Genomic DNA, 99706 nt, shown 5'->3' on the forward strand with positions numbered 1-99706 from the left:
GGACCGGGCTGGCCGCTGCACGCCTGCGTGTTCATGCTCGGCGTCACCAACGGCGCCTATGCGGTCGCCGCCATCGGGTCGATGATGGGCCTCGCCAGCAACGGCCGCGAGAACCGCGAGGGCGTGCGCATGGGCCTGTGGGGCGCCGCCCAGGCGATCTCGTTCGGGGTCGGCGGCTTCCTCGGGACGCTGGCGAGCGACGTCGCCCGCGCCCTGCTCGGTTCGCCCGTCACGGCCTACGCCACCGTCTTCACGCTCGAAGCCGCGCTGTTCCTGGTCTCGGCCGTGCTGGCCGCCCGGGTGCATCCCGGCCGCATTCCGGAGAGCACCGTCGATACGAGTCAGGGCGAGGCGTTGTATGCGCCCGCCGAGGCAGGGAGGTCGTGACCATGGCTGCAGTGGAGACGTTCGACACCGTGGTGGTGGGCGGGGGCCCGGCCGGCGCGACCGCCGCGACCGATCTGGCCCGCCGCGGCCGCTCCGTCCTGCTGCTCGACAAGGCCGGCCGCATCAAGCCGTGCGGCGGCGCCATCCCGCCGGTGGCGATCCGGCAGTTCGAGATTCCCGACCACATGCTGGTCGCCAAGATCACCGGCGCCCGGATGATCGCGCCATCCGCCCGCCAGGTGGACATGCCGATCGACGGCGGCTTCGTCGGCATGGTCGACCGCGGGCCGTTCGACGAATGGCTGCGCGAGCGCGCCGAGGCAGCCGGCGCCACCCGCCGGGCCGGCACCTTCGAGAGGCTCGGCCGCGACGACTCCGGCCTGTCGCTCGTCCACTACCGGCCGCGCGACGCCGCGGCCGGCACCTCGGTCAGCGTGCGGGCCCGCACCGTGATCGGTGCCGACGGCGCCATCTCGCAGGTCGGCCGCCAGGCCGTGCCGGGCGCCGACCAGGTGCCGCACGTGTTCGCCTATCACGAGATCGTCGAGTCGCCCGCCAGCGGCGTCGCCGACTTCGATCCGGCGCGCTGCGACGTCTACTACCAGGGCCCGCTGTCGCCCGACTTCTACGCCTGGATCTTCCCGCACGGGGCGACCACCAGCATCGGCACCGGCTCGATGAGGAAGGGCTTCGCGCTGCGCGAGGCGGTGGCGCAGCTGCGCCGGACGACCGGGCTCGACGCCTGCGCGACGATCCGGCACGAGGGCGCGCCGATCCCGCTGCATCCGCTCAAGCGCTGGGACAACGGCCGCGACGTGCTGCTCGCCGGCGACGCCGCCGGCGTGGTGGCGCCCGCCTCGGGCGAGGGCATCTTCTACGCGCTCACCGGCGGCCGGCTCGCCGCCGAGGCGGTCGACGAGGCGCTGGCGACCGGGGACGCGCGCGCCCTCGCCCTCGCCCGCAAGCGGTTCATGAAAGCCCACGGCCGGGTGTTCTTCATCCTTGGACTGCTGCAGCGCTTCTGGTATCGCAGCGACTGGACGCGCGAGCGTTTCGTCGGGATGTGCCGCGATCCGGATGTGCAGCGGCTCACCTGGCAGGCCTACATGAACAAGGAGCTGGTCCGGGCCAAGCCCGCGGCTCACGTGCGGATCTTCTTCAAGGACATTGCTTCGCTGTGCGGTCTCGCTCACCCTTGACGCTTCGCGTCGACCTGAAGCCGGAGCCGCATGCGCGCGGCTTCCTCGGCCCCCTCTTGCTCGCCGCGCTGTTCACCGCGGCGGTCGCCACCATCGGCGGCGAGCTGACCCAGCTCGGCGCCTGGTACCAGGCGCTGAAGAAGCCGTGGTGGCAGCCGCCCGACTATGCCTTCCCGATCGTCTGGACGAGCGTCTTCGCGCTCTCGGTGATCGGCATGGCGTTCGCCTGGCGCGACATCGCCTGCGAGCGGCGCCGCGCCGTCGCGGTCGCGCTGTTCGTCCTGGTCGGCGGCCTGAACGTCCTGTGGAGCTTCCTGTTCTTCGCCCGCCAGCGGCCCGACTGGGCGCTGTACGAGGTCGGCGTCCTGTGGCTCGCCGTCTTCCTGCTGGTGGTCACGCCGCTGAAGGACTCGAAGCTCGCGAGCCTGTTCTTCTTCCCCTACCTGGCCTGGGTGACGATCGCCTCCTACCTGACCTGGACGGTGGTCCAGCTCAACGGGCCGTTCGGCTGATCGGGCGGGAATGCGCGACCTTTTCGCCAGCGGACGCGTCGTCGACCTGATCCTGGCGCTCGTCGCGCTGGAGACGATCGGCCTCGCGCTGCTGCATCGGTCGACCGGGCGCCTGCCCCGGCTCGCGGTGCTGCTGCCCAACCTCGCGGCCGGCGCCTTCCTGCTGCTCGCCGTCCGGGCCGCCCTGGTCGGGGCCGACTGGGTGTGGGTGGCGGCGAGCCTGCTCGGCGCCCTGGTCGCCCATCTGGCCGACCTCGCGACACGCGTCGCGAGGTCTTGTCCAAAGCCACAATCAATACGGGAAGATTAGCCGCCGCACGACAACCGACAGTCCCGAACGACACCATCATCCGTCAAGGTTGCGACACCCGGCGAAAATGCCGGGCTGTTTTGATGCTGCGCAACTTGATTTACGAAGCAATACGCAATAGCTCCATTGACGGACGCTGGCGACGGGTCCAATTGACACGCAAGGAATGGGAATCCGAACAATACTGATTCGCCCCTGGTGAGCGAACCCCTGTGCCGCCGGGCTCCCGCTGAGACCATCGTGGTGGTCGAAATTTCTTGATCATCGAGGGCAGCGCGCGGTCGCCTCTGTAACGTTTTCGGTATCGAGCGACCATGACCAGTCTCAACATCTCGCAGCCGGACGTCACCCTGTTGCTCGACATGAGCGGGGTGATCCGCGAGGTCACGCTCTCCGATTCGATCTCCGAAAAGGGTGTCGAGGCGTGGCTGGGGCGCCCGTGGGTCGAGACCGTCACCGAGATCGGCGGCGAGAAGGTCCGCCGGATGGTCGAGGACGCCCTCAAGACGGGCGTGTCCGCGTTCCGGCAGGTCACCCAGAAGTTTCCCAGCGGCCGCGAGCTGCCGATCGAGTACACGACCGTCCTGCTCGGCGGCCGGCCCGGGCTGCTCGCCATCGGCAAGAACCTGCAGGCCGTTGCGGAGCTGCAATCGCGGCTGATCGCGGCCCAGCAGACGATGGAGCGCGACTACTGGAAGCTGCGCGACGTCGAGACCCGCTACCGGCTGCTGTTCCACACCTCCACCGAGGCGGTGCTGCTGCTGCGCGCCTCCAACCTGCGCATCATCGAGGCCAATCCGGCCGCCGTGCAGGCGCTCGGCGCGGTCGGGCCGCGCCCCGACAGCATCGCGGGCCGCGACTTCCTGGCCGACGTGCTGGCCGAGGAGCGCGACCTGCTGCAGGCGATGCTGCTGCGGGTCCGCGAGCAGGGCAAGGCGCCCGGCATCGTGATGCATTTCGGCCAGACCCGGAAGGCCTGCCTGGTCCGGGCCTCGCTGATGACCTCCGATCCGGGCCCGATCTTCCTGGTCCAGCTCTCGCCCGTCGGCGCGCCGCTGCCGATGCCGGCCCAGGCCGACCGCCTGTCGGTCGAGGACCTGATCGAGCGCATGCCGGACGGCTTCGTGGTGATCAACCAGGAGGGCGTGATCCGGCGCGCCAACCAGGCGTTCCTCGATCTCGTCGAGGTCGGCGCCAAGGGCCTGGTCGTCGGCGAGCGGCTCGGCCGCTGGCTGTGGCGGCCCGGCGCGGACCTCACCGTGCTGCTCGCCAACGTGCACCGGCAACGCTTCGTCCGGCTGTTCTCGACCACGATCCACGGCGAGCTCGGCGCCTCCACCGAGGTCGAGATCTCGGCGGCCGGCACGGGGGACGCCGCGAACCCGCATATCGGCGTGATCCTGCGCGACGTGGCGCGGCGGCTGCCGCCGGCCGAGGACGCCAACCGGCTGATCTCGGCGCTCGGCCCGCTCACCGAGCAGATCGGCAAGACCTCGCTGCGCAAGCTGGTGCGGGACACCATCGGGGTGGTCGAGCGCCATTACGTGCGCGCCGCGCTCGACCTCGCGGGCGGCAACCGGACGGCGGCGGCCGAGCTCCTCGGCCTGTCGCGCCAGAGCCTGTATGCAAAGCTGAATCGGTACGACCTCGGCGACGACCCGCCCGCGGGCGGATCAGGGAAAGGTTGAATTCCACCGCCGGCCGCCGATTTCACTCCCGTTCGCCGCAAATGCTGGACGAGTGAGCCTCACTTTCGGTTAGATTAAGTCCCGAGTGTGTCCGGCGACGGGCACGAACGGCCCGGGTCGGCCCGCCGACGGGTCCGATCGACGTACGAGAACGACACCGGAGCACGGAGACTTGGGCGAGCCACTCTCGATCCCGCCGTTCGGACAGGCCGACCTGTCGAATTGCGAGCTGGAGCAGATCCATCTCGCGCAATCGATCCAGCCGCACGGCGCGCTGATGATGATGCGCGAGAGCGACGGCGTCGTCGTCCAGGCGAGCGCCAACGCGGCCGACTTTCTCGGCCTCGCCGAGCCGGTGCTCGGACGCCGGGTCGCCGACTTCGCGCCCGAGCTCGCCGAGGCGATCGCGCCGCATCTCGGCGAGCCGCTCGATTCGATTCCGCACGTGCTGCGCTGCCGGTTCGGCGGCCGCGGCTGGGACGTGCTCGTCCACCGCCCGCCCGGCGAGGGCGTGATCATCGAGCTCGAGGAGGCCGGCGCCACCCTGCCGCTGGCGACCCGGATCGAGAAGGCGCTGCAGGCGATCCTCGGCTCGCCCTCGGTGCGGGCGCTGTGCGACGAGGCGGCCCGCATCTACAAGACGATCACCGGCTACGACCGGGTGATGATCTACCGCTTCGACGAGCTCGGCCACGGCCAGGTTTTCTCCGAGCAGCGCGAGCCGGAGCTCGAGCCCTATCTCGGCAACCGCTACCCGGCCTCGGACATCCCGCAGATCGCCCGCCGGCTCTACCAGCGCAACCGCGTGCGCGTGCTGGTCGACATCGCCTACGAGCCGGTGCCGCTGGTGCCGCGCCTGTCGCCGATCAGCGGCACCGACCTCGACATGTCGCTGTGCACGCTGCGCAGCATGTCGCCGATCCACATCCAGTACCTGAAGAACATGGGCGTCGGCGCCACCATGGTCGCCTCGCTGATGGTCGGCGGCAAGCTGTGGGGCCTCGTCGCCTGCCACCACTACGTGCCGCGCCTCGTCTCCTTCGAGGTGCGCGCCGTCTGCGAGCTGCTCGCCGAGGCGATCGCCACCCGCATCGCGGCGCTGGAGAGCTTCGTCCAGGCGCAGGCCGAGCTGTCGGTGCGCCGGCTCGAGCAGCGCATGATCGAGGCGATCGCCCGCGAGGGCGACTGGCGCATGGCCCTGTTCGACAACTCGCAGGCGCTGCTGACGCCGGTGAACGCCACCGGCGCGGCGCTGCTCTACGACGGCCAGATCCTCACCACGGGCGAGGTGCCGGGCACGCCGGACCTGCGCGCCATCGGGGCGTGGCTCGACGGCCGGCCGCGGGTGCCGCTCTACGCCACCTCGACGCTCGGCGCCGAGATGCCGGAGTTCGCCCGCTGCGCCGCCGTGGCGAGCGGAATCCTGGCGACGCCGGTGTCGCCCTCGCCGGGCGAGTACCTGATCTGGTTCCGGCCCGAGCGGGTGCGCACCGTCACCTGGGGCGGCGACCCGCTCAAGCCGGTCGAGGTCGGCGCCTCGCCGAAGGACCTGTCGCCGCGGCGGTCCTTCGCCAAGTGGCACCAGCTCGTCGAGGGCACCTGCGACTCGTGGACCTCGGCCGACCTCACCGCGGCGCGGCTGATCAGCGACACCGTCACCGACGTGGTGCTGCAGTTCCGCGCCGTCAGCTTCCTGATCGCCCAGCACCAGCTCGACACGGTGCGCAGCCAGGTGCTGGTCTCCGACCAGCCGGCCGTGATCGCCGACGCGACCGGGCGCATCCTCCTGTGCAACGGCGCCTTCAACCGCCTGCTGCCGCTGACCCAGGGCGGGCTCGTCACCATCGACGACCTGGTGCCGCTGTTCGTCGACGCCGCCGAGGTGCGCCAGCGCATGCTCGACCTCACCGCCTATCACCGCACCTGGCGCGGCGAGGTGCAGCTCGCCGCCGGCCAGGAGGATCCGCGCCAGCTGCTGGTGCGCGCCGACCCGGTGTTCTCCTCGCCCGGAAAGGTGCTCGGCTTCGTGCTGCTGTTCATGGACCTGACCGAGCGCAAGGCGGCCGAGAGCGCCCGCAACCGCTTCCAGGAGAGCGTGGTCGACCGCAACGCCCTGTTCTCCGCCCGGCTGGAGCCGAAGGCCGACCAGATCTACCGCACCCTGCTCTCGCCCGTGGTCGAGAACGCCCAGCTGGCGGCGCTGGAGATCACCGACGGGCTCGACACCACCCGGATGGCCGAGATGCTGGGCAGCGTGCAGGCCTCGGTCTATCGCACCGCCGAGGTGCTGGCCCATCTCGCCTCGCACGCCGCCGGCGCCCAAGACGTCGCACACGACGACGGGCACGAGGGCGGCCAGCGCGGCGACAGGCCCGGCGAGCCGAACGGTGACGGCCACAGCCGCAAGGGGCCGGGCGAGGCCTGACGGCGCGGCGCGCCGGAGCGGCTCGGCCCGGGCCGGCGCGGCGACGCGGCGTCCGGCGGCAGTCCGTCGTCCGGCAGCCGCGGCCTACTCGGCCGGGGCCGGCTCCGGGGTGCGCGCGGCAGCGCCGCCGGCCGCCTCCTGGACCGCCCAGAACAGCGCGATGTTGAGCCGGAACGCCAGCATGGCCTCGGCCAGGATCGCGTCGGGGCGGTCGGTCTCGAAGGCGGCGCGATCGATCGCCGCGCGGTAGTCGTCCTTGTAGGCCTCGAGCCCGTCGATGCCGGCGAAGCGGTAGAGATTGCGCATGCCGACGTCGAGGCCGAGCGTCTTGGCGAGAACCTGGCTCACCGTCTGGCCGCCGCTGAGATCGCCGAGATAGCGCGTGTAGGCGTGGCCGATCAGGCGGATGCCGTCGCCCTCGGCGGACTCGGCCACCGCCGCCGCATAGGCCCGGCCCTCCGGCAGCAGCGGCACGGCGCGCGCCGCCGCGGCGCTGCCGCAGAGCGTCTCGACGTCGCGCGCGATCGCGTCGGCGCGATAGATCTCGGGCCGCACGATCAGGCGGACCGCCGGCGTGTCGCGGTGGCGCTCGAGGCCGCGCTCGATCGCCTCGTAGACGGCGTGCAGGTTGCGCAGCAGCAGCGTGTAGGCGGCACGGCTCGAGCGGCCGCGGACGATGTCGCTGATGACGCCGGCCTTCTCGGCCCGGCGGTGGAGCGGTGCCGTCACCTCGCGCAGCGCGTTCGCGAGGCCGATGCGCCGGATCTCCGCAGGGTCCGGCACGGCCGTGGCCGGCCCGGTGTCCTGCTCGGTCTCCGCTGCGGCCTCGTCGTCCCGGCGGGACGTCGCCTCGTCGTCCGTCATGTGGCCTCCGTACCGGATCGGACTAGACGTCAGGACAGGGCGGAAATCAATGCCGGAGCCGCAGGGCGGCTGCGCGGAAACCCTGGAGCACCGGCTCGCGGCGCTCCGCCCCGGCGACGCTCCGTCCCGGCGGCGTCCCGCCTCCTGCGGCCGTGTTCGACGGGCGTGCGCGCGGCCGCGACCAGCAGGTCCCGCCGGCCCGCGAGCACGGCCGGGCTCCTAGCGCAGCCGATCCGCTTGCGCGGCCGGATCGCGAGCACGGCCGGTCCGCTATCGCGGCCGGACTCGGCCCGGGACCGATCGTGATGCGCGCGCATCGCGGCGGGCGTCGCCGGCCCCCCAAAGACGAAATCGGCGTCGTCGGCCCGAGGGTCGACGACGCCGGTCGCGTTGCGGTCCGCCGCATCGCCGGCGAGCCGCCCGTGGGCGACCCGCATGGCCATGCTCAGGCTTTCACTTCGCTGCCGCCGGAGCGGCGGACGCCGTCCGTGCCGGAGCCGGCCCGATCAGGATCGGATAATCCTTGACCATGCTGGCGCCGTAGAGCGGCTTGTTCACGCCTTCGTGGCAGGTGGCGCAGTTCACTTTCGCGACGTCTCCCAGCGGCCCGAGGCGGGACGCGGGGAACTGCGGGGTCAGGGGCTCGAGGAACTGCGTGTTGATGTCACGCGTCATCCGAATCCCGTACCACGCGGTGGTGCGTTGCGGAGTGCTCTGGTCCCAGTCGAAGAAGGACCGCGAGTTGTGGCAGTACGTGCAGTTGACCCCCAGCCCCTTGGAGATGTGCATCATCAGGCTGTAGGTCCATTCCGTCTGCTTGATCGACGCCCGGTTGCCCGCCGGAAGCGCCGTGCCGGAGATCACCCGGATCTCGTTCGCGTCCTTGAGGAAGGGCGTGAACGGGTCGACCGGGAGAGCCGTGATGCCGCCCGCCGCCGAAGCGACGTTCTGACCGGCGAGATTGCCGGCCGCACCACGCGCCGTCTTCGGCGAGTCGAGATACCACACGCTCGCCGGGACGGGCTGCCCACGGTGGCAGGCCCAGCAGGTGACGCCCGTGTCGGCCACGTGCGTCTTCCAGCTTCCGTTGATGTACCGGACCATCTCCAGCATGCGCCGGGAGACGATCTTGGTGTACGGGCGTTCCGCGGCGAGATCGTTCTCGTCGTGGCAGTAGGCGCAGCCCTGCTCGGGCGACACCCAGGTCGTCATGTCCGTCATCAGCCTCAGGAACTCGTTGGCGTCCATGTCCCCGAGAACCTTGACGTTCGTGTAGACCTCCGAGGCCTTCTGGCCGGCCGGATCGGTGGCCGGCGCCGGCTCGGGCAGCTGGTTGGCTCTCACCTTGGCCCGGTCGGTCCGCGGATTGGAGTTCTCCTCCATCGCGAGCCCGCGATAACCGCGCTGGACGCTGTCAACCGGTGGGAACTCGAAGGCGTACACCACCAGCAGCAGCGCCAGGGCTGCGGAAATCCCGGCCAGCAGTCGCATCGTGAAGACGCTCATGACTAGCCTCCCGGAACCAGGGTCGGATCGGCGACGGACGGGAACACCGCGGGATACATCGGTGCCACGCCGTGCTTCACGGCCCAGAGATACCAATTGTCGACCACCGTGCCGGTCAGCAGGATGCCGATGCCGCCCGTCAGGGTGACCAGGACCGCGAACCACCAACCCCAGCGGTGGATGGATTCCGCCGTGGCGTTGAAGCCCATGGTCCAGCGCCAGAACAGCGCCGCCCGCTCGTAGGCCGTTCCGCGATCGACGATCTGCTCGACCTCCCTCTCACCGCCGAAATGGCTCACGGCCAGGATGGTCGCGCCGTGCATCGCGAAGAGCACCGCCGAGCCATACAGGAACGCGATCGAGAGCATGTGGAAGGGATTGTAGAACAGGTTGCCGTAGCGGATCGAGAACGCCGCCGTCCAGTCGAGATGCGGGAAGATCCCGAACGGAACGGCCTCGGCCCAGGCACCCATCAGGATCGGGCGGATGAAGCCGAGCGACAGGTACAGGAAGATCGCCGACGCGAACGCCCAGGCGAGATGGGTTCCCATCCCGAGGACGCGCGCGCGCCGATAGACCCGCACCCACCAGAGCAGGATCGAGAGCGTCAGGAAGAACCCCGCCATCAGCCACCATCCGCCCTCGTTGAGGGGCGGGATGCGGAGGCCGTAGGCGGGCGCCGGCGGCTCGAGCGCGAGCCACGGCAGCTGCCGGACGAACTGGATCGGATCCCAGTTCACCGAGGCGAACATGTTCAGACCGATGATCTCGAACGCGATGAAGCCGCAGAGCAGCGAGGCGATGCCTGTCCAACCGAGATAAACCGGTCCGACCTGGGCGTCACCCAGCTTGCCCAGCCAGTAGGAGAAGAACCCCTGGCCCACCCTGTAACCCGCGGTGCCTTCCACCGGCACGCCGGCGTAACCGGGACCGCGGATCTGCACCTGGGTGAAGATGTTCTGGTATTCGGCCATGTGAGCCCCCTCCTAGCGCCAGATCGGGAGGTCGAGCCACCAGGACCACCACTCGGGCCAGCCACGTGTCCAGAACGGGCCGCTGATGATGATGCAGATGGCGCTCCAGAACGCCGCACTGACCGCCAGGAACAGGCCGAGACGATGGATGCCGAGCGTGCCGATCGAGTAGCCGATCGTGTCCCGGAAGATCGAGTTCTCGTGTTCCGCTCCCTTCACGACCTCACCCGCCTTGGGATTGGCGGCCGAGATGATCAGGGACCCGTGCATCGCGAGCGCGAGCGCGTTCGTGAAGAAGAACGTGATCGCGATGCAGTGCGCGGGATTGTAGTGGAAGTGCAGGTACTGGTACCCGACGTTCGACACCCAGTCGAGATGGCTCATGATGCCGTAGGGGAATCCGTGCCCCCAGGCGCCCATGAGAATCGGCCGGATGACGACCAAGGCGACATAAGCGAAGATGGCAAAGCTGAACGCGACCGGGATGTGGAGACCCATGCCGAGCTTGCGGGCGATTTCCGCCTGGCGCAGGGCCCAGGAGCAGAACGCGCCGAGCGCGCACACGGTGATGATCTGCCACAACCCTCCTTCCTTGAGCGGAGCGAGCGCGAGCCCGTAGCTCAAGTCCGGCGGTGCGATGTTGATCTGCCAAAGGTTCCAGGTCGGCCCGAGGGCCGCGCCCCAAATGATGAGTGCCGTGCCGAGGAAGGTAAAGAAAACCGTCGTGACTCCGAAGAAGCCGACATAGAACGGCCCCACCCAGAAGTCGAAGAGGTCCCCGCCGATCAGCGTACCTCCACGGACGCGGTATTTTCGTTCAAAACTGAGCATGGCCATTGTTGGGATCCCCCGATCGACACCGGCCGGCAGGCTCGCGCGCGGCCTGCCTGCTCATTGCACATCGGCGGCGGACGAGCCGAGCAGAACGCTGGCGACTCGTCCGCCGTCCTTGGTCGATGTTACTTCGCCGGCAGCGGAGCATTCTGGGCCGCCGCGGCGGGCTTCGCACGCGGGGACTCCAGCCAGTTGAACCGGTCGGTGCTGAGCAGGATGAAGTGGATCAGCAGAGCCAGCCCGAACAGGAACGTGAACAGAGCGACCAGCGTCCGACGCGGATCGAAAAGAAGCCAAGCGCGCCACATTGTTCTTCCCTCCTACGACAGGTACGAGGCCAGGTGGCTGACCGCCACGTTCACGCCGTCGACGACCGACGCGTTCTTCGCCCACGGGCGCCACATCCACGCGAGGACGTGAGCGATCGCGGCGACGACGACGAAGCCGAGGAAGCTGGAGACGAAGACGCTGTGGAACTCCTTCGCTTCCGCTTCTGTCAGACCGGACAGAGACTTATCAGCCATGGAGATACTCTCCGATGAAAGGCCTTGCGGCCGTTACCGCGCCCATCCCGCGCGGCTTGGGAAGTCGTGGCGAGCCACGACGATCACTCGCCCGGCAGCGTCGGGCGAAGCTCTTGGTCAGTCCGTCATCCCATGAAGGCGAACGGGACGTACTTGCTGGCCGCCGCGCGCGCCTCGGCGATGACGGACCGGTCACCGGTGGCCTGGCTCATGCGCGACACACGCACCAGGAGCCGACGCCCGATGGCCTCCAGCAGGAAGGCCACGAAGGCCGCCGCGAAGATCAGGCGATAGTCCATCGCCTCCTTCGCCGAATGGCCCGCCAAGAGGCGATGCGAGAGGTGCTCGGTTCTCTCAGCCATGAGGATGCCCTCCTGTTGAATGACTGATCGCCGGCGCAGGCGCGCGGCGTGAATCGGTTGTCGAAATGGCGGCGGTCGCGGCCGGGTGCGGGAACGGGCTCATACCGTCTCTCCCATCACCGCGGCGTCGACGCCGAGAACACGGCGTTCCGTCACCCGCTCCTCGCCGGCGGCGCGGGCGCTGCGCTCGGCGGCGTCGCGCAGCCGCTTGGCGGCCGAGATGCGCACCAGCACCGGCTGCCGCTCGACCAGACGGTCGAGCGCGGCCTTGGCGGCGTCCTCCCACGGCAGCTCGCGGTGCAGCCGCGACGGCGTCGCCTCCACGGCATCGAGCGCGCTGCCGAGCGGCAGGATGTGGAAGAGCGCGTCGAACAGCGCGTTGCAGACCTCCTGCACCAGGTAGGTCGCGCCCGCGTAGCCCATGAAGGGCGTGCCGGTGTGGCGCCGCACGATCGCGCCCGGGAACGAGGCCGGGATGAAGGCGGCGCGGCCGCCGATCTCCGACAGATACATGCGCTCGTTGTAGGAGCCGAACAGGACGAGCGGGGTCTTCTCGTGGATCGCCTTGCGCACCGCGGCGTTGTCGGGCTTCGTCCCGGCCGAGCGCGCGACCGCGAAGTGGCACGGCAGGCCCATCTCCTCGGCGAGAAAATGACGAACCCCGCGGGCGTAGGTCTCGGTCGCGACGATGCCGAAGCTCGCCGTGCCGAAGAAGTCCTGGGTCACCGAGCGCCACAGATCCCACAGCGGCTTCACGGTGGTGTGCAGCTCGCGGGCGATGAAGGGCTCGGGATCGAGGCCCGTGAGCTCGCCCAGCGTCCGCAGGAACTTGGTCGTCGAGTGCAGGCCGATCGGCGCCTGCAGATAGGGACGCTCCAGCGTCTCGCACAGCAGCCGGCCGAACTCGCGATACATGCAGACGTTCACGTCGGCGTCGGCGAGCCGCGGGATGTCGGCGAGATGGGTGCCGAGCGGGAACACCAGGTTCACCTCGGCGCCGATGCCCTCGACCAGGCGACGGATCTCGGCGAGGTCGGACGGCATGTTGAAGGTGCCGTAGCACGGGCCGATGATGTTGACGCGCGGCGTCTCGCCGGGCTGGCGCGGCTTGCGGTCCGGCACCTTCTTCGAGCCGTACTCGCTCCACAGCCACGCCATCGCGCGGTTGGCGCTCTGCCACTGGTCCTCGTCGATGGTGCGCGGCAGGAAGCGCTTGATGCCGGTGCCCTCGGGCGTCACGCCGCCGCCGATCATCTCGGCGATCGAGCCGGTGACCACCACGGACGGCAGATCCGGATCGAGCACCCTGTGGGCGCGGTGCATGGCGCCCTCGGTGCCGTGCTTGCCGAGCTCCTCTTCCGAGAGGCCCGTGACCACGACCGGAAGCTCGTGCGGCGGCAGCGCGTCGGTGTAGTGCAGCACCGCGGTGACCGGCAGGTTCTCGCAGCCGACCGGGCCGTCGATGATCACCTGCAGGCCCTTCACCGCGGTGAACACGTAGACCGAGCCCCAGTAGCCGCCGGCGCGATCGTGATCGAGGAGGAGCATCAGATCATCTCCTCCGCCTTGCGCTTCCTGGCCTGGGCGGCGAGCTGGCGCCGCACCTTCTCGCGGAACTCGGGCCGCGCCTTCGGCACGTCCTCGTGCACGCCGGCGGCGTCGCCCGTGCCGACGCCGCGGAACAGCTCGGTCATGGCGTCGAACCGCGCCTTGTTGGCCATCGCCGTGTTGACCACCACGGCGAGCGAGCCGGCGCCGGCGACGCCCATCAGGGGCCGCGCCGAGATCAGGTTGGTGAAGTAGAGCGCCGGGATGGCGTGCTGCTTGGCGTGCTGCACCACCGGCGTCGTGCCGATCGCGAGATCCGGCGCGAAGGCGTCGACGGCGGCGAGGTCCTGCTCAAGCGAAGCACGGTACTGGACCTTCACGCCCCGCGCCTCGAGCCAGTCGCGGTCGCTCTCCGACCAGCGGGTGCGCGGGCACGCCGTGCCGACATAGGGAACCTCGGCGCCGCTCTCGATCAGCAGGCGGGCGACGAGCAGCTCGGAGCCCTCGTAGCCCGACACCGTGATGCGGCCGCGCACCGGATTGGCGGCGAGCGCGGCCTCGATGGCCGGCAGCATCCGGGCCTTCACCGCGTCGACCTTGTCGGCGGCGACGCCGCAGGCCGCGCCGATGGCCTCGAGCCAGGCCGCCGTGCCGTCGACGCCGACCGGCGCCGAGCCGACGATGCTGCGGCCCGCCGTCTCGAACTCGCGGACCGACGCCGTGTAGAAGGGATGGATGGCGGCGACCGCGGCGCAGTCCAGCGCCGCGTAGAGCTCGCGCCACTCGCGGGTCGGCACCACGGGTCCGGCGGCCAGGCCCATCGGCTCCAGCATCATGCCGAGCCCGATCGGATCGGCCGGGAACATCTCGCCGAGCAGCGTCACGGTCGGCTTGTCGCTCCTGCCGCCGCGCGGCGCCGCGACCGGGCCCTGCTCGGCCTCGGCGCGCGCATAGGCGAGCATCGCGCCGGCCAGCACGTCCTTGGCCTCGGCATGGGTCGGCACGCCGAAGCCCGGCACGTCGATGCCGACGACGCGGACGTCGTTGATGGTCTTGGGCAGGAGCTGCAGCGGCACGCCCGAGGCGGTCGGGACGCACAGATTGATGATCACCACGGCGTCGTGCCGGGCCGGATCGGCGAGCGCGTGGACGGCGTCGCGGATGTCCTCGAACAGCTTGCCGGTGACCAGCGTCTCGGAGTTGAACGGCACGTAGCCGACGCTGCGCCGCGCCCCGTAGAAGTGCGACGTGAAGGTGAGGCCGTAGACGCAGCAGGCGGAGCCGGACAGCACCGTCGCGGTGCGCCGCATCCGCAGGCCGACGCGCAGCGAGCCGAAGGCCGGGCACATCGACTGCGGCTGGTCGTGCGGGCCGACCGGATAGTCGGCGGCGTAGCGGTCGAGCGTCTCGGTCTTGCCGGCCGCGGCCGCCGCCTTGCGCATCTCGTCGACGCCGGCGTGGCAGCCGCCCTCGCCGGCCGCCCCCGGACCGACGCCGGCGACGACGCCGGCCGGCGTCGTCTCGACGTGCGTCGCGGCATCCAGCGTCACGGCCGACGTGGTGTCGTACACCACCTCGGTGCTGGCGCTCGGCGCGACTGCGGTTTCGGGTCGGCTCGACGACATGACGAAAAACGGATCTCCGAATCAGACGGTGTCGTAAATCACTTCGAGCGACGGCTTCGGCACGAAGCTGCCGCCGCGCATATCCTCCTGGGTGGCCGGCTCGAGCACCACGTCGCGGCCGACCGTGTCGCCCGAGAACAGCCCGAGCAGGGCCTCCTGGGTCAGCGGCTTCGGCCGCTGCGGCGGCGCCTCGGCGACGTTGGTCGCGAGCGCCTCGAACAGCGGCGCCCATTCGGTGCCGGGCCGGCCGACGATCTGATAGGCGGCGCTCTTGCGGCGGATGTCCTCGTTGGCCGGGATCGCGGCGAGCACCGGGATGCCGGCCTGGGCCGCGAAGGCGTGCGCCTCGCCGGTGCCGTCGTCCTTGTTCACCACCATGCCGGCGACGCCGACATTGCCGCCGAGCTTGCGGAAATACTCCACGGCCGAGCAGACATTGTTGGCGACGTAGAGCGACTGCAGGTCGTTGGAGCCGACCACGATGACCTTCTGGCACATGTCGCGGGCGATCGGCAGGCCGAAGCCGCCGCACACCACGTCGCCGAGGAAGTCGAGCAGCACGTAGTCGAAGCCCCACTCGTGGAAGCCGAGCTTCTCCAGCGTCTCGAAGCCGTGGATGATGCCGCGTCCGCCGCAGCCGCGCCCGACCTCCGGGCCGCCGAGCTCCATGGCGAACACGCCGTCGCGCTTGAAGCAGACATCGGAGATGGTGATCTCCTCGCCGGCCAGCTTCTTCTTCGACGAGGTCTCGATGATGGTCGGGGTGGCGCGGCCGCCGAACAGGAGCGAGGTGGTGTCGCTCTTCGGGTCGCAGCCGATCAGCAGCACGCGCTTGCCCTGCTGCGCCATCATGTAGCTGAGATTGGCGAGCGTGAAGCTCTTGCCGATCCCGCCCTTGCCGTAGATGGCGATGATCTGCGTCGCCTTGGACGCGGACGACGGCACCGGATCGGGCTCGATCGCGGCTTCGGCGCGCAGGCGTGCGGTATCGATCGGCATCGACGCGTTCATGCGTACCCTCTCCAGTCAAGGATCATCTTGAGACAGGTCGGATCGGTGAACGCGGTGCGGTACGCGGTCGGCGCGTCCGCGGCGGCGCAGCGGTGGGTGATGAGACCGTCGAGCGAGAGGCGTCCCTGCTCGATCAGGCTCTTCACGGCGACGAGATCCGGCTCGCGCCATTCGGCGGCGACCCGGATGGAGATCTCCCGCATGAAGGCGGGCGGAAACGCGAAGCCGAGCGGCTCGCTGTAGAAGCCGGCGAGGACGATCTCGCCCTTCGGGGCGAGGCGGCCGATCAGCGTGTCGAGCAGCTTGGAATCGCCCGACACGTCGTAGATCGCGTTGTAGTCACGGCGCGGATCGTCGTTCGGATCGACGACGCGGTAGCCCTGCGCGCCCTGGGCGCGACCGGCGTCGCGCTCCCACACGGTAGGCGGCTCCCCGCCCGCCAGCACTGCCAGTCGGGCGAGGAGACGACCGAGGACGCCGTGCCCGACAATCAGATCCGGAGGCGTCCGTTCGGCCCCCGCCATGGCGTGGCACGCCGTCGCGGCCAACGCCATGAGGACGCCTAGCTCGTTGAGATCGTCGGCGATCGGCAGCGCCTTGGCGCCGGGCACCACGACGCGCCGCGCGGCGCCGCCGAACAGCCCCCTGACGTCGCCGAAGCAGCGCGCGCCGGGGACGAAGACGTGCTCGCCGACCCGCCGGCCCGAGCGATCGCCCGCCGACGTGATCCGACCCACCGACTCGTATCCCGGCACCAGAGGATATCCGAGCCCCGGAAACGGCGGCATCCGCCCCGACCAGAGCAGACGCTCGGTTCCGGTGCTGATCCCGCTCCAGTCGATATCGACCACCACATCCTCGTCACCGGGATGGCTGAGGTCGAGACGACTGAGAACGAGGCGTTCGGGTTCCTCTAGGACGACCGCAACTGTGTCCATGACGTCTCCGAGCCGTTCCGCAAGGAGGCTAAAGCACCGACCTGAAGTGTCAGCCTACGCTTACTTCCCCCTATGTCAAGTCGTATTGTCAACTCGTTCTAAGGGCCGCGAGCATCTGCAACAACCAGCTGAACCAAAAGAGGATTCCGAGTTGTAACGAGAGTTGGACGGTGGAAGCCCGCGGCGTTCAGGAGAGCGCTCAGACCCGCCGGAGTCCGGGGCCGTCCCCGCCCCATCGCCATAAAGTAGAAACCAAAATAGGCTTCGCCCGCGGGCTCGGCGCCGGGCGCGCCGGACATCGGCTCGGCGACGATCACGCGGCCGCCGGAGCGTCCCGAGGCGGTCAGCGCCTGCCGCGCGGCGCGCAGCACGGCCAGCACGGTCTCGTCGTCGTGGTCGTGCAGGATCCGGACGAACGAGATGGTGTCGGCGCCCTCCGGCAGCGGGTCGCGGCGGAAGTCGCCGCCGTGCACGGTGGCGCGGCCGGAGAGGCCGGCGGCGGCGATTCGGGCGCGCGCCCGCTCGGCCACCGCCGGGAGGTCGAACAGCGCGAGTGTCAGGCCGGGATGACGCTCGGCGACGGCGCACAGGAAGGCGCCCTCGCCGCCGCCGACGTCGAGCAGGCTGCGGCGGCCGGCGAGCGGCGCCGCGGCGAGCACCTCGTCGGCGATGAACGCCTGGGTGGCCGCCATCAGCCGCGAATACGAGGCGACCGCCGCGTCGGGCAGCGCACCGGGCGCCGGGCTGCCGGCATAGGCCCAGAAGCGGGCCAGCGCCGTGTCGGTCCGCTCGCCCTTGAGGAGCGCCACCGGATCGGCGAGGTCGGCATAGAAGAGAGTGTGGTGCTCGATCATGTCGGCGAGGCCGCCATTGCCGAGCAGCGCCGCGCCGTGGACGCCGAGGGCGAAGCGCGCCGGCCCGCACGGCTCGACCAGGCCGAGGGTCGCGGCGGCGGCGAGCAGGCGGCGGGCCGCCTCCTCCGGCAACCCGGTCGCCACGGCGATCGCCGCGACGGAGCGCGGCCCGTCGGCGAGCTGCTCGAACAGCTTCAGCTGCACGCAGGCGAGCAGGACCTGGGAGTAGACGAAGCCGGCGACCAGATCGAACAGCGCCCGGCTGCGGCGCCGCGCGATCGGCCGGGTGAGCGGGAAGGCGGCGGCGGCGCGCTGGAAGCGCGGCGAGGCGAGCAGCCGGTTGCGCAGCCCGAGCCATCGCTCGCGCCATGCCGACGGATGCGGGTCCTGGGGCGTCGGATCTTTCACGTCGCCGCTCGCGCGCGTCTCGACTTCACCTCCCCCGGGCGGGGAGCGTCGCGTGTCCGTCGGTCCGGGCGCGAGAAGAGCCCCGCGCCCCCGGAAACCAGCTCCGGCTCGGCGTTTCGGGCTGTCGTCCCGGGTTCGCCGCCGGGCGGCGCCCCCCGGACGGCAGGTGTCAGGCGGCCGCCGCGGCGAGCCGCTTCGGCACGAGGCGCTTGGCCTCGGAGAGGATGAGGGTCCGCAGGTCGCCGGCGCCGGGGCACGGCGGGATCGCGGCGATGGCCTCCTTCACCAGGCTCTCGAGCCGGTGCATGGCGCCGTCGATGCCGAGGTCGCGCACCGCGCTCGGACGGCCGAGCGCCGCGTCGCGGCCGATCGGCTTGCCGAGCTCCTCCTCGTCGGCGGCGGCGTCGCGCAGGTCGTCGGCGACCTGGTAGGCGAGGCCGAGCCGCGCGCCCACGACCTTCCAGGGCTCCGGATCGTGGCCGGCCGCGGCGGCGCCCAGCATGGTGGCGGCCGAGAACAGCGCTCCGGTCTTCTGCTCGTGGTACTCGACGAGGTCGCAGAACGGCTCGCATTCCCACGCCTGGCCGGCCGCGATGCCGCCCGGCATGCCGACCGACTGGCCGACGATGCGCATCACGTTGGGCAGCCGCTCCGGCGAGCACGGCACGTAGGCGAGCTGCTCGAAGGCCAGCACGATCAGGGCGTCCCCGGCCAGCACGGCGATCCGCTCGCCATAGGCCATGTGGACCGACGGCTTGCCGCGCCGCAGCGCCGCGTCGTCGAAGCAGGGCAGGTCGTCGTGGATCAGCGAGGCGCAGTGCAGGAGCTCGATCGACGCGGCGGCCGCGTCGGTGAGGCCCGGCTGGTCGTCGCCGCAGGCCGCCGCGGCGGCCAGGCAGAGGCGCGGGCGGACCCGGGCGCCCTTGGGAAACACCGCGTAGCGCATCGCGGAGGCGAGCTTGCTGGGAGCGCTGGGTGTCTCGGCCCGGGCCAAGGCGGCGTTGAGAGCCTGCTCGATCCTCGTGCTACTATCCATGCGTTCAGCCCCTGATGGCGAGCAAAGATATGTAATGATCCATTGTCATGCTCAACTGTCACGCAGTATAGACACATGGACACCGAACTCAACGGTATTTCTCCGGATTGGTGAGCGTGGGGGGTGAGTCCGCGATCGTGGTCGGGGCCGGCGCCGGGGGATTGTCCGCGGCCCTGGATCTCGCGCTCGCCGGCTTCGCCGTGACCGTCGTGGAGACCGCCGCCGGCCCCGGCGGCAAGATGCGCGAGGTGGTGGTCGGCGGCCGCGGCGTCGATGCCGGCCCCACCGTCTTCACCATGCGCTGGGTGTTCGACGAGCTGTTCGCCGCCGCCGGCACGACGCTCGCCGACGAGCTCGCCCTGACGCCGCTCGACGTGCTGGCCCGCCACGCCTGGAGCGGCGGCGGACGCCTCGACCTCCACGCCGACACCGGCCGGTCGGCGGACGCCATCGGCGACTTCGCCGGTGCCGCCGAGGCACGGCACTTCCGCGCCTTCTGCGACCGGGCCGCCCGCATCTACAAGACCCTGGAGGAACCGTTCCTGCGCGCAGAGCGCTGCCGCAGTCCGCTCGATCTGGTGCGCCGGCTCGGCCTGTCGCGGCTGCCCGAGGTCCTCGCCATCTCGCCCTTCGCCACCCTGTGGGGCGCCCTCGGCCGGCACTTCCGGGATCCGCGGCTGCGCCAGCTGTTCGGCCGCTACGCCACCTATTGCGGCTCGTCGCCGTTCCTGGCGCCGGCGACCCTGATGCTGATCGCCCATGTCGAGCAGCAGGGCGTGTGGGTGATCGACGGCGGCATGCACCGGCTCGCCGAGGCGCTGGTCCGCGCGGCGCAGCGGCACGGGGCGGTGTTCCGGTTCGGCGCGCCGGTCGACACCGTGCTGGTCGAGCGGGGCCGCGCCGCCGGCGTCGTGCTCGCCGGCGGCGAGCGGCTCGCCGCCGACGTGGTGATCCTCAATGCCGACGTGTCGGCCGTCGCGGAAGGCCGGTTCGGCACGGCGCTGCGGCGCACCGCTCGCGGCGTGCCGCAGGCCGCCCGGTCGCTCTCGGCCGTGACCTGGTGCCTGGTCGCCGAGGCCGACGGCTTCCCGCTGCACCATCACACGGTGTTCTTCTCGGACGACTACCTGGCCGAGTTCGACCGTCTGCAGCGCGACCGCCGCCTGCCCGACGATCCGACCGTCTATGTCTGCGCCGAGGACCGCGACTTCGGCTCCCGCGGTGCCGGCACGGCGCGGTCCGACGGAGCACCGGGCGGACCCGAGCGTCTGCTCGTCCTCGTCAACGCGCCGCCGACCGGCGACGCGACGCCGCCCTCCGCCGCCGCGCTCGCCGCCTGCGGGCACGCCGCCTTCGACCGGCTGCGCCGTTGCGGGCTCGTGCTGCGCCACCGCCCGGAGGACAGCGTCGTCACCACGCCCGTCGACTTTCACCGGCTCTTTCCGGGCACCGGAGGAGCGCTCTACGGAAGGGCTTCGCACGGATGGATGGCATCGTTCCAGCGGCCGGGATCCCGCACCCGGATTCCGGGCCTGTATCTGGCGGGGGGCAGCACGCATCCGGGACCGGGCGTGCCGATGGCGGCCCTGTCGGGCCGGCTGGCAGCGGCCGCCGCGACGGCGGACCGCGATTCGACGAGCCGGTCGCGCCGGGCGGGTATCTGTGGTGGTACGTCGACGCGCTGAGCGACGACGGCCGCCACGGGCTGACCATCATCGCCTTCGTGGGCAGCGTGTTCTCGCCCTATTACGCGTGGGCGCGCCGGCGCGCCGTCCCGCGTGGCGCCGCCGATCCGCACGACCACTGCGCCCTCAACGTCGCGCTCTACGGCGAGACCCGCCGCTGGGCGATGACCGAGCGCGGCCGCGCCGCGCTCCGCCGCGACGCGTCGAGCCTCGCGATCGGCCCGAGCGGGCTCGCCTGGGACGGCACCACCCTCACCATCACGATCGACGAGACCACCGTGCCGGTGCCGTCGCGGCTGCGCGGCACCGTGCGGGTGCGGCCCGCGGCGCTCACCGGCGCGAGCTTCGCGCTCGACGACGCCGGCCTGCATCTGTGGCGGCCGATCGCGCCCTGCGCCGCGGTCGAGGTCGATCTCGCCCGGCCGGAGCTCGCCTGGCGCGGCCACGGCTATCTCGACAGCAATCGCGGCGAGACGCCGCTCGAGAGCGCCTTCGTGTCGTGGGACTGGTCGCGGGCCGCCCTGACGGACGGCGCCGCGGTGCTCTACCACGCGATCCGCCGCGGCGCCGCCGGCGCGACCGACGAGCGCGCCCTGGCGCTGCGCTTCGACCGCGGCGGCGGCGTGACGCCGTTCGAGGCGCCGCACCGCATCGCGCTGCCGGACACGCTGTGGCGGGTGCCGCGCGAGACCCGGGCCGACACGCCGGACGCCATGACGGTGACCGAGACCTTCGAGGACTCGCCCTTCTACGCCCGCTCGCTGCTCACCGGCACGCTGCTCGGCGAGCCGGTGGCGGCCGTGCACGAGAGCCTGTCGCTCGACCGCTTCGCCGCCCCCTGGGTGCAGGCGATGCTGCCGTTCCGCATGCCGCGGCGGCGGTGAGGCCGAGCGCGTCCTCCGCCGGAGTTCTCACCGGAGCAGCCCCCTCCGCTCATGCCCGCGCAGGCGCGCATCCAGGATGCGACGCGCCGTGGCGCCTCCTGGGTGCCCGCCTTCGCGCGGACGAGCGGAGCGTGAGGAGATGGGGCGATCGATGGCCGGCCTTCAGCCGCGGCTCACTTGTCGGGCGCGCCGGGGGCGCCGGCCGAGTGGTCCGAATAGGCGCGCTTGAAGGCATCGCGGTTGCTGCGCTTGCGCGTGAAGGCGACGAGCTGCATCACCGCGAAGGCCAGGAAGGCCCCGAGCGTCATCAGGGCGAGCGAGGGGATGAAAGCGTCCCACGACATGGCGTCCTCGTGTCTGCTGGTGTGACGACTGCCGGGAGGCTCACGGCCCCGCGCGGCCCGGCGCGGCGCGCCTTTGTCGAGCCAACGCGACGGCCCGGCTTTCGATCCGTTCGGTGTGGCGAAGCGCGCCAGACACGGCCGATCGCCGCGCCGGAAAATCCGCATCCTGATGATCAGCACCGCTCCGGATGGCCGCGTGCCCCGGACAGGAGGCCCGGGACACGAGGCTTCCGCGGTAGCGGCCGCCGAGAGGAGTCGATCAGAGGTCAGCGCCAGCGGATCTCGAACGCGCAGGCAGGCGCGCCTGCCGCTTCGCAGGCGGTCTCGATGACGCGTGCGTTCCGGTGCACCAGGGTGCGGAACAGGCGCTCGAAGGTGGCGCCGTAGTAGTCGCAGACCGGCCCCTCGGCGCGGGCGCCGCGGCACACCGGGTTGCCGGCGATGCGGAAGCGCACCGGATGGCCGGGCACCGCGGTGAAGATGCCGGATCCCGCGAAGGTCCAGGAATGCTTGCCGATGGCGGCGAGCAGGATCCGCGCCGAGATCGCCGCCGGCAGGACTTTCAGGATCGGCTGGATCGGCTTCGGGATGCGGTTCGCCAGGAGATAGTCGGCGGTGAGCAGGCCGGCCTGGCGCCCCACCGCCCTGGCCCGCGCGATGCCGAGCTCGGCGCGCACCACGGTGTGGATGGCGACGACGTCGCGCTCGTCGACCATGTGGTCGGGGGCGTGCACGAGATGGTGCGACAGAGCGGCGAGCCCGAACAGCCGCGCCGTCTCGGCGTCGCCCACCTGCTCGCGCAGCGCCTCGATCATCCGGATGATGGCGTTCGGCCCGATGCGGGCGATGCCGTCGGTGGCGTGACCGTGAGCATGGAACTGCTCGTCGCCTGCAACACGACTCACGGGTTCGACGCTGCTCACGACGACCGTTCCTGCGAAACTGGGCAGCCCGACGGGCGGCCCCTCTCCCGCGAGGGGAGAGGGTTCGAACGCGGCCGCCTCAGCAGGCCCGCACGGCTTCCTTCTTCTCGCCCTTCTTCTTGCGGCCCTTGGGGGCGGCCTGCAGGTCGGCGGACTGCGCCTCGGTGATGGTGCGCGTCTCGTCGAACTTGAAGTCGACCTTCTTGGATTGCGGCCCCCAGTAGCCGACGCGGCCGAGATCGTAGAACTTCCGCTCGAACGAGCTCTTCAGATAGGCCTTCATGCAGCCCATCATGTAGCGGCGCTTCTCGCGGTCCCGGATGAACGGATACTCGAGGAACATCTTCCGCATGTAGAAGCGGCGGTAGTTGTGCATCACGCGGTCGAGCAGCTCGGGCCGCGTCATCGCGTCCGGCTTCATGATCGGCGTGACGAAGTTGTACTTCTCGAAGTCGAACACCTCGACCTTGTCGCCCATCTCCTGGAACAGGTCGGAGAACGGCCACGGCGTGTACATCGACCAGTTGGCCATGTCGCAGCCCCAGTCGCGGGCCATCTGGTAGGTCTCTTCGAGCGTCTCGCGGGTCTCGTTCTCGAGGCCGACGATGAACTGCGCCTCGGAGACGATGCCGTGCTTGCGCAGGAGCTCGATGGCGCGCTTGTTCTGCGCCACCGTGGTCTCCTTGTTGAACAGGTCGAGCTTGAGCTGCGCCGCCGCCTCGGTGCCGAGCGAGATGTGGATCAGGCCGGCCTTGCGGTAGAGCGGCAGCAGCGCCTCGTCGCGCAGCACGTCGGTGACGCGGGTGTTGATGCCCCACAGCACCGGCAGCTTGCGGCGCACCAGCTCCTCGCACAGCGCCACGAACTTCTTGCGGTGGATGGTCGGCTCCTCGTCGGCCAGGATGAAGAAGCCGACGTCGAACTCCTTCACCAGCACCTCGATCTCGTCGACCACCTTGATCGGGTCGCGGACCCGGTAGGTGCGCCAGAACTTCCACTGCGAGCAGAACGAGCAGGTGAACGGGCAGCCGCGGGCGAAGTTCGGCACCGCCAGCCGGGTGCCGAGCGGGATGTAGTGGTACTGGTTCCAGTTGAGGATGCCCCAGTCGGGGCTCAGCATGTCGAGGTTCTCGATCGGCGGCGCCGCCGCGGTGGCGACGATGTTGGCGCCGTCCGAGTAGGCGATGCCCTTGACGCCGTCGGGGTTCTTCTTGAACTCGCCGGAGTCGACCGCGCGCACCAGGTCGAGCAGGATCTGCTCGCCCTCGCCGCGGATGACGACGTCGATCCACGGCGCCTCGGCCAGCACCTGCTTGTACATGAAGGTCGCATGGATGCCGCCGATCACCGTGATGGCGTTCGGATGCTCCTCCTTGGCGATCTGCAGCGCCCGCTCGGCCTTGTAGATGGCCGGCGTGATGGCGGTGGCGCCGATGATGTCCGGCTTCTCGCGGCGGAACTCCTCGCGGAGCTGCTCCTCCGTGAGATCGTCCGTCATCGCGTCGATGAAGCGGACGTCGGTGTAGCCGTTGGCCTTGAGGGTGCCCGCGAGATAGGCGACCCAGGCGGGCGGCCAGTTGCCGGCGATCTCCGCTCCGCCCGAGTGGTAGTTGGGATGCAGGAGCAGAATGCGCATGGCGAAACCTCCCGGGTGTACGCGATCAGCGATGTCGATCGGCGAGTTCGATCTAAGCGGGTTCGATCAGTGAGAGTGATTGTCAATCACCATTAGACAACAGCGACTGACAATCGGAATTGACAATTGTCATGCGGGGGCCGCCGCGGCGGCCTCCGCGTCAGGTCTTCAGTCCGGCGAGACGCGCCGCACGGACGCGGTCGGCGGTGCCCAGCTCGCGCTGGCCGAGGCGCTCGAACAGGTCGAGCACCCAGACGACGCGGCGCGCCAGGTCCCACCAGGGCGCGCGCGCCGGATCCGGGCGGACGCGGCCGAGCGGGACGACGGCATCGATCAGGAAACGGGTCTCGGCGAGCGGCTCCGCCGGCGGCGCCTTCGGCACCAGCGGCGCCGTCGCGAAGGAGCGGGCGAGCAGCGCGAGCTTGCGGCGGCCGCGCACATAGGCGCGCTGCGACACCGAATCGAGGCCGTTCGCCTCAATCACCCGGCCGATCTCGGCGTACATGATCCGAGCCGCGAGAATGCCGGGCCGGCAGCCGAAGGGCAGCCTGGCGATGCCGGCCTCGGAGCGGGCGTAGAGCGCGTCCGCCGCGGCGAGCAGCCGCCCGACGACGCGCGCCAGCCGGTCGTCGAACACCGGCGCGGCGAGCCAGGCGTCGGGGTCGAGCCCCTCCTCCCGCATCCACGACAGCGGCAGGTAGATGCGGCCCATGCGGGCGTCCTCGCCGACGTCGCGGCAGATGTTGGTGAGCTGCATGGCGACGCCGAGATCGCAGGCGCGGGCCAGCGTGTCGGGATCGCGCACCCCCATCAGCAGCGTCATCATGGCGCCGACCGTTCCGGCGACCCGGGCCGAGTAGGCGAAGACGCCGGAGAGATCCTCGTAGCGGCGGCCGTCGGTGTCCCAGGCGAGGCCCTCGAGCAGCGCCTCCGGAATCTCGCGCGGGATGGCGTAGCGCGCCACCATGTCGGCGAAGGCGCGGTCGGTCGCGGTCGGCAGCGGCCGCCCATCGTAGGCGAGCGCGAGCCGCTGCCGCAGGCGCTCGACCGCGTCCTTCTCGCTGCCCTCGCCGTCGACCTCGTCGTCGGCGAAGCGGCAGAAGGCGTAGAGCGTGTAGGCCGGCGAGCGCACCGCGCAGGGCAGCAGCAGCGAGGCCGCGAAGAAGGTGCGCGAGCCCTGCCGGATCATCGCCCGGCAGGCCGCCACGTCGGCCTCGGACGCGTTAGGATTCTCGAGCCAGATCGGCACCATGGGGCACCAGGGAGTCGAGCACGCGGGCGGACGACAGGACGCCGGGCAGGCCGGCGCCCGGATGGGTGCCGGCGCCGACCAGGAACAGCCGGTCGACCTCCTCGCTGCGGTTGTGGGGACGGAACCACGCGCTCTGGGTGAACACGGGCTCGAAGCCGAAGGCGGCGCCGAGAACCGAGCGCAGACGCGTGTGGAAATCCTGCGGCGTGACGATGCGGGACGTGACGACGTTCTCCTCCAGCCCGGGCAGGACCGTGCGGGAGAGGGCGTCGGAGATCGCTCGTCGATACGGCTCGGCGGCGTGCGCCCAGTCGGTCCCGCCCGCCAGGTTCGGCACCGGCGAGAGGACGTAGAAGGTGTCGCAGCCGGGCGGCGCCAGCGACGGGTCGGTCGCGGTCGGGTGATGGAGATACAGGCTGAAGTCCGGCGCCAGCACCTTGCGGTCGAAGATGTCGTGCAGGAGCTCCTTGTAGCGGGGCCCGAGCAGGATCGTGTGGTGGGGCACGCCGCGATACTGGCGCCTCGTCCCGAAATACCAGACGAACAGGCTCATCGAGTAGCGGGCGCGGCCGAGCTTCCGGTCGGTCCAGCGGCGCCGCACCTCGGCGGGCAGCAGGTGCTTGTAGGTCCAGGCGGCGTCGGCGTTCGACACCACGATGTCGGCCGCGATCGTCTCGCCCGAGGCGAGCCTGACGCCGGTGGCCGCACCGCGGTCGACCGTGATGGCGGCGACCTCGGCGTTGCAGCGGATGGTGTTGCCCTGCCCCTCGATCAGCCCGACCAGACCCTTGACCAGCGCACCGGTGCCGCCCTTCGGGAACCAGACGCCGAACTTGTTCTGCAGATAGGTGATCAGGCAGTAGATCGAGGTGACGGCGAACGGGTTGCCGCCGATGAACAGCGGGTGGAAGGACAGCGCGATGCGGATGCGGGGGTCCTTCACGTAGCGCGCGGCGAGGCCGTGGACGGTGCGCCAGCTCTGCAACCGGACGAAGTCCGGCAGCACCTTCGCCATCGAGGCGAGCGAGTGGAACGGCACGTTCGACAGCTTCTCGAAGCCGACCTCGTAGATCGCCTTGCTCTTCTCGAGGAAGCGCTCCCAGCCCTCGACGTCGCCGGGGGCGAGGCGGGCGACCTCGCGGCGCATGGCGTCGAGATCGCTGCATTCCGTGTAGGTTTCGCCGTCGTCGAACCGGATCTGGTAGTACGGATCGATCGGCTCGAGCGTGATGTCGTCGGAGAACTTGCGGCCGGCGAGCGACCACAGCTCCTCGAACACCTTCGGGAGCGTCACGATGGTCGGGCCGGCATCGAACGTGAAGCCGTCCTGGCGGAACACGTAGGCACGCCCGCCGGGCTGGTCGAGCTTCTCCAGCACGGTGACACGCCAGCCCCGCGCGCCGAGCCGGACGGCGGCCGCGAGGCCCCCGAACCCGCTCCCGATCACGATGGCATGCGGCGCGCGGCGTCCGGGTTCGACCCCGGCGGAAGGCGGCCTGTCGAGTGTCAAGCTGGACATCACGCCCGACTGTAACAGCGAATTGACAGTCGAGCTAGGCCGCACAACGCCGAATGGCGATATTCGTGGTTCTACTCATGCGACACAGTGAATGGGGAGGAACGGCCGATCGCGGCGAGTGTCACCAGTGTGGGCAACCCGCTCGTAGCCCGCATGGGAGCCCGAAGGGCGCAACGCGGGGAGCAGCGCCTGGAGCCTCCGATCCCGCATTCCGTTTCACTCCATGCGGGCTGCCGAAGTCAGGATCGGCGCCTTACCGGTCGTCCGGCCCCACCTCGCCCCAGAACTCGTCGATGAGGCCGGCGATCTCGGCCGGCTTCTCCTCGTGGGCGAGGTGGCCGAGGGTGCGCAGGCACACCACCCGGGCGCCGGGGACGAGGTCGCGGGCCTGGAAGGACTCGTCGGGCGGCACCGTGCCGTCGCGGCCGCCGGCGATCAGCAGGAGCGGCACGTCGAGGCGCGGCAGCTCGGCGGTCAGCGGCGCCAGATCCCAGCTCGCCATCATCGTGAGGGCGGCGTGGACGTGGCCGGGATTGCGGGCGAGCCGGGCGTAGAGCGCCTCGCCGTCGGCCGTGATGGTCGAGCCGGTGGAGTTCAGGATCCCGCGGATCGGGCCGTGGCCCTCGGCCCACCAGGCGAACAGGCGGGCCGTCAGGGTGTTGGCGGCGAGCACGCGGGCGATCGGCGCGAAGGTGTGGCCGGCGACGCCGCGGAAGGGAATCAGCGCGCCGTTGATCGAGACGATGCCGCGCGGCGCGATCATGCCGTCGAGCGCCATGCGGATCAGCACGGCGGCGCCGGCCGAGTGCCCGGCGACGAGATCTGGGCGGATCGCCAGCACATCGAGAAGGGCGCGCACCGCCGCCGCCATGCCGGGGAGCGACAGGCTCGAATCGTCGGGGCTGCGGGTGAAGCCGTGGCCGGGCAGGTCCGGCGCCACCACGGTGAAGTGCTGCGCGAGGCGCGGTGCGAGATCGCGCCACGAATGCGTCGCCGCTCCGGTGCCATGGAGGAGCAGCAGCACCGGGCCCTGCCCGAGCTGCTGAACGTGCCAGTGAATCCCTCCCGCCTCGACGAAGCGGCTCGCGGCGCGGTTCGGCCAGTCACGGCCGTCGCGGTCCCAGGCCAGAGGATCACCCATGCTGAAACGTCACGATCGAAAATTCTGTCGGGCCACGGCTCGAAAACGATACGCCGGGCGGATGCAGGCGGATCAGCGCCGGAGCCCCTCCGGCGCCGTCCGGTCGCGTCGCAATGTCACTTCGCGGTGTGGAACAGCTCGTCGGCCTTGAACTTCGGCGTCTCGTAGCTGCGCCCGCTGTGGTCGCGGTGATAGGCCTCGATGCGCTCCACCTCCTCGCGCGAGCCGAAGATCAGCGCGATGCGCTGGTGCAGCTTGGACGGCTTGATGTCGAGGATGCGGTCCTGGCCCGTGATGGCCATGCCGCCGGCCTGCTCGGCGATCATGGCGATCGGATTGGCCTCGTACATCAGCCGCAGCTTGCCGGGCTTGCCGGGATCGCGGGTGTCGCGCGGATACATGAACACGCCGCCGCGGATCAGGATGCGGTGGCAATCGGCCACCAGCGAGGCGATCCACCGCATGTTGAAGTCCTTGCCGCGCGGCCCGGTCTTGCCCTCCAGGCACTCGTCCACGTAGCGCTTCACGGCCGGTTCCCAGAACCGCGCGTTGGACGCGTTGATGGCGAACTCCTGGGTGGTCGGCGGCATCTTGATGCGCGGATGGGTGAGGATGAACTCGCCCAGATGCGGATCGAGCGTGAAGCCGTGCACTCCGGTGCCGACCGTGATGACCAGCATGGTCGACGGTCCGTAGATGGCGTAGCCGGCGCACACCTGCTTGGTGCCGGGCTGCAGGAAGTCCTCGGGCCGCGGCTCCACCCCGGGATTGGGAGCGCGCAGAATCGAGAAGATGCTGCCGACCGGGGCGTTGACGTCGATGTTGGAGGAGCCGTCGAGGGGGTCGAAGAGGAGAAGATACTTGCCGCGTGGATAGCGGGGCGGGATCGCCCATGGCATATCCATCTCCTCGGAGGCCATGCCGGCCAGCTGTCCGCCCCACTCGTTGGCGCGGATGAACATGTCGTTGGCGATGACGTCGAGCTTCTGCTGGGTCTCGCCCTGGATGTTGGTGGTGCCCGCCTGACCGAGGGCACCCCCGAGCGCACCGTTGGCCACCCGTCGGGCGATCGCCTTGCAGGCGAGGCCGACATCGATGATCAGGGCACTGAAATCGCCGGTGGCTTCGGGGAATCTGCGTCTTTCTTCAATCAGGAACTGCGACAGCGTCGTGTGATCGGTGAGCATCATCGGTCTCCCAATCGTCAACTCATAACGTCCACGACGAGCAGGCTGCAAGCGGGAAAGGGCCTCGGAACCGAAGCTGCCGGCCTTTCTCGGGGGAACCGCCGGCGTCGCTTGCTCGCGTCCCGATCACTATAATCTCGCGGCTGCGGGAAGACCACGTTTATGTACCATCACGAAGCAAAAACCGCCTGCGACGCGGAAGGCGCGCCGCAGCCGGTCGACGGAGAGATCATCCGGCCGGCGCCGTCACGCGCGCGGGCGTGAGCGACCCGAGGAACGCATCGTAGATGCGTGCGACGTCGCCGGGGCGCTCGAAATGCGGGAAGGCGCCGGTGTCGAACACCGTCACGGTCCAGTTGGGACGCCCGGCGAGACCGTCGAGCTGTGCATAGTCGACAAAGTCCCCGCGCGTGCCGTGCACCACCAGCACCGGCAGGCGGAGCTGCTCGTAGACGCGGGTGATGTCACGGCTGAACAGCAGGCCGCCGACGAAATAGAACGGGGCGTGCTCGGCGCCCGGCTGGTGCGAGGTCAGGTAGTCGTAGTCCCGCAGGCCTTCGTCGATATTCTTGGACCCCCACGCCTTTTCGAGGAACCAGCGGGCGCTCGGCCGGGTGTTCAGGAGATCGAAGACGGCGCGCCCCCACACCGGGAACGAGAACGCGCCGCGCAGGACCGTGCTGCCGCGCGTGCTGCCGGGTGGCCCGTAATAGGGTCCGCGCGAGTCGAGCCCGGTCGGGCTGACGAGAACGACGCTGCGGAACGAGGCCGGCGCCTCGGCGGCGGCGCGGGCCAGGAACTCGCTGCCGAGCGACAGCGCGATCGCGTCGACCGGGGCGTCGCCGTGGATGCGCTTGATCTCCTCCACCATGGCCAGGATCGCGTCGGTCATCAGGCGCGGCGTGTAGGTGCGGTCGCTGCGCTCGGAGAAGCCGAAGCCGGGGAGGTCGAGGGCGTAGACCGGGCGCCGGGTGCGCTCGCGCTCGTAGAGCGGCTTGACCTCGTAGGCGGAGGCGGCGGCGTTGACGCTGTGGATCAGGAGGAGCGGCGGCAGGCTCGTGTCCTCGGCCGTCGCCGCTTCGGCGGCCGGCGCGGTCGTCGGGGCCGGGCCGTCGGCGTAGTAGCTGATGCGGCCGGCGATCGAATCCATGTCGCGCTGGTCGCCCGGCAGGGCCGGCGGCAGCCGCATGCGGTTGGGGATCAGGAAGGTGCTGCAGGCGATCCAGCCGAGCGCCGCCACGGCCGGGACGGCGGCGAGCCCGCGCACCCAGCCGGCGCCGGTGCCGCGGCGGCCGGCATTGATGCCGCGGGCCGGCACCGCACGGCGGGCGAGAGTCGTCTTCGTCGACATCGAAAAAACCTCGGCTGGCGGGGCGGGCGCGCGCCCGAACACCTCCATAACGACCGGCACGGCCGGTTGGTTCTCTCGCTCGGGAGGATTCACCAACGCCGGACCGAAGCGTCGGCGCGATCCCTCTCCCCGCAGCGGGGAGAGGAGAAGGAGCGTCGAATGCCTACCCGGCGAGCGACTCGCGCGGCGGCGACACCGCCTTGACGGCGCCCGAGATGGCGGCGGCGTCCGCATAGGGCAGCGGCAGGTACATGGCGTCCATCTCGGCGGCGATCTTTCGCGCCAGCGGCCGGGGATGCGGCGCCGTGTCGACCAGGAGCGCGGTCAGGCCGGCGGCGCGCAGAAGGCGGGCGGAGGCCAGCGCGTCCTCCTCGGCCTTCGGCCGGCCCGGGGAGCCGTCGCGGGCGATGTTGGCGGAGCCGTCGGTCAGCAGGATCACGAACGGCGTCTGGCCCTTGCGGCGGATCTGGTCGGCCAGCGCCACGGCGAGATCGAGCCCGCAGGCGAGCGGCGTGCCGCCGCCGCCCGGCAGGCCGGCGAGGCTGCGCTTGGCCCGCACGAGCGAGCGGGTCGGCGGCAGCAGCAGCTCGGCCGCCTTGCCGCGGAACGCCACCATGGCGACCTGGTCACGGCGGACGTAGCACTCGGCGAGCAGCAGCTCGACGGCGCCCTTGGCCTCGGCCAGCCGGTGCAGCGCGGCGGAGCCCGACGCGTCGACCACGAAGATCGTCGCCGTCTCGGTCTTCTGCTTGAAGCGGGTGATGCGGAAGTCGTCCTTGCGCACCTCGATGCGGGCGGTGCGCTCGGCGTCCCCGGCGAGCGCACGCTCGCGCCGGCGCAGCGGCTGCCACGGCGCCGCGGCCCGCAACGTCTCGATGATGTTGAGGCGGGCGCCGCCGGCGCGCGGCTCGCCGCGGCGGACGCCGGCGGGTCTTCCGCGCAACTTCGTCTTTTGCAGATGCCCGGCGCGGCCCGACGACGGGATTTTCGGCTTGATCCGCCCCTGCAGCCGCAGCTGCTCCAGGAGACCGGCCGGGATCGCCGCCTTGGCGGCCTCCAGGATCATGTCCTCGAGCGGCCGGTCCTCGACGTTCTCCTGCTCCTCGTTGCGACCCTCGGGCGGCGGCTGGTCGTCGGGCTGCTGCTCGTCCTCCGGCGGCGTCTCCTCGGGCGGCGGCAGCGGCAGGCGGGTGGCGCGCGGCGCCAGCACCAGGCGGGCGGCGACCGCCGCATCCTCCTTGGCGATCTCGTCGCGGCCGGCGAGCGCCGCATGGGCGCGGGCGACGGCGAGCGCCTGCAGGGGCGCGCGCAGCGACCACACGCCGAGCGACAGCGCCGTGCCGCACAGCGCCTCGACCACGTCGGGCGGTGCGACGATGCCGTTCAGGCGGGCCCGCGCCGCGGCGATGTCGGCGGCGTCGGGCGCGTCGTCGGCCGGCGGCTCGGCCGACACGCCCTCGAAGTCGAGCCGGAAGGCGAGCCGGTCGGCGAGCGCGGCCGGCGGCCGCTCGTCCTCGGTCATGCCCTCGTCGAGGGCGACGATGCCGAACCGGGTCGGCGTATCGATGGCGATGCCGTCGCGCTCGACCGTGACGCCGCCATTGTCCAGCACGGCGCCGAGCCGCGCCGCGGTGCCGGCCGACATCCGTTCCGCCATGGCGGCGACGAGAACGCCGCCGTCGGTCTCGGCCAGAATCCCGCGCTCGGCGATCGGCCGGCCGGCCCGCAGGGTGGCGGCGAGGTCGAGCCCGCCGAGCAGGCGGCTGTCGCCGACGCCGTGCGGCAGGCGGCGCACCGGGGCATCCGGCGGCAGCAGCTGTCTCAGGGTGGCCAGCCAGCGCTCGCGGGCGAGGCCGGGCAGCGACCGCAGCGCCACCCCGACCGTGCCGCCCGGATCGACCGCGAACAGCGCCGCCGCCAGGACCGCGTCGGCCCAGGGGGAGCGTTCGGGCGCGGTCGCAGCGGGGTCGCTCATGCCGCGAAATGCTCCGCCAGCGCCCGTTCGACCCGGACGGTCGATCCCGCCTCGTCGAGCGGGTTGCGGCGCAGGCGGTGGCGCAGCGCCGAGGGCGCGACCCGCTTGAGGTGCTTGTCGCCGACCGAGGCGTCGCCGTCGAAGGCGGCGAGCGCGCGCGCCGCCCGGATCAGGGTCAGCTCGCCGCGCAGGCCGTCGGTGCCGAGCCCCATGCACAGCTTCGCAGCGCTCTCCAGCGTCGCGTCCGGCACCTTGACGGACGACACCCGCTCGCGCGCCGACAGGATCTTGCGGCGGAGCTTGTCGTCCTCCTTCTTCCACTTGGCGATGAAGGCCTCGGGGTCGCGCTCGAAGGCGTCGCGCCGGCGCACCACCTCGATGCGGGTCGCCAGATCCTCGGGGGTGCGCACCTCGACCGACAGGCCGAAGCGGTCGAGAAGCTGCGGCCGCAGCTCGCCCTCCTCCGGATTGCCGGTGCCGACCAGCACGAACTTGGCCGGATGGCGGATCGACAGGCCCTCGCGCTCGACCACGTTCTCGCCCGACGCGGCGACGTCGAGCAGCAGGTCGACCAGATGGTCCTCCAGGAGGTTCGCCTCGTCGATATAGAGGAAGCCGCGATGGGCGCGGGCCAGCAGGCCCGGCTCGAACGCCTTGACGCCCTGCGTCAGCGCCCGCTCGAGATCGAGGGCGCCGACCACCCGGTCCTCGGTGGCGCCGAGCGGCAGGTCGACCACCGGCACCGGGACCTGGCGGCTCTTCAGCTCGGCCTCGGTCTTGCCCCGGCAGTGCGGGCAGCCCGGCGCCGGCCTGGCCGGATCGCACGAATAGGGACAGCCGACCACCACCTTCATCTTCGGCAGCAGCTGCGCCAGCGCGCGCACCGCGGTCGACTTGCCGGTGCCGCGGTCGCCGAAGGCGAGCACCCCGCCGACGGACGCATCGACCGCGGCGATCAGCAGGGCGAGCTTGATCTCGTCCTGCCCGACGATGGCGGAGAACGGAAACACCAATGCCATGAGGGGCCCAATCTCGATGAGGCAATACGGAAACGGGGGCGCCGGGCCGCCGGCCGTCGGACGGACCGCGCCTTGTGTCAGGCCCGACGAGTATAGAAGGTGTCAACCCGGCGCAACATGCGTAACCCCCCGGAGGCCCTGGGATTAGTCGCGCCGGAGAGGTGTCGTGATTTGGACGGCGCAGTCGGACCAGCCGCGTGTCCCGGGCGCGGCGCGCCGTGACCCGGGACCCAGGGCGACAGAACGAAACGGTTGCCGGGACACCCCTCGGTCCGGCTCGCACTGCACCGCGGCGCGCTGCGGCGCGCCCGGGACACGAAGGCGATGCATCGGCGCTGAACCAGCGGCGAACTCGACAGGCCCCTACTCCACCCGCACCGCCTGTCCGGTCGCGGCGGAGCGGATCAGGGCCTCGGTCGCGGCGGCGCCGTGGACGATCTCGGCCGGGGTGATCGGGAAGGCCGGGCCGCCGGCGGCGGCGCGGGCGAAGGCCTCCAGGCCCGCGCGGGCCGTGTCGACGCGGGCCGCCGTCCAGGTCTCGGCCTCGCCCTTCACGGGCTGGAACCGGCACTCGGCGAACAGGCCGGTGCGGCGCTCCTCCGAGGAGGCGCCGGCCACGTGGGTCATGCCGTCGAGCCGCACCCAGCCGTTCGACCCGTAGGCCTGGATCACGAAGGCCGGCGCCGTCGCCATCATCATGCCGAGATAGGCCGAGGCGCCGCTCCGCATGCGGAACAGCGCCGAGGTGGTGTCGTCGGTCGGCAGATCCACGGCGCGCCGGGTGCTCTGGCAGTAGATCGTGTCGATCTCGCCGGCGAGCTGGATGAAGGCGTCGATGGCGTGCACGCCGAGCGGCGCCAGCGCCCCGCACGGCGCCTCCTCCGGCTTCGCCCGCCACGCCGTCTTCGGCATGAACAGCGCGTTCGGCACGGTCATGATGCACTCGATGTGCTCCAGCACGCCGAGCCCGCCGGAGCGGATCCGCTGGCGCAGCATCTCCATCTCCGGATGGAAGCGGCGGTTGAAGCCGATGCCGAGCGCGACGCCGGCCGCCTCGACGGCGGCGACCGCCGCCGCGGCCGAGGCCTTGTCGTAGGTGAACGGCTTCTCGCAGAACACGTGCTTGCCGGCGCGGGCCAGCGTCGTCACCTCGGCCGCGTGGCCGGACGGCGGCGTCGCCAGGATCACGGCGTCGATGCCGTCGTCCTTCGCCAGGTCCTCGACCGAGGGCACGTGGCGGAGCCCGCGCGCCGCGATGAACGCCGCGATCTCCGGCGAGACGCGCGGCTGCGCCGCCGCCACCACGGTCATCAGCGCCGAATCGTCCACCGACTCGACCAGCGTGCGCCCCCACCAGCCGAGCCCCGCGATGGCGGTCCTGATCATGCTTTCCCCCCGATTGTGGTGGTGTGTTCTGGACGTGCGGCCCGGGCGGGCCGGCCCCACTCCGGCACGGCCGGCGAGGCGGCGTCAACACGCCCGCGCGACAGGGCTGTCCTGTCGGCCCCACGCCGCTGCGGCGGGCCGCCGCACGGGAACCGGCACCGGCGGCGCGGCCTTATCCGAGAAGGGGAGCGGTCCTATAGTGCCGCCGTCATCGTCAGTGGAGTCGTCCGTGGACAGGTCCGTTCGCTACATCCTGCTCGCCGTCGTGCTGGTGCTCGGTTTCATGCTGGCCCAGCCCTGGCTTCAGCAGCAATTCTATTCGGCGACCACGCCGCGCGCGATCGAGCCGCGCGGCAGCCTCGCGGAGTGGGAGCGCACCACCATCGAGATCTTCAACCGGGTGTCCCCTTCGGTCGTGCAGGTCGCCGGGCGGGCCGGCGGCGACACGTTCGCGGGGGCCGATCCGGACGAGCAGAACGGCGGCGCCCAGACCGGCACCGGCTTCGTGTGGGACGCGGCCGGCCACATCGTCACCAACGCCCACGTGGTGCAGGGGGCGACCGAGATCGCGGTGCGGCTCGCCAATGGCGACGTCGCCCGCGCCACCGTCCGGGGCATCGCGCCGAACTACGACCTCGCTGTGCTCAACATCTCCAGCCGCGCGCTGCCGCCGCCGATCCCGATCGGCAGCTCGGCCGATCTCCAGGTCGGCCAGGCCGCCTATGCGATCGGCAATCCGTTCGGTCTCGACCAGTCGCTCACCACCGGCGTGATCTCGGCCCTCAAGCGCCGCCTGCCGACCCAGACGGGACGCGAGATCACCAACGTGATCCAGACCGACGCGGCGATCAATCCGGGCAACTCGGGCGGGCCCCTGCTCGATTCGGCCGGCCGGCTGATCGGCGTCAACACGGCGATCTTCTCGCCGTCCGGCTCCAATGCCGGCATCGGCTTCGCCGTGCCGGTCGACACGGTCAATCGCGTGGTGCCGGCGCTGATCAGGAACGGCCGGGTGCCGACGCCGGGCATCGGCATCGTCGCGGCGCCCGAATCGATCGCCACCCGGCTCGGGGTCGAGGGGCTGGTCGTCGTGCGCACCGTTCCGGGGTCGCCGGCCGACCGCGCCGGGCTGCGCGGCGTCGACCGCATGGGCGGCGTGGTCGGCGATGTGATCGTCGCCTGCAACGGCGAGCCGGTGCGCCGCCTGGTCGATCTCAGCGAACAGCTCGAGCAGGTCGGGGTCGGCAATCGCATCGAGCTGACCGTGCTGCGCGGCGACCGCACCGTGAAGCTGTCGGTCGACGTGGTCGACATCGGCGGACGGCCGTGACGCCGTGTATGCAAAGCGTGTGACGCCGCGCACAGTCGCGCCGCGGCGGGCGGGCGATCCTGCGCAGGACAGCCGGCGACGACCGTCCGGCGAACCGAGGACCCCGCCATGTCGCAGCAGAACCAGACGTCGGCGCTGATCTCCACCGTGATCGGCGACCTGTGGACCAGCCTCTTCGTCGAGACCGGCACGGCGCTCGGCCGCCTCGTGCGCCGCCCGGCGCGCGCGCTGCCGGCCGCCGCCGTGCTGCTCGCCCTTTCGGGCACGACCGGCTCCGCCATGGGCACGGCCGAGGAGCGCGCCGCCTGCATCCCGGACGCGTTCCGCCTGTGCAGCGCCGCGATCCCGGACGCGACCCGCGTGATCGCCTGCCTGAAGACCGAGCGCGGCAAGCTCTCGACCGCCTGCCGCACGGTGATGAGGCGCAACGGCGCGATCTGATCACGGCCGCGAGCTGATCATGTGAAGAAGGCCGCGCGGTGCGCGGCCTTTCGTCGTTCGGAACCGACCCGCGGACCGATCAGAAGCCGACGCCGAGGAACAGCGGGGCCCAGACGCGCTCGAGCCGCGACGCCACGACATAGGCGCTGCGCGACGGCACCGGCCGCACCGCGGCGGCCCGCATGGCCCGGTGCGGGCGCTGCGCCGTGCGGGCACGGACCGCCGACCGCGGCCTCGCGGCCGCCTCCGGCGATGCGGGCGGCCGGACCGCCGGCGGCTCGCTCGCGACCGGGGCCGGCATCTGCGCGGGAGCGGCACCGGCCGACTCCTGGACGGGAGCCTGGACCGGAGCCTGGGCCTGGACGACGGCGGGGCTCGTCGCCCGCGGATCGGTGGCGGCGCCCGAGAGGGCCCGGGCCGGGGTCGCGGCCGGGCCGATGGCGAGCACCCCGACGGCCAGCAGGCCGCCGACGAGCAGAATGGAGACGCGGGACGTGACGGTCATGGCTCGCTCCGTTCGGCTGCCGAGGGGTCGGACGGCGCGTCCGACCGCACCTGTCGTCCGGCGTCGCCGGACCGCATGCTGTCCCCCGGGGAGACGGTCCCGTCGACGGGACGACCGATGGTGCCGGTCCAAATGAGGTCGTTTTGCGGCCCGGCCGTTCGCACGGCCGGGGTCGTCGAATCAGAAGCCGATGCCGTGCATCACGGCACCGCCGCCGCTGCGGGCCGGTGCCGGACGCGCGGTCGCCTGCGCCCGCGCCGGAGGCGGCTCGCGCCGCGCCGGGGCGGGCTTCGCCTCGCGCTTCGGCTCGGGCTTCTCGCGCCGGGTCGCCGTCTCTTTTTTCTTCTCGGGCCTGGCGCGGTCCGCGGCCGGCGTCTTCGGCGGCTCCAGCGCGGCGAGGCAGTTCCGGATCGGCCGCTGCTGCTGCAGGTCGGTCAGTTCGCCGGTGGTCGGCGAGGACTCGCTGCGGCCGTGGCCCGTGCTGAGCCGGTAGGCGAGCAGCGCCCGCCGGGTGGCGTCGTTGAACACGCCGTTGTCGTCGCCCTGGTAGCAGCCGAGCCGGCGCAGCTCGATCTGGGCCGAGCGGACGATCTCCTCCTGGCTCGGCTCGCGGGCCGGCTGGGCGGCCTTGGCCTTCTCCTGCTCCAGCCGCAGCGCGGCCTCGCGCTGCGCCTTCGCCTCCGCTTCGGCGGCGGCCCGGGCGCGCTTCTCGTCCTCCTCGCGGATGCGGGCGGCCTCGCGCTGGGCCTTCGCCTCGGCCTCGGCGGCCGCCCTGGCCCGCTTCTCCTCGGCCTCGGCCGCAGCCTTCGCCTGACGCTCCTCCTCGGCGCGCCGGCGCGCCGCCTCGCGCTCGGCCTTGACGCGTTCCTGCTCGGACAGCCGGGCGAGCCGCGCCTCCTCCTCGCGCTGGCGGGCGGCCTCGCGCTGGGCCCGCGCCTCGGCCTCGGCGGCCGCCTTGGCGCGACGCGCCTCCTCGGCGGCCGCGGCCTTGGCCCGGCGCTCCTCTTCGGCGGCGGCGGCCTTGGCGCGCTTGTCCTCCTCCTCGCGGAGGCGGGCGGCCTCACGGGCGGCCTCGCGCTCCAGGCGCTGCCGCTCCGCCTCCTCGCGCTTGCGGTCGGCGATCGCACGCTCGATGATCTCCAGCCGGGTCTGGGCCACGACGGCCAGCGGCGAGGTCGAATAGCGCTTGATGAAGGCCCGGATGGCGGCCGGGTCGATCGAATCCTGCAGCTTCTCCCAGGCGAGCCGGTCCGGCGTCGCCCGCTCGGCCTCCTCGGGCGGGCGCTGCGGCGGCGTCGAGCGGTCGAGCGCCGCCACGGTCATGGCGTCCGGCTTGACCGCGGCGGCGAGCTTGGAGCGCTGCTGCTTGGCGAGCTCGGCGTAGAAACCGGTGCCGTGCACGGCCAGGAAGGCGTCCCAGGCGCTGACCGTGCCGACCCGCTCGGCCAGTTCGTAGTCGCCGCGCGGATCCGCGTGGGCCACCGGGGCCTTCTCCGGCTCCGGCACCAGCGAGACGGTGGCGCCGCCGAGCGAGCCGTAGACGAACGGCTCCTGACGATTGTTGGTCCGCTTGAGCACCTCGTCGCGCACGCGGCCGAGCGCGATGCGGATGTCGAGGCCGGGGATCGTGAGATTGTTGACCAGCGCCTGGGTGAACGGGCTGTTGCGGCCGGCGCCGTCCTCCGCGGTCGAGCCCGCCTTGGCCGCGTAGGCGACCAGCGTGTCGGTGCCCATCGGCTCGATCTTCGCGAGGCCCTGGGTGACGGCGCGCGAGGCGATCTGCCGCTGCATGGTGCGGACGAAGGGATTGTCGCGGCAGGCGTCGAGAATGACCAGCCGCAGCCGGCGCGTCGACTCGATGGAGCGGAAGATGCGCTCCAGCGCCACCGCCTCGTCCTCGGCGTCGTAGTCGCTGCGCAGCTTGGCGTCGGTCGGCACCATGTAGTTGACGCCGCCGACCTCGATGCCGTGGCCGGCGTAGTAGACGACCGCCACGTCGGCGTCGCGCGTGGTGTTGTAGAAGTCGCGCAGCGCCCGCTTGAACTCGATGACGCCGAGATCGAGCTTCAGCTCGACCGAGTCGAAGCTCGCCTTGCGGAACATCTCGGCGATCGCCGAGGCGTCGTTGAACGGATTGTCGAGCTTGACGACGTTCTGATAGGACGAATTGCCGATCACCAGGGCGACGCGCTTTTCGGCCGAGGCCTCGTCGACGGCCAGCAGGCCGGCGACGGCAGCGCTCGCGGCCACGACACACGCCCGCGCGATCACACGAAGGAATCGCCTGGTCATCTGTCGCCTCCCGCGCCCGTTTTCGACGGCTCCTGCCCCCGGGGAGCCTTCGGGCTGATGTTCGGAACGCAGGGCCGGCCGTTCACGAGGTGAAAAAGTATACGCTTTGTTAACACCCGTGGCAATTTTCACCCGGATCGCGGCCGGCCATGGATCTCGACTTCGCAGGTCGAGGTTAAGAGCGGACGGCTCCCGTCACTTGGACGCCGACTGCTTGACCTCGAGATTGACGATCTGCACTCGGCGGTTCTCTCCGGCGAAGGGCTGATCCGGCTTCTTGAGCTGCTCCTTGCCGTAGCCGGCGGTGACCAGGCTCTCCTCCGGGATCTGGAACTTCTCCAGCAGGAACCGCTTCACCGAGGCGGCGCGACGCTCGGAGAGCTTCTGATTGTATTCCTCGCCGCCCTTGGCGTCGGTGTGGCCGCCGAGCAGGAAGGTGCCGCCCCGCAGGTCCGGGCTCGACAGCGCCTTGCCGAGCTCCATCAGATCCGGCACGGCGCGCTGCACGATCTCGGCCGAGTTGTAGTCGAAATACACCTCGAGATCGATCTTCTGCTTGTCCTTGGCGATGTCGGCGACCTTGGTGCGCTCGTCGAGCGTCAGGGCGCGCGTCCTGCCTCGGATGGTCTGCAGGAACTTCTGGTCTTCCATCTGCTTCGGCGTGGTGGTGAGACCGCGCGTCTTCGGCGCCGGCTTGAGCGCCTCGAGAATGTCCGTCGAGGTCGGCCGCTGCTGCGCGAACGAGGCGTGGTTCGCGGTCGTCACCAGAGCACCCGCGAGCACCAGCGTCGCGAGGGTCGCTCCGAACCTGCTCCAGCGTGTCGTGGATTGGCGTGTCATCTGTCTGTCCTCCGGCTCGAGTCTAGGCGTCTCTGCCTGATCGCCGTCAGAATAGCGCGACCCCGCTCCGGTACCGTGACCGATCTCACACACGTTCCGCGCCCGTCCGACAAGCGAAATAGGGGTCACTTTTTCGTGACGCCGTTCTCTCGTTAGTGTCTGTTTCTCGGCCGATCGTTCTGGCCCCGCCATGCGGTCCGTCAAAAGTGGCTGCGGCACCGCGCCGCCGTCCGCGCGGTCGCGCTCCGCCGCCGGTCCGGACACCGAAACGAGGCCCGGGGACGCGGCACCCGGCGGCAGGCGCCGGGACGCAGGCGGCGAGAAGCAGGTGCCCTGAAAGCAGAGGCCCGGCCTTCACGGGAAGGCCGGGCCTCTTCGATGCGCGGTCGGGTTTGGCGGCGACCGCGCAGGTCTCGAAGCTCAGTACGATCCTCAGTACTTGGCGACGACCGGCGCCGGCAGCGGCGAGAACCGGTAGTTGACGCCGACCCGGGCGAGACCGCCCTTGAGATGGGCGTCGACCCCGACGTTCTCGTAGGAGTCCTCGCCGAGGTCGTAGTAGAGCCACTCGGCCTTGGCCGACCAGTTGGAGGTGAGGGCGTACTCGGCGCCGACGCCGGCGGTCCAGCCCTGGGCGATCCGGGACGACGCGGCGAGAACCGTACCGTCGAAGTTCGAGCGGATCTGCTGGGTCACGTCGGCCGCCGCGTAGCCGGCCTTCGCGTAGAACAGCGTGCGCTCCCAGGCATAGCCGAGGCGGCCCGTGATCGTCGCGAACCAGTCGAGATGCGTCTCGTCGGTGAGGAACGAGGACGCCGGGACCCCGAACAGCGTGCCGGGCAGCGGGTTGCCGATGGCGCCCTTGGCATTGCTCCAGGCGATGTCGCCTTCGAGACCGAGGACCCATGCCCCCCACTGGAAGTTATAGCCGGCCTGACCGCCGACCAGGGCGCCGCCGTACTTGATGTCGGCGCTGGCGAAGCCCGGATAATCCTCGTTGGACTTGCCGTAGATGGTCCCGACATGGCCGCCGACATAGAGGCCGCGCCACACCACCGGGGCGGCGACCGCCGCCGGCGGGGCCTTGTACACGAGTCCCTTGCCGGACAGCGCCGCCTGCAGCGGCTCGGGCGTGAACTGATAGCGGAGGCCGGTGTTGAGGGTCCAGCCTTCGATGTTCTCGCCGAAGCGATAGTCGCCGCGCACGTAGCTCAGCCAGCCGGTGTCGAGCACCTGGGCGGCGAAGCCGCCGGAGATCTGGCCATAGGTTCCGACCCGGTTGGTGGTCATCGTGCCGTTGGAGACGATGCTGAACCCACCGAAGTCGATGCCGGAATTGATCCGGGTGGTGACGTCGCCGGCGAACTCGTGGAACACGCTGGCGGTGACGAACGGCTGCACATAGGCATACGGCGTCGAGAAGCTCGTCCCGACCCGGACGCTGAGGCGGCCCAGCTCGCTCTTAATGTCGTCGATCTGCACGGTCCCGGGCAGGGACACGCCGGTTCCGAGCAGCAGCGTGCCGGTCACGTTCAGCGGGTCGACCTCGACCTTCGAGTAGGTGAAGCCGGCCGACGGCTCGATGAACCAGTTGTTGGGCAGCGCGAAATTGTAGCCGAGGCCGCCGGCGACCGACCAGCCGCGGGCGTTGAGGTTCTGGTTGAAGAGCCCGTTGCCGTTGTCGTTCAGGCTCATGTTGTAGAAGTCCCAGCGGACCTGGGCGTCGGCGAAGAAGCCGCCGCGGGTCACCGCGACGTAGCTGCCGACGAACGGCACCTCGGTGACCGAGTTGAAGGTCGCCGGGGTCAGGAGGTCATCGGTCTTGTCGCGGGCCTGCGAGGTCATGTAGCCGGCGGTCGCGCCCATGTGGACGTTCCAGCCGTTCCAGTTGAGCTTGGCGATGTCACGGCCGACCTGATAGCCGACGAAGTCCTGCCGGGTCTTGGTGTTGCAGTTCACCGTCGCGTTGGCCGTGTCGGTGCCGACGGTCGGAATGACCAGCGTCGCGCTGACATTGGCCGTGTTGGAGTTCTTGGTCTCGACCTGGCCGCCGAGGACGCGGCCCCACACGCCGCCGCCGTTCTCGCCCGGCGCGGCATTCGCCGGCGCGCTGACGAAGGCGGAGCCGGTCTGGGCCTGGAACACGCTGGTCGAGGTGTTGAGGACCGAGATCAGCGAGTTGACCGAGCCGCCGCGGGCGAAGGGCGCGAAGTACTCGGCGCCGGTGCCGCTCGAGACGCACTGGGCCTGTGCGGTGCCCGACAGGGCCATCGCGACCAGGAGGGCCGAGCTGCCGAGAAGGGTGGATGTCCGGTCGATCCTCGACCGCGAGTGTGTGCTGCGCATTGTCGTCCCCCGTCCCCCGACGAAATCGCGACGATCGTGTCCGAAAGTTTCCGCAGCAATTAAACAGACATCCCCGCTCGGCGAAAACACGAAGGGGGCGTTCCCCGGCGCAACCGGACGTTTTGCGAACCGCGCGTGCTCTTTCAGCAACACACGATTACGTTGCTCCGCGCGCCGGCGGCCATCGGCCTATGGCCTTGGCAACAAACGGCTAGTTCGATTGGGTGAGAGTCGGGCCGGATTCGGGGCGGACGTTCGGCCGCTCCCGCCGCGGCGCGGCCGGATCGAGACCGTTTTGTTTCGGAGTGTGAACCGCTGCCCCGACGGCCCGCCGAGTCGGGCCGCCGCCGCCTCGGCGGAGCCCGACGAAGGCGACAGCCCGGTCGTCGATCGAGACCCGTGCCCGGTCCCGGAGATGCGCCTCAGCGCACCCCGTAGCTCTCGAACTCGCGGTCGATGGTCGGGTCGAGCGCCTTGGCGCTGCGGATGTCGGCGTTGCCGGCCGTCGTGTCGCCCTTGCGGATCTTCGCCTTGCCGCGACCGAACAGGGCCGAGGCCATGCGCGGATTCATCCGCACCGCCTGGTCGTAGTCGGCGATCGCCTTGTCGGCGTTGCCGAGCCGCAGATGGACGAGGCCGCGGCTGTCGAGGGCGTCCGGATAGTTCGGCTTGATCCGCAGCGCCTCGTCGCAGTCCGACAGCGCGGCGTCGAGCTGGCCCAGCACGGCGCGGGTGAAGCAGCGATTGTTGAACGCCTCGGCGTCGCCCGGATTGATCCGGATCGCCTGGCCGAAATCCTCGGCCGCCATGGCGTATTCGCGCCGCTCCGCCCAGGCCTGGCCGCGCTTGTAGAAGGCCTCGGCATCGCGCGGGTTCTTCTCGATCTGGGCGTCGAGATCGCGGATCACCGCGTCGCGCCGGGCCGGCGGAGGCGCCGGCGGGGGCGGCGGCGTCACCTCGACGACCGGGGGCGGCGCCGGCCTGGGCGGCTCCGGCGTCACCACCGGGGCGGGCGGCGGAGGCGGAGGCGGCGGCGGGGTGACCACCGAGACCTTCGGCTCCGGTGCCGGCGGCGGAGGAGGAGGCGCGGGTGGCGTCACCGCCGGCGACGTCGTCGGGGCGCGCGAGAAATGGAAGTCCTCGATCAGCGAGGACGAGACCCACGGCACCTGCTCGTTCTTGGAGGCGCGCGACACGCCCATGCGGGTGTTGTTGAAGATCGCCTCGGCGCTCAGCCCGGGCGAGCGCATCTCTTTCAGGAGCTCGCCGACGAACAGGCTGTTCTCGCCGTCCGACTCGTTCGCCACCTTGTCGGTCGCGGCCGAGTACATGGCGAGCGTGCCGGCCGGCGCGGCCAGCGAGGCGAGGCCGGCCGAGAAGCCGCGGAAGCGGCGCTCGAACGGATTGCGCCGCGCCGCGTCGACGATCACCACCTTCACCGAGGCGCCGGCGCTGTTCATGTCGGCCAGGATCGACTCGATGCTGATGCCGTCGCGCCGCACCTCGCCCTCGGTCCAGATCTGGGCGTCGACCGGGATGATGAAGGACTGCTTGCCGGTCTGGATGCCGTAGCCGGAGAAGAACAGCAGCGCCGACGAGCCCGGCTTGATCTTCGCCCGGAAGGCGTCGAGCGCGGCGCGCAGCCGCTGCTTGGTCATGTCCTCGCCGGTCGTCACGTCGAAGCCGGCGCGGCGCAGTTCCTCGGCGACCGCGCGCGCGTCCTTGATCGGCTGCGGCAGCGGCCGGTTGTCGTCCGGATAGGTGGCGTTGCCGATCACCAGGGCGACCCGGCCGCCGCTCGCCTGGGCGAGCCGCAGCGGACCGGGCTCGGAGTCGGCGCCGAAGCTTGCCGTCGGCAGGGCCGCGGCCAGCAGAGCGACGACGGCGGACACGACGACGGCGAACACGGAGTGCTTCATGGCCGGACCTCGGCGCCCCGACCACGCGATCGCGTCCCCGGTCGCTGACAGACCGGTCGCGAACACACGTCGTGGCGGCTGTGGGAGCGACGTCTGCGCCCATAGACTGCGCGCGCACACAATAGTTACCTCGCCTTGCAATCTCAATACGTCCCGGCGGCCGCATCGAACCGCGCGCGGCGCCGGACGCTCCAACCCGGCGCCGCCGGCGGGACGACCAAAAAATCCGCCCCGCTTGACAGCCCGTTCCGGCTTCCCGAACGTTGTGCCCGGGCGGGCCCGGAACGTTCACCCCCGTTTGCGTCGGGCCACGCCGCAGGACCTGGGAATGCCGATCGCTCATTCGATGCATCGTGGTCCGATGGACCGCAGAGAGACGGCAGGAGCGGGCGGCGGTCGTCGCATCCTGTGCGTCTGCCCCCGCTACACGTCGTCCTTCGGCATGTTCGAGCATGCCTATCCGCTCACCGACGGCGTCCGCGCCCTGATGCCGCCGCAGGGGCTCCTGGTGATCGCCGCCGCGCTGCCGCCCGGCTGGGAGGTCCGCTTCGTCGACGAGAACATCCGGCCCGCCACCCACGAGGAGATCCAGTGGGCGGACGCCGTGTTCGTCAGCGGCATGCACGCGCAGCGCCGCCAGATCGAGGCGATCTGCCGGCGCGCCCACATGTTCGACCGGGTGACGGTGCTGGGCGGGTCCTCGGTGTCGGCCTGCCCCGAGACCTATCCCGAATACGACTACCTGCATGTCGGCGAGCTCGGCGACGCCACCGACGAGCTGTTCGCCCGCCTCGCCGCCGACCCGAACCGGCCCGAGCGGCAGGTCGTGCTCACCACCAGGGAGCGGCGCGACCTCACCGACTTTCCGCTGCCGGCCTACGAGCTCGCCGACCTCCGCCGCTATCTCACCGGCAGCATCCAGTACTCGTCGGGCTGCCCGTATCACTGCGAGTTCTGCGACATCCCGGCGCTGTACGGCCGCAATCCGCGGCTCAAGACGCCCGAGCAGGTGACGGCCGAGCTCGACAAGCTCGTCGCCTGCGGCCTGACCGGCCCGGTCTACTTCGTCGACGACAACTTCATCGGCAACCGCCGCGCCGTGCGCGAGCTGCTGCCGGCCCTGGTCGACTGGCAGAAGGCGCGCGGCTATCCGTTCATCTTCTCCTGCGAGGCCACCCTCAACATCGCCAAGCGCCCGGAGATCCTCGGCCTGATGCGCGAGGCGATGTTCGAGACCGTGTTCTGCGGCATCGAGACGCCGGAGCCCGCGGCGCTCGAGGCGATGGCCAAGGACCACAACATGATGGTCCCGCTGCTCGAGGCCGTCGACACGCTCAACCGCTACGGCCTCGAGGTGGTGTCGGGCATCATCCTCGGCCTCGACACCGACACGCCGGACAGCGGCCGGCGGGTGGTCGACTTCATCGAACGCTCGCACATCCCGATGCTGACCATCAATCTCCTGCAGGCGCTGCCGCGGACCCCGCTGTGGGACCGGCTGGCGGCGGCCGGCCGGCTGCTCGACGACGAGGAGCGCGACTCGAACGTCGACTTCGTGATGCCCTACGACGAGGTCATCGCCATGTGGCGGGACTGCATGGCGCGCGCCTTCGCGCCCGCCGCGGTGCTGTCACGCTATCGTCATCAGCTCGACCACACCTATCCGAACCGGCTGAAGGTGCCGCTGCGCGACCGTCACGTGCCGTGGCGCGACGTGGTGCGCGGCCTCAGGATGCTGCGCGCCGTGCTCTGGGAGGTCGGGGTCAAGGCCGACTACCGGGCCGAGTTCTGGAAGGTGGCGCGCGCCTGCCTGAAGCGCGGCCAGATCGAGCACCTGATCCGCATCGGCGTCATGGCGCATCACCTCGTGATGTCGGGCCGCGACGCCGTCGAGGGACGCCAGAAGGCGTCGCACTACTCGGCCCGCCCCCAGGAGGTGCCGGTGCCGGCGGAGTAGCACCGCGGCCACCCCTTCGCCGGTCATTCCGGAAGCGCCGCGAAGCGGCGCTGCCCGGAATCCATGACCCCGGTCAGTGAGCATGGATTCCGGGCTCGCGGCCTTCGGCCGCGCCCCGGAATGACCAGGTCTTTGCCAAATCCAAGTCCAAGTCCAATTCCAAGTCCGAGTCGTCCAAGTCCCGAGTCATGCCCACCACCGATCTGATCAAGGCCTCCTTCGCGGCCCTCACGGCGAAGAAATCCGGACCGACCCTCTACGACCTGTGCGATCCGCTGCTGCGTGGGGGCGGGCCCGGGGACGCGCATCTGCGCACCTTCTACGGGACCGCGGTCGCCAACCCGGTGCTGCGTCCCCTGATGGGCCGCGCCGGCCTGCCGGCGCTCGCCGATCCGGACCGCTTCGCCGCCCTGCAGGGCGCGATCCGCTCGGCCCGCGACGACGCGGCGCCCGACTGGGCGGCGATCGGGCGCGAGATCGCGCCGCTGATCGACGCGGTGCCGCAGCGGCATCCCCGCCGCCCACCGCTCGCCGGTACGCCCGCGATGCCGGCGCTCGCCGAGGTCGACCGGGTGATCCGCGCCTGCGCCCACCATCTGCTCGGCGCGTTCACGCGCAACAAGGGCTTCATCCCGGCCTACGCGGCCTTCAACCTGATCGGGGATCCGGACTTTCACGGGCGCGACCTCGCCACCGCGCTGGTCGGGCTCAACGCCCGCACCTACAAGAACGCGACGCTGCTGTTCAATCTCGCCCGCGCCTTCATCCTGCCGAACCGGCCGATCGCGGCGCTGCTCAATCCCGCCTGGTCGGGCTTCGCCGAGCCGATGTGGGAGCCGGTGCAGATCCGGCACCGCTCGGCCTATTACGACGCCTTCTTCGCCGAAGCGCTGATGGACTACGTGGGCAGCGGCCTCGCCACGCCGGACGAGACCGCCCGGTCGAAGACCGCGATCGCCGGCATGATCGAGTTCTGCCTGGCCACCAGCCGCGAGGAGGTGCGCCACCCGGTCGACGGCACGCCGTTCCCGGTGGTCACGGCGCTGGTCCGGCCGCCCGACGTCCGGATGAGCAAGTTCTTCTGGAAGCTGAAGAGCGATCTCGGCTTCGGCACCTACGTGCCCGACTGCGACACCACGGCCTGCTCGCTCTCCGCCGCCACCCAGTTCGGATCGGCCGACCCGATCCTCGATCAGCCCTTCCTCGACTTCTACGCCGGCTACCAGGTGCGGCCCGGCAGCAACCGCGAGCCGCCGTCGGTCGACATCAACGACCCGCTGGACTTTTCGGGCGGCATCGTCACCTGGATCGAGAGCGCCGCCGGCGACAGGCCGTTCGGCAACGACCTCGACCCGACCCTCAATCTCGACGTCCTCGAGGCGGCGTTCCGCAACCACGCCCGCTGGGACATCGTCGGCACGCCGCAGCGTCTCGATTTCCTGCGCGGCGTCGTCGCCTTCCACGACCGGCTGATCGGCTCCGGCCTGTTTGCCGATCCGCGCGCCCACATCTACTACCTGCCGGAGCTGTACGCCGCCTATTTCGGCCGCTGCCTCGCCGCCTTCCGGGCGATGCCGGCCGACATCCAGGCGAAGATCGACCCGCAGGCCCGCTTCGCGGCGATGCGCCTCGCCATCCTGGACTATGTCCACCACGACCTCGCCGCCCACGAGATGAACCCGTTCGACGCGGCGCTGGCGCTGCTGGCGCTCGCCAAGCTCGGCGGCGACCGGGCGCGCTACGCGCCGGCGCTCGACTGCATCCTGCGCAGCGTCGGCGAGGGCGGCCGCAAGGGGCCGTTCAAGGCCTACGAGTGGAACAAGATGAAGACGCCGACCCGCATCCTGGTCGGCGGGCCGGAGGTGACCTCGGCGTTCGTCCTGTCGGCGCTGGCGCACGCCCGCACGGCGCTGGCCCGCTCCGCCTGACGGCTGAACCGCCCGCCGCCGGCCGCCGACCAAGCCGGGAAGGCGTCCCGCCTCCGGAAGCACGAGCCTCCGGCCGGCGGGAGGAACGCAGACGATCCGGCACCTGCATGGAAATGCCGGGCTCGAAAGTGCTACAGATCACATACGGCCGACCGACGACATTCTATTCGAGTCTGTTGATTCTCCGATACGATGCGCCGCGCGGGCGCAGGAGGCACCGGACATGGTCTCGAAGAAGATCGCCGCCACCGCCGCCGGCGTGGTGCTGATCGCCGGCGCGCTCGCCGCCGTCCACGGCATTCCGGCCCGCGGCCTGATCGAGTCCTACAGCCGCGACGTGCTGGCCCGCCACGACCTCGTCCTCGACATCGGGGGCGACGCCCGCCTGACGATCTGGCCGCGGACCGGGCTCACCCTCGGCGACACGAGGCTGCGCGACGCGACGTCCGGCGACGAGATCGTGCGGGTCGACCGCGTGCAGGCCGGCATCGGGCTCTCCGACCTGTGGAACGGCACGGTCGACGTCGCCGAGCTGACCCTCGACCATCCGGTGGTGCGCACCGACCCGATGTTCGCCCGGGCGGCCCGGGCCGCCGCGGCGCGCAAGACCCGCAGCCTCGGCGCCGGCAACGCCGACGAGAGCATCCTGCCGGTCGACTCGGCGGTGAGGATCGGCTCGGTCGCGGTCGAGAACGGCATCGTCGTGGTGCGCGACGGCAAGGAGACGGCCGAGGTCAGGATCGACTCGCTGCGGCTCGCCAACCTGCCGGCGGCGGGCGGCCGCTCGAACCTGCATCTCGACGCCAAGGTCGGCGCCGCGACGGTGCGGCTGACGGCGGCCGGCGACACCCCGACCAGGCTCGCCGAGGGCCGCGCCGTGCCGATCGAGGCGCGGGTCGAGGCACCCCGGCTGTTCCGCACCCCGGCCACCGTGAGCGCCACCGTCTCGAGCGCCGGACCGGTGCTCAAGGCCGACAACCTCAACGGCATGATCGACCAGGGCCGGCTGCGCGGCGCCGTCACGGTGTCGTTCGCCGGCGCCAAGCCGTTCGTCGACGCCACCCTCGAATCCGAGCGGCTCGACCTCACCGGGCTCGTCGAGGCGGTCGCCGGTCCCGCCCCCGCGCCGGCGCCGGCCGGCCCCCGCGGCAGCGCGGCGGCGACCGCGGCGGCCCCGTGGAGCGACGCGCCGCTCGACCTGTTCGGCCTCGGCCTCATGGAGGCCAATGTCGCGCTCACGGCCCGCGAGGTGATGATCGAGAAGGTGCGCATCGCCCCGGCCGCGATCGAGGCGACCCTGATCGACGACACCCTGAAGGTCGAGCTCGGCCCGTCCGGCGTCTATGGCGGCCAGGCGACCGGCCAGGTGTCGATCGACCGCCGCCGCGACGAGCCGGTGGTGAGCGTCCGGACGAGCTTCTCCGGACTGTCCGCCCTGCCCTTCCTGCGCGACGCCGCCGGCTTCGAGTACATCGAGGGCCGGGCGCGCGGCAGCCTCGACCTGCGCGGCGCCGGCGCGAGCCCGCGCCGCATCGTCGACGGCCTCGCCGGGCGGGCCGACCTGACCTTCGAGGACGGTGCCGTGCGCGGCATCGACATGCCGGCGATGCTGCGCTCGGTGCTCGACGTGATCCTGGCCGGCTGGCAGTCGACCGCCGGCGGCCAGACCCGCTTCTCCACCTTCAAGGGCAGCTTCACCGTGGACAACGGCGTCGCCCGCACCACCGACGTGGTGTTCCAGGGGCCCTGGATGGTGATGAGCGCGGCCGGCAATGTCGACCTGCGCAACCGGACCCTGGACCTGCGCGCCGATCCGCGGCTGGTCTCCGCCCCGACGACCCCGGGCCAGAGCGCCAATGTCTGGGGCATCGGCGTGCCGGTGGCGATCCAGGGCCCGTGGTCGGCGCCGCGCATCTATGCCGACACGCCCAACATTCTCGCCGATCCCGACAGCGCGTTGAAGGGCCTGCGCGATGCGCTCGGTCCCGGCGGCGGCCAGATCGGCAAGATGATCGAGGGCCTGAAGGGCCTCGCCCCGAGCACGATCCCGGGCCAGACGCCGGGCCCGGCGACGCCCGGCAGCGAGCCGCCCCGCGAGCCCGGCACGCTCGCCGACGACATCATGAAGGCCCTGAAGGGCGTCGCCCCGGCACCGGCCCAGGCCCCGCCCGCCCAAGCGCCCCCCGCCCCGGGCCGGCCCCCCGCCTCGCGCGACATCAGCCCGTCGCCTCCGGCCACCGCGGCGGCCCCGCCGCCCGCACCGCCCGAGGCCGGCGTCAACCCGCGCCCGACCACGCCCCAGACCCGCGAGACCCGCCCGAAGCCCGCCCCGGAGCCCACCGTCCGCGAGCTCGAGCAGGGCGCCCGCGAGTTCCTGAAGGAGTTTTTCGGGCGGTAGCGGCGCCCGGCGGGGGCTCCCTGATGGATGAAACGAAGATCCTGGTGCTCGGCCTCGTGCCCCGGACAAGGCGCGGCAGGCCTGATGCGCCGCGGAGCCGGGGCCCAGGGGCGGCACGACGGGCGGCACGACGGGCGGCACAGCAGGGTATTGTCCGGCCGCCTCGCCTGATCGCCCCTGGGTTCCGGTTCGCGGCGCGATGCGCCGTGCCCGGGACACGATGCCTTCGCCGAGGCAGCGCAGCGGAACAGCGAGTTGCCGGGTACGACAAGTCGTCCCGGGACTCGGACTGAAGGCAGACAGTCAGTTCTTCGCCGTCGTCTCTTCCAGCACGGCGCGGACGCGGTCGCCTTCGCGCAGGAAGGTGCCGGCGCGACGGACCACCAGGTCGCCCTCGGCGAGGCCCTGGCGGATCTCGACATTGCCGCCCGACAGGAGGCCGATCGGCACCGGCCGGGTCTCGACCCGATTGTCGCGCACCACCTGGACGACCGGTCCGAGCGGCCCGAACAGGATCGCCGACAGCGGCACGCTCATGCCGCAGCTGGTGCCGACCTCGACGGTGGCGCGGGCGAAGGTGCCGATCTTGATGCGGCGGTCGTCGCCGAGCGTGATGCGGGCCTGCCCGGCCTGGGTCTGCGGGTTGATCTCCGGCGACACGGTGCGGACCCGGCCCATCACGGCGCCGAGCCCGGTGACGTCGATCCTGGCCGGCTGGCCGACCGCGATCTTGCCCATCCGGGTCGACGGGATGTCGGCCTGCAGCTCGACCTCGCCGCCGGCGATGATCAGGAACATCGGCGGGCCCTGCATCGACACCATGGCGCCGACCTGGGTCATGGTGCGGCCGACCACGCCGGCGACCGGCGCCTGGACGGCGAAGCTCGACGCCGGCGCGTTCATGCCCTCGATGCGGGCGAGCCGGGCCAGCACCTGGCCGGAGTTCACCTGGTCGCCGTTCTCGACCAGGATCTGGGAGACCCGCACGCCTTCGATGTCGGGACGCACCTGGGACTCCTCGCGCGCCACCACGGTGCCGGCGACCCGCACCGTGTCGGAGAAGCAGGCGCGCTTCGCCTTGACGACCGACACCGACATGCCGGCCTGCTCCTCGGCCGCCCGGGCCGGCGCCGGGACGCCCGCGCCGAGCGCCGCGGCGAGCGCCGTCACGGAGATCCCGGCCGCGAATACGGATCCGGCCCGGCGGCCACGACGGCCCCGGTGCCCGCGCCGCGATGACCCGGCACGCCAACGATCGGATTGGTGCTGAAACGTCATGCTCGCCTCGTCACGGTCCGCCGAGGAACGACAATCGTCCCATTCCTGCACGCGCGGACCCATCCGATCAAGGGTGCGCGGGCGCGGCGATCGGTTCGATCAGGCGGCGGACATCGGCCGGCGTCAGCCCCGCGGCGCGCAGCTCGGACAGCCCGGTCGCCCGGGTCGACTTCGACAGCTTGCGGCCCTCCGCGTCGAGGATCAGCCGGTGATGCCGGTAGGCCGGCGCCGGCAGACCGAGCAGCGCCTGCAGGACCCGGTGGATGGAGGTCGCCGCGAACAGGTCGCGGCCGCGCACCACCTCGGTGACGCCCTGGGCGGCGTCGTCGACCACGACGGCGAGGTGATAGCTCGCCGGCACGTCCTTGCGGGCGACGACGACGTCGCCCCAGGCCTCGGGCCGGGCCGGCACGCGGCCGGTCTCGCCGTCCGGCCCCTCGCCGCGCTCCTCGAACGCCAGGGTCTCGGCCGCGGGCCCCAGCCGGGCGAGCGCCGCCGAAAGATCGAGCCGCAGGACGTGCGGCTCGCCGCGGGCGATGCGGGCGGCCCGCTCGGGCGGCGGCATAGCCTTCGCGTCGCCCGGATACAGCGGCGCCCCGTCGGGATCGCGCGGCCACGGCCCCGCCGCCTCGCGCGCCGCGACCAGGCGGGCGATCTCGGCCCGGCTCTCGAACGCCGGATAGAGGACCCCGAGCGCGTCGAGCGTCGCCAGCGCCGCCCGGTAGTCCGAAAAGTGCTCGGACTGGCGGCGCACCGGCGTCTCCCAGGCGAGGCCGAGCCAGGCGAGATCCTCGGAGATGGCGGCCTCGTATGCGGGCCGGCACCGCGACACGTCGATGTCCTCGATGCGCAGGAGGAACCGCCCGCCGGTCTCCCGCGCCCGCGCCGCGTTCAGCAGGGCCGAGAAGGCGTGGCCGAGATGCAGGAGCCCGTTCGGGCTGGGCGCGAAGCGGACGATCTGGGTCACGGCGACCGGGAGCCCTGAACGACAGAACGACCGCGCCGAACTCCGGGCTTCCCCCTCCCTGTCCCTCCCCCGCACGCGGGGAAGGGACCGCTGGAGTCGCGGCCACGCTTCGATCGGGTCGACCGCAGTGTCGTGGCGAGCCCGTCGCGGCTCGCCGCAGCCTGCCCCCTCCCCCGCGTGCGGGGGAGGGGTGGGGCGGAAGAAAGTCGCGGGCTTCCGCGGCGCGCGGATCGTGGCAGCGTCATCGTCGGTCTCTCAGCTCCCCTCCTCCGCGTGGTGGCGGATGCCGGTGACGCTCGGCGCCAGGACGGCGAGCAGGAGGGCGCCGATCAGGATCGGCACGAAGGCGGCCAGCGGCTCGCCCGACAGATCCCAGGCGAGACCCGACAGCACCGGCGTGATCACGGCGCAGGAGTAGCTGATGGTGAACATGCCGGCGGCGAGGCGGTGGACGTCCTCGGGCGGCGCCAGGATCGACGGCAACGCGAAGATCAGGATCAGCACGCTGGCGTCGCACAGGCCGATCAGCACCGACGAGATCACGATCACGGTGGGCGAGCCGTACATCAGCCCGAGCAGCGCCACGAAGGAGACGAGACCCGCCGCGACGTACGGCCACACCTTGCGCACCAGCCGCCCGGCGAAGACGAGCAGCAGCAGCGAGGCCGGGATCTGGCCGAGATTGAGCGCCGTCAGGGTCAGGCTGATCAGGTCGGGCCGCCCGGTACGGGTGAGCACGTCCGGGATGAAGGCATTGGTGGTGAAGTACTGGGCGTTGACGGTGCCGAACATGATCCCGATCCGCCACAGCAGGCCGCTGCTCCAGTCCGGCCACCACTTGCGCCCGGTCACCACGGCGGCCGCACCGCCGGCGCCGCGCGGCGCCAGCACGGCGACGACGAGCGCGATCGCGACGCAGGGCACCGCCCAGGCGAAGAAGCTCGCCCGCCAGCCGCCGAGCAGCGGCACCAGCACCGGGAGCGTCAGGGCGACCGGCAGCACCTCGCCGACCAGCAGGCCGTTGGCGTAGACGGCGGTGCCGAACGGGATGCGGTCGGGCAGCCAGGTGCGCACCAGCGGCGGCAGCGACGGCTGCATCACGGCGACCCCGAACCCGGTGACCACGGTGGCGCCGTAGAGCAGCCAGACGTCCGGCGCGACGCCGCGCAGCGCCGAGCCGGCCGCGGTGGCGAGCAGGCCGATCAGCAGCGTCTTCAGTGCCCCGAACTTGGCGATCAGGAGCGAGCCCGGGATGGCGGCGAGCGCGAACAGCACCGACGGGATGCCGGTCAGGATGCCGATGTCGGTCGCCGACATCCCGAGGTCGTCGCGGATCATCGGGATCACCGGCGGCACCGACAGGATGGTCATGCGCAGGCCGGTGCCGGCGAGCCACAGGAGCGCCAGCGCAGTGACCAGATGGCGGAGACCCGGCGTGTCGCCGTCGACGGCGGGAGCCCTCATCGGCTCTTCTCTCTTTCTCGCGTTGGATGGAGGTGAAATCGGCTCACAGCGCCGACAGGCCGCTCGCCTCGAGCGCGCTCCGCGCCTCCGGCGACACCAGCCGGGCGAGCAGCGCCCGGGCGCCGGCCGGATTGCGGGCGGCGACGAATACGCCGCCGGCGAAGACCGTCACCTCCTGCACGGCCTCGGGCAGCGGACCGACCATGTCGATGCCCTTCACCGCCATCAGCTCGCTCATCTGCTGGATCGCGAGCTCGACCTCGCCGGAGGCGGCGCGCTCGCCCGTGAAGCCGTCGCGCACGACCGCCTTGGCGGCGATCTCGTCGGCGATCCCGAGCCGGGCGAGCACGCGGGCGAAGTGCAGCCCGCTCGCCCCGGTCTGCGACCAGGCGACCGCGCGGGCGGCGCGCAGGGCCGCGACCAGCGCCTCGACGGTCGCGATGTCGGGCCGCGGCGCGCCGGCCTTCACGGCCATGCCGACCAGGGCGCGGGCGATCCCGGCGCGGCTCTGCGGATCGACCACGCCCTCGGCGGCGAGCCCGTCGAGCGCCGCCCGCGTCAGCAGCACGAGGTCGCCGCGCTCGCCCGCGGCGATGCGCGGCATCAGCTCGTTGGTGGCGCCGTAGTCGATGTCGACCGTGAGCCCGGTCTCGCGCGCGAAGGCCGGCACCAGCGCCTCCAGCACGCCCCGCGTCGCCCGGGTGGAGAGCACCCGCACCGTCCCGTTGTCCGCCGTCACGGCCGCCTCGGCCCCCGTCAATCCGACCTCCCCTCGCATCCCGCGACTCGGCCCCGCGATACCGCCGGCGTGCCGGCGGAGGACCGGACCGGGTCGCGCACTCTTCCGTGCGTTCCGCTTTGACAAGCGGCCGCGCATGCCGTTCCATACACGCGTTTCGATCAAGACGACAAAAAATAAGATCCTGGGAGGAATGCAATGGAGTGGTATCGCAGCCTCGTGCTGGCGGCTGCCGTGGCGGCCGCGCCGCTGGCGGCTCTTCCGGACGCGGCCTCGGCGCAGGCGACCCTGCGCGCGTCGCATCAGTTCCCCGGCGGCAAGGGCGACGCCCGCGACGAGATGGTGCAGATCATCGCCCGCGAGGCGAAGGCCGCCAATGTCGGGCTCGACATCCAGGTCTTCCCGGGCGCCTCCCTGTTCAAGCCGAACGACCAGTGGAACGCGCTGGTCAACGGCCAGCTCGACATCTCCTCGTTCCCGCTCGATTACGCCAGCGGCAAGGTGCGGGCCTTCGGCGCCACCCTGATGCCGGGCCTGGTGCGCAACCACGAGCGGGCGCAGCGCCTCAACGACTCGCCCTTCATGAAGGAGATCCGCGCCAAGATCGACAAGGCCGGCGTGATCGTGCTGGCGGACGCCTGGCTCGCCGGCGCGGTGGCCTCCAAGAAGGGGTGCGTGCGCAGGCCGGAGGACATCCAGGGCGTCAAGATCCGCTCCGCCGGGCCGACCTTCGCGTCGATGTGGCAGAAGGCCGGCGGCTCGATCGTCTCGATCCCGAGCAACGAGGTCTACAACGCGCTGCAGACCGGCGTCGCCGAGGCGACCGACACGTCGACCGGCAGCTTCGTGTCGTTCCGGCTCTACGAGCAGGTGAAGTGCATCACGGCGCCCGGGGAGAACGCGCTGTGGTTCATGTACGAGCCGGTGCTGATGTCCAAGCGCAGCTTCAACCGGCTGACCAAGCCGCAGCAGGAGGCGCTGCTCGCCGCCGGCAAGAAGGCCGAAGCCTTCTTCAACGAGGCGACCAGGAAGCTCGACGAGCAGATGATCGACACCTTCAAGAAGAACAATGTCGAGGTGGCGACCCTGACGGCCGAGGAGTACGACGCCTGGCTGAAGGTCGCCCAGGAGAGCTCCTACAAGGAGTTCGCCAGCGAGGTCCCGGACGGCAAGGCGCTGATCGACCAGGCGCTCGCGGTGAAGTGAGCCACACAGCCGGCCGGCGCCGCCGGCCGGCTCCACGGGGGCGGGACGCGTGTCCCGGGGGAGTCTCATGAACGTCGCGATCCGGGCCGTGCGCGGCCTCTCGCTCGTCTGCGGGATCGTCGCCGCGGCCCTGACGGCCACGGCCGTGGTCGTCGTCTGCCAGATGGTGTTCGTGCGCTTCGTGCTGAACCAGAACACCATCTGGCAGACCGACTTCGTCACCTTCAGCCTGGTCGGCGCGACCTTCATCGGCGCGCCCTACGTGCTGATGACCCGCGGCCACGTCGCCGTCGACGTGCTGCCGCTGGCGCTCGGCGAGCGCGGCCGCTGGTGGCTGGCCGTCGTCGCCACGGTGCTGTCGCTGGCCTTCGTGGCCACCGCGACGGTGCTGACCGCGATGTTCTGGCTGGAGGCGTGGGAGAACCGCTGGGTCTCCGAATCGATGTGGCGCGTGCGCATGTGGATTCCCTACGCGGCGATGCCGATCGGCCTCGGCGTGCTGACGCTGCAGTACCTGGCCGACCTCGCCGAGATTCTCACCGGCCGGGCGCGGCCGTTCGGTCTCGAGGCGCCGCTGGAGGGCGGCATATGAGCCCCGCCACGCAGGGCGCCATCGTCCTCGTCGTCACCATCCTGGTGCTGCTCACCGGCGCCCCGGTCGCCTTCGCGCTCGGGGCCGTCGCGGTCGTCTTCCTGGTGCTGTTCCAGGGCGCCGACTCGCTCTCGGTGGTCGCGGAGACGCTCTATTCGGGCCTGCACGACTTCACCCTGGTGTCGATCCCGATGTTCATCATGATGGGCGCGGCGATCGGCTCCTCGCCGGCGGGGCGCGACCTCTACGTCGCGCTCGACCGCTGGCTCTACCGGGTGCCGGGCGGGCTCGTCGTCTCCAATCTCGGCGCCTGCGCGCTGTTCGCCGCCCTCACCGGCTCGTCGCCGGCGACCTGCGCGGCGATCGGCAAGATGGGCATCCCGGAGATGCGCAAGCGCGGCTATCCGGCCGAGATCGCCACCGGCTCGATCTGCGCCGGCGGCACGCTCGGGATCCTGATCCCGCCGTCGATCACCTTCATCCTCTACGGCATCGCCACCGAGACCTCGATCGGCCGCCTGTTCCTGGCCGGCGTGATGCCCGGGCTGCTGCTCACCGGCCTGTTCATGGCGTGGACCATCTTCTACATCTGGTGGAAGGGGTTTCGCGCCTACGCACCGGAGTTCCGCTACTCGTGGGCCGAGAAGCTCTCCTCCATCCCGAAGGTGGCGCCGTTCCTCGCCATCGTGGTCGGCGTCATGGTCGTGCTCTACGGCGGCATCGCGACGCCGTCGGAGGCGGCGGGCGTCGGCGCCGCGCTGTGCGTGGTGCTCGCCGTCACGATCTACCGGATGTGGAGCCCGAAGGACTGGTGGCGCATCCTGCGGGAGACGACGCGCGAGTCGGTGATGATCCTGATGATCATCGGCACCGCCGTGCTGTTCGGCTACATGCTGAGCTCGCTCTACATCACCCAGACGCTGGCCCAGGCGATCGCCGCCGCCGAGGTCAATCGCTGGGTGCTGATGCTGCTGATCAACCTGTTCCTGCTGGTCGCCGGCTGCTTCATCCCGCCGGCCGGCATCATCCTGATGACCAGCCCGATCCTGCTGCCGATCATCACCAATGCGGGATTCGATCCGGTGTGGTTCGGCGTCATCGTCACCATCAACCTGGAGATCGGGCTGATCACCCCGCCGGTCGGGCTCAACCTGTTCGTCGTCAACGCCATCGCGCCCGACATTCCGACCCGCACCGTGCTCTTCGGCTCGATCCCCTATGTCGGCGCCATGGTCGTGGCGCTCCTGATCCTCTGCGTCTTCCCCGAGATCGCCACCTGGCTGCCTGACGCGCTGATGGGGCCGGCGAGCGGAGGCCGGTGAGCGGAGGTCGGTGAGCGGACATCGGACCGGCCCCCGAACTCCGCCCGGTCCCGCGCAAGCGGGGATCCGGGTTTTTGTCCGCCGTGTCGCCCCCGGGTCCCCGCCGTCGCGGGGACGAGCGGAGCCACCCCGGATTACGGCCGCTCCGTGACGGTTCCGTCCGGCCGCGCGACACTGCCGTGCCGCGCCGCGGGGTGATTTTCGGCCCCGCCCTTGCTATGTTGCGGATGGACATCCGCCTCCGGCCGTCCACCTCCGGTCCTTCGGGGCGGCCGCGGGGCCAACAGGACGAGGCAGATGAACACGTCGTTCTTCGGCGAGCTGTTGCAGACGATCAGCGAGCGCGGCCGCCACCTGCTGGAGCGCCGGCGCGAGCCGCTGGGCCAGGTCCACTCGGAAAGCCTGGCGGATCTGTGCGAGGCGCTGCTGTCCGGCCGCGGCGAGGCGTCGGGCACCGCGCTGGCGCGAGAAATCCTGCAGCGCTACGAGGAGCTGAAGACCGGGCCGCGCATCGCCTTCTTCGAGGCGCTGGCGACGCGCTTCGGGCCCGACCACGCCAGGCTCGGCAAGGCCGTGCAGGCGTTCCAGGCCGATCCGAACGACGCCACGGCGCACGCCCTGCACCTCGCCACCGAGCCGCGCCGGCAGGAGCTGTTCCGCCGCCTCAACCTCGCCCCGCACGGCACCGCCTCGCTGGTGCGCATGCGCGAGCACCTGCTCGCCGCCATGGCGCGCCGCACCGACCTCGAGCCGATCGACGCCGACTTCCGCCACCTGTTCGCCTCGTGGTTCAACCGCGGGTTCCTGGTGCTCCGGCGCATCGACTGGTCGACGCCCGCCGCCGTGCTGGAGCGGATCATCCGTTACGAGGCCGTGCACCAGATCCGCGACTGGAACGACCTGCGCGCCCGCATCGACCCGCCGGACCGGCGCTGCTACGCCTTCTTCCATCCGGCCCTGGTCGACGATCCGCTGATCTTCGTCGAGGTGGCGCTGACCCGCGAGATTCCCGGCGCCATCGGCCCGATCCTCGCCACCGAGCGGGAGCCGATCGATCCGGAGCGCGCCACCACGGCGGTGTTCTACTCGATCTCCAACTGCCAGCGCGGGCTGGCCAGCGTCTCCTTCGGCAGCTTCCTGATCAAGCAGGTGGTGGCCGACATCTCGCGCGATTTCCCGCGGCTCTCCACCTACGTGACGCTGTCGCCGGCGCCGAACTTCGCCTCCTGGCTCAAGCGCGAGCGCGCCGCCGAGGCCTCGCTGCTGAGCGAGGCCGACCGCATCGCCCTCGCCCGCCTCGACGAGGACGGCTGGTGGGAGAACAAGGCGACGCTCGAGGAGGTGCGCGACCCGATGCTGCGCGCCGCCGCCAACTACTACCTGAACGCCCGCGACCGCCGCGGCCGGCCGGTCGACTCGGTCGCCCGCTTCCATCTCGGCAACGGCGCGCGGCTGGAGCGGCTCGACTGGCCGGCCGACCTCTCGACCCGCGGCCGCGAGCAGTCCTACGGCCTGATGGTCAACTATCTCTACGATCTCGGCGAGATCGAGCAGAACCACGAGGCCTATGCGGAGAGCCGCACCGTGATCGCCGCCAATGCGGTGAGGAAGCTCGCCAAGCCGCCGCGCGCCCTGGTCCCGACCAAGCTGATCGGCGGCGACAAGAGCTCCGACAAGAAGGCCGACGCCAAGGCCGCGAAGGCGGACGGCAAGGCGGAGGGCAAGGCGGAGGGCAAGGCGGACGCGAAGGCGCTGCCGAAGCCGGAGACGGCCGCGGCCGGCCCGAGCCCGGACGACACGCCGAAGCCCGCCGCCGAGGCCGCACCGGCCGCACCGGCCGCAGCGGAGCCGGAGAAGAAGGTCGAGGCCTCGACGACGGCGTGAGGCGGTGCCGTCAGCTCTCCCGGCGCGCGGGGAGAGGTCGCCATCCGCGTCCTCGCGCGGGTGGCGGGTGAGGCGGATGCGCCACGGCGCGAGCTCTATCCTTCCTCCGCCTCGTCCGCCGCCACCACGGCGAGCACCCGCCGCGCGCCGAAGCGGTCGGCCGGATCGAGGGCGACGACCTTCTCCAGCGCCGCGATCCCGGCCTCGACGTCACCGAGCCGCAGGCTGGCATAGCCCCAGGCGAGCAGCGCCTGCAGATAGAGGCCCGGGGCCTCCTCCGGAGCCGCGAACGACGCGTCGTCCGGCTCCACCAGCCGCCAGTCGGTGGCGATGTTGAGCCGCCGCGCCATGCTCTCGACGATGGCGGCGGCGTGCGGCAGCGCCTCGGCGAGACGGTGATCGTAGAAATAGAACCGGTAGGCGGCGAGCCGCGCCTCCAGGCTGTCCGGCGCCGCGGCGAGCGCCGCGTGCACGGCCGCCTCGGCCTGCGCCGGATCGGACCGCGCCCGCGTCGCGCCGGCGAGCAGGGCCGCGACCGACAGGGCGTCGTCGTCGGTCCGGTCGCCGTTTCCGTCATCGGTGCCGAGCCACGGCATGCTGCTGTCTCCATCCCGACCGGAGATCAGCTTAGGCGAGCCTCCGGCCGGAGCGCAAAAGGCCGGTCGGACCGGAGCCGTACGCGCCCGATCCGCGTCGGCGATCGCGGGGGCCCCGTGGCGGCGCCCCCGCGGCGACGACGCGCCGCTCAGGCCGCAGTCGCGGTCGTGCTGCTGGTCGACGTGCTGCTGGTGGCGTCTGACGGCGGCGGAGGCGGCGGGCCCTGCATCGAGGCGTGCAGGCTCTCGAGCTGGCTCGACAGCTCGTCGGTGCTCACCGAGCCGTCGCGGTCGGTGTCGAGCGACTCGAGCATCGCCTCGGCGTCGCTCGCGGTGCCGCCGTTCTCGGTGACGAAGGTCTCGAGCTCGCTCTCGGAGATCGCGCCGTCGCCGTCGCTGTCGAGCGTCGACACGATGGACTCGGCCATCTCCTCCTCGGACGGCGGCGGAGGCGGCGGCATCGCCTCCTCGGTGGCGGTCGTCGCGGTGGTGGTGGCGCTCTCGTCCTCCTGGGCCGACAGCAGGAGCGACATCAGCGCGCTGGACAGCGACGTCGTCTCGCTGGACGACGTCGAGGTGGTGGACGTGCTCGACGTCGTCGCGCTGCTCGACGTCGTGGACGTGGTGGACGAGGAGTCGGACTCGGTCGACTCGGTGGCGCTGGTGCGGAGCAGCTTCATCAGATCGGCGATCGCCGAAGTGTCGGTCGAGCCGACGCTGGACACGGACATCCGTCTCTCCTTTGTGCGCGGCCGGCGGCTGTCCGATGCCGCGGTTGCGGCGGAGGGGCGACGCGGGGCACGCGCTGACAGTGACAACCGTCATACGGGGAGCGCAGCGGTTCCGGTCCGATTTTTCTCAGTTCATCTCCATAAAATGGATCGGCGTTTTTGAAGTCGGAATGTTTTCGCTCATGAAAGAGACCAATTTTTATTACGACTCTTTGCACAATTACGAAAGCCGTTCCAAATCTGCATTTTTGTTTCCGTATTTTTCTACATCGTGTCGCGCCACGACGATTGTATTCGTCCGTTTCTCCGGCGCCCTCGCGATACGCACCGTGCGCAGCGAAGGCCAGCCGGGGCAGCGCCCGCCGTCGCCGCCCTTGACCCGTGCGCCGCCGCGAAAATAACGTCGGCGGCCCTCGGGACCGACCGTCGGACGCGCGGCCGCTCCGCGGCGCGCCCGGCCGCGGCGCCGCACCAACAACCACCCTGGAAACGAGCCTGGAACCGCCCATGTCCGGAAGCCTGTTCGCCCTTCTCCGCAGCCGCATCCCGTCGCAGGGCAAGGCGCTGATCGAGACGCCCTCGGGCGAGCGGATCACCTATGGTGACATGCTGGCGCGCACCGGCCGGCTCGCGAATGCGCTGGTGCGGCTCGGCGTGACGCCCGGCGACCGGGTCGCCGTGCAGGTGGAGAAGAGCCCGGAGAACCTGATGCTGTTCCTGGCGGTGATGCGGGCCGGCGCCGTCTACCTGCCGCTCAACACCGCCTACACGACGCACGAGGTCGAGTATTTCGTCAGCGACGCCGAGCCGAAGCTGGTCGTCTGCGATCCGGGCCGGCGCGACGGGCTCGCGCCGATCGCCGAGCTGCGGGGCGCCGCCCTGCACACGCTCGACGCCGACGGCCGCGGCTCGCTCGCCGAGCTCGCCGCCGCCGCGCCGGAGGCGTTCGAGGACGTCGGCCGCGCCGAGGACGACCTCGCCTGCATCCTCTACACGTCGGGCACCACGGGCCGCTCCAAGGGCGCGATGCTGACCCACCGGAATCTCGGCTCCAATGCCGACACGCTGGTCGGCTACTGGCGCTTCTCCGACGCCGACGTGCTGCTGCACGCGCTGCCGATCTATCACACCCACGGCCTGTTCACGGCCGCCATGACGGTGATGCTCGCCGGCGGCAGCATGCTGTGGCTGCAGAAGTTCGACGCCGACCAGGTGATCGCGCTGCTGCCGCGCGTCACCACCCTGATGGGCGTGCCGACCCACTATGTGCGGCTCGTCCAGCACCCGGGCCTCACCCGCGAGGCGACCGCCCACATGCGGCTGTTCACCTCGGGCTCGGCGCCGCTGCTCGCCGAGACGCACGAGCAGTTCCGGGCCAAGACCGGCCACGCCATCCTGGAGCGCTACGGGATGACCGAGACCGGCATGAACACCTCGAACCCCTTCGACGGCGAGCGCATCGCCGGCACGGTCGGCTTCCCGCTGCCCGGCATCACGGTGCGGGTGGCCAATCCCGGCAGCGGCGAGGTGCTGCCGGCCGGCGAGGTCGGCGTGCTGGAGGTGAAGGGCCCGAACGTGTTCGCCGGCTACTGGCGCATGCCGGAGAAGACCAAGGACGAGTTCCGCCCCGACGGCTTCTTCATCACCGGCGACGTCGGCATGATCGACGCCCGCGGCTACGTCCACATCGTCGGGCGCGCCAAGGATCTGATCATCTCGGGCGGCTTCAACGTCTATCCGAAGGAGGTCGAGAGCGAGATCGACCTCCTGCCCGGCGTCGTCGAGTCGGCCGTCATCGGCTGCCCGCATCCGGACTTCGGCGAGGGCGTCACCGCCGTGGTGGTGAAGGAGCCGGGCGCGTCCCTCACCGAGCGCGACGTGATCGCCGCGCTGGAGGACCGGCTGGCCAAGTTCAAGCTGCCCAAACGCGTGCTGTTCGTCGACGAGCTGCCGCGCAACACCATGGGCAAGCTGCAGAAGAACGTGCTGCGCGACCAGAACAAGGCGCTCTACGGCTGAAGCCGGCCGTCATCGTGTCGCAGGACGGGCACAGGCGCAGAACGCGCCGTGCCCGCGCCGTCGACGCTCTCGGACTCGGACACCCGGCCTCGTCTATAGACGCCGGACGGCGTGGGCGCCGCGCCTTCGGCGCGGCTTCGTCCACCCTACAGGCTCGCGGCCACGGCCTTCGCCACCGCCGCGAGGGTCGCGTCGCGCGCCTTCGGCGGCGCTGTGCACTCGGTGAGATAGGCCGCGACGACGAGCGGCGCACGGCCGGGCGGCCAGAACAGGCCGACGTCGTTGGTGGTGCCGCGCTCGCCCGAGCCGGTCTTGTCGCCGACCCGGACGTCCTTCGGCAGGCCGGCGCGCAGCCGGGCATCGCCGGTGCGGTTGCCGACCAGCCAACCGGTCAGCTTGTCCCGCGACGCGCCCGACAGCGCATGTCCCAGCACGAGCTTGCGGATGTCGTCGGCCATCGCCTCCGGTGTCGTGGTGTCGCGCGGATCGCCCGGAACCGCCTCGTTGAGGGCGGGCTCGGTGCGGTCGAGCCGCGTCTCGGCGTCGCCCAGCGTGCGGACCCAGGCGGTGAGACCGGCCGGGCCGTCGAGCGCGGCGAGCAGCAGGTTCGCCGCGGTGTTGTCGCTCATCACCATGGCGGCCTCGGCGAGCGCCTCGACCGTCATCTCGCCGCCGGCGTGCGGCCTGGTGAGCGGTGCCCACTCGAGCAGCGCCGCCGGGTCGATGGCGATGCGGCGGTCGAGCGTCTCGCGGCCGCCGTCGACCCGCGCCAGCACGGCGGCGGCGGCCAGGACCTTGAAGGTGCTGCACATCGCGAAGCGCTCGTCCGCCCGGTGGCCGCTGCGCGCGCCCGAGCCGGTGTCGATCACGGCGACGCCGAGCCGCCCGCCGCTCTCGCGCTCGATGCGGGCGAAGGCCGCCGCCATCCCCTCGGCCCCCGGCGCAGCGCGCGAAACCGCCGGCGCGGCCCCGGCGAACAGCGCCGCGAGGCCTGCGGTCACGGCGAAACGGCGTCGATCGATCATGCTGCGCTCTCCCTGTGGTGCCGGCCCTGTATCGCGCAGGACATGGACCGGCATGAGGCGGCGCCTGCCTTGTTTGTGCCGCCCGGTCCGGGACACCGGGCCGTATCACCCCAGCCCCCCCTTTTCTCCTGCCGGCCGCCCGACCATGACCTCCGCTGCCCGCCCGACCGCCTTCGTGATCGTCTCGACCGCTCACGGCACCATGCTGGTGAACCGTCACGACTACCGGCTGGTGAAAGGCGGCGGCATCGGCGTCGGGTTCCAGCTTCTGCAGCGCTCCGTCTACGATCCCGACGAGGTCGACATCGCGGTCAAGCTTCTGCAGCTCCGGCGCCAGTATTTCGGCGACGGCGTGGTGGCGATCGACTGCGGCGCGAACATCGGCGTCCACACGATCGAGTGGGCGAAGGCCATGCACGGCTGGGGCGAGGTGCTGGCCTTCGAGGCGCAGGAGCGGATCTTCTACGCGCTGGCCGGCAACATCACGATGAACAACTGCTTCAATGCCCGCGCCGTGTGGGCGGCCGTGGGTGCGCAGGACGGCAGCATCACGGTGCCACAGCCGAACTACCTCGTCCCGTCGAGCTTCGGCAGCCTGGAGATCAGGAAACGCGAGACGACCGAGTTCATTGGGCAGGAGATCGACTACGCCGACGGCCACGGCGTCGAGACGCGCCTGCTCGCACTGGACGGGCTGTCGCCGGAGCGGCTCGACCTCCTCAAGATCGACGTCGAGGGCATGGAGCTCGAGGTGCTGAAGGGCGCCGACGAGACGCTGCGGCGGTGCCGGCCGCAGGTGATCGTCGAGGCCATCAAGTCCGACGAGGCCGCGCTGCGCGACCGGCTCGCGGCGCTCGGCTATCAGGTCTTCCCGATGGGCAACAACCTGCTCGCGCTACACGAGACCGATCCCGGCCTCACGCAGATTCGCGTCACCTGATCTTCGCCTCGCCGGCGCGGTCGTCCCGCACGGCGTCGGACTCGTCCTTGAGCCGCACGCCCGAGAGACGACGGGCTCGCATCGCGCGCAAGAGATGCATCAGCGTGACGGCCGCCGCGGCGGGCAGAACGCCGTCGGCTCGGATGTTGGACAGGCAGTTGCGGTCGGCGTCGGTGGTGGCGGGCTGCGGCCGCCAGGTGAGATACGCCCCCATGCTGTCGGGCGACGACAGGCCGGGCCGCTCGCCGATCAGCACCACGACGCTGTCGGCGCCCAGGGCCGTCGCGACCGCGTCGCCGACCGCCACCCGTCCGTGCCGCACAACGACCAGCGGCGCCACGCGCCAGCCCTCGGCCGTCAGCGTCGGCAGCAGGCCGGCCAGCACCGGAGCGGCGTGCCGCTCGACCGCCTGCGCCGACAAGCCGTCGGTGACGACGAGAACGAGATCCCACGCGGCCGCACGCGGCGCCAGAATCGCCTCGGCATCGGCGGACAGGCGGCGCCCGAGATCGGGCCGCATCAGATACGCGCGCCGGTCCGCGGCGGCGCTCGCGACACTCAGGACTGACGGTCCGGCTTCAGCGAGGCGACGGTGCAGGCGAGCCTGCTCGAACGGCGCCTGCACGGCGTCTCGCGCGCGGGCATGGGCGAGCCGGAAATCGAGCAGCGGGGCCGTCGCCAGCGACGCGCCGGCGCGTTTCAGGCCGATGCGTGCCGCCGTGAGGCTTCGCAGCGCGGCCCAGGCTTCGGAGTCTCGATCGTCGATGTCGCGACGGGTCATGGCGTCACGCCGGCAGCAGCGCACGGAAATGGTTCGGAAGCGTGCCCGGACGGATGCGGGCGGCGGCATCCAGAAGGCCCTGGCGGGCGAGCCACGCCTCGAACTCCGGCGCCGGCCGCCGGCCGAGCAGATCCCGCATCGCAAGCGCGTCGTGGAACGAGGTGCTCTGATAGCCCAGCATGATGTCGTCGGCGCCCGGCACGCCCATCACGAAGGTGACGCCGGCAGAGACCAGCAGGGCGAGCAGCGCGTCCATGTCGTCCTGGTCGGCCTCGGCATGGTTGGTGTAGCAGACGTCGACGCCCATCGGCACGCCGAGCAGCTTTCCGCAGCAATGGTCCTCCAGGCCGGCCCGGGTGATCTGCTTGCCGTCGTAGAGATATTCCGGGCCGATGAAGCCCACCACGGTGTTGACCAGCAGCGGCGCGAAGCGCCGCGCCACCGCGTAGGCGCGCGCCTCCAGGGTCTGCTGGTCGACGCCGTGATGGGCGTTCGCCGACAGCGCGCTGCCCTGCCCGGTCTCGAAATACATGACGTTGTCGCCGACCGTGCCGCGCTGTTGCGACAGCGCCGCGTCGCGCGCCTCGTCGAGCAGCGCGAGGTCGATGCCGAAGCTCCGGTTCGCCGCCTGGGTGCCGGCGATCGACTGGAAGACGAGATCGACCGGCGTGCCCCCGCGGATCAGATCCAGCGTCGTCGTCACATGGGCGAGCACGCAGTGCTGGGTCGGAATGTCGAGCTTCTGGCGGATCTCCTCCAGCATGCAGAGCAGCGTCCGGGTGCGCTCCGGCGAGTCGGTCGCCGGGTTGATGCCGATCACGGCGTCGCCGGCGCCGAGCAGCAGCCCGTCGAGAATGCTGGCGGCGATGCCGCGCGGGTCGTCGGTCGGGTGGTTCGGCTGCAGCCGCACCGACAGCCGGCCCGGCAGGCCGATGGTCGAGCGAAAGCGCGTCACCACCGTGCACTTCGCCGCGATCACCATCAGGTCCTGCAGCCGGCACAACTTGCTCACGGCGGCCACCATCTCGGGCGTCAGGCCGGGCGCCAATGCGGCCAGCACCGGCGTCGTCGCGCCATCCGACAGGAGCCAGTCGCGGAAGCCGCCGACCGTCAGATGCGAGACGGCAGCGAAGGCCGCATGGTCGTGCGTGTCGAGGATCAGCCGGGTGACCTCGTCGCCCTCGTAAGGAACGACGGCCTCGCCGAGGAACGTCGCGAGCGGCAGGTCGGCGAGCGCCATCTGGGCCGCGACCCGCTCCTCGCCGGTCTCGGCCGCGATCCCGGCCAGCACGTCGCCGCTGCGCGCCGACGTCGCCTTCGCCAGCAGCGTCTTCAGGTCGGGAAACGTGTAGCGGCGAGTGCCGAGCGTGACGGTGTACATCGGGGCTCCGGGCCGGCGGTGACGGTCCTTGCTTCGCGCATGATCCGTCCCGAGAGCCGGAAACCACCTCTCGGGATCATGCTGTAGGAAGGCCGCCGACCGTGACGGTTCCGTGACGGGGCGCCGCGGCTCAGTCTCCGGCCCGCGGCGAGAGCAGACCGTGGATCAGCCCGGCCAGGGCGGACGACAGTCCGACATTCGGCTTCGCGGGGAGATCCGGCGACGGCGTCGGCGGCGCGGGGGGCTCGATCAGCGGCAGCGCGAGCGCCTCCTGCATGGCGCATGTGAGGCCTTCCAGCACCGGCACGGCGATGCGGCCGGCGAGATCGCGGCCGACGCCGGCGAAGGGCGCGCCGCCGAACAGCACGGCCTCGGCACCGTCCTGGGCCACACACGCGGCTGCGGCATCGACCATCGCGTCCAGAAACTGCAGCCGGTCGTGCGCGAGATCGAGCACGCTGCCGTCGAGAAAGCGGATCGCGGCCAGCCGGTCGGCGACGCCGGCCGTCGCCGCGGCGCGTTCCAGCTCCGTCCGCATGTGGCGGCCGAGGGTGACGACGGCGAAGCGGCGCCCGCCCGCCGCGGCAGCGGTCAGGCCGGCGCGGGCGAGGCCGATCACCGGCATGGGCGCGATCTCGGCGGCCGCCTCGAAGCCCGGATCGCCGAACGCGGCGATGACGGCGGCGGCGCAGGGCGGCGCCGCGGCGATCGCCTCCAGCACGGCATGGGCGGCGATCGCGAGCTCGGCCCGGCACTCGATCGAGGCGGCGCCGAACGGCGCCGTGACGCCCTCCACCTCCGCGACGTCGCCGGCGATCCGCCGTGCCTCGCCCAGGAGAATCGCGGTGACCCGCTCCGAGGTGTTCGGATTGATCACCAGGATCCTTTGGCGGTGTGCCGCCTCGCTCGCGTGTGTCTCGCTCACCGCCGCTCCGCTTCGCCGAACGTGTCGAGCCAGTGCCGCGCGATCGCCTGTCGCGGCGCGATCCAGGCGGTGCCGGAGCTCGTGACATGCGTCAGAATCCGGTCGAGCGCGCCCATGCGACCCGGCCGGCCGATCATCCGCGGATGCAGGCCGACCGACATCATTTTGGGCGCCGTCTCGCCTTCGCACGCCAGCCAGTCGAAGGCGTCGATCACGTAGTCGGCGAAGTCCGCCCCGCTGAAGCGCTGGGTGTGCTGGAAATGCATGTCGTTGGTGTCGAACGCGTAGGGCAGCACCAAGTGCCGCCGCTCGCCGACCGCGACGAAGAACGGCAGGTCGTCGTTGTAGGCGTCGCTGTCGTAGAGGAAGCCGCCCTCCTCGACCAGCAGCCGCCTTGTGTTGGGCGAGGCGGCCGAGCGCGTGTGCCAGCCGACCGGCCGCGCGCCGGTCGCCGTGGCGATCGCCCGCACCGTGCGGGCGATGCGGTCGCGCTCGGTGCGCTCGTCCATGCCGGCGTGGCTCTCCCACCGCCAGCCATGCGCCGCGACCTCGTGGCCGCGGTCGGCCGCGTCGCGGGCGATCTCGGGCACGCGCTCGACGGCGCGGCCGCAGGCGCTCACCGTCGCGGTCACGCCGTGGCGGTCGAGCAGGTCCATCACGCGCCACCAGCCGGCCCGCGTGCCGTACTCGAAATGGCTCTCGATGCACGGATCGGGCCCGTCGAGCCGGTGCTCGACCTCGTAGATGCCTTCGTTGCGCGGGTCGCCCTCCGACACCGAAAGCTCCGCTCCCTCCTCGAAGTTCACGACGACCGACACGGCGACGCGCGCTCCGCCCGGCCAGCGCGGATGCGGCGGCTTGCCGCCGTAGCCGACGAGATCGCGCCGCGTGGGGCGCCGCAGGCTGACGGGCGCGGTCATTCGCTCGTCCCCGCCATGCGGTGCAGGCCGATCAGGCGGTCGCTGGCGACCAGCAGGATCACGGTGGCGGCGAGGATCAGGGTGGAGAGCGCCGCCAGCGTCGGGTCGGGCGCCTCCTCGATGTATTGGAGCATCTTGATGGGCAACGTCTTGGTCCGCACGTCGGTCAGGAAGATCGACACCGGATAGTTGTCGAAGGAGGCGAGGAAGCTGAACAGCCCCGCGGTGAGGAAGGAGGGCGCCAGCGCCGGGACCATCACCCGGAGGATCGCGCCCGCATAGGTGCAGCCGAGCGTGCGGGCCGCCTCGACCAGGGTGAAGTCGAACAGCGCCAGCCCGGCGATCATGGTGCGGGCCACGTAGGGCAGCGTCACGACGAGATGAGCGAGCAGCAGCGCGCTCCATGTCGCCGTGAAGCCCACGGCGCGAAAATACTGCAGCAGTGCGATGCCGAGCACGAGGCCCGGCATCATCAGCGGCGACACCAGGGCTGTCGCCAGCGTCTCGGCGCCGGGCAGCCGGCCGCGCACGATGGCGATGGCGGCGAGCGTGCCGATGACAAGCGCGATCGCGGTCGACAGCAGCGCGATCTGCAGCGACAGCGACAGTGCCGGCCAGAAGCCGTCGAGCCGGCCGATGCGCGCGTACCAGCGCAGCGATGCCCCCTCGAGCGGCAGGTCGAACACCGGTGTCGGCGAGACGCTCGCCGCCACCACGGTGAGGAGCGGCACCGCCAGGAACAGCACCGCGGCGAGCGCGGCGAGCCAGGCGAAGCCGATCGCGAGGCGCGCCGTCATCGCGAGCCTCCGCTGCGGCCGAGGCGCGCACTGAGCGCGACCGCCGTCAGCGTTATGGCGAGCAGCACGACGCCGGCCGCGGCGCCGAACCCCGGCTGACGCGCCAGCAGGAAGGCTTTCGCGATGGTGGTGGAGAGCGTCGGATAGCGCTCGCCGATCAGGAGCGTCGGCACCACATAGGCCGAGACCGAGAGCGAGAACACCAGCGCGACGCCGGCGATGATGCCGGGCAGGGTCAGCGGCATCACCACCCGCACGAAGGCGACGACGGGCGACGCCCCGAGCGTCGCGGCCGCCTCGACGAGGCGATGGTCGAGCTGGGCGACCACGGCGTAGATCGGCAGGATCATGAACGGGAGAAAGATGTTCACGGCGCCGACGATCAGCGCCGTCTCGGTGAAGATCATGCGGATCGGCTCGTCGACGATGCCGAGCGCGATCAGCACGGTGTTCACCAGCCCGTCGCTGCGCAGCAGGATCGTCCAGGCGAAGGCCTTGACGATGACGCTCGCGGCGAGCGGCAGGAACAGCGCCGCCAGCATCACGCTGCGCAGCACGCCGCGGGCGCGGGCGAGCGCGAAGGACGCCGGATAGCCGATCAGGAAGGCGATACCCGTGGTGAGCAGCGCGAGCCGCAGCGAGTTCCAGATCACGCCGAGATAATGCGGCGTCGCGAGCTTCTCGTACTCCGACAGGGTCAGCCCGGCCGGGCCGGCGACGCTCGCCGTGAACAGGAGCGCCAGCGGCAGGGCGAACAGCACGACGAGCACGAGCGTCGCCGGGCCGGCGAAGCCGATCGCCAGCCAGCGCTCGCGATCCGGCGCCGGCGACACGACCGGGGACGGTGCGGGCAGCTCGGTCGCGGTCATGCGCGCGCCTCCGGATCCGGATAGGCGAAGGTCTCGGCCACGGGCCAGACCAGCCGGGCCGCGTCGCCGGGGTTCAGCGCCGAGGCGATGCGCCCGGGCGCCTCGGCGAGCAGGACCTGGTCACCGGCCGCGACCTCGATGCGGCTGCGCGAGCCCTGGAAGATCACGGCCCGGATGCGGCCGTCGACGCTGTTGCGGGCGCGGTCCGAACCCTCGTGGCCGACCGTGTCGGCGACGACCCGCAGATGCTCGGGGCGGGTCGCGACCACCACCGAAGAGCCCGCCAGGAACTGCCCCATCGCCGCGACGCGCCCGACCGGCGTGTCGACCGCGACCATGCCGTCGCCCGCCGCCGCCACGGTGCCGCGCAGCCGCGTCGACTGCCCGACGAAGCCGAGCGTGAACAGCGTCGCGGGGCGCTCGTACAGGGTCTTGGGATCGGCGAGCTGCTCGATGCGGCCGCCGTTCATCACGGCGATGCGGTCCGACATGGTGAGCGCCTCGTCCTGGTCGTGGGTGACGAAGATCGCGGTGGCGCCGATCTCGCGCAGGAGACGCCGCAGCTCCACCTGCATCTCCTCGCGCAGGTTGCGGTCGAGGGCCGAGAGCGCCTCGTCGAACAGCAGCACCTCGGGCTCGACCGCCAGCGCGCGGGCGAGCGCCACCCGCTGCTGCTGGCCGCCGGACAGCGCCGACACGCGGCGCGCGCCGAGATGCTCGAGCCGCACCAGCGACAGGGTGCGGGCCACGGCGCGGTCGATCTCGTCTCGCCGACGCCCGCGCACCGACAGGCCGAAGGCGACATTGCCGGCGACGGTCAGGTGCGGGAACAGCGCGTAGCTCTGGAACACCACGCCGACATTGCGGCGATGGGGCGGGACGCGGGTGACGTCGCGGCCGGCGATGGCGATCGTGCCCTCCTCCGGCGTTGCCAGCCCCGCTACGAGGCGGAGCAGCGTGGTCTTGCCGCAGCCCGACGGACCGAGCAGCGTCACCAGCTCGCCGCGGTCGACCGTGAGGTCGACGCGGTCGAGCACCGTGAGGGGGCCGTATCGCTTGGAGACACGGCGGACGGCGACGTGCGGGGGCGCGTCCGGAGCGGTCATGCCATCTCCTTGATCCATCGCTCGGTCCAGCCGGCCCGCTCCTTGGCGAAGAAGGCCCAGTCGGGGGCGAACAGCGCGGCGCTGTCGGGGAAGCCGGCCGGCGTGGTGGCGGCCGGGTTGGTCGGCGCCACGAAGGCCCTGGTGGCGAGGATCGACTGAATCTCGGGCGACAGGACCGCGTCGATCACGGCGTCGGCGAGCCCGTCGGCCGGCGCCCCCTTCACCTTGGCGATGCCGGACGGCATGGCGAAGCCGCCCTCGGCGGGAATCGCGAGGTCGACGGGCGAGCCCTCGGCCTTGCGGATCAGCGTGTAGGCCGAGAACTGGCCGCCGATCATCCACGCCTCGCCCTGCTCCAGCAGATTGATGGCCTGCGGCGCGTTGGTGTAGACGCTCAGCAGGTTCGGCTTGAGGCTCTTCAGCTTCCTGAAGGCCGCATCGATCTCGTACTGGGCCTCCTTGAACGGCTTGCCGGTCTCGAGATGCGCCGCGACCAGCAGCGTCCAGTAGCCTTCGGTGTTCTGGATCGACGGCACGATCACCTTCTGGCCGTAGCGCGCGTCCCACAGGTCGGCCCAGCGCGCCGGCGGCTGCTTCATCCGGCGGGTCGAGAAGGCGATGCCGGCCCACGGCTTCTGATAGTTCGCCCACAGGCCGTCGCGATGCACGGCGCCCGGCACCAGCCGGCCGAGATTGGGCACCGCGGACGCCGTCATCGGCGTGATCAGCCCCTCGGCGGCGGCCGGGATCATCACCGGATCGTCCATGATCACGACCGACATCTTGGGGCTCGCCTTGTCGGCCTGCATCTTCTGCAGGTTGGTGAGCGAGTTCGTTCCCTCGTAGAGGATCTTGGCGTCGAGCTTCTTCTCGATGACCGGGAAGACGTCGGCGTTGAGGTAGCGGGCCGCGCCGGCGGGGCCGCCGACCACGATCTCCCTGGGCGCCGCCCGCACCACGGCCGGGCAGGCGATGCCGGCGACGGCGCCCGCGACGGCGCCTCCGCCGAGCTGCAGGACGGAGCGGCGGGAAAGGCCGCGACGGATGGGTCGGAGGTCTCGGGTCATCGGTGTCCTCACTGCGGGCCGAACGGCGCTACACGGCCAGCAAAGCAAGCCCCGGGCCAGTTGTGCACATTTTTCTATGTTCCCGTGTTTGCAACGGCTTAGTTGAAGACTATTGTCGCGGCTGGGGATTGCCCCGACAAAATGTGCACATTCTCTGGATTAATGTGCACATTTCTGCGGCGCCCCGGGAGAGATGCGTGCCGAGCCGACAGCCACGGGCCCCCAAGGCCGATCCGGAGACCGACGAGGCGATCCACGCGGCGATCGCCCGCGCCGTCATGGACGGGTCGCTGCGGGCCGGCACCAAGCTGGCCGAGCACCGGCTGGCGGAGATCTTCGGCGTGTCGCGCGAGCGCATCCGCAAGGTGCTGCACCGGCTCGGCGCCGAGCGGCGGATCGAGATCATCCCCAACCGCGGCGCCCGCGTGCCGCAGCCGACCCTCGCCGAGATCCGCGCGATCTACGAAGCGCACCGGGTGCTGGAGGCCGGCGTGCTGATGGCGCTGCTGCCCAGGCTGGACGACGCGGTCCTGGCGCGGCTCGACGCGCATCTCGCCGAGGAGCGCGCCGCCGCCGAGCGCGGCGACCGTAGCGCCTCGGTGCGGCTGTCCGGCGCGTTCCACCTGCTGCTGGTCGACGCGGTCGGCAATGCCGAGCTGTCGCGCATCCTGCGCGACCTGCTCAGCCGGTCGTCCGTCATGGTGTCGGTCTACGAGCCGGCGAGCCAGTCGATCTGCGCCGTCGACGAGCACGGCGCCATCGTCGAAGCCCTGCGGGCCCGCGACGTCGCGCGCGCCGTCGCCCTGTCGGCCCACCACTTCCAGCATGTCGAGCAGCGCCTGCGGGTCGACCCGGGACCGGCACCCGCCACCGACCTCGCGGCGGCGTTCCGGCCCTATGCGCCGGCGAAGACGGTCCGCGCCCGGCGCGGCCGCTGACCGCCGCTCACGCCTTGCCGTACACGGGCACCACGGCGCCGCGGGTGACGCGGTTGTCGGGGGAGGCGAGGAACAGGATGGTGGCGGCCACCTCCTCGACCTTGGGCCAGGCCGAGAGGTCGGCCCTGGGCATGTCCTGGCGGTTGGTCGGCGTGTCCATGATCGATGGGGCGACGGCGTTGACCAGCACCCCCTCCTTGGCCACCTCCTCGGCGAGCGCCACGGTCAGCGCCGCGACCGCCGCCTTGGCGGCGGCGTAGATCGCCATGCCGGCGCCGGTGCGCCATTCGAGCGCCGGCCGCGCCGCCACGTTGACGATGCGGCCGCCGTTCCGCCCGCGCGAGAAGGCGCGCAGTGCCGCCCGGCAGCACAGGGCGCAGGTGACGAGATTGACGTCGATCTGCTGGCGCAGCACGTCCTCGTCGAGATCCCGCAGGGGGCCGAAGGCGAAGCCGCCGGCGAGGTGGATCGACGCCCACAGCGGCGGCAGCCGTTCGTAGAGCCCGTCCACGGCCTCGGCGTCGCCGAGGTCCATCTCGCCGTAGAGGATCACACGCGCGTGGTCGCGCATCGGAAACGCCGCCGCGGCGCTCTCGCGCTGATAGGGGACGTGACAGACGGCGCCCGCCTCGACCAGGGCCGCCACCACGCCGCTGCCGAGCGCCCCGGTGCCGCCCGTCACCACCACGTGCCGTCCGCTGAAATCCATTCCGTCCCCCCTGCCCGGCGCGCCGCGCCCCGTCGTCCGGCCCGCCCCGGCCGGCGAATCACCGCGTCCGCGACCATAGCGAAGATTCCGGTTGATCCGCGCGCCGTCGCTCCCCATCAAGGGGCCGAGCAGGACCCCGAGCAGGACCCGACCTGGCCTCCATCGCAGCGGACCCCCGATGCCCCGAGCCGTGGCCCCGACCCCCGCCCGCCCCGCCGGACGCGACGCCCGCCCTGCGGGCGACCGCGCGGAGAAGCATCGCCCCATGGTGCGGTTCGACACGGTGACGCGGCGCTTCGCCGACGTCACCGCGGTCGATCGCCTCGGCCTCGACATTCGCGAAGGCGAGTTCTTCGCCCTGCTCGGCCCCTCCGGCTGCGGCAAGACCACGCTGCTGCGCATGCTGGCCGGCTTCGAGCGACCCGACGACGGCCGCATCCTGCTGGCCGGCGAGGACATCGCGGCGGTGCCGCCCTGGCAGCGGCCCGTCAACATGATGTTCCAGAGCTACGCGCTGTTTCCCCACCTCACCGTCGCCGGCAACATCGCCTTCGGGCTGAAGCAGGAGCGGCTGCCCAGGCCGGAGATCGACGCGCGCGTCGCCGAGATGCTGCGCCTCGTGCGGCTCGAAGGGCTCGGCGGCCGCAGGCCGCACCAGCTCTCCGGCGGCCAGCGCCAGCGCGTCGCGCTCGCCCGCGCGCTCGCCAAGCATCCCAAGGTGCTCCTCCTCGACGAGCCGCTGGCGGCGCTCGACAAGAAGCTACGGGAGGAGACCCAGTTCGAGCTGATGGCCCTGCAGGAGCGGCTCGCCACCACCTTCGTGATCGTCACCCACGACCAGGAGGAGGCGATGACCATGGCGGACCGCATCGGCGTGATGAACCACGGCCGCCTCGCCCAGGTCGGCACGCCGGCCGAGATCTACGAGCAGCCGCGCTCGCGCTGGGTCGCCGGCTTCATCGGCGACGTCAACCTGATCGACGGCACGGTGGCGGCGATCGCCAGCGACGGGATCGAGATCGCCGACGCCGCCGGCCGCCGCTTCCGGGCCGCCGGGGCGCCGCCCGTGCAGACGGGCGACGCGGTCACGCTGGCGGTGCGGCCGGAGAAGTTCGCGGTCGCGACCGGCGCAGATGCGGCCGGCGCGGACGTGGCCGGCGCGGCACCGGTCAACAGCGTCGCCGGCAAGGTGGCCGACATCGGCTATCTCGGCGACATCTCGGTCTACAAGGTGCGGCTCGACGACGGCACCGTGCTGAAGGCCTCGGTGACCAACGCGCACCGGCACACCACGCCCGCCATCGGCTGGGACGACACCGTCCGGCTGTCCTTCCCGCCCGCCGCCGCCGCGGTGCTGACCGAGTGAGGAGGATGCGCAGCACGGTCGTCATTCCGGGGCGCGGCGAAGCCGCGAACCCGGAATCCAACCACACTCACGGCGCGCGTGGCTGGACTCCGGGTTCGCGAGCCGGAGGCGCGCGCCCCGGAACGACCGGCGAGTGAAGGCCATGCCCGACGTCACCGATCGGAGAACCTCCCCCGGCGAGCGGCTGATCGTCGCCCTGCCCTATCTGTGGCTGGTCGCCTTCTTCCTGGTGCCGTTCCTGATCGTCGGGCGGATCAGCCTGTCGCAGACCGCGATCGCGCAGCCGCCCTACACGCCGGTGCTCGACCTCTCGGCGGGCCTCTCGGGGATCGCCGACTTCGTCCGCGCCCTCTCGACCGAGACCTACGGGCTGATCGCGAGCGACGACCTCTATCTCTTCTCCTATCTGAAGAGCCTGCAGGTGGCGCTGGTGTCGACCGCGATCCTGCTGGTGATCGGCCTGCCGATCGCGCATGCGATGGCGCGGGCGCCGGCGCGGCTGCAGCCGCTCCTGGTCGTCGCCGTGATGCTGCCGTTCTGGACCTCGTTCCTGATCCGCATCTACGCCTGGATGACCATCCTGCAGCACGACGGCCTGTTGAATCAGGCCCTCCTCGCGCTCGGGCTCGTCGACACGCCGCCGGTCTGGCTCGCCACCGACACTGCCGTGATCATCGGCATCGTCTACTCCTACCTGCCCTTCATGGTGCTGCCGCTCTACGCCAGCCTGCAGAAGCTCGACGAGACGCTGATGGAGGCGGCCGCCGATCTCGGCTGCCCGCGCTGGAAGAGCTTCTGGCTCGTCACCGTGCCGCTGATCCTGCCCGGCGTCGGCGCCGGATGCCTCCTGTGCATGATCCCGATCGTCGGCGAGTTCGTGATTCCCGACCTGCTCGGCAGCTCGGAGACCATGATGATCGGCCAGACGCTGTGGACCGAGTTCTTCTCCAACAAGGACTGGCCGGTCGCCTCGGCGATCGCCGTGGTGCTGCTGGTGCTGCTGGTCGGGCCGATCGCCGGCTACGAGGCGCTGCAGTCGCGCCAGATCCGCGAGGGTCGCTGAGATGCGCCGCCTTTCGCCCTTCAATCTCGTCTCGCTCGCGCTCGGCCTCGCCTTCCTGTACGTGCCGATCCTGATTCTCGTCGTCTACTCGTTCAACGCCTCGCGGCTGGTCACCGTGTGGGGCGGCTTCTCGACGCGCTGGTACGTGGCGCTGATGCAGGACCGCGCCCTGCAGGAGGCGGCGCTGACCTCGCTCGGCATCGCGCTCGCCTCGGCGACGCTCGCCACCGTGCTGGGCACGCTCGCGGCGCTCGCCTTGACCCGGCTCGGCCGCTTCCGCGGCCGGCTGCCCTTCGCGGCCATGATCTACGCGCCGCTGGTGATGCCGGAGGTGATCACCGGCCTGTCGCTGCTCCTCCTGTTCGTCGCCGTCGGCTTCGAGCGCGGCGCCGCCACGGTGACGATCGCCCACACCACGCTGACCATGTGCTTCGTCGCCGTCGTCGTGCAGTCGCGCCTCGCCGGCTTCGACCGCAGCCTCGAGGAGGCGGCCCAGGATCTCGGCTGCCCGCCGCTGCGGACCTTCCTCACCGTCACGCTGCCGGTGATCGCGCCCGGCATCGCGGCGGGCTTCCTGCTCGCCTTCTCGCTGTCGCTCGACGATCTCGTGATCGCCAGCTTTACCACCGGACCGGGCGCGACGACGCTGCCGATCCGCATCTATTCGGAGGTGCGGCTCGGGGTGAAGCCGGAGATCAACGCCGTGTGCACGATCTTCATCGCCGTCACGGCCGTGGTGGTGATCCTCGCCTCGCTGGCGACGCGGCGGGCCGAGCGGCGCGAGGCGGTGTCGTCCTGACGGGCGGCAGTCCGCCGCCCGCAGGCGCGGGCCGTGTCGTGCCCCGGGCGGCTACGGCCCGCCGAGCGTGACGCTCGCCTGGGCGAACACGCCGTAGCGGTCGGTCTTGTACTTGAGCAGCTGACCGAAGGCGTCCGTCGCCTCGGTCTGCTGGTGCCACCAGCGTCCGCCGACGCCCACGTTGAGCAGCGACGTGACCTGCCAGCTCAGCACCGCCTCGGTCTGGAAGGCGTCGCCGGAGCCGTCCGCGGGGTCGGCCCCGAAGGTGAAGTAGTGGGTGTCGACGGCCGACTGCCAGACCCGGCCGTAGGCCGCCTCGGCGGTCAGCTTGACGGCCGGCGTGAACCACACGTCGACCACGCCGCCGAGCCGCAGCGTGTGCCAGGTGTCGTCCTCGGTGATCACCATGACCGAGGTCGGCAGGACCGTGGCGCTGCACACGTTGCCGCCGCCGATCTGGCGGCAGCCATAGGCGTCGATCGTCTCGTGCCGATAGTGGTACCCGGCGAAGGCGCCGAACCGCAGCGGCAGGCTGCCGGTGGCCCGCCCGTCCCACAGCGTGAAGCCGACGTCGACGCTGGCGTAGAGGAGCTTGCCGCTCGCCTCGCTGTCGGTCTTCGAATAGGGCGTGAACAGCGGCGGGAAGTCCTCGTCGTAGAGGGTGCCGCCGCGCGGCAGGCCGCCGCCGACATAGCCCTTGAGGAACAGGCCGCCGGCATTGTCGAGGCGGAAGAAGGCCTCGCCCGAATGGGCGTCGAGCCCGTCGTAGTCGAGGCGCGAGATGCGCGTCGTGCCGGCCCCGTCGGCGAAGTAGTCGTAGGCGTTGCGGCCGGCGCTGTACCAGTAGCGCCCGCCCGCCTCGAGGCTCCAGGCCGGCGCCAGCGTCGGCCGCAGCAGCGGGGCGAACGGCGCGCCGAGATCGGCCGCGGCAACGGGCGAGGCGGCGATCAGAACGGCCGACATCACCCCGAACAGACGCCCACGCATGGCCCACTCCGCGCTGCCGCCGGACGCACCGCCGGCGCCGCAAAGCATTAACCATGACGTGGTTAAGGCGACGTAAAAGGACCCGTTCTACGCGAGGGGCCGGCCGGGTGGGCCGCCCGTCACTCGCTGCTCTGGCCGGGCGGGCGGAGGATCACGATCAGGGCCCAGATCGGCACGATGATCACGGCGCCGAGCAGGAGGTTGGGCAGCACCACGGCGGCGGCGCGGCGGACCGACTGTGCCACCTGCTCGGGCGAGACGCCGAGCTCGCCGATCAGCGCATCCAGCGTGATGCCGAAATGGGCCAGGATTGTGCCGACGATCAGCGAGGCGACCGCGATCTTGACCACGGTGTGCAGCACTCTCCACATCGTCCCGGGCTCCACCCCCTCGACGCCGGCACGGCCGGCCGATTCGCGGCGAGCCATCATACAGCAACGCCCGGCCGGGACTGGCCGGCCGCGCGAGTCGGGAGGCCGTGGGCCCGGACCCTACCGGGTCGGCACCTCGGCCAGCGGCGGGGCCGGCTCGGGCGGCGGGGCGGCGGTGGCCTGGTCGCCCTCCGGCGCCGTTTCGGGCACCGGCACGGGCACGCCGAGACGGCGCAGCGTGGCGGCGCCGTCGCTGCCGCCGAGCCGCTCGATCGCCGAGCGCACCGCGTCGCGGGCCCGCTTGTCGGCGGAGACCGCGTCGAGCAGCGGCGCAGCGGCGCCGGAGCGGCGGATCAGCGCCTGGGTGTCGGGCAGCATGATCGGGTCGTCCCAGGTGCCCTGGACGAAGAACGGCAGCTCGAAGGTCGGCGGCTGCTCGATCGAGGCGGCCAGCAGGGTCGCCGTGCCGGTGAGGTCGAGCTCGCGGGCCGGCACCGAGGCGGAGCCGCCGACGGCGAGCCGGACATTGCCGCCCTCGAAGCGCGCCTCGTCGGCATGGGCGGTGCCCTGGGTGATCTTGAGGACGACGGTGAGCGTCTCGAACGGCGTGCGGCCGGAGCGGAAGTCGGCGCTGCCGGCGAGCGGCCGGCGCTCCAGCCGGCGCAGCAGCTGCTCGACATTGACGCCCAGCAGGGCGCCGTTGACGGCCTTGAGCGAGACGTTGCCGTTGAGGGTGCGGGTGACGCCGAGCACGCTCGATCCGGTGCCGTCGAGGCTCACCAGCACGTTGCCCTTGCCCTCCACCCGGCGCACCCCGATCAGCTCGGCGAGGCAGGTCTCGAGATCGACGTTCTTGAGCGCCAGCTGCGAGCGCATCGCCGCCCCGTCGGCGGTCCTGTCGACCGCCAGCGTGCCGGTGATGACGCCGTTGAACGCGTGGGTCTCGCCGACCGTGACGACCAGGCGGCCGTCGCGCAGCGTCGCCGCCGCCGCCGTGCGGCCGAACCGCGTCTGCGGCGTCAGCACCCGGGCGGCCGAGACGCGCAGGTCGAGGTCGAGATCGTCGAACCAGTCGAGGCCGATCGGCTTGCGGTTCCAGTCGCGCGAGTCGGAGGCCATCAGCCGCATCGCCGAGGCGTAGGGCGTCAGGTCGAGGGTGTCGACCGCCAGCGTCCCCTGCAGGGTGCGGCGGCCGCGCAGCCCGTAGGTGAGGACGCCCTCGGCGGCGTTGCCGTCGAGCTCGATGTTGAGGTTGGACAGGGCGACGGTGCCGCTGACCACGTTGGTCCGGGCCTTCACGGCGAAGCGGCCGAGCCCGACGCCGTAGAGCGGCCGGCCCGAGATCCAGCCCATGGCGCCGCGCAGCGAGGTCGCGTCGGCGGCCAGGGTGCCGTCGATCTTCAGGCTCGGGCGCATGCTCATGGCGCCCTCGAAGGCGACCTTGAGCGGCACCCCGCCGATGCGCAGCTTGAGGCCGGACGTGTCGCCGGCGAGCGCCGCCGGGAAGTCGCTGATCGCCAGCGACAGGTCGAGCGGCTCGTCCCGCCAGGTGACGCGGCCGGTGGCGGCGAAGCTCTTGGCGATCGACGGCCAGGCGAGCGACAGCTCGACGCCTTCCAGCGTCTCGTCGACGGCACGGCCGGGCTCCCGCAGCACCACGGTGCCGTCGGTGATCCGGATCTCCGAGAACGACAGGGTGCGCGGCTCCACCTGCGGATCGGGCCGCATGGCGCGGGCGAGCGTGTCGACCAGCGGCGACCAGTTGGAGCGGCCCTCGGCGTCGAACGTCACGGTGATGTGGGGCCGCACCAGGGCGATGTCGGCGATCTCGATGCGGCCGGTGAGCAGCGGCAGCCAGCGCACATTGGCGACCAGCGCCTCGGCGACGAAGGGAGAGGAGTCCTCGGCATAGCCGGCGAGGGCGACGTCGCCGAGCGACACCCGCGGCGACGGGAACATCGACAGGGTCGAGGCGCCCCGCACGGTCGGCTCGAGCCCGGTGACGCTGCGCACCTCGGCCGTCACGGCATCGCGGGCGGCGTCGACCGAGACCAGATACGACGCCACCCCGAGCACCACGAGGCCCCCCACCACCACCGCGGAGACGGCGGCGGCGAGACGCTTGAAGCCGGTGGGGACGCTCACGGGACGACGGATCCGTTTTTTCGGGTTGAGCCGGGCAGACGCCGGCCGATCGGCTCCGACCCTGCGCGATCTCTGTGACCCTTTCGTGGCCGCAAGAGTCGGTCGCGGAAGGGCTTTTGGACGAGATCGCGGTCCGAGAAGGGCGCCTCGCCCGGCCTCTCCCCGCGTGCGGAGAGAGGTCTGGAGAGCGCCCCCTGGTGCCGCGGCCCGCCGCCGTCAGGCGGCCTTCGCCAGCGCGACCTGGAAGCTCGCCTCGGTGTTGGCCTCGATGTCGTCGAGCGTGACGCCGTCGGCGAGCTCGACCAGGGTCATGCCGCCCGGGCCGTGCTTGTCGATGGTGAACACGCCGAGATCCGTGATCACCATGTCGACCACGTTGGCGCCGGTGAGCGGCAGGTTGCAGCGGTGCAGGAGCTTCGGCCCGTCCTTGGCGACGTGCTCCATCACCACCACCACCTTCTTGACGCCGGCGACCAGGTCCATGGCGCCGCCCATGCCCTTCACCATCTTGCCCGGGATCATCCAATTGGCGAGGTCGCCGTTCTCGGCGACCTGCATGGCGCCCAGGATCGACAGGTCGATGTGGCCGCCGCGGATCATCCCGAAGGAGTCGGCCGAGGAGAAGTAGCTGGTCGTCGGCAGCTCCGTGATGGTCTGCTTGCCGGCGTTGATGAGGTCGGCGTCCTCGTCGCCCTCCAGCGGGAACGGGCCCATGCCGAGCATGCCGTTCTCGCTCTGCAGCACCACCTTGACGCCGTCCGGGATGTAGTTGGAGACGAGCGTCGGGATGCCGATGCCGAGATTGACGTAGAAGCCGTCCTTCAGCTCGCGGGCCGCGCGGGCGGCCATCTGGTCACGGGTCCAGGCCATCACACTTCCTCCCCGGCGCCGGCGGGCACTTCCATCTCGCCGCGCTTGCGCGTGGTCCGCTGCTCGATGTGCTTCTCCGCCTGCACCTGCACGATCCGCTGCACGAAGATGCCGGGCGTGACGATGTGGTCGGGATCGAACGAGCCGGGCTCGACCAGGTGCTCGACCTCGGCGACCGTGATCTTCCCGGCCGTCGCCATCATCGGATTGAAGTTGCGGGCGGTCTTCCGGTAGACGAGATTGCCTTCGCTGTCGCCCATCCAGGCGTGGACGAGCGCGATGTCGGCGACGAGGCCGGTCTCCATCACGTATTTCTCGCCGCCGAACTCGCGCACCTCCTTGCCCTCGGCGATCACGGTGCCGACGCCGGTCTTGGTGTAGAAGGCCGGGATGCCGGCGCCGCCGGCCCGGATGCGCTCGGCGAGCGTGCCCTGCGGGTTGAACTCGAGCTCCAGGTCCCCGGACAGGAACTGCTGGGCGAACAGCTTGTTCTCGCCCACATAGGACGAGATCATCTTCCGGATCTGCCGGGTCTCCAGCAGGATGCCCAGCCCGATGCCGTCGACGCCGGCATTGTTGGAGATGACGGTCAGGTTCTTGGCGCCCGAGTCGCGCACGGCCTTGATCAGGCTCTCGGGAATGCCGCAGAGGCCGAAGCCGCCCGACATGATCGTCATCCCGTCCTGGATCAGCCCCGCCAGGGCCGTGGACGGATCCTTGTAGACCTTCCTCATGATCCCACCGCCGTTTCCTTCGCGTGTCCCTGTGTTTCCGCTATGTCCCGGATTCGCAAGTCGAATTGGTCGGGTTGCCGTACCGTCCGGCGGCGCGCCGAGTCAAGCCGCCGGCCGGGCCCGTAACGCTCGTCCGCGACGGCCGCGCGGCATCCGCCCCGACCGTCGGTCCGTCCCATGCTGCAGGTGCGGCACGATGCTACGCGAGCGGCGCGTCCGGGTCGAGATCGTCGGAGAGGCGAACCATGCGGATCACCGGGACGAGGCCGACCAGGACGATCAGCAGGGCGGCCAGCGCCCCCTCCTCGAAGCTGCCGCGGGTGGCGAACTGATAGACGTAGGTCGCCAGCGTCTCGGTGTTGAGCGGCCGCAGCAGCAGGGTGGCCGGGAGCTCCTTCAGGCAGTCGACGAAGACCAGGAGCGCGGCGCCCAGCAGCGCCGGCCGCACGAGCGGCAGGTGCACGGCGGCGACCACCCGGCGGGGCCGCGCCCCGACCGAGGCGGCGGCGTCGTCGAGGTCGACCGGCAGCCGGGCGAGCGCCGCCTGGGCGAAGCCGGTGGCGATGGCGAGGAAGCGGATCGTGTAGGCGATCGTCACGGCGGCGGCCGAGCCGGCGAGGAGCAGCCCGGCGCCGTGGCCGGTGAGGGCCCGCACCACGCTGCCGATCGCCTCGTCGACGGCGACCAGCGGTCCGAGCAGGCCGAGCGCCAGCACGGTGCCGGGCACCGCGTAGCCGAGCCCGGCGGCGCCGAGCAGCGCGCCGGCGCGGCGCCGCCGGATCAGCCGGGCCGCGAAGGCCACGCCGAAGCCGAGCGCCAGGGTGAGCACGGTGGCGCCGCCGGCCAGCATCACGGTCGAGCCGGCGTGGCGGACGAGATCGGGATCGAATCCGACCAGCAGCCCGCGCGTGAAGACCTCGCGCAGCAGGAACACGAAGGGGACCGCGAAGCCGAGCCCGACCGGCACCAGGCAGGCGAGGAGCGCGAGCGCGCCGGCCCGGCCGGCGAGCGGGACGCGGCGGCAGGCGCGCGAGTCGGCGCTGCTCGCCGCCACCGAGCGGCCGCGGCGGGCGTGGCGCTCCAGCGCGATCAGGGCCGCCACCGCGACCAGCATCACGCAGGCGATCTGGGCCGCGCCGGCGAGGCTGCCGCGGTTGAGCCAGGTGGTGAACACGGCGAGCGTCAGGGTGCGGACGCCGAGATACTCGGTGGCGCCGATGTCGTTGAGGGTCTCCATCAGCACCAGGGCGAGCCCGGCGGCGAGCGCCGGGCGCGCCATCGGCAGCGTGATGGCGCGGGCGATCCGGAAGCCCCCGGCTCCCAGCAGCCGTGCCGCCTCGGTGAGGGCGGCGCTGCGGGCCTGCAGCATCGCCCGCATGGCGAGATAGACGTAGGGATAGAGCACCAGGCTCATCACCACGACGGCGCCGCCGAGCGAGCGCACCTCCGGCAGCAGCGAGCCGGCCGGCACCGTGATGCCGAGCAGCCCGCGCAGCGCGCCCTGCACGGGCCCGAGCGTGTCGAGCGTGTCGGCATAGACATAGGCGACGATGTAGGTCGGGAAGGCGAGCGGCAGCGGCAGCAGCCAGGTGACGAGACCGCGGCCGGGGAAGTCGTGCACGGCGACGAGCCAGGCGGTGCCGACGCCGATCAGCGTGGTCAGCGCCGCGACGCCGGCGAGCAGCATCAGCGTGGTGGCGACCGCGTCCGGCAGCACATAGGCGGCGAGATGCGGCCACAGCTCGGGATCGCCGCGCGATCCGATGGCGACGAGGCTCGCCACGGGCGTCAGCACCAGCGCCGCGACGGCGACCAGCAGCCCCCAGGCGAGCGGGTGGCGGGGGCGGAGGCGACGCAGCGCGAAAGAGGCGGAGCGCCGGCCACGGCCTGCGATCACCGGGCCGGCGGGATCGGGCCCCTCCGCCCCGATCTCTTCCCGGTCATGCCCGGCCTCGTGCCGGACATCCACGCTGCGGCCGAAGGCCGCGCGAAGACGCGGATGGCCGGGGCGCGCCCGGCCATGACGCGGCGAGGGAACCGTGGCGGCCGGCGTGCTCAGTTGTCGAAGCCCACCTTGTCGACGAGGGTCGCGGCCGCCTTCTTGTTCTCGGCGATGGTGGCGATCGGCAGCGGATCGGCGGCGAGCTCGCCGTAGCCGGAGATCACCGGATGGGCCGTGACGCCGGGGCGGATCGGGTACTCGAAGTTCATGTCGGCGTAGATCTTCTGCGCCTGCTCGCCGACCAGCCACTCGATGAGCTTGAGGCCGTTCGCCTTGTTGGGCGCGTGCTTGGCGAGGATCACGCCGGAGATGTTCATGTGGGTGCCGGCGCCCTTGAAGGTCGGCAGGATCACCTTGGTGGCCTCGGCCCAGGCCTTCTTGTCGGGCTCGCGCTCGCTCATCAGGGCCCAGTAATACGTGTTGCCGACGCCGATGTCGCACTTGCCGGCGGCGATGTCGCGCGCCACCTCGCGGTCGCCGCCCGACGGCTTCTGGGCGAGATTGGCCTTCAGGCCCTTGAGCCACTCCTCCGCCTTCGCCTCGCCGAGATGGGCGATCACGGCGGCGAACAGGGCGTTGTTGTAGATGTTCTGGCCGGAGCGGATGCAGACGCGCCCCTTCCACTTGGGATCGGCCAGCTCCTCGTAGGTGATCTCGTTCTGGGCGACGCGCGCCTTCGAGGCGTAGACCACACGGGCCCGCGCCGACACGGCGTACCACAGCCGGTTCGGATCCCGGTACTGGGCCGGCACCACCTTGTCGAGCACCTCGGACGTGATCGGCTGGGCGACGCCGCGGTCGACGGCCTCCTTCAGCCGGCCGATGTCGACGGTCAGGAGCACGTCGGCCGGGCTGTTGGCGCCCTCGGTGGCGATGCGCTGCTCGAGGCCGCTGCTCGCCGAGATGGTGTTGACCTTGATGCCGGTGTCCTTGGTGAAGGCCTCGAACAGCGGCGCCACCAGCTTGGCCTCGCGATACGTGTAGACGTTGACCTCGCCGGCGGGCGTGCCCGTCTGGGCGACGGCGGCGGCGGGCGCGGCGATCGCGGCCACGGCGGCGAGAACACAGGAACGCAGGCGCGGGCTCGTCGGCATCGGGGGCTCCTCGGGGCAGGACAGGGTGTCGGCGAACGTGCCTGCAGAGCTAGGAGCCCGGTCACGTGTCCGTCAAGAAATTCGCTCGCGGCTGCATGTGGTTAGAACGGTTCCGAAACTGGAACGCTTATAACGTCGGGAGGGATTCGTCTGCCCGGGCCGCGGCCGCGATGCCGGACCCGGCGGGATAGCCTGGATGGGCGCGGCGTCAAGCCGCGCCGGCCGGACGATCCGGGCAGCTCGGCACGGTGGCTGGGATATCCTCGAATGCATATAATGATATCTTCAGGAGATATCCCATGGCCCTCTTCATCCGTGACCCTGCCGTGGACGCACTCGCCGAGGAGGTGCGCCGGCTCACCCGCGCCAAGACGAAGACCGAAGCGGTGCGGAACGCCCTGGAGAAACAGCTCGCGCAGGCGCGCCGCGCCCTGCCGGTCCGGGATCGTCTCGCCCGCGCGCTGGCACTGGCCGACGCCATGGGCCCGAGCGACCCGAGCGTCGACATGAAGGCCTGGACCGACGCGATGTGGGACGACCGCTGATGTTTCTCGACGCCTCCGCCGTCGTCGCGATCCTCGGACGGGAGCCCGGCTGGCAGGACATCGCGAACCGCCTCGCCGCGGTCGACGCACGTTTCTTCTTCTCTCCTCTGGCCAGGTTCGAGGCCGCCGTCGGCCTTGCCCGACTCAAGGCGGCGGGACGGTCCGGCAGCCCGAAGCTCTCGCCCGATCTGCTTCGCCAGGCCGGCGCGGCCGTGGATGCGTTCGTGGAGGACCTCGGCGTGGAGGAGGTGGCGATCACGCCGGACTTCGGCCACCGCGCCCTCGTCGCCTGCGCGACCTTCGGCAAGGCGGTGGGCCATCCGGCCGACCTGAACTTCGGCGACTGCTTCGCCTATGCGTGCGCGCAAGCGCTCGGCGTTCCCCTCGTCTACAAGGGCGACGACTTCGCCCGCACGGATCTGGCGTGAGGGATCACGCCCGCTCGAAACCCGCCGGCACCGGCCGGGGGGCAACGCCGCGCGATGACCATGCTCCGCGCAGGCGGAGCACCCCTTACGCCGCAGTCCTTCGGCTCGATCTCGTGCGTCGGTGGACACTGGGTCGTACGCCTTCGCGAGGGCTTTGCAGACTCCGTCATCCCGGGACGACGGAGCGATTCTGCAAAGCCCTCGCCGGCGCGGACGACGGCCACTGGGAATTCGGAGTGGAAAGCGATTCGGTGCCGACGCTGTCGCGCGCGCAACACATCGGAGATGTCCGCAGCGCGGCGCCCTTCGAATACCCTACCGCAGCCCGGCGGCGCGCGACGGTGGCGACGCCGCGGCGATCTCGGCGACCAGCTTGCTGATCAGCGCCTGGCCGAAGGCGGCGAAGTCCTGCGCCGTGATCACGAAGGCGCCGGGCCCGCCGATCACGTTGTTGCGGAAATAGGCGTCGAGGCCGCCCGCCGGGTTGGTGTGCTCGGCGTTCCACGACAGCGGCTGCTCGGTGAGGATCACGAGGCCGTTGATGGCGATGCCCTTGGCGATCGCCTCGTCGCGCGCCGCCGTCACCTCGCGGCCGGAATTGTTGGTGCCGTCGCCCGACACGTCGATGGTCCTGCGGCGCGCCGGGAACGGCGCGCGATCGAACTGGGCGGCGGCGAAGTCGATGCCGCCCGAGATCGAGGTGCGGTCGGCGAAGGCGCGCGGGCTCTCCAGGAGCTGGGTCGCGAACCGGCCGGCGCTGTCGGCGTCGCGGATCACAGTCCAGTCGATCACGGTCTTCTGGTTGCCGGCGCCGGACCATTCGATATAGGCGACCGCGATGCGGCCGAGCGTGCCGCCCGTGATGGCGGCGACGACACGCGGATCCTGGAGGGCGGCCGCGTAGCCGTCGCGCTGGAGCTGGAACTTCTGGCCGTCGACGCTGCGCGACACGTCGGCGGCGAGCGCGAGCAGCAGGTCGACCTCCTCGGCGGCCCGCGACGCCGTGGCGCCCAGCATCCCGACCGCGAGCACCAGGATGCCGAGCCCCGCCCGGATCACGCCCCGCAACGAGAAGCCGCGCATCCAGATGCCGCGCATCGCCGCCTCCGATCGCCCCCGGCGGTCGCCTCGTCCGTCGGGCGGACGACGACGCGGCGAACGCCCGCGCGGGGGTGTCGCGGAGCGAACGCGACCGGCGGCCCGGATGCCGGCGACTCGAAGCATAACGCAAGTGCGGCAGGAACGATCCAACCCCGGCGCGCGGCGCCGGCCGCCGCCGCGGCGACCGCGCTTCGCCCTACTCGGCCGGGATCTTCGGCCGCGGGAACGTCACCTCGACCAGGGTGCCGTCGTTGACCCGGCTGGTGATCGCGAAGGTGCCGCGGTTCGCCTCGGCGAGCGCCTTGGTCAGCGGCAGGCCGAGGCCGTTGCCGGCGGGCGGCGCCGTGTCGGCGCGGGCGAAGGGCTGCAGCGCCGTCTCCAGATCCTTGCGGCTCATGCCGTGGCCGGTGTCCCGCACCCGCAGCACCACCTGGCCGCGGGCGTTCTGGCCGGTGGAGACGATCACCTGGCCGCCGGGACCGCCGAGCCGGATGGCGTTGCCGATCAGGTTGAGGATGATCTGGTGCAGCGAGCGCGTGTCGGCGACGATCGGCGGCATCCGCAGGGCGAGCGAGGAGCGGATGATGATGCGCTCGCGGTTGGCCTGCGGCTGCATGGTCTTCACCGCGGCCTGGACGATCTCGTTGAGATCGACCGGCGCGAAGGTCAGCTCGAGGGTGCCGCTCTCGGCCTGCGACAGGCTGAGCGAATCGTCGAGCAGCGCCGCCATCTGCTGGGCGGCGGCGCGGACGTCGCGCAGGTATTCGCGGTAGCGCTCGTTGCCGACCGGGCCGTAGCGCTCCTCGAGCATCAGGTCGGCGAAGCCCATCACGGCGGTGAGCGGCGTGCGCAGGCCGTGGCCGAGCTTGGCCAGGAGACCGGTCGCGTCGCCGGCCGGCGGCGCGACGGCTCCGGCGCCCGGTCCGGCCGTCGCGGCGCTCCCGGCCCCGCGCGCCTGGGTGCGGTCGCGGAACACGGCGCACAGCCGGTCGCTGCCGTCGACCATCGGCCCCATCGTCATGACGAGCGGGATGGCGCCGCCTCGGCGTACCAGGCCGGTCACCTCGCGGCCGGCGTCGAGCGACACCCGGCCGCTCCGCCGCATCCGGGCCAGCCCGTCGGCGACCACGGCGCGGCTGTCCGGCGCGAACAGATCGGCGAACGGCGTGTCGGCGAGGCCGCCGGCCTCGGCCCCGAACAGCACCTCGGCGCTGTGGCTCGCCGAGACGATGCGGCCGTCGCGGGTCAGCACCACGACCCCGTCGAAGGCGGTGTCGAGCAGCGCATGGAGGTCGCGGATGGTCGCCTCGGCGCGCCGCAGCGCCACCTCGCCGGCGCGGGTGCGTTCGCCGCCGGCCGGGGCGAGCACCAGCGCGAAGGCGCTCTCGCCGTTCCACGGCACCGAGAACAGCCGCGCCGCGACCGGCTTGCGGTCGCCCCGCCGGGTCAGGATCGCCAGCGACTGGCCGTGCGAGTCGGGGGCCGTCGCGAGATCGGCGTCGCCGGCGACGAACAGGCTGTCGAGCCCGCCGGCGGCGGCGAGCGCGCCGAGATCCGGGTAGCCGGTGGTCTCCAGGAAGCTGCGGTTGGCGTAGAGGAGCTGGTGGAAGCGGTAGACCAGGATGCCGGCCGGCAGGCGGTCGAGCAGCGCCGTCGAGCCGAGCGGTCCGGCCGCCGGCGCCGATCCGTCGGGCGCGGCCGCGGACGCGTCGCCGGGCTCGCCCGGCGGCGGCGCATCGGCGTGGTCCCCGGGCTCCTCGATGTCGCCGGCGAGCCGCGCCTGGAGCTGGCGGGCGATCTCGCGGAAGGCGTTGTGCTCGCCGGCGCTGAGCACCGGGTTGGGCGCCGCCGGGCGGGACTCGGGGGCGCCGGGAAAGCGCACCACGTTCTCGGGCGACTCCGGATCGGCCGCGGCGCCCGCCGGGCGGTCGGTGCTCCGGCGCGCCGGCGTCGGCGGCTCGGCGATGGTGAAGATCGGCGCGTGGCGGATGCGGCCGAACTCGGTGAGCCGGTCGAGGTCGCGGCAGACGCCGAAGCCGCGATAGCCGAGATAGACCCGGTTGCGGTCGTAGACCGGCAGGCCGGAGAGCTCGACGTCGAGCCGCTCCTCGCTGCCGTCGACCGGGAACGACACGACGAGGCCGCTCCAGGTGTCGCGGGTGTCGACGGCGCGCAGGACGCGGCCTTCGGGATCGAGCCCGAGCACGGCGGCGATCTCGCGCCACGGCCGGCCGAGCGCCAGGGCGACGCGCGGCCCGATCACCTCGGTGAACTCGTCGGAGCCGAGCGTGAAGCGGCCCTCGGCGTCCATCTGCCAGACGAAGCGCAGCGGGTAGCGCCGCTCCGCGGTCGGCGCGTCGATCCGCAGCAGCGGCGGCGGCTCGCGCCGCGAGGGCGCGGCCGGCTCGCCGGCCGCAGCCGGGCCGCCCGGGTCGTCCCCGAGGTCGTCCCCCGCGGCGGTGTCGTGGTCGGCATCCGCCCGCCAGGCGGCCTCGTCGGCTTCGGCCGGCTCGGCGAGCTCCGGCTCCGCGGATTCCGGTTCGGCCGGCTCCGGTTCGGCCGGCTGCGACTCGGCCGGCGCGGCGGGCTCCGGCCCGGCCTCCGCGACGACGTCCGGTACCTCCGGCTCGGCGGGCGCCACCGGCGTCTCGTCCGCGGCGGGGGCGACGACCGCCTCCTCGGCGGCAGCCTGTTCCGCGGCGGGACCGGGCGCCGGTGCGACCGCGTCGGCGGCGAATGGTTCGGTGACGGCGGATTCGGCCGGCGGCACGGATTCGGCGGCGCCTTCCGCCGGCAGGCGGACCAGCAGCAGCGTGTCGGCCCCCTCGCCGACCCGCACGAGGGCGACGGGTCCGCGCGGCGTCTCGCCCGCCGCGCCGCCGCCGGCCAGCGCCGCGGCGGCGAGCGGCTCGGCCGCGAGGGCCGCGATCGTGCCGGCCTGCCGGGTCAGCTCCTCCGCGGCCGGATTGGCCGCGACCAGGCGGCCGTCCGGGGCGAAGGCCGCGACCGGGACGGAGTAGGACTCGCACAGGCGCCGGGCGCGTTCGTCGAGGCTCAGGCGCGGACCGGCCGCCTGCCCCGGCGCCTCCTGGGCGACCACCAGCACGGCGCCGCGGCCATCGACCGTCACGCGGGTGCAGGCGCACAGGCGGGCGCGGCCGAGCGGCGCGCCGAAGCCGCGCAGGCGGTGCAGGATGGTCGCGCCGGACGGATAGAGCGTGGCGGCGAGCCGCGCCACCTGGGCGATCGCCGGATCGGCGCGAACGAAGTGCGTGCCGGCCAGCGTCGCGAAGCTGCGGGCGCCGAGCGCCGCCGCACCGACCGGATTGGCCCAGAGCAGCCGGGTCGCATCGGTCGACCACAGCCACACCGGAACCGCCGCCGTCGCATGCGCGGCGAGCCGGTGGTCGAGGAGTGCCGAAAGGTCGTCCGACAGATCTCCCATCCGATCGCCCACCATCCGATCGCCCGCGTGTCGCGCCGAACTCCATCGTAAACAAACTCTTAATAGATGCCGCGGTGATCGCCGTCCACGCCCGGCTCCCGGCCGTCCCCCTCTACCCTTCGATAAGCTTAATGGCGCGGTGCCGCCGCCCGGCCAGCGGCGGGAAAAAATCCCGTACGGGTTGTTTCGGGTTTGCCAATCTCATGCTGCAGTGCAATAATGACCAGGTCGAAGGCGGCCCGCATCGAGCCCGCCAGGACAGGAGAGGAACATGACGACTGCCACGACCCCGTCCTTCGAGATTCCCGCCGAGATGCGCGCCGTGGCGGAGCGCAGCGTCGAGCAGGCGAAGCTCGCCTTCAACAACTACATGCAGGCCGCCCAGGAGGCCGTGTCGGCCTTCGAGGAGCGCGTCAAGGCGAGCCAGGTGGGCGCCCAGGGAATCAGCAAGAAAGCGATGAACTTCGCGGAACGTAACGTGATCTCGGCGTTCGAGTTCGCCCAGAGGGTGGTCCAGGCGAAGGACATCCAGGAGCTCGTCAAGATGCAGACCGAGTTCGTCCAGTCGCAGATGCATGTGCTGAGCGAGCAGCTCAAGGACCTCGGCGAGACCGCCACACGGACCGCCATGGACAGCGTCAAGGTGCCGGGTCGCGGCAACGGCGCTTGAGGCCGGCCCCGCCCGCCGTGCAGCGCACAACACATTCATACCATCATATGTTGCGCTGCACTCTGGTGGGCAGAAACCCACAATTCTGACGCGCATCGCCCCGCGAGGGGCGGACGCCGCTGCCGCGCCCGGTCCGCCCGCGGGCCGGCTGGACGGCGCCCCGAATCGCGCGCCGGCCGGGTTGCCGGATGGCGGCGCCCCAGGACCTGCCGTCCGCCGCCTGCGACGGCGGGGCTTTGCGGATTCCCTGTCGTTCCGGGGCGGCCCGTCAGCGCCGATCCGGGACCCGCGCCCTGTCTGTCGTGAGCCACCGGCACCGCGGCCGTGGAATCCGGGCTCGCGGACCGGAGCCTCGCCTCGGACCGGCCGCGGGCCGGACCCGAGGAGTCCGTGCCCCGGCATGACGATTTCCGCAAAGCCCTCGCGACGCCGGACACCGGAGGCACCCGCACGACCTCCGAAACCTGTCTTGCCGGCGGGCCCCGGGGTCGGACCACCGGGGCATCGCGCCGCTTCCGTCCGGGCCGGTGCGCCGCCGATCCCGCGTCGTCGGCGCGGCCGAGACACATTCCCGTTTCGGAATGCGACACCGGCCGCCTCGCGCTCAGCACTTCTCCGGATCGCACAAGCCCGTAGCCGCACTGCGAAAAGCCCGTTTCATGACAGGACCGCGGTTGATGCGGATTGCACCGGGGCGCGCCCGCGGTAATAACTCGCGGCGGGAGACCGGGACCGGGATCCGCGCACGCCGGCGCGTTCGCCTCGCGACACGCAGACGCCGTGGCCCGCTCGTGACGGCTCGGAACAAAGCGGGAGCGCCTCGTGACGACTAAGAAGCCCTTGAAGATCGTCGAAACCGTTCTGCGCGACGGCCACCAGTCGCTCGCCGCCACGCGCATGCGCACCTCGGACATGCTCCCGGTGCTCGAGCAGCTCGACGAGATCGGCTACTTCGCGCTCGAGGCCTGGGGCGGTGCCACCTTCGACTCCTGCCTGCGCTTCCTCGACGAGGATCCGTGGGAGCGCCTGCGCACGCTGAAGAAGTACATCAAGAAGACGCCGATCTCGATGCTGCTGCGCGGCCAGAACGTGCTCGGCTACAACCACTACGCCGACGACGTGGTCGAGACCTTCGTGCAGCGGATGGTCGACAACGGCATCGGCCTGGTGCGCATCTTCGACGCGCTCAACGACACCCGCAACCTGGAAGTCTCGATGCGGGCCGCCAAGAAGGCCGGCGCGCACGTGCAGGGCGCCATCGTCTACACCATCAGCCCGTATCACACGACCGAGAACTTCCTGAAGGTCGCGAGGGACCTCGTCGATCTCGGCACCGACTCGATCTGCCTGAAGGACATGGCCGGCCTGCTGGCGCCCTACACGGCCTACGAGCTCGTCAAGACCATCAAGGAGAAGCTCGGCGTCCCGGTCGACGTGCACTGCCACTACACCAGCGGCATGGCGTCGATGACCTATCTGAAGGCCATGGAGGCCGGCGCCGACGTGGTCGACTGCGCGCTGTCGCCGTTCGCGCTCGGCACCTCGCAGCCGGCGACCGAGGCGCTGGTGGCGGCGCTCGAGGGCCACGAGCGCGACACCGGCATCGACAAGGAGAAGCTCTATCCGATCGCCGACCACTTCCGGAAGGTGAAGAAGGATCTGGCCGAGACCTTCAAGCTCAACACCGCGATCGACATCGACACCAAGGTGCTGACCTTCCAGATCCCGGGCGGCATGCTGTCGAACTTCCTCAACCAGCTCAAGCAGCAGGGCAAGGCCGACAAGTATCCGGAGCTGATCGAGGAGCTGCCGCGGGTGCGCGCCGAGATCGGCTATCCGCCGCTCGTCACCCCGACCAGCCAGATCGTCGGCTCGATGGCGGCGTTCAACGTCATCCTCGGCCGCTACAAGGTGGTGCCGCAGGAGATCAAGGATCTGGCCCGCGGCGCCTACGGCCGCACGCCGGCGCCGATCCAGGACGTGATGAAGCAGGTGATCGCCGGCCAGAAGGTGATCGAGCACCGCCCCGCCGACGACATCGCGCCGCAGATGGAGCTCCTCAAGAAGAAGCTCGCCGAGAAGGGCTATCCGGACGCGACGCTGGAGGACGTGCTCTCCTTCGCCCTGTTCCCCGAGGTGGCCCTGAAGTTCTTCGCCGCCAACCGGGGGCCGGAGCTGGCGGCGGAGTGAGGGCTTCGCGCGGCTTTTACCGTCACTCGACACTGATCGGGCGCCGGCTTTGCCGGCGCCTTTATTTTGGCATGGACCGGCTGTAGCTGGCGCACTTTCGTCTCTCGATGCCCCTAGGTGATCACCTTGGCGCTTGGCTGTCGACATACCATCACACAATTATGAGTTGCCACCCTACGGTGAAATCCGATCATATCGCGATATTGTACGCATTGCGCTTCTCGGGACCACTCCGGCGAAGCGATTGAATTTGCCGCCGATCGCAATCCGCTCAGGGACCGTGAAGCATGCGGACAATGCTTGTCTTATTGTTGTGCCCCCTCCTGCTTGTTTTCTTCTTTTGCCAGAAGACCTTTGCTCAAAAGCCGACGCCATCCGCCGCCCAGCCTGCAATCGTGGATCTTACTCCATTGGATAAGTGCAGCGCGCTCGACCGCTTCTATAACGAAGATGAGCTGCTCGAACGCACCCTGAACAGAACAGCGACGACACCGCCCCCCCCCGATACTCCTACTGACAAAAGCAAAGAATCCGCTCGGCGCCGATCTCGGGAACGAGCACGACGTTCGCGGATTGACGAGACTTCCGCTGATCATCAAGATCGCTCGCCCCTCTCACGAACTGGACGATAAAACATGGCTGGCGAGCTATACCTATGGAGCTGCCGAGACAGACGAAAAACTGAAGACTCTCGACGGCAAGAATAGCAAGACACCGAGAGCGCGCGCCCCGATCGGCACCACGATCATCGACCGAAACCCCACGGAGATCACCGTATCTGTCGTCACTCCCTCCAACCCAGATCCTTTCAGGGCAGAAGTGTGGAGGCTGGTTATCACGTTATGCAACAAGGATGACGGAAAGCTTCTCGGGTTCGGAGTCGTAACGGCCTCGCTCACACCGCCTCAATTGGCCGCCGCAATCACGAGTGTTTGTTTTCTACTCGTATGGACTTTTCTGACCGCCGCCGCCTGGCAATTGAACAGCGACAAGCTCGATCGGCTTTGGCAAGAACATCATGAACAGTCGAACTCGTCACCGCCGGCGAGCAAGGCCGACGAGCTTCCGGATCAGAAGCTGAGACGACTGACCTGGAAGCTTCTGCATTCGGCCAATCCACTTTTCATCTCGCAGGACAGTCTCGGGTACGGGAGCTTGAGTCGCTTCCAAATACTGATCTTCAGCTCCGCGGTCTTTGTGGTTCTGCTGTTCATATTCATTCACAGCAATGTTGTGTCGCAGATGTCGGGCACGATCCTGGCGCTATTGGGAATAACCGTCGCTGGAGGCACATTCGCCAGAGCGGCGAGTGACTGGTCGGGCATCTCGTCCAGGAGCAGACGATTCCTGTTAGGGCAGAAGATCCTGACGATCCGCAACGGAAACCCCCGCTTCTTCGACCTTCTCGAGACGCAGGGCGAGATCGATGTGAGCAAGGTCCAGGCGCTGTTGTTCACGTTCCTCATCGTCGTGGCGATCGTGATCAAAGGGTGCGGGATTGCAGGCCTCGGCGAATTTCAATTGCCGGACCAGATCGTATGGCTCTCCGCAATCAGCCAAGGCGCCTATGTATCTGGAAAGGTTCTTCCCTCTGACACGAAGAAGCGACTGGAGCAGGACCTAGATCAACTTCGCATCTGCGCAAACAATCTCCTGAACTCGCCGAAGGATCCGAGCGCGTTGAACGCTTTCGAACAGTCGAGAACGCTTGCATCGTTCACCCTGTCGGAAACGTATCTCGGTCGATTCAGCGAAGAGAACTTCAACAAGATCACCGCCGAGCGTATCCTCAGGCGCGAAGTGTCGTTGTGAGCGAAGCGGCACTCGGCCGACGTCCGCCTTCATCGCTCCATCCGCCCTCGTTCGTCGGCGCACCCTCGCCTCTCCAGCGTCCCGTCCCCCGGCTGCGGGGGAGGGTCAGGGGGGGGGACGCCGCGCACTCGGCGGCCGCGGCCGCCCCCTATCCACCTCTCCCCCGCACGCGGGGGAGAGAGCAGGCTGCGGCGTGCGGCGACGGTGAAGCCGCTCTCGACGTGATCACGTCACGTCCGGTCGGGCCGGGGCGCCCGGCGAAGCCGGGGCTCGAAGGGCGACGGCCGCGGCGTCGCATGGTATCGGCGGCCAGCATGATCACCGCGAGGCGACCCCATGTCCCCTGATGCCTTCAACGCCTTCTGCCGCGCCCTGCCGGCCACCACCCATGTGGTGCAATGGGGCGGCGCCCATGTCTGGAAGGTCGGCGGAAAAGTCTTCGCGATCGGCGGCTGGAGCGACGACGGCGCCGGCGTCACCTTCAAGGTGAACGACATCGCCTACGAGATGCTGAAGGACCGCCCCGGCCTGCGCCCCGCCCCCTACCTCGCCTCGCGCGGCCTGAAGTGGATCCAGCATTACGAAAAACCCGGCCTGCCCGCCGCCGAGCTGAAAGACTATCTGCGGCAGTCGCACACGATCGTGGCGCAGGGGCTGTCGCGGAAGAAGCGGATGGAATTGGGGCTGGCGGTGCCGGCGGCCGTTCGTAGGGCGGATTAGCGAAGCGTAATCCGCCGCTTGGTTGCGGACTGGCGGCGGATTACGCTGCGCTAATCCGCCCGAAGAGTTGTAATAGGCGATGGAGCACGGGGGCGACATTGAAAGTAAATGAACTGAAGGGGCAAACCGCCCATCTCACCAATTTGAACAACATCAACGTAATCATGGGCCGCAATGGCGCAGGAAAGAGCCGTTTCCTTCGTGACATCGAGGAAATGACCAGTCGGAACAACCAACGCTTTTATGTCCGGTACGTCAGCCCGGAGCGGGCAGGGACGTTCAAGCGCAATGGCAGCGTCATCACAAATATGACTAGTAACCCTAACTGGCTCCGAGAATCTCGGGCAACAAATCAATCCAGCGACTTCAAAGCCGCATCGGCGATGCTATTCCGCGAAGCAGAAACACTTTACCTGCGTCGACTCGCCAGCACTCCGGAAATCCGACTGAATCAAACTCGCAACTTCGAGACGGACCGGCTGAGCAAGGTCAATCAACTGCTCACCAATATTTCGCTAGAGATGGGTAAAACCGATTTAGAGTTCCGCTCACTCGCCGACGGCCAAGTAATAAGACCGGAAGAAATCAGCAGCGGCGAATCAGAAGCGGTGGCTCTCTCCACCGAGATCCTCTATTTCTTCGACACGATTGAGCCTTCGAAGTTCAACCTACTGCTTCTTGACGAGCCGGACGTGCACCTTCACCCCGACCTTCAGGCGCGGCTCGGTAAGCTCATCATTTCTATGCTCGATGAGTTCAAGAACCAAGCGGAGAGCATCGCTGTGTGCCTCTCCACACACAGCAGTCCGCTAGTTTGCTCTCTCGCGGATTCGCCATACGTATCGATCGGCACCAAGAGCTTTGCTGTCGATGCGGTAGAACTCAAACCGATCAGCGCAGAGCTTCGTAAGGTTGCCCCGTTTTTTGGCCACCCCCTTTCACTTTCGCTGAGCGAAGACGTAGCGTTAATCCTCGAAGGCGAGGACGATGAGCGCGTCTGGCAGCAGGCTGCGCGAACGTCGAAAGGCCGGATCAAGGTCTTTCCTGTGCTGGCCGGCAGCGTAGACCAACAGGCGGAGCTAGAGAGCTTCTGCGTCGATCTGCTCGGCACGCTCTACGACAACCCGGTTGCCTTTTCCCTTCGCGACGGCGACGGCGTAGTTGATCAGCCGCTAGAACACTGCTTTCCTATTAAGAGATACCGACTGAATTGCTATTCAATCGAAAATACAATTGTGACTGACCCCTGCCTTGCCGTGATGCGCACGACTTGGCCCGACTTTATTGCTGCTGTGACTAAATGGGTCGAGGAAAACCATGATCACCCGGACAGCATCCTAATCAAGGAGCTTGCGGAATCGAACGATCGGCTGAGACACAAAAAGATAAAAAGGATCCGGCAGCTCGTCTGTGCCGTGCTTGAGTGCAAAAAGCCTTGGGAGGTGGTAGTTGGTCAAGCGATCGGAGCCTTGATGAGTAAGGATCTAACAAATTCTAACATGCTCGTCGATTTCCTCGGCGCGGAAATGGTCAGCGATATCATCTTTAGGAATGCGGCGTAAGGAAGTGAGACGCCGCAACGCTATCCCCATTCCGTATTAACCAGCGAATTATTCACAGTGCTTCGCACTATCTTCCGCCAGCTAATCGTTAGTTCTTCGTATATCGGCGGATTAGTGAAGCGTGATCCGTCGATCTGCACTGCGACCAAGAAGGCAGTGTAATGGAGGCCGTCGCCTGGACGGAGCGCAGAGACTGGGCAAGAATCGGCGGATCGAGGTGATGTAGGATTCGTCGTATGACGAATCGCCCGTTCAAGACCGGCGCGAGCCGGGCGCAGCCCAG

Annotated in this window: 85 protein-coding genes and 1 pseudogene (1 of these 86 cut by a window edge); 31 read left to right on the forward strand and 55 right to left on the reverse strand. The window is 70.9% G+C overall.

Annotation, left to right across the window (positions count from 1 at the left end; genetic code table 11):
* The 6 genes from J2S22_RS13685 to J2S22_RS13710 all read left to right on the forward strand — a co-directional run.
* Positions 1-387 carry the 3' portion of a BCD family MFS transporter gene (locus J2S22_RS13685; RefSeq protein WP_272775444.1) on the forward strand. 990 nt of this gene lie to the left of the window's left edge, so only the last 387 of its 1377 coding nucleotides appear in the window; its start codon lies off the left edge, out of view; its stop codon occupies positions 385-387.
* Positions 388-389: 2 nt separating this feature from the next.
* Complete coding sequence (locus J2S22_RS13690) at positions 390-1586, forward strand: geranylgeranyl diphosphate reductase (RefSeq protein ID WP_272775445.1); 1197 nt, start codon at positions 390-392, stop codon at positions 1584-1586.
* Positions 1583-2098 carry a TspO/MBR family protein gene (locus J2S22_RS13695; RefSeq protein WP_272775446.1) on the forward strand — a complete coding sequence of 172 codons (516 nt, stop codon included), beginning with the start codon at positions 1583-1585 and terminating at the stop codon, positions 2096-2098. The genes J2S22_RS13690 and J2S22_RS13695 overlap by 4 nt, the downstream gene beginning before the upstream one ends.
* Positions 2099-2108: 10 nt before the next feature.
* Entirely contained in the window at positions 2109-2408 is a 300-nt protein-coding gene (locus tag J2S22_RS13700; RefSeq protein ID WP_272775447.1) for a hypothetical protein, read from the forward strand.
* Positions 2409-2722: 314 nt separating this feature from the next.
* Positions 2723-4096: a transcriptional regulator PpsR gene (gene ppsR / locus J2S22_RS13705; RefSeq protein ID WP_272775448.1), complete on the forward strand. Its 1374-nt coding sequence runs from the start codon at positions 2723-2725 to the stop codon at positions 4094-4096.
* Positions 4097-4268: 172 nt separating this feature from the next.
* On the forward strand, positions 4269-6521 hold the full coding sequence (locus tag J2S22_RS13710; protein WP_272775449.1) for a GAF domain-containing protein: 2253 nt from the start codon (positions 4269-4271) through the stop codon (positions 6519-6521).
* A gap of 84 nt (positions 6522-6605) precedes the next feature.
* Here J2S22_RS13710 and J2S22_RS13715 read toward each other — a convergent pair whose 3' ends face one another.
* The 14 genes from J2S22_RS13715 to J2S22_RS13780 all read right to left on the reverse strand — a co-directional run bounded on the left by J2S22_RS13715 (position 6606) and on the right by J2S22_RS13780 (position 19005).
* Positions 6606-7385 (reverse strand): biliverdin-producing heme oxygenase, encoded by a 780-nt coding sequence (locus J2S22_RS13715; RefSeq protein WP_272775450.1) that lies wholly within the window; start codon positions 7383-7385, stop codon positions 6606-6608.
* A 29-nt stretch (positions 7386-7414) separates the two neighbouring features.
* Positions 7415-7828 (reverse strand): hypothetical protein, encoded by a 414-nt coding sequence (locus tag J2S22_RS13720; protein ID WP_272775451.1) that lies wholly within the window; start codon positions 7826-7828, stop codon positions 7415-7417.
* Positions 7829-7838: 10 nt separating this feature from the next.
* Positions 7839-8891 carry a photosynthetic reaction center cytochrome PufC gene (pufC, locus tag J2S22_RS13725; protein WP_272775452.1) on the reverse strand — a complete coding sequence of 351 codons (1053 nt, stop codon included), beginning with the start codon at positions 8889-8891 and terminating at the stop codon, positions 7839-7841.
* A gap of 2 nt (positions 8892-8893) precedes the next feature.
* Positions 8894-9865 carry a photosynthetic reaction center subunit M gene (gene pufM, locus J2S22_RS13730; protein WP_272775453.1) on the reverse strand — a complete coding sequence of 324 codons (972 nt, stop codon included), beginning with the start codon at positions 9863-9865 and terminating at the stop codon, positions 8894-8896.
* A gap of 12 nt (positions 9866-9877) precedes the next feature.
* Positions 9878-10702, reverse strand: coding sequence for a photosynthetic reaction center subunit L (gene pufL, locus J2S22_RS13735; protein WP_272775454.1), 825 nt, complete (start codon positions 10700-10702; stop codon positions 9878-9880).
* Positions 10703-10824: 122 nt separating this feature from the next.
* Positions 10825-11007, reverse strand: coding sequence for a light-harvesting antenna LH1, alpha subunit (gene pufA / locus J2S22_RS13740; RefSeq protein ID WP_272775455.1), 183 nt, complete (start codon positions 11005-11007; stop codon positions 10825-10827).
* 12 nt (positions 11008-11019) lie between these two features.
* Positions 11020-11223 (reverse strand): light-harvesting antenna LH1, beta subunit, encoded by a 204-nt coding sequence (gene pufB / locus J2S22_RS13745; RefSeq protein ID WP_272775456.1) that lies wholly within the window; start codon positions 11221-11223, stop codon positions 11020-11022.
* A gap of 125 nt (positions 11224-11348) precedes the next feature.
* Positions 11349-11585 (reverse strand): hypothetical protein, encoded by a 237-nt coding sequence (locus J2S22_RS13750; protein WP_272775457.1) that lies wholly within the window; start codon positions 11583-11585, stop codon positions 11349-11351.
* A gap of 99 nt (positions 11586-11684) precedes the next feature.
* Positions 11685-13133, reverse strand: coding sequence for a chlorophyllide a reductase subunit Z (gene bchZ / locus J2S22_RS13755; RefSeq protein ID WP_272775458.1), 1449 nt, complete (start codon positions 13131-13133; stop codon positions 11685-11687).
* Positions 13133-14758, reverse strand: a complete 1626-nt coding sequence (gene bchY, locus J2S22_RS13760; RefSeq protein ID WP_272775459.1) for a chlorophyllide a reductase subunit Y — start codon at positions 14756-14758, stop codon at positions 13133-13135. Before bchY ends, bchZ begins: the two co-directional genes overlap by 1 nt.
* A gap of 21 nt (positions 14759-14779) precedes the next feature.
* Complete coding sequence (locus J2S22_RS13765) at positions 14780-15769, reverse strand: chlorophyllide a reductase iron protein subunit X (RefSeq protein ID WP_272775460.1); 990 nt, start codon at positions 15767-15769, stop codon at positions 14780-14782.
* Positions 15766-16707 (reverse strand): chlorophyll synthesis pathway protein BchC, encoded by a 942-nt coding sequence (gene bchC / locus J2S22_RS13770; RefSeq protein ID WP_272775461.1) that lies wholly within the window; start codon positions 16705-16707, stop codon positions 15766-15768. The genes J2S22_RS13765 and bchC overlap by 4 nt, the downstream gene beginning before the upstream one ends.
* Positions 16708-16805: 98 nt before the next feature.
* Positions 16806-17969, reverse strand: a complete 1164-nt coding sequence (locus J2S22_RS13775; protein WP_272775462.1) for a methyltransferase — start codon at positions 17967-17969, stop codon at positions 16806-16808.
* Between the two features lie 169 nt (positions 17970-18138).
* Entirely contained in the window at positions 18139-19005 is an 867-nt protein-coding gene (locus J2S22_RS13780) for a polyprenyl synthetase family protein (protein ID WP_272775463.1), read from the reverse strand.
* A 116-nt stretch (positions 19006-19121) separates the two neighbouring features.
* Between J2S22_RS13780 and crtD the strand changes: the two genes are divergently transcribed.
* Positions 19122-20690: a 1-hydroxycarotenoid 3,4-desaturase CrtD gene (crtD, locus tag J2S22_RS13785; protein WP_272775464.1), complete on the forward strand. Its 1569-nt coding sequence runs from the start codon at positions 19122-19124 to the stop codon at positions 20688-20690.
* A complete protein-coding gene (locus J2S22_RS13790) occupies positions 20666-21574 on the forward strand; it encodes a carotenoid 1,2-hydratase family protein (RefSeq protein ID WP_284701049.1) in 909 nt (302 codons plus the stop codon). Before crtD ends, J2S22_RS13790 begins: the two co-directional genes overlap by 25 nt.
* A 173-nt stretch (positions 21575-21747) precedes the next feature.
* On the opposite strand, the gene J2S22_RS13795 is transcribed toward J2S22_RS13790, so the two are convergent.
* The 11 genes from J2S22_RS13795 to J2S22_RS13845 form a co-directional block, all read right to left on the reverse strand.
* Complete coding sequence (locus J2S22_RS13795) at positions 21748-21918, reverse strand: hypothetical protein (protein ID WP_272775466.1); 171 nt, start codon at positions 21916-21918, stop codon at positions 21748-21750.
* Between the two features lie 266 nt (positions 21919-22184).
* Complete coding sequence (gene bchJ / locus J2S22_RS13800) at positions 22185-22823, reverse strand: bacteriochlorophyll 4-vinyl reductase (protein WP_272775467.1); 639 nt, start codon at positions 22821-22823, stop codon at positions 22185-22187.
* 97 nt (positions 22824-22920) lie between these two features.
* A complete protein-coding gene (gene bchE / locus J2S22_RS13805) occupies positions 22921-24477 on the reverse strand; it encodes a magnesium-protoporphyrin IX monomethyl ester anaerobic oxidative cyclase (protein ID WP_272775468.1) in 1557 nt (518 codons plus the stop codon).
* Between the two features lie 160 nt (positions 24478-24637).
* Entirely contained in the window at positions 24638-25729 is a 1092-nt protein-coding gene (locus tag J2S22_RS13810) for a phytoene/squalene synthase family protein (RefSeq protein WP_272775469.1), read from the reverse strand.
* On the reverse strand, positions 25701-27248 hold the full coding sequence (locus J2S22_RS13815) for a phytoene desaturase (RefSeq protein ID WP_272775470.1): 1548 nt from the start codon (positions 27246-27248) through the stop codon (positions 25701-25703). Before J2S22_RS13815 ends, J2S22_RS13810 begins: the two co-directional genes overlap by 29 nt.
* Before the next feature lie 253 nt (positions 27249-27501).
* Complete coding sequence (gene bchO, locus J2S22_RS13820) at positions 27502-28389, reverse strand: alpha/beta fold hydrolase BchO (protein WP_272775471.1); 888 nt, start codon at positions 28387-28389, stop codon at positions 27502-27504.
* A gap of 116 nt (positions 28390-28505) precedes the next feature.
* Positions 28506-29576: a class 1 fructose-bisphosphatase gene (locus J2S22_RS13825; RefSeq protein ID WP_307155835.1), complete on the reverse strand. Its 1071-nt coding sequence runs from the start codon at positions 29574-29576 to the stop codon at positions 28506-28508.
* Positions 29577-29805: 229 nt separating this feature from the next.
* Positions 29806-30927, reverse strand: a complete 1122-nt coding sequence (locus tag J2S22_RS13830; RefSeq protein ID WP_272775473.1) for an alpha/beta fold hydrolase — start codon at positions 30925-30927, stop codon at positions 29806-29808.
* A gap of 163 nt (positions 30928-31090) precedes the next feature.
* Positions 31091-32902 (reverse strand): magnesium chelatase subunit D, encoded by a 1812-nt coding sequence (locus tag J2S22_RS13835; RefSeq protein WP_272775474.1) that lies wholly within the window; start codon positions 32900-32902, stop codon positions 31091-31093.
* Positions 32899-33921, reverse strand: a complete 1023-nt coding sequence (bchI, locus tag J2S22_RS13840; RefSeq protein ID WP_272775475.1) for a magnesium chelatase ATPase subunit I — start codon at positions 33919-33921, stop codon at positions 32899-32901. The genes J2S22_RS13835 and bchI overlap by 4 nt, the downstream gene beginning before the upstream one ends.
* Positions 33922-34284: 363 nt before the next feature.
* A complete protein-coding gene (locus J2S22_RS13845; RefSeq protein WP_272775476.1) occupies positions 34285-35307 on the reverse strand; it encodes a Gfo/Idh/MocA family protein in 1023 nt (340 codons plus the stop codon).
* Between the two features lie 283 nt (positions 35308-35590).
* Here J2S22_RS13845 and J2S22_RS13850 point away from each other — a divergent pair, with 283 nt between their 5' ends.
* Together J2S22_RS13850 and J2S22_RS13855 are read left to right on the forward strand one after the other, a co-directional pair.
* Complete coding sequence (locus J2S22_RS13850) at positions 35591-36637, forward strand: S1C family serine protease (protein ID WP_272775487.1); 1047 nt, start codon at positions 35591-35593, stop codon at positions 36635-36637.
* A 108-nt stretch (positions 36638-36745) separates the two neighbouring features.
* On the forward strand, positions 36746-37078 hold the full coding sequence (locus tag J2S22_RS13855) for a hypothetical protein (protein ID WP_272775477.1): 333 nt from the start codon (positions 36746-36748) through the stop codon (positions 37076-37078).
* Between the two features lie 79 nt (positions 37079-37157).
* Here the strand turns inward: J2S22_RS13855 and J2S22_RS13860 are convergent, their stop codons facing one another.
* The 5 genes from J2S22_RS13860 to J2S22_RS13880 form a co-directional block, all read right to left on the reverse strand.
* On the reverse strand, positions 37158-37583 hold the full coding sequence (locus J2S22_RS13860; protein ID WP_272775478.1) for a hypothetical protein: 426 nt from the start codon (positions 37581-37583) through the stop codon (positions 37158-37160).
* A gap of 180 nt (positions 37584-37763) precedes the next feature.
* A complete protein-coding gene (locus tag J2S22_RS13865) occupies positions 37764-39833 on the reverse strand; it encodes a caspase family protein (protein WP_272775479.1) in 2070 nt (689 codons plus the stop codon).
* Positions 39834-40070: 237 nt separating this feature from the next.
* Entirely contained in the window at positions 40071-40715 is a 645-nt protein-coding gene (locus J2S22_RS13870; RefSeq protein WP_272775480.1) for an OmpA family protein, read from the reverse strand.
* 432 nt (positions 40716-41147) lie between these two features.
* On the reverse strand, positions 41148-43061 hold the full coding sequence (locus J2S22_RS13875) for an autotransporter domain-containing protein (RefSeq protein WP_272779104.1): 1914 nt from the start codon (positions 43059-43061) through the stop codon (positions 41148-41150).
* Between the two features lie 422 nt (positions 43062-43483).
* Positions 43484-44980, reverse strand: a complete 1497-nt coding sequence (locus J2S22_RS13880) for a caspase family protein (protein WP_272779103.1) — start codon at positions 44978-44980, stop codon at positions 43484-43486.
* A gap of 361 nt (positions 44981-45341) precedes the next feature.
* On the opposite strand from J2S22_RS13880, the gene J2S22_RS13885 reads away from it, so the two are divergent.
* The 3 genes from J2S22_RS13885 to J2S22_RS13895 all read left to right on the forward strand — a co-directional run bounded on the left by J2S22_RS13885 (position 45342) and on the right by J2S22_RS13895 (position 51263).
* Positions 45342-46937 carry a B12-binding domain-containing radical SAM protein gene (locus tag J2S22_RS13885; protein WP_272779105.1) on the forward strand — a complete coding sequence of 532 codons (1596 nt, stop codon included), beginning with the start codon at positions 45342-45344 and terminating at the stop codon, positions 46935-46937.
* Positions 46938-47125: 188 nt separating this feature from the next.
* Positions 47126-48865: a hypothetical protein gene (locus J2S22_RS13890; protein WP_272779102.1), complete on the forward strand. Its 1740-nt coding sequence runs from the start codon at positions 47126-47128 to the stop codon at positions 48863-48865.
* Positions 48866-49088: 223 nt separating this feature from the next.
* Positions 49089-51263 carry an AsmA family protein gene (locus J2S22_RS13895; protein WP_272779101.1) on the forward strand — a complete coding sequence of 725 codons (2175 nt, stop codon included), beginning with the start codon at positions 49089-49091 and terminating at the stop codon, positions 51261-51263.
* Positions 51264-51566: 303 nt separating this feature from the next.
* Here J2S22_RS13895 and J2S22_RS13900 read toward each other — a convergent pair whose 3' ends face one another.
* The 4 genes from J2S22_RS13900 to J2S22_RS13915 form a co-directional block, all read right to left on the reverse strand.
* Positions 51567-52433, reverse strand: a complete 867-nt coding sequence (locus tag J2S22_RS13900) for an efflux RND transporter periplasmic adaptor subunit (protein ID WP_272779100.1) — start codon at positions 52431-52433, stop codon at positions 51567-51569.
* A gap of 175 nt (positions 52434-52608) precedes the next feature.
* Positions 52609-53508, reverse strand: a complete 900-nt coding sequence (gene gluQRS, locus J2S22_RS13905) for a tRNA glutamyl-Q(34) synthetase GluQRS (protein WP_272779099.1) — start codon at positions 53506-53508, stop codon at positions 52609-52611.
* Positions 53509-53763: 255 nt separating this feature from the next.
* Positions 53764-54972, reverse strand: a complete 1209-nt coding sequence (locus tag J2S22_RS13910) for an MFS transporter (RefSeq protein WP_272779098.1) — start codon at positions 54970-54972, stop codon at positions 53764-53766.
* A 43-nt stretch (positions 54973-55015) separates the two neighbouring features.
* Positions 55016-55732: a substrate-binding domain-containing protein gene (locus J2S22_RS13915; RefSeq protein ID WP_272779097.1), complete on the reverse strand. Its 717-nt coding sequence runs from the start codon at positions 55730-55732 to the stop codon at positions 55016-55018.
* 177 nt (positions 55733-55909) lie between these two features.
* Between J2S22_RS13915 and dctP the strand changes: the two genes are divergently transcribed.
* The 4 genes and pseudogenes from dctP to J2S22_RS13935 all read left to right on the forward strand — a co-directional run.
* The gene (dctP, locus tag J2S22_RS13920; RefSeq protein ID WP_272779096.1) at positions 55910-56917 is read left to right on the forward strand and encodes a TRAP transporter substrate-binding protein DctP; all 1008 of its coding nucleotides are present in this window, start codon (positions 55910-55912) and stop codon (positions 56915-56917) included.
* A 67-nt stretch (positions 56918-56984) separates the two neighbouring features.
* A complete protein-coding gene (locus tag J2S22_RS13925) occupies positions 56985-57509 on the forward strand; it encodes a TRAP transporter small permease (RefSeq protein ID WP_272779095.1) in 525 nt (174 codons plus the stop codon).
* Complete coding sequence (locus J2S22_RS13930; protein WP_272779094.1) at positions 57506-58831, forward strand: TRAP transporter large permease; 1326 nt, start codon at positions 57506-57508, stop codon at positions 58829-58831. Before J2S22_RS13925 ends, J2S22_RS13930 begins: the two co-directional genes overlap by 4 nt.
* A 297-nt stretch (positions 58832-59128) precedes the next feature.
* Positions 59129-60451: pseudogene (locus tag J2S22_RS13935) on the forward strand (malonyl-CoA decarboxylase); the annotation flags it as partial.
* A 359-nt stretch (positions 60452-60810) separates the two neighbouring features.
* Here the strand turns inward: J2S22_RS13935 and J2S22_RS13940 are convergent.
* A complete protein-coding gene (locus J2S22_RS13940; RefSeq protein WP_272779093.1) occupies positions 60811-61311 on the reverse strand; it encodes a hypothetical protein in 501 nt (166 codons plus the stop codon).
* A 149-nt stretch (positions 61312-61460) separates the two neighbouring features.
* Positions 61461-61739 carry an EF-hand domain-containing protein gene (locus J2S22_RS13945; RefSeq protein ID WP_272779092.1) on the reverse strand — a complete coding sequence of 93 codons (279 nt, stop codon included), beginning with the start codon at positions 61737-61739 and terminating at the stop codon, positions 61461-61463.
* Between J2S22_RS13945 and J2S22_RS13950 the strand changes: the two genes are divergently transcribed.
* On the forward strand, positions 61726-62205 hold the full coding sequence (locus tag J2S22_RS13950; RefSeq protein WP_272779091.1) for a hypothetical protein: 480 nt from the start codon (positions 61726-61728) through the stop codon (positions 62203-62205). The genes J2S22_RS13945 and J2S22_RS13950 overlap by 14 nt on opposite strands.
* A 344-nt stretch (positions 62206-62549) precedes the next feature.
* Entirely contained in the window at positions 62550-64061 is a 1512-nt protein-coding gene (locus J2S22_RS13955; protein WP_272779090.1) for a malonate--CoA ligase, read from the forward strand.
* A 146-nt stretch (positions 64062-64207) separates the two neighbouring features.
* On the opposite strand, the gene bla is transcribed toward J2S22_RS13955, so the two are convergent.
* A complete protein-coding gene (gene bla, locus J2S22_RS13960; protein ID WP_272779089.1) occupies positions 64208-65086 on the reverse strand; it encodes a class A beta-lactamase in 879 nt (292 codons plus the stop codon).
* A 145-nt stretch (positions 65087-65231) separates the two neighbouring features.
* Here bla and J2S22_RS13965 point away from each other — a divergent pair, with 145 nt between their 5' ends.
* A complete protein-coding gene (locus J2S22_RS13965) occupies positions 65232-66026 on the forward strand; it encodes an FkbM family methyltransferase (RefSeq protein WP_272779088.1) in 795 nt (264 codons plus the stop codon).
* Here J2S22_RS13965 and eutC read toward each other — a convergent pair.
* The 8 genes from eutC to J2S22_RS14005 form a co-directional block, all read right to left on the reverse strand.
* Entirely contained in the window at positions 66019-66807 is a 789-nt protein-coding gene (gene eutC / locus J2S22_RS13970; protein WP_272779087.1) for an ethanolamine ammonia-lyase subunit EutC, read from the reverse strand. The two genes, J2S22_RS13965 and eutC, sit on opposite strands and share 8 nt — an antisense overlap.
* A gap of 4 nt (positions 66808-66811) precedes the next feature.
* A complete protein-coding gene (locus tag J2S22_RS13975; RefSeq protein WP_272779086.1) occupies positions 66812-68188 on the reverse strand; it encodes an ethanolamine ammonia-lyase subunit EutB in 1377 nt (458 codons plus the stop codon).
* 130 nt (positions 68189-68318) lie between these two features.
* Positions 68319-69113 (reverse strand): aspartate/glutamate racemase family protein, encoded by a 795-nt coding sequence (locus J2S22_RS13980; RefSeq protein ID WP_272779085.1) that lies wholly within the window; start codon positions 69111-69113, stop codon positions 68319-68321.
* On the reverse strand, positions 69110-70033 hold the full coding sequence (locus J2S22_RS13985) for a polysaccharide deacetylase family protein (protein WP_272779084.1): 924 nt from the start codon (positions 70031-70033) through the stop codon (positions 69110-69112). Before J2S22_RS13985 ends, J2S22_RS13980 begins: the two co-directional genes overlap by 4 nt.
* Positions 70030-70830, reverse strand: coding sequence for an ABC transporter permease (locus J2S22_RS13990; RefSeq protein ID WP_272779083.1), 801 nt, complete (start codon positions 70828-70830; stop codon positions 70030-70032). Before J2S22_RS13990 ends, J2S22_RS13985 begins: the two co-directional genes overlap by 4 nt.
* Positions 70827-71699: an ABC transporter permease gene (locus tag J2S22_RS13995; RefSeq protein WP_272779082.1), complete on the reverse strand. Its 873-nt coding sequence runs from the start codon at positions 71697-71699 to the stop codon at positions 70827-70829. Before J2S22_RS13995 ends, J2S22_RS13990 begins: the two co-directional genes overlap by 4 nt.
* The gene (locus J2S22_RS14000) at positions 71696-72805 is read right to left on the reverse strand and encodes an ABC transporter ATP-binding protein (RefSeq protein ID WP_272779081.1); all 1110 of its coding nucleotides are present in this window, start codon (positions 72803-72805) and stop codon (positions 71696-71698) included. The genes J2S22_RS13995 and J2S22_RS14000 overlap by 4 nt, the downstream gene beginning before the upstream one ends.
* Positions 72802-73872, reverse strand: coding sequence for an extracellular solute-binding protein (locus tag J2S22_RS14005; RefSeq protein ID WP_272779080.1), 1071 nt, complete (start codon positions 73870-73872; stop codon positions 72802-72804). The genes J2S22_RS14000 and J2S22_RS14005 overlap by 4 nt, the downstream gene beginning before the upstream one ends.
* A 197-nt stretch (positions 73873-74069) precedes the next feature.
* On the opposite strand from J2S22_RS14005, the gene J2S22_RS14010 reads away from it, so the two are divergent.
* On the forward strand, positions 74070-74810 hold the full coding sequence (locus J2S22_RS14010) for a GntR family transcriptional regulator (protein ID WP_272779079.1): 741 nt from the start codon (positions 74070-74072) through the stop codon (positions 74808-74810).
* A gap of 7 nt (positions 74811-74817) precedes the next feature.
* Here J2S22_RS14010 and J2S22_RS14015 read toward each other — a convergent pair whose 3' ends face one another.
* A complete protein-coding gene (locus tag J2S22_RS14015; RefSeq protein WP_272779078.1) occupies positions 74818-75519 on the reverse strand; it encodes an SDR family NAD(P)-dependent oxidoreductase in 702 nt (233 codons plus the stop codon).
* Positions 75520-75697: 178 nt separating this feature from the next.
* On the opposite strand from J2S22_RS14015, the gene J2S22_RS14020 reads away from it, so the two are divergent.
* The 3 genes from J2S22_RS14020 (at position 75698) to J2S22_RS14030 (ending at position 78747) form a co-directional block, all read left to right on the forward strand.
* Entirely contained in the window at positions 75698-76885 is a 1188-nt protein-coding gene (locus tag J2S22_RS14020; protein ID WP_370878208.1) for an ABC transporter ATP-binding protein, read from the forward strand.
* A gap of 142 nt (positions 76886-77027) precedes the next feature.
* Positions 77028-77948, forward strand: coding sequence for an ABC transporter permease (locus J2S22_RS14025; RefSeq protein ID WP_272779076.1), 921 nt, complete (start codon positions 77028-77030; stop codon positions 77946-77948).
* A gap of 1 nt (position 77949) precedes the next feature.
* Positions 77950-78747 carry an ABC transporter permease gene (locus J2S22_RS14030; RefSeq protein WP_272779075.1) on the forward strand — a complete coding sequence of 266 codons (798 nt, stop codon included), beginning with the start codon at positions 77950-77952 and terminating at the stop codon, positions 78745-78747.
* 51 nt (positions 78748-78798) lie between these two features.
* Here J2S22_RS14030 and J2S22_RS14035 read toward each other — a convergent pair whose 3' ends face one another.
* The 7 genes from J2S22_RS14035 to J2S22_RS14065 form a co-directional block, all read right to left on the reverse strand.
* Positions 78799-79734, reverse strand: coding sequence for a hypothetical protein (locus J2S22_RS14035; protein ID WP_272779074.1), 936 nt, complete (start codon positions 79732-79734; stop codon positions 78799-78801).
* A gap of 119 nt (positions 79735-79853) precedes the next feature.
* The gene (locus J2S22_RS14040) at positions 79854-80105 is read right to left on the reverse strand and encodes a hypothetical protein (RefSeq protein WP_272779073.1); all 252 of its coding nucleotides are present in this window, start codon (positions 80103-80105) and stop codon (positions 79854-79856) included.
* 120 nt (positions 80106-80225) lie between these two features.
* Entirely contained in the window at positions 80226-82250 is a 2025-nt protein-coding gene (locus J2S22_RS14045; RefSeq protein WP_272779072.1) for an AsmA family protein, read from the reverse strand.
* 216 nt (positions 82251-82466) lie between these two features.
* Positions 82467-83120, reverse strand: a complete 654-nt coding sequence (locus J2S22_RS14050) for a 3-oxoacid CoA-transferase subunit B (RefSeq protein ID WP_272779071.1) — start codon at positions 83118-83120, stop codon at positions 82467-82469.
* The gene (locus tag J2S22_RS14055) at positions 83120-83854 is read right to left on the reverse strand and encodes a CoA transferase subunit A (protein ID WP_272779070.1); all 735 of its coding nucleotides are present in this window, start codon (positions 83852-83854) and stop codon (positions 83120-83122) included. Before J2S22_RS14055 ends, J2S22_RS14050 begins: the two co-directional genes overlap by 1 nt.
* Before the next feature lie 199 nt (positions 83855-84053).
* On the reverse strand, positions 84054-85751 hold the full coding sequence (locus J2S22_RS14060) for an ABC transporter permease (protein ID WP_272779069.1): 1698 nt from the start codon (positions 85749-85751) through the stop codon (positions 84054-84056).
* Positions 85752-85909: 158 nt separating this feature from the next.
* Positions 85910-86950, reverse strand: coding sequence for a Fe(3+) ABC transporter substrate-binding protein (locus J2S22_RS14065; RefSeq protein ID WP_272779068.1), 1041 nt, complete (start codon positions 86948-86950; stop codon positions 85910-85912).
* Between the two features lie 299 nt (positions 86951-87249).
* Between J2S22_RS14065 and J2S22_RS14070 the strand changes: the two genes are divergently transcribed.
* Together J2S22_RS14070 and J2S22_RS14075 are read left to right on the forward strand one after the other, a co-directional pair.
* Positions 87250-87495: a type II toxin-antitoxin system VapB family antitoxin gene (locus J2S22_RS14070; RefSeq protein WP_272779067.1), complete on the forward strand. Its 246-nt coding sequence runs from the start codon at positions 87250-87252 to the stop codon at positions 87493-87495.
* The gene (locus J2S22_RS14075) at positions 87495-87923 is read left to right on the forward strand and encodes a type II toxin-antitoxin system VapC family toxin (protein WP_272779066.1); all 429 of its coding nucleotides are present in this window, start codon (positions 87495-87497) and stop codon (positions 87921-87923) included. Before J2S22_RS14070 ends, J2S22_RS14075 begins: the two co-directional genes overlap by 1 nt.
* A gap of 315 nt (positions 87924-88238) precedes the next feature.
* Here J2S22_RS14075 and J2S22_RS14080 read toward each other — a convergent pair whose 3' ends face one another.
* Positions 88239-89021: a DUF1194 domain-containing protein gene (locus tag J2S22_RS14080; protein WP_272779065.1), complete on the reverse strand. Its 783-nt coding sequence runs from the start codon at positions 89019-89021 to the stop codon at positions 88239-88241.
* A 199-nt stretch (positions 89022-89220) separates the two neighbouring features.
* Positions 89221-92469, reverse strand: a complete 3249-nt coding sequence (locus J2S22_RS14085) for a sensor histidine kinase (RefSeq protein WP_272779064.1) — start codon at positions 92467-92469, stop codon at positions 89221-89223.
* Between the two features lie 271 nt (positions 92470-92740).
* Between J2S22_RS14085 and J2S22_RS14090 the strand changes: the two genes are divergently transcribed.
* The 5 genes from J2S22_RS14090 (at position 92741) to J2S22_RS14110 (ending at position 99423) form a co-directional block, all read left to right on the forward strand.
* Positions 92741-93139, forward strand: coding sequence for a phasin family protein (locus tag J2S22_RS14090; protein WP_272779063.1), 399 nt, complete (start codon positions 92741-92743; stop codon positions 93137-93139).
* Positions 93140-93961: 822 nt separating this feature from the next.
* Entirely contained in the window at positions 93962-95329 is a 1368-nt protein-coding gene (locus J2S22_RS14095) for a pyruvate carboxylase subunit B (protein WP_272779062.1), read from the forward strand.
* Positions 95330-95902: 573 nt separating this feature from the next.
* A complete protein-coding gene (locus J2S22_RS14100) occupies positions 95903-97141 on the forward strand; it encodes a hypothetical protein (protein ID WP_272779061.1) in 1239 nt (412 codons plus the stop codon).
* A 336-nt stretch (positions 97142-97477) separates the two neighbouring features.
* On the forward strand, positions 97478-97861 hold the full coding sequence (locus J2S22_RS14105) for an MmcQ/YjbR family DNA-binding protein (protein WP_272779060.1): 384 nt from the start codon (positions 97478-97480) through the stop codon (positions 97859-97861).
* Between the two features lie 98 nt (positions 97862-97959).
* Complete coding sequence (locus J2S22_RS14110) at positions 97960-99423, forward strand: AAA family ATPase (RefSeq protein WP_272779059.1); 1464 nt, start codon at positions 97960-97962, stop codon at positions 99421-99423.
* Positions 99424-99706: the final 283 nt, after the last annotated feature.

Origin of the sequence: Rhodoplanes tepidamans (assembly GCF_030813915.1) — a bacterium.
Classification (GTDB): domain Bacteria; phylum Pseudomonadota; class Alphaproteobacteria; order Rhizobiales; family Xanthobacteraceae; genus Rhodoplanes; species Rhodoplanes tepidamans.

Coding starts and splice junctions, on each gene's coding strand:
- J2S22_RS13690 (WP_272775445.1), top strand. CDS start 390: ATGGCTGCAGTGGAGACGTTCGACACCGTGGTGGTGGGCGGGGGCCCG.
- J2S22_RS13700 (WP_272775447.1), top strand. CDS start 2,109: ATGCGCGACCTTTTCGCCAGCGGACGCGTCGTCGACCTGATCCTGGCG.
- ppsR (WP_272775448.1), top strand. CDS start 2,723: ATGACCAGTCTCAACATCTCGCAGCCGGACGTCACCCTGTTGCTCGAC.
- J2S22_RS13715 (WP_272775450.1), bottom strand. CDS start 7,385: ATGACGGACGACGAGGCGACGTCCCGCCGGGACGACGAGGCCGCAGCG.
- J2S22_RS13720 (WP_272775451.1), bottom strand. CDS start 7,828: ATGGCCATGCGGGTCGCCCACGGGCGGCTCGCCGGCGATGCGGCGGAC.
- pufC (WP_272775452.1), bottom strand. CDS start 8,891: ATGAGCGTCTTCACGATGCGACTGCTGGCCGGGATTTCCGCAGCCCTG.
- pufM (WP_272775453.1), bottom strand. CDS start 9,865: ATGGCCGAATACCAGAACATCTTCACCCAGGTGCAGATCCGCGGTCCC.
- pufL (WP_272775454.1), bottom strand. CDS start 10,702: ATGGCCATGCTCAGTTTTGAACGAAAATACCGCGTCCGTGGAGGTACG.
- pufA (WP_272775455.1), bottom strand. CDS start 11,007: ATGTGGCGCGCTTGGCTTCTTTTCGATCCGCGTCGGACGCTGGTCGCT.
- pufB (WP_272775456.1), bottom strand. CDS start 11,223: ATGGCTGATAAGTCTCTGTCCGGTCTGACAGAAGCGGAAGCGAAGGAG.
- J2S22_RS13750 (WP_272775457.1), bottom strand. CDS start 11,585: ATGGCTGAGAGAACCGAGCACCTCTCGCATCGCCTCTTGGCGGGCCAT.
- bchZ (WP_272775458.1), bottom strand. CDS start 13,133: ATGCTCCTCCTCGATCACGATCGCGCCGGCGGCTACTGGGGCTCGGTC.
- bchY (WP_272775459.1), bottom strand. CDS start 14,758: ATGTCGTCGAGCCGACCCGAAACCGCAGTCGCGCCGAGCGCCAGCACC.
- J2S22_RS13765 (WP_272775460.1), bottom strand. CDS start 15,769: ATGAACGCGTCGATGCCGATCGATACCGCACGCCTGCGCGCCGAAGCC.
- bchC (WP_272775461.1), bottom strand. CDS start 16,707: ATGGACACAGTTGCGGTCGTCCTAGAGGAACCCGAACGCCTCGTTCTC.
- J2S22_RS13780 (WP_272775463.1), bottom strand. CDS start 19,005: ATGGATAGTAGCACGAGGATCGAGCAGGCTCTCAACGCCGCCTTGGCC.
- J2S22_RS13795 (WP_272775466.1), bottom strand. CDS start 21,918: ATGTCGTGGGACGCTTTCATCCCCTCGCTCGCCCTGATGACGCTCGGG.
- bchE (WP_272775468.1), bottom strand. CDS start 24,477: ATGCGCATTCTGCTCCTGCATCCCAACTACCACTCGGGCGGAGCGGAG.
- J2S22_RS13810 (WP_272775469.1), bottom strand. CDS start 25,729: ATGGTGCCGATCTGGCTCGAGAATCCTAACGCGTCCGAGGCCGACGTG.
- J2S22_RS13815 (WP_272775470.1), bottom strand. CDS start 27,248: ATGTCCAGCTTGACACTCGACAGGCCGCCTTCCGCCGGGGTCGAACCC.
- bchO (WP_272775471.1), bottom strand. CDS start 28,389: ATGGGTGATCCTCTGGCCTGGGACCGCGACGGCCGTGACTGGCCGAAC.
- J2S22_RS13825 (WP_307155835.1), bottom strand. CDS start 29,576: ATGCTCACCGATCACACGACGCTGTCGCAGTTCCTGATTGAAGAAAGA.
- J2S22_RS13830 (WP_272775473.1), bottom strand. CDS start 30,927: ATGTCGACGAAGACGACTCTCGCCCGCCGTGCGGTGCCGGCCCGCGGC.
- J2S22_RS13835 (WP_272775474.1), bottom strand. CDS start 32,902: ATGAGCGACCCCGCTGCGACCGCGCCCGAACGCTCCCCCTGGGCCGAC.
- bchI (WP_272775475.1), bottom strand. CDS start 33,921: ATGGCATTGGTGTTTCCGTTCTCCGCCATCGTCGGGCAGGACGAGATC.
- J2S22_RS13845 (WP_272775476.1), bottom strand. CDS start 35,307: ATGATCAGGACCGCCATCGCGGGGCTCGGCTGGTGGGGGCGCACGCTG.
- J2S22_RS13850 (WP_272775487.1), top strand. CDS start 35,591: ATGCTGGCCCAGCCCTGGCTTCAGCAGCAATTCTATTCGGCGACCACG.
- J2S22_RS13855 (WP_272775477.1), top strand. CDS start 36,746: ATGTCGCAGCAGAACCAGACGTCGGCGCTGATCTCCACCGTGATCGGC.
- J2S22_RS13860 (WP_272775478.1), bottom strand. CDS start 37,583: ATGACCGTCACGTCCCGCGTCTCCATTCTGCTCGTCGGCGGCCTGCTG.
- J2S22_RS13870 (WP_272775480.1), bottom strand. CDS start 40,715: ATGACACGCCAATCCACGACACGCTGGAGCAGGTTCGGAGCGACCCTC.
- J2S22_RS13875 (WP_272779104.1), bottom strand. CDS start 43,061: ATGCGCAGCACACACTCGCGGTCGAGGATCGACCGGACATCCACCCTT.
- J2S22_RS13880 (WP_272779103.1), bottom strand. CDS start 44,980: ATGAAGCACTCCGTGTTCGCCGTCGTCGTGTCCGCCGTCGTCGCTCTG.
- J2S22_RS13885 (WP_272779105.1), top strand. CDS start 45,342: ATGGACCGCAGAGAGACGGCAGGAGCGGGCGGCGGTCGTCGCATCCTG.
- J2S22_RS13890 (WP_272779102.1), top strand. CDS start 47,126: ATGCCCACCACCGATCTGATCAAGGCCTCCTTCGCGGCCCTCACGGCG.
- J2S22_RS13895 (WP_272779101.1), top strand. CDS start 49,089: ATGGTCTCGAAGAAGATCGCCGCCACCGCCGCCGGCGTGGTGCTGATC.
- J2S22_RS13910 (WP_272779098.1), bottom strand. CDS start 54,972: ATGAGGGCTCCCGCCGTCGACGGCGACACGCCGGGTCTCCGCCATCTG.
- dctP (WP_272779096.1), top strand. CDS start 55,910: ATGGAGTGGTATCGCAGCCTCGTGCTGGCGGCTGCCGTGGCGGCCGCG.
- J2S22_RS13925 (WP_272779095.1), top strand. CDS start 56,985: ATGAACGTCGCGATCCGGGCCGTGCGCGGCCTCTCGCTCGTCTGCGGG.
- J2S22_RS13930 (WP_272779094.1), top strand. CDS start 57,506: ATGAGCCCCGCCACGCAGGGCGCCATCGTCCTCGTCGTCACCATCCTG.
- J2S22_RS13940 (WP_272779093.1), bottom strand. CDS start 61,311: ATGCCGTGGCTCGGCACCGATGACGGAAACGGCGACCGGACCGACGAC.
- J2S22_RS13950 (WP_272779091.1), top strand. CDS start 61,726: ATGGACTCGGCCATCTCCTCCTCGGACGGCGGCGGAGGCGGCGGCATC.
- J2S22_RS13945 (WP_272779092.1), bottom strand. CDS start 61,739: ATGGCCGAGTCCATCGTGTCGACGCTCGACAGCGACGGCGACGGCGCG.
- J2S22_RS13955 (WP_272779090.1), top strand. CDS start 62,550: ATGTCCGGAAGCCTGTTCGCCCTTCTCCGCAGCCGCATCCCGTCGCAG.
- bla (WP_272779089.1), bottom strand. CDS start 65,086: ATGATCGATCGACGCCGTTTCGCCGTGACCGCAGGCCTCGCGGCGCTG.
- J2S22_RS13965 (WP_272779088.1), top strand. CDS start 65,232: ATGACCTCCGCTGCCCGCCCGACCGCCTTCGTGATCGTCTCGACCGCT.
- eutC (WP_272779087.1), bottom strand. CDS start 66,807: ATGACCCGTCGCGACATCGACGATCGAGACTCCGAAGCCTGGGCCGCG.
- J2S22_RS13975 (WP_272779086.1), bottom strand. CDS start 68,188: ATGTACACCGTCACGCTCGGCACTCGCCGCTACACGTTTCCCGACCTG.
- J2S22_RS13985 (WP_272779084.1), bottom strand. CDS start 70,033: ATGACCGCGCCCGTCAGCCTGCGGCGCCCCACGCGGCGCGATCTCGTC.
- J2S22_RS13990 (WP_272779083.1), bottom strand. CDS start 70,830: ATGACGGCGCGCCTCGCGATCGGCTTCGCCTGGCTCGCCGCGCTCGCC.
- J2S22_RS13995 (WP_272779082.1), bottom strand. CDS start 71,699: ATGACCGCGACCGAGCTGCCCGCACCGTCCCCGGTCGTGTCGCCGGCG.
- J2S22_RS14000 (WP_272779081.1), bottom strand. CDS start 72,805: ATGACCGCTCCGGACGCGCCCCCGCACGTCGCCGTCCGCCGTGTCTCC.
- J2S22_RS14005 (WP_272779080.1), bottom strand. CDS start 73,872: ATGACCCGAGACCTCCGACCCATCCGTCGCGGCCTTTCCCGCCGCTCC.
- J2S22_RS14015 (WP_272779078.1), bottom strand. CDS start 75,519: ATGGATTTCAGCGGACGGCACGTGGTGGTGACGGGCGGCACCGGGGCG.
- J2S22_RS14020 (WP_370878208.1), top strand. CDS start 75,698: ATGCCCCGAGCCGTGGCCCCGACCCCCGCCCGCCCCGCCGGACGCGAC.
- J2S22_RS14025 (WP_272779076.1), top strand. CDS start 77,028: ATGCCCGACGTCACCGATCGGAGAACCTCCCCCGGCGAGCGGCTGATC.
- J2S22_RS14030 (WP_272779075.1), top strand. CDS start 77,950: ATGCGCCGCCTTTCGCCCTTCAATCTCGTCTCGCTCGCGCTCGGCCTC.
- J2S22_RS14035 (WP_272779074.1), bottom strand. CDS start 79,734: ATGCGTGGGCGTCTGTTCGGGGTGATGTCGGCCGTTCTGATCGCCGCC.
- J2S22_RS14040 (WP_272779073.1), bottom strand. CDS start 80,105: ATGTGGAGAGTGCTGCACACCGTGGTCAAGATCGCGGTCGCCTCGCTG.
- J2S22_RS14050 (WP_272779071.1), bottom strand. CDS start 83,120: ATGGCCTGGACCCGTGACCAGATGGCCGCCCGCGCGGCCCGCGAGCTG.
- J2S22_RS14055 (WP_272779070.1), bottom strand. CDS start 83,854: ATGAGGAAGGTCTACAAGGATCCGTCCACGGCCCTGGCGGGGCTGATC.
- J2S22_RS14065 (WP_272779068.1), bottom strand. CDS start 86,950: ATGCCGACGAGCCCGCGCCTGCGTTCCTGTGTTCTCGCCGCCGTGGCC.
- J2S22_RS14070 (WP_272779067.1), top strand. CDS start 87,250: ATGGCCCTCTTCATCCGTGACCCTGCCGTGGACGCACTCGCCGAGGAG.
- J2S22_RS14075 (WP_272779066.1), top strand. CDS start 87,495: ATGTTTCTCGACGCCTCCGCCGTCGTCGCGATCCTCGGACGGGAGCCC.
- J2S22_RS14080 (WP_272779065.1), bottom strand. CDS start 89,021: ATGCGCGGCATCTGGATGCGCGGCTTCTCGTTGCGGGGCGTGATCCGG.
- J2S22_RS14085 (WP_272779064.1), bottom strand. CDS start 92,469: ATGGGAGATCTGTCGGACGACCTTTCGGCACTCCTCGACCACCGGCTC.
- J2S22_RS14090 (WP_272779063.1), top strand. CDS start 92,741: ATGACGACTGCCACGACCCCGTCCTTCGAGATTCCCGCCGAGATGCGC.
- J2S22_RS14105 (WP_272779060.1), top strand. CDS start 97,478: ATGTCCCCTGATGCCTTCAACGCCTTCTGCCGCGCCCTGCCGGCCACC.